This window comes from Egicoccus sp. AB-alg6-2 (assembly GCF_041821025.1).
Taxonomy (GTDB): domain Bacteria; phylum Actinomycetota; class Nitriliruptoria; order Nitriliruptorales; family Nitriliruptoraceae; genus Egicoccus.
Map to the genome: position 1 here is coordinate 171,386 of NZ_JBGUAY010000005.1, position 115,343 is coordinate 286,728.

General features: G+C 71.7%; 99 protein-coding genes and 2 pseudogenes (2 of these 101 running past the window's edge). 41 read left to right on the forward strand and 60 right to left on the reverse strand.

Features of this window, described 5'->3' with window-relative positions; all coding sequences use genetic code 11:
* The 5 genes from sucB to ppdK form a co-directional block, all read left to right on the forward strand.
* Positions 1 to 1,219 carry the 3' portion of a 2-oxoglutarate dehydrogenase, E2 component, dihydrolipoamide succinyltransferase gene (sucB, locus tag ACERMF_RS10300; RefSeq protein WP_373668993.1) on the forward strand. 209 nt of this gene lie to the left of the window's left edge, so the window shows 1,219 of its 1,428 coding nt (coding positions 210–1,428); its start codon lies beyond the left edge, outside the window; the stop codon is at positions 1,217 to 1,219.
* A gap of 8 nt (positions 1,220 to 1,227) precedes the next feature.
* Entirely contained in the window at positions 1,228 to 1,980 is a 753-nt protein-coding gene (lipB, locus tag ACERMF_RS10305; protein ID WP_373668994.1) for a lipoyl(octanoyl) transferase LipB, read from the forward strand.
* Positions 1,977 to 3,014, forward strand: a complete 1,038-nt coding sequence (locus ACERMF_RS10310; RefSeq protein ID WP_373668995.1) for a lipoyl synthase — start codon at positions 1,977 to 1,979, stop codon at positions 3,012 to 3,014. Before lipB ends, ACERMF_RS10310 begins: the two co-directional genes overlap by 4 nt.
* 166 nt (positions 3,015 to 3,180) lie before the next feature.
* The gene (locus tag ACERMF_RS10315) at positions 3,181 to 4,353 is read left to right on the forward strand and encodes an S-layer homology domain-containing protein (RefSeq protein WP_373668996.1); all 1,173 of its coding nucleotides are present in this window, start codon (positions 3,181 to 3,183) and stop codon (positions 4,351 to 4,353) included.
* A 189-nt stretch (positions 4,354 to 4,542) separates the two neighbouring features.
* Positions 4,543 to 7,230 carry a pyruvate, phosphate dikinase gene (ppdK, locus tag ACERMF_RS10320; RefSeq protein ID WP_373668997.1) on the forward strand — a complete coding sequence of 896 codons (2,688 nt, stop codon included), beginning with the start codon at positions 4,543 to 4,545 and terminating at the stop codon, positions 7,228 to 7,230.
* A gap of 61 nt (positions 7,231 to 7,291) precedes the next feature.
* Here ppdK and ACERMF_RS10325 read toward each other — a convergent pair whose 3' ends face one another.
* The gene (locus ACERMF_RS10325; RefSeq protein ID WP_373668999.1) at positions 7,292 to 8,521 is read right to left on the reverse strand and encodes a mechanosensitive ion channel family protein; all 1,230 of its coding nucleotides are present in this window, start codon (positions 8,519 to 8,521) and stop codon (positions 7,292 to 7,294) included.
* 235 nt (positions 8,522 to 8,756) lie between these two features.
* Here ACERMF_RS10325 and glnA point away from each other — a divergent pair, with 235 nt between their 5' ends.
* Complete coding sequence (gene glnA / locus ACERMF_RS10330; protein ID WP_373669000.1) at positions 8,757 to 10,190, forward strand: type I glutamate--ammonia ligase; 1,434 nt, start codon at positions 8,757 to 8,759, stop codon at positions 10,188 to 10,190.
* A 63-nt stretch (positions 10,191 to 10,253) separates the two neighbouring features.
* Here the strand turns inward: glnA and ACERMF_RS10335 are convergent, their stop codons facing one another.
* The 14 genes from ACERMF_RS10335 to ACERMF_RS10400 all read right to left on the reverse strand — a co-directional run bounded on the left by ACERMF_RS10335 (position 10,254) and on the right by ACERMF_RS10400 (position 21,712).
* Entirely contained in the window at positions 10,254 to 10,616 is a 363-nt protein-coding gene (locus ACERMF_RS10335; protein ID WP_373669001.1) for a DUF4377 domain-containing protein, read from the reverse strand.
* Between the two features lie 2 nt (positions 10,617 to 10,618).
* Positions 10,619 to 11,467, reverse strand: a complete 849-nt coding sequence (locus tag ACERMF_RS10340; protein WP_373669002.1) for a hypothetical protein — start codon at positions 11,465 to 11,467, stop codon at positions 10,619 to 10,621.
* 68 nt (positions 11,468 to 11,535) lie between these two features.
* Positions 11,536 to 12,057, reverse strand: a complete 522-nt coding sequence (locus ACERMF_RS10345) for a DoxX family protein (RefSeq protein WP_373669003.1) — start codon at positions 12,055 to 12,057, stop codon at positions 11,536 to 11,538.
* Entirely contained in the window at positions 12,054 to 12,200 is a 147-nt protein-coding gene (locus ACERMF_RS10350; RefSeq protein WP_373669004.1) for a hypothetical protein, read from the reverse strand. The genes ACERMF_RS10345 and ACERMF_RS10350 overlap by 4 nt, the downstream gene beginning before the upstream one ends.
* Positions 12,197 to 12,862, reverse strand: coding sequence for an HAD family hydrolase (locus ACERMF_RS10355; RefSeq protein ID WP_373669005.1), 666 nt, complete (start codon positions 12,860 to 12,862; stop codon positions 12,197 to 12,199). The genes ACERMF_RS10350 and ACERMF_RS10355 overlap by 4 nt, the downstream gene beginning before the upstream one ends.
* Positions 12,863 to 12,911: 49 nt before the next feature.
* Positions 12,912 to 14,366 (reverse strand): xylulokinase, encoded by a 1,455-nt coding sequence (gene xylB, locus ACERMF_RS10360; RefSeq protein WP_373669006.1) that lies wholly within the window; start codon positions 14,364 to 14,366, stop codon positions 12,912 to 12,914.
* A 26-nt stretch (positions 14,367 to 14,392) separates the two neighbouring features.
* Positions 14,393 to 15,580, reverse strand: a complete 1,188-nt coding sequence (gene xylA, locus ACERMF_RS10365) for a xylose isomerase (protein ID WP_373669007.1) — start codon at positions 15,578 to 15,580, stop codon at positions 14,393 to 14,395.
* A 104-nt stretch (positions 15,581 to 15,684) separates the two neighbouring features.
* Positions 15,685 to 15,843: a CsbD family protein gene (locus tag ACERMF_RS10370; protein ID WP_373669008.1), complete on the reverse strand. Its 159-nt coding sequence runs from the start codon at positions 15,841 to 15,843 to the stop codon at positions 15,685 to 15,687.
* A gap of 239 nt (positions 15,844 to 16,082) precedes the next feature.
* Positions 16,083 to 16,661, reverse strand: coding sequence for a DJ-1/PfpI family protein (locus ACERMF_RS10375; RefSeq protein ID WP_373669009.1), 579 nt, complete (start codon positions 16,659 to 16,661; stop codon positions 16,083 to 16,085).
* Complete coding sequence (locus ACERMF_RS10380; RefSeq protein WP_373669010.1) at positions 16,658 to 17,587, reverse strand: alpha/beta fold hydrolase; 930 nt, start codon at positions 17,585 to 17,587, stop codon at positions 16,658 to 16,660. Before ACERMF_RS10380 ends, ACERMF_RS10375 begins: the two co-directional genes overlap by 4 nt.
* A 26-nt stretch (positions 17,588 to 17,613) precedes the next feature.
* Complete coding sequence (locus ACERMF_RS10385) at positions 17,614 to 18,426, reverse strand: IclR family transcriptional regulator (RefSeq protein ID WP_373669254.1); 813 nt, start codon at positions 18,424 to 18,426, stop codon at positions 17,614 to 17,616.
* Between the two features lie 81 nt (positions 18,427 to 18,507).
* On the reverse strand, positions 18,508 to 20,016 hold the full coding sequence (locus ACERMF_RS10390; RefSeq protein ID WP_373669011.1) for a DUF4153 domain-containing protein: 1,509 nt from the start codon (positions 20,014 to 20,016) through the stop codon (positions 18,508 to 18,510).
* On the reverse strand, positions 20,013 to 21,026 hold the full coding sequence (locus ACERMF_RS10395; RefSeq protein WP_373669012.1) for an ATP-binding protein: 1,014 nt from the start codon (positions 21,024 to 21,026) through the stop codon (positions 20,013 to 20,015). The genes ACERMF_RS10390 and ACERMF_RS10395 overlap by 4 nt, the downstream gene beginning before the upstream one ends.
* On the reverse strand, positions 21,023 to 21,712 hold the full coding sequence (locus ACERMF_RS10400) for a response regulator transcription factor (RefSeq protein WP_373669013.1): 690 nt from the start codon (positions 21,710 to 21,712) through the stop codon (positions 21,023 to 21,025). Before ACERMF_RS10400 ends, ACERMF_RS10395 begins: the two co-directional genes overlap by 4 nt.
* A gap of 257 nt (positions 21,713 to 21,969) precedes the next feature.
* Between ACERMF_RS10400 and aspA the strand changes: the two genes are divergently transcribed.
* Both aspA and ACERMF_RS10410 read left to right on the forward strand, forming a co-directional pair.
* Positions 21,970 to 23,424, forward strand: coding sequence for an aspartate ammonia-lyase (gene aspA / locus ACERMF_RS10405; RefSeq protein WP_373669014.1), 1,455 nt, complete (start codon positions 21,970 to 21,972; stop codon positions 23,422 to 23,424).
* Positions 23,425 to 23,519: 95 nt separating this feature from the next.
* Positions 23,520 to 24,944: an anaerobic C4-dicarboxylate transporter gene (locus ACERMF_RS10410; protein ID WP_373669015.1), complete on the forward strand. Its 1,425-nt coding sequence runs from the start codon at positions 23,520 to 23,522 to the stop codon at positions 24,942 to 24,944.
* Positions 24,945 to 25,050: 106 nt separating this feature from the next.
* Here ACERMF_RS10410 and ACERMF_RS10415 read toward each other — a convergent pair whose 3' ends face one another.
* Complete coding sequence (locus tag ACERMF_RS10415; RefSeq protein WP_373669016.1) at positions 25,051 to 26,235, reverse strand: MFS transporter; 1,185 nt, start codon at positions 26,233 to 26,235, stop codon at positions 25,051 to 25,053.
* Between the two features lie 131 nt (positions 26,236 to 26,366).
* On the opposite strand from ACERMF_RS10415, the gene ACERMF_RS10420 reads away from it, so the two are divergent.
* From ACERMF_RS10420 to hutU, 4 genes are all read left to right on the forward strand, one after another.
* The gene (locus ACERMF_RS10420; RefSeq protein WP_373669017.1) at positions 26,367 to 27,887 is read left to right on the forward strand and encodes an HD domain-containing phosphohydrolase; all 1,521 of its coding nucleotides are present in this window, start codon (positions 26,367 to 26,369) and stop codon (positions 27,885 to 27,887) included.
* Positions 27,888 to 28,013: 126 nt separating this feature from the next.
* Entirely contained in the window at positions 28,014 to 28,622 is a 609-nt protein-coding gene (locus ACERMF_RS10425; RefSeq protein ID WP_373669018.1) for a GAF domain-containing protein, read from the forward strand.
* A 122-nt stretch (positions 28,623 to 28,744) separates the two neighbouring features.
* The gene (hutH, locus tag ACERMF_RS10430; protein ID WP_373669019.1) at positions 28,745 to 30,283 is read left to right on the forward strand and encodes a histidine ammonia-lyase; all 1,539 of its coding nucleotides are present in this window, start codon (positions 28,745 to 28,747) and stop codon (positions 30,281 to 30,283) included.
* A gap of 60 nt (positions 30,284 to 30,343) precedes the next feature.
* Positions 30,344 to 32,008, forward strand: coding sequence for a urocanate hydratase (gene hutU, locus ACERMF_RS10435; protein WP_373669020.1), 1,665 nt, complete (start codon positions 30,344 to 30,346; stop codon positions 32,006 to 32,008).
* On the opposite strand, the gene ACERMF_RS10440 is transcribed toward hutU, so the two are convergent.
* Together ACERMF_RS10440 and katG are read right to left on the reverse strand one after the other, a co-directional pair.
* The gene (locus ACERMF_RS10440; protein ID WP_373669021.1) at positions 32,009 to 32,953 is read right to left on the reverse strand and encodes a phosphotransferase family protein; all 945 of its coding nucleotides are present in this window, start codon (positions 32,951 to 32,953) and stop codon (positions 32,009 to 32,011) included.
* A gap of 139 nt (positions 32,954 to 33,092) precedes the next feature.
* Positions 33,093 to 35,294: a catalase/peroxidase HPI gene (katG, locus tag ACERMF_RS10445; RefSeq protein WP_373669022.1), complete on the reverse strand. Its 2,202-nt coding sequence runs from the start codon at positions 35,292 to 35,294 to the stop codon at positions 33,093 to 33,095.
* Between the two features lie 181 nt (positions 35,295 to 35,475).
* On the opposite strand from katG, the gene ACERMF_RS10450 reads away from it, so the two are divergent.
* The 6 genes from ACERMF_RS10450 (at position 35,476) to ACERMF_RS10475 (ending at position 41,790) form a co-directional block, all read left to right on the forward strand.
* Entirely contained in the window at positions 35,476 to 35,892 is a 417-nt protein-coding gene (locus ACERMF_RS10450; protein WP_373669023.1) for a Fur family transcriptional regulator, read from the forward strand.
* A 168-nt stretch (positions 35,893 to 36,060) separates the two neighbouring features.
* A complete protein-coding gene (locus tag ACERMF_RS10455; RefSeq protein ID WP_373669255.1) occupies positions 36,061 to 37,221 on the forward strand; it encodes an allantoate amidohydrolase in 1,161 nt (386 codons plus the stop codon).
* A gap of 30 nt (positions 37,222 to 37,251) precedes the next feature.
* Positions 37,252 to 38,376, forward strand: coding sequence for an alanine racemase (locus tag ACERMF_RS10460; RefSeq protein ID WP_373669024.1), 1,125 nt, complete (start codon positions 37,252 to 37,254; stop codon positions 38,374 to 38,376).
* A 109-nt stretch (positions 38,377 to 38,485) separates the two neighbouring features.
* Positions 38,486 to 39,862 (forward strand): formimidoylglutamate deiminase, encoded by a 1,377-nt coding sequence (locus ACERMF_RS10465; protein WP_373669025.1) that lies wholly within the window; start codon positions 38,486 to 38,488, stop codon positions 39,860 to 39,862.
* A gap of 1 nt (position 39,863) precedes the next feature.
* Positions 39,864 to 41,036 carry an imidazolonepropionase gene (gene hutI, locus ACERMF_RS10470; protein WP_373669026.1) on the forward strand — a complete coding sequence of 391 codons (1,173 nt, stop codon included), beginning with the start codon at positions 39,864 to 39,866 and terminating at the stop codon, positions 41,034 to 41,036.
* A gap of 19 nt (positions 41,037 to 41,055) precedes the next feature.
* Positions 41,056 to 41,790 (forward strand): flavodoxin family protein, encoded by a 735-nt coding sequence (locus ACERMF_RS10475; RefSeq protein WP_373669027.1) that lies wholly within the window; start codon positions 41,056 to 41,058, stop codon positions 41,788 to 41,790.
* 37 nt (positions 41,791 to 41,827) lie between these two features.
* Here the strand turns inward: ACERMF_RS10475 and ACERMF_RS10480 are convergent, their stop codons facing one another.
* Positions 41,828 to 42,514, reverse strand: coding sequence for an ArsR/SmtB family transcription factor (locus ACERMF_RS10480; RefSeq protein ID WP_373669028.1), 687 nt, complete (start codon positions 42,512 to 42,514; stop codon positions 41,828 to 41,830).
* A gap of 112 nt (positions 42,515 to 42,626) precedes the next feature.
* Between ACERMF_RS10480 and ACERMF_RS10485 the strand changes: the two genes are divergently transcribed.
* On the forward strand, positions 42,627 to 43,970 hold the full coding sequence (locus tag ACERMF_RS10485; RefSeq protein WP_373669029.1) for a rhodanese-like domain-containing protein: 1,344 nt from the start codon (positions 42,627 to 42,629) through the stop codon (positions 43,968 to 43,970).
* Positions 43,967 to 45,250: an MFS transporter gene (locus ACERMF_RS10490; protein WP_373669030.1), complete on the forward strand. Its 1,284-nt coding sequence runs from the start codon at positions 43,967 to 43,969 to the stop codon at positions 45,248 to 45,250. The genes ACERMF_RS10485 and ACERMF_RS10490 overlap by 4 nt, the downstream gene beginning before the upstream one ends.
* Here the strand turns inward: ACERMF_RS10490 and ACERMF_RS10495 are convergent.
* Both ACERMF_RS10495 and ACERMF_RS10500 read right to left on the reverse strand, forming a co-directional pair.
* Positions 45,235 to 47,622 (reverse strand): ATP-binding cassette domain-containing protein, encoded by a 2,388-nt coding sequence (locus ACERMF_RS10495; protein WP_373669031.1) that lies wholly within the window; start codon positions 47,620 to 47,622, stop codon positions 45,235 to 45,237. The genes ACERMF_RS10490 and ACERMF_RS10495 overlap by 16 nt on opposite strands.
* A 60-nt stretch (positions 47,623 to 47,682) precedes the next feature.
* On the reverse strand, positions 47,683 to 48,687 hold the full coding sequence (locus ACERMF_RS10500; protein ID WP_373669032.1) for a TIGR03619 family F420-dependent LLM class oxidoreductase: 1,005 nt from the start codon (positions 48,685 to 48,687) through the stop codon (positions 47,683 to 47,685).
* Positions 48,688 to 48,860: 173 nt separating this feature from the next.
* On the opposite strand from ACERMF_RS10500, the gene ACERMF_RS10505 reads away from it, so the two are divergent.
* Together ACERMF_RS10505 and ACERMF_RS10510 are read left to right on the forward strand one after the other, a co-directional pair.
* Positions 48,861 to 49,775: a crotonase/enoyl-CoA hydratase family protein gene (locus ACERMF_RS10505; protein ID WP_373669033.1), complete on the forward strand. Its 915-nt coding sequence runs from the start codon at positions 48,861 to 48,863 to the stop codon at positions 49,773 to 49,775.
* A 37-nt stretch (positions 49,776 to 49,812) separates the two neighbouring features.
* Positions 49,813 to 50,913 (forward strand): annotated as a pseudogene (locus tag ACERMF_RS10510) (DNA glycosylase AlkZ-like family protein).
* Position 50,914: 1 nt separating this feature from the next.
* Here the strand turns inward: ACERMF_RS10510 and ACERMF_RS10515 are convergent.
* From ACERMF_RS10515 to ACERMF_RS10545, 7 genes are all read right to left on the reverse strand, one after another.
* Positions 50,915 to 51,307 (reverse strand): DUF2237 family protein, encoded by a 393-nt coding sequence (locus ACERMF_RS10515; RefSeq protein WP_373669034.1) that lies wholly within the window; start codon positions 51,305 to 51,307, stop codon positions 50,915 to 50,917.
* Positions 51,308 to 51,352: 45 nt separating this feature from the next.
* Complete coding sequence (locus ACERMF_RS10520) at positions 51,353 to 52,048, reverse strand: PP2C family serine/threonine-protein phosphatase (RefSeq protein ID WP_373669035.1); 696 nt, start codon at positions 52,046 to 52,048, stop codon at positions 51,353 to 51,355.
* A 136-nt stretch (positions 52,049 to 52,184) separates the two neighbouring features.
* Positions 52,185 to 53,315, reverse strand: a complete 1,131-nt coding sequence (locus ACERMF_RS10525) for a winged helix DNA-binding domain-containing protein (protein ID WP_373669036.1) — start codon at positions 53,313 to 53,315, stop codon at positions 52,185 to 52,187.
* Between the two features lie 53 nt (positions 53,316 to 53,368).
* Complete coding sequence (locus ACERMF_RS10530; RefSeq protein WP_373669037.1) at positions 53,369 to 53,620, reverse strand: DUF4242 domain-containing protein; 252 nt, start codon at positions 53,618 to 53,620, stop codon at positions 53,369 to 53,371.
* Between the two features lie 72 nt (positions 53,621 to 53,692).
* Positions 53,693 to 56,305 (reverse strand): AAA family ATPase, encoded by a 2,613-nt coding sequence (locus ACERMF_RS10535; RefSeq protein WP_373669038.1) that lies wholly within the window; start codon positions 56,303 to 56,305, stop codon positions 53,693 to 53,695.
* Positions 56,306 to 56,382: 77 nt separating this feature from the next.
* The gene (locus tag ACERMF_RS10540) at positions 56,383 to 58,452 is read right to left on the reverse strand and encodes a glycogen debranching N-terminal domain-containing protein (protein WP_373669039.1); all 2,070 of its coding nucleotides are present in this window, start codon (positions 58,450 to 58,452) and stop codon (positions 56,383 to 56,385) included.
* Positions 58,449 to 59,468: a glycosyltransferase family 4 protein gene (locus ACERMF_RS10545; protein WP_373669040.1), complete on the reverse strand. Its 1,020-nt coding sequence runs from the start codon at positions 59,466 to 59,468 to the stop codon at positions 58,449 to 58,451. Before ACERMF_RS10545 ends, ACERMF_RS10540 begins: the two co-directional genes overlap by 4 nt.
* Before the next feature lie 131 nt (positions 59,469 to 59,599).
* Here ACERMF_RS10545 and ACERMF_RS10550 point away from each other — a divergent pair, with 131 nt between their 5' ends.
* On the forward strand, positions 59,600 to 60,184 hold the full coding sequence (locus ACERMF_RS10550; RefSeq protein WP_373669041.1) for a trans-aconitate 2-methyltransferase: 585 nt from the start codon (positions 59,600 to 59,602) through the stop codon (positions 60,182 to 60,184).
* Here the strand turns inward: ACERMF_RS10550 and ACERMF_RS10555 are convergent.
* Together ACERMF_RS10555 and ACERMF_RS10560 are read right to left on the reverse strand one after the other, a co-directional pair.
* A complete protein-coding gene (locus tag ACERMF_RS10555) occupies positions 60,151 to 60,528 on the reverse strand; it encodes a response regulator (protein ID WP_373669042.1) in 378 nt (125 codons plus the stop codon). The two genes, ACERMF_RS10550 and ACERMF_RS10555, sit on opposite strands and share 34 nt — an antisense overlap.
* Positions 60,525 to 61,523: a PAS domain-containing protein gene (locus ACERMF_RS10560; protein ID WP_373669043.1), complete on the reverse strand. Its 999-nt coding sequence runs from the start codon at positions 61,521 to 61,523 to the stop codon at positions 60,525 to 60,527. Before ACERMF_RS10560 ends, ACERMF_RS10555 begins: the two co-directional genes overlap by 4 nt.
* Positions 61,524 to 61,684: 161 nt before the next feature.
* Here ACERMF_RS10560 and ACERMF_RS10565 point away from each other — a divergent pair, with 161 nt between their 5' ends.
* On the forward strand, positions 61,685 to 61,906 hold the full coding sequence (locus ACERMF_RS10565; RefSeq protein WP_373669044.1) for a hypothetical protein: 222 nt from the start codon (positions 61,685 to 61,687) through the stop codon (positions 61,904 to 61,906).
* A 24-nt stretch (positions 61,907 to 61,930) separates the two neighbouring features.
* Here ACERMF_RS10565 and ACERMF_RS10570 read toward each other — a convergent pair whose 3' ends face one another.
* The 5 genes from ACERMF_RS10570 to gltB all read right to left on the reverse strand — a co-directional run bounded on the left by ACERMF_RS10570 (position 61,931) and on the right by gltB (position 70,964).
* The gene (locus ACERMF_RS10570) at positions 61,931 to 62,665 is read right to left on the reverse strand and encodes a hypothetical protein (protein ID WP_373669045.1); all 735 of its coding nucleotides are present in this window, start codon (positions 62,663 to 62,665) and stop codon (positions 61,931 to 61,933) included.
* A 193-nt stretch (positions 62,666 to 62,858) separates the two neighbouring features.
* Positions 62,859 to 63,425, reverse strand: a complete 567-nt coding sequence (locus ACERMF_RS10575; RefSeq protein ID WP_373669046.1) for a DUF4287 domain-containing protein — start codon at positions 63,423 to 63,425, stop codon at positions 62,859 to 62,861.
* A 10-nt stretch (positions 63,426 to 63,435) separates the two neighbouring features.
* A complete protein-coding gene (locus ACERMF_RS10580) occupies positions 63,436 to 64,725 on the reverse strand; it encodes a PAS domain S-box protein (RefSeq protein ID WP_373669047.1) in 1,290 nt (429 codons plus the stop codon).
* An 81-nt stretch (positions 64,726 to 64,806) separates the two neighbouring features.
* The gene (locus tag ACERMF_RS10585) at positions 64,807 to 66,264 is read right to left on the reverse strand and encodes a glutamate synthase subunit beta (RefSeq protein ID WP_373669049.1); all 1,458 of its coding nucleotides are present in this window, start codon (positions 66,262 to 66,264) and stop codon (positions 64,807 to 64,809) included.
* Positions 66,265 to 66,335: 71 nt separating this feature from the next.
* Positions 66,336 to 70,964, reverse strand: a complete 4,629-nt coding sequence (gene gltB / locus ACERMF_RS10590) for a glutamate synthase large subunit (protein ID WP_373669050.1) — start codon at positions 70,962 to 70,964, stop codon at positions 66,336 to 66,338.
* Between the two features lie 156 nt (positions 70,965 to 71,120).
* Between gltB and ACERMF_RS10595 the strand changes: the two genes are divergently transcribed.
* The 4 genes from ACERMF_RS10595 (at position 71,121) to ACERMF_RS10610 (ending at position 74,474) form a co-directional block, all read left to right on the forward strand.
* Positions 71,121 to 71,840, forward strand: coding sequence for a hypothetical protein (locus tag ACERMF_RS10595; protein WP_373669051.1), 720 nt, complete (start codon positions 71,121 to 71,123; stop codon positions 71,838 to 71,840).
* Between the two features lie 51 nt (positions 71,841 to 71,891).
* Entirely contained in the window at positions 71,892 to 72,818 is a 927-nt protein-coding gene (locus tag ACERMF_RS10600; protein WP_373669052.1) for a hypothetical protein, read from the forward strand.
* Positions 72,819 to 72,879: 61 nt separating this feature from the next.
* Positions 72,880 to 73,668, forward strand: coding sequence for a transglutaminase family protein (locus tag ACERMF_RS10605; RefSeq protein WP_373669053.1), 789 nt, complete (start codon positions 72,880 to 72,882; stop codon positions 73,666 to 73,668).
* A gap of 164 nt (positions 73,669 to 73,832) precedes the next feature.
* The gene (locus ACERMF_RS10610; RefSeq protein ID WP_373669256.1) at positions 73,833 to 74,474 is read left to right on the forward strand and encodes a hemolysin III family protein; all 642 of its coding nucleotides are present in this window, start codon (positions 73,833 to 73,835) and stop codon (positions 74,472 to 74,474) included.
* Positions 74,475 to 74,481: 7 nt separating this feature from the next.
* Here the strand turns inward: ACERMF_RS10610 and ACERMF_RS10615 are convergent, their stop codons facing one another.
* The 6 genes from ACERMF_RS10615 to ACERMF_RS10640 form a co-directional block, all read right to left on the reverse strand.
* Entirely contained in the window at positions 74,482 to 74,889 is a 408-nt protein-coding gene (locus ACERMF_RS10615) for a hypothetical protein (RefSeq protein ID WP_373669054.1), read from the reverse strand.
* A 99-nt stretch (positions 74,890 to 74,988) separates the two neighbouring features.
* Positions 74,989 to 76,188 carry an O-succinylhomoserine sulfhydrylase gene (locus ACERMF_RS10620; RefSeq protein ID WP_373669055.1) on the reverse strand — a complete coding sequence of 400 codons (1,200 nt, stop codon included), beginning with the start codon at positions 76,186 to 76,188 and terminating at the stop codon, positions 74,989 to 74,991.
* A gap of 74 nt (positions 76,189 to 76,262) precedes the next feature.
* Positions 76,263 to 76,502 carry a helix-turn-helix transcriptional regulator gene (locus ACERMF_RS10625; protein ID WP_373669056.1) on the reverse strand — a complete coding sequence of 80 codons (240 nt, stop codon included), beginning with the start codon at positions 76,500 to 76,502 and terminating at the stop codon, positions 76,263 to 76,265.
* Positions 76,499 to 77,353, reverse strand: a complete 855-nt coding sequence (locus ACERMF_RS10630) for an ABC transporter permease (protein ID WP_373669057.1) — start codon at positions 77,351 to 77,353, stop codon at positions 76,499 to 76,501. The genes ACERMF_RS10625 and ACERMF_RS10630 overlap by 4 nt, the downstream gene beginning before the upstream one ends.
* A complete protein-coding gene (locus tag ACERMF_RS10635) occupies positions 77,350 to 78,321 on the reverse strand; it encodes an ABC transporter ATP-binding protein (protein ID WP_373669058.1) in 972 nt (323 codons plus the stop codon). The genes ACERMF_RS10630 and ACERMF_RS10635 overlap by 4 nt, the downstream gene beginning before the upstream one ends.
* Positions 78,322 to 78,371: 50 nt before the next feature.
* Positions 78,372 to 79,613 (reverse strand): MFS transporter, encoded by a 1,242-nt coding sequence (locus ACERMF_RS10640; RefSeq protein ID WP_373669059.1) that lies wholly within the window; start codon positions 79,611 to 79,613, stop codon positions 78,372 to 78,374.
* Positions 79,614 to 79,700: 87 nt separating this feature from the next.
* Here ACERMF_RS10640 and ACERMF_RS10645 point away from each other — a divergent pair, with 87 nt between their 5' ends.
* The gene (locus ACERMF_RS10645) at positions 79,701 to 80,240 is read left to right on the forward strand and encodes a GNAT family N-acetyltransferase (protein WP_373669060.1); all 540 of its coding nucleotides are present in this window, start codon (positions 79,701 to 79,703) and stop codon (positions 80,238 to 80,240) included.
* Positions 80,241 to 80,311: 71 nt separating this feature from the next.
* Entirely contained in the window at positions 80,312 to 80,794 is a 483-nt protein-coding gene (locus tag ACERMF_RS10650) for a VOC family protein (RefSeq protein ID WP_373669061.1), read from the forward strand.
* A 39-nt stretch (positions 80,795 to 80,833) separates the two neighbouring features.
* Here the strand turns inward: ACERMF_RS10650 and ACERMF_RS10655 are convergent, their stop codons facing one another.
* The 6 genes from ACERMF_RS10655 to ACERMF_RS10680 all read right to left on the reverse strand — a co-directional run bounded on the left by ACERMF_RS10655 (position 80,834) and on the right by ACERMF_RS10680 (position 89,758).
* On the reverse strand, positions 80,834 to 83,863 hold the full coding sequence (locus tag ACERMF_RS10655) for a bifunctional [glutamine synthetase] adenylyltransferase/[glutamine synthetase]-adenylyl-L-tyrosine phosphorylase (RefSeq protein WP_373669062.1): 3,030 nt from the start codon (positions 83,861 to 83,863) through the stop codon (positions 80,834 to 80,836).
* The gene (locus ACERMF_RS10660; protein WP_373669063.1) at positions 83,863 to 85,209 is read right to left on the reverse strand and encodes a glutamine synthetase family protein; all 1,347 of its coding nucleotides are present in this window, start codon (positions 85,207 to 85,209) and stop codon (positions 83,863 to 83,865) included. The genes ACERMF_RS10655 and ACERMF_RS10660 overlap by 1 nt, the downstream gene beginning before the upstream one ends.
* 150 nt (positions 85,210 to 85,359) lie before the next feature.
* The gene (locus ACERMF_RS10665; RefSeq protein WP_373669064.1) at positions 85,360 to 86,817 is read right to left on the reverse strand and encodes a hypothetical protein; all 1,458 of its coding nucleotides are present in this window, start codon (positions 86,815 to 86,817) and stop codon (positions 85,360 to 85,362) included.
* Positions 86,814 to 87,671 carry an ABC transporter ATP-binding protein gene (locus ACERMF_RS10670; RefSeq protein ID WP_373669065.1) on the reverse strand — a complete coding sequence of 286 codons (858 nt, stop codon included), beginning with the start codon at positions 87,669 to 87,671 and terminating at the stop codon, positions 86,814 to 86,816. The genes ACERMF_RS10665 and ACERMF_RS10670 overlap by 4 nt, the downstream gene beginning before the upstream one ends.
* A complete protein-coding gene (locus tag ACERMF_RS10675) occupies positions 87,659 to 88,264 on the reverse strand; it encodes a TetR/AcrR family transcriptional regulator (protein ID WP_373669066.1) in 606 nt (201 codons plus the stop codon). Before ACERMF_RS10675 ends, ACERMF_RS10670 begins: the two co-directional genes overlap by 13 nt.
* 90 nt (positions 88,265 to 88,354) lie before the next feature.
* Entirely contained in the window at positions 88,355 to 89,758 is a 1,404-nt protein-coding gene (locus ACERMF_RS10680; protein WP_373669067.1) for an ammonium transporter, read from the reverse strand.
* Between the two features lie 237 nt (positions 89,759 to 89,995).
* On the opposite strand from ACERMF_RS10680, the gene ACERMF_RS10685 reads away from it, so the two are divergent.
* The gene (locus ACERMF_RS10685) at positions 89,996 to 91,774 is read left to right on the forward strand and encodes an NAD+ synthase (RefSeq protein ID WP_373669068.1); all 1,779 of its coding nucleotides are present in this window, start codon (positions 89,996 to 89,998) and stop codon (positions 91,772 to 91,774) included.
* Between the two features lie 30 nt (positions 91,775 to 91,804).
* On the opposite strand, the gene gdhA is transcribed toward ACERMF_RS10685, so the two are convergent.
* Both gdhA and ACERMF_RS10695 read right to left on the reverse strand, forming a co-directional pair.
* Positions 91,805 to 93,145 carry an NADP-specific glutamate dehydrogenase gene (gene gdhA / locus ACERMF_RS10690; RefSeq protein WP_373669257.1) on the reverse strand — a complete coding sequence of 447 codons (1,341 nt, stop codon included), beginning with the start codon at positions 93,143 to 93,145 and terminating at the stop codon, positions 91,805 to 91,807.
* Positions 93,146 to 93,291: 146 nt separating this feature from the next.
* Positions 93,292 to 93,849, reverse strand: coding sequence for a hypothetical protein (locus tag ACERMF_RS10695; protein ID WP_373669069.1), 558 nt, complete (start codon positions 93,847 to 93,849; stop codon positions 93,292 to 93,294).
* Between the two features lie 169 nt (positions 93,850 to 94,018).
* Here ACERMF_RS10695 and panB point away from each other — a divergent pair, with 169 nt between their 5' ends.
* The gene (gene panB, locus ACERMF_RS10700; RefSeq protein WP_373669070.1) at positions 94,019 to 94,876 is read left to right on the forward strand and encodes a 3-methyl-2-oxobutanoate hydroxymethyltransferase; all 858 of its coding nucleotides are present in this window, start codon (positions 94,019 to 94,021) and stop codon (positions 94,874 to 94,876) included.
* Positions 94,877 to 94,891: 15 nt separating this feature from the next.
* On the opposite strand, the gene ACERMF_RS10705 is transcribed toward panB, so the two are convergent.
* Both ACERMF_RS10705 and ACERMF_RS10710 read right to left on the reverse strand, forming a co-directional pair.
* Entirely contained in the window at positions 94,892 to 95,746 is an 855-nt protein-coding gene (locus tag ACERMF_RS10705; protein ID WP_373669071.1) for a helical backbone metal receptor, read from the reverse strand.
* Positions 95,743 to 96,288 carry a cob(I)yrinic acid a,c-diamide adenosyltransferase gene (locus tag ACERMF_RS10710; RefSeq protein WP_373669072.1) on the reverse strand — a complete coding sequence of 182 codons (546 nt, stop codon included), beginning with the start codon at positions 96,286 to 96,288 and terminating at the stop codon, positions 95,743 to 95,745. The genes ACERMF_RS10705 and ACERMF_RS10710 overlap by 4 nt, the downstream gene beginning before the upstream one ends.
* Before the next feature lie 150 nt (positions 96,289 to 96,438).
* Between ACERMF_RS10710 and ACERMF_RS10715 the strand changes: the two genes are divergently transcribed.
* From ACERMF_RS10715 to ACERMF_RS10730, 4 genes are all read left to right on the forward strand, one after another.
* Entirely contained in the window at positions 96,439 to 96,681 is a 243-nt protein-coding gene (locus ACERMF_RS10715; protein WP_373669073.1) for a hypothetical protein, read from the forward strand.
* Entirely contained in the window at positions 96,678 to 98,114 is a 1,437-nt protein-coding gene (locus ACERMF_RS10720; protein ID WP_373669074.1) for an anthranilate synthase component I family protein, read from the forward strand. Before ACERMF_RS10715 ends, ACERMF_RS10720 begins: the two co-directional genes overlap by 4 nt.
* Complete coding sequence (locus tag ACERMF_RS10725) at positions 98,111 to 98,989, forward strand: aminotransferase class IV (protein ID WP_373669075.1); 879 nt, start codon at positions 98,111 to 98,113, stop codon at positions 98,987 to 98,989. The genes ACERMF_RS10720 and ACERMF_RS10725 overlap by 4 nt, the downstream gene beginning before the upstream one ends.
* A 63-nt stretch (positions 98,990 to 99,052) precedes the next feature.
* Positions 99,053 to 100,597, forward strand: coding sequence for a hypothetical protein (locus ACERMF_RS10730; protein ID WP_373669076.1), 1,545 nt, complete (start codon positions 99,053 to 99,055; stop codon positions 100,595 to 100,597).
* Here the strand turns inward: ACERMF_RS10730 and npdG are convergent.
* Positions 100,584 to 101,243 carry an NADPH-dependent F420 reductase gene (gene npdG, locus ACERMF_RS10735; protein WP_373669077.1) on the reverse strand — a complete coding sequence of 220 codons (660 nt, stop codon included), beginning with the start codon at positions 101,241 to 101,243 and terminating at the stop codon, positions 100,584 to 100,586. The genes ACERMF_RS10730 and npdG overlap by 14 nt on opposite strands.
* A gap of 123 nt (positions 101,244 to 101,366) precedes the next feature.
* Between npdG and ACERMF_RS10740 the strand changes: the two genes are divergently transcribed.
* The 3 genes from ACERMF_RS10740 to ACERMF_RS10750 all read left to right on the forward strand — a co-directional run bounded on the left by ACERMF_RS10740 (position 101,367) and on the right by ACERMF_RS10750 (position 104,484).
* Positions 101,367 to 102,209, forward strand: a complete 843-nt coding sequence (locus ACERMF_RS10740) for an alpha/beta fold hydrolase (protein WP_373669078.1) — start codon at positions 101,367 to 101,369, stop codon at positions 102,207 to 102,209.
* Positions 102,206 to 103,819, forward strand: coding sequence for an L-aspartate oxidase (locus tag ACERMF_RS10745; RefSeq protein ID WP_373669079.1), 1,614 nt, complete (start codon positions 102,206 to 102,208; stop codon positions 103,817 to 103,819). The genes ACERMF_RS10740 and ACERMF_RS10745 overlap by 4 nt, the downstream gene beginning before the upstream one ends.
* A 212-nt stretch (positions 103,820 to 104,031) precedes the next feature.
* A complete protein-coding gene (locus tag ACERMF_RS10750; RefSeq protein WP_373669080.1) occupies positions 104,032 to 104,484 on the forward strand; it encodes a hypothetical protein in 453 nt (150 codons plus the stop codon).
* 34 nt (positions 104,485 to 104,518) lie between these two features.
* On the opposite strand, the gene ACERMF_RS10755 is transcribed toward ACERMF_RS10750, so the two are convergent.
* The 8 genes and pseudogenes from ACERMF_RS10755 to ACERMF_RS10790 all read right to left on the reverse strand — a co-directional run bounded on the left by ACERMF_RS10755 (position 104,519) and on the right by ACERMF_RS10790 (position 113,399).
* Complete coding sequence (locus ACERMF_RS10755; RefSeq protein WP_373669081.1) at positions 104,519 to 105,652, reverse strand: MalY/PatB family protein; 1,134 nt, start codon at positions 105,650 to 105,652, stop codon at positions 104,519 to 104,521.
* A gap of 11 nt (positions 105,653 to 105,663) precedes the next feature.
* A complete protein-coding gene (locus ACERMF_RS10760) occupies positions 105,664 to 106,344 on the reverse strand; it encodes a ferritin-like fold-containing protein (protein WP_373669082.1) in 681 nt (226 codons plus the stop codon).
* Positions 106,345 to 106,373: 29 nt separating this feature from the next.
* Positions 106,374 to 107,741, reverse strand: a complete 1,368-nt coding sequence (locus ACERMF_RS10765) for an EAL domain-containing protein (RefSeq protein ID WP_373669083.1) — start codon at positions 107,739 to 107,741, stop codon at positions 106,374 to 106,376.
* A 50-nt stretch (positions 107,742 to 107,791) separates the two neighbouring features.
* Positions 107,792 to 107,989 (reverse strand): annotated as a pseudogene (locus ACERMF_RS10770) (EAL domain-containing protein); the annotation flags it as partial.
* Positions 107,990 to 108,125: 136 nt separating this feature from the next.
* The gene (locus tag ACERMF_RS10775) at positions 108,126 to 110,549 is read right to left on the reverse strand and encodes a PAS domain-containing protein (protein ID WP_373669084.1); all 2,424 of its coding nucleotides are present in this window, start codon (positions 110,547 to 110,549) and stop codon (positions 108,126 to 108,128) included.
* The gene (locus tag ACERMF_RS10780; RefSeq protein ID WP_373669085.1) at positions 110,550 to 111,263 is read right to left on the reverse strand and encodes a response regulator transcription factor; all 714 of its coding nucleotides are present in this window, start codon (positions 111,261 to 111,263) and stop codon (positions 110,550 to 110,552) included.
* 94 nt (positions 111,264 to 111,357) lie between these two features.
* Complete coding sequence (locus tag ACERMF_RS10785; RefSeq protein WP_373669086.1) at positions 111,358 to 112,563, reverse strand: homogentisate 1,2-dioxygenase; 1,206 nt, start codon at positions 112,561 to 112,563, stop codon at positions 111,358 to 111,360.
* Between the two features lie 98 nt (positions 112,564 to 112,661).
* Positions 112,662 to 113,399, reverse strand: coding sequence for an IclR family transcriptional regulator (locus ACERMF_RS10790; protein WP_373669087.1), 738 nt, complete (start codon positions 113,397 to 113,399; stop codon positions 112,662 to 112,664).
* Positions 113,400 to 113,664: 265 nt separating this feature from the next.
* Between ACERMF_RS10790 and ACERMF_RS10795 the strand changes: the two genes are divergently transcribed.
* Both ACERMF_RS10795 and ACERMF_RS10800 read left to right on the forward strand, forming a co-directional pair.
* Positions 113,665 to 115,017, forward strand: coding sequence for a cytochrome P450 (locus ACERMF_RS10795; RefSeq protein ID WP_373669088.1), 1,353 nt, complete (start codon positions 113,665 to 113,667; stop codon positions 115,015 to 115,017).
* 144 nt (positions 115,018 to 115,161) lie between these two features.
* A protein-coding gene (locus tag ACERMF_RS10800; protein ID WP_373669089.1) for a ClpP family protease crosses the window boundary here: on the forward strand, positions 115,162 to 115,343 show its 5' end (the start). It continues 400 nt past the right edge of the window; only the first 182 of its 582 coding nucleotides appear in the window; it begins with the start codon at positions 115,162 to 115,164; its stop codon lies beyond the right edge, outside the window.

Sequence of the window (115,343 nt, forward strand, 5' to 3'; positions counted from 1 at the left end):
GGTCATCGCCGTCATCGGCGAAGGCGCCACCGGCGGCTCGGACGACGGCGGCGACGCCGGCGCCGACACCGACACGGACAGCGGCGACCAGGCCGCGGCGGACGACGAACCGACGGCCGACACCGAGCCGGAGGCAGACACCCAGCCGCCGGCGGAACCTGGACCGGCCAAGGCCGCGTCACCCAAGCCGGCACCCAGCGCCTCGACGGACGGTGGCGGCACCGCCGGTGAGAAGGCACTGACCTCGCCGTTGGTGCGGCGGCTGCTGCGCGAGGCCGGGTTGTCGACCTCGCAGGTCCAGGGCAGCGGACCCGGCGGGCGCATCACGCGTGAGGACGCCGAGCGCGCCGTGGCCAGTGGCGGCGAAGGGGCTCCGGCAGCTGCGGGCCAACCGGCGGCCGCGCCAGCCGCTGGCACGGTGGCACCGCCTCCGGCACCCGCCGCGCCCAGCGACCGCAAGCGGCCCGAGGCCTCCCCGTTGCAGATCGACTTCGGCGGTCAGCGCGAGGTCACCCAGGAGCTCTCGCGGGTCCGCAAGGCGACGGCCAAGGCCATGATGACCGCGATGCAGACCACGGCGCAGCTCACCGCTGCGGTCGAGGTCGACGTCACCTCGATCATGCACCTGCGCGCCGCCTACAAGGACGCGTTCAAGGCCAAGGAGGGGGTCAGCCTCTCGCCGCTGCCGATCATCTCCCGCGCCGTGTGCATGGTGCTGCCGCGCCACCCGGCGCTCAACAGCACCATCGACATGGACTCGGGAACGGCGACGTTCCACAACTTCATCAACCTCGGCATGGCGGTGGACACCGAGGCCGGGCTGCTGGTCCCCAACGTCAAGGACGCACAGGACCTGACCGTGCCCGGACTCGCGCGCCGCATCGGCGACATCGCCGGGCGGGCCCGGTCGAAGAAGCTGCAGCCCGACGACATCTCGGGCGCGACGTTCACCATCACCAACACCGGCTCGCGCGGCACCCTGTGGGACACCCCGATCTTCACGCCACCGCAGGTCGCCATCCTGGCCACCTGCGCCATCGAGAAGCGCGCGGTCGTGGTTTCCGACGCCTACGGCGACTCCATCGCGATCCGGTGGATGACCTACCTGTGCCTGAGCTACGACCACCGGATGGTCGACGGCGCCGACACCGCGCGGTTCCTGCAGGACCTCAAGTACACGCTCGAGACCCACGACTTCACGCCGGAGCTCGGGCTCTAGGAGTTCTCGTGGACGAGCTCGCCCCGTCTCGACGCCCCGCCGCCGACCCGCGTTCCCTGCGGGCCGCCGGCGGGGCGCCGTTGGCGGTCCTGCGGCCGGGCACGGTCCCTTACCCGCTGGCGTGGGACTGGCAGCGGCGGCTTGCGCAGGCACGCGCCGACGGGGCGCTCGAACGCGACGTCGTCGTGCTCCTCGAGCATCCTCCGGTGTACACGCTGGGCCGCCGGGCCGATCGCACCAACCTGCTGTTCGACGAGGCGACCCTGCGGCGGCGAGGCATCGAGGTGGTGCCCGTCGACCGCGGCGGGGACGTGACCTACCACGGCCCCGGGCAGCTGGTCGGCTATCCGATCCTGCAGCTGGTCGGCATGCGCGTCGTGGACTACGTCCGGGCGCTCGAGGAGATCCTGATCCGCGCCCTCGCCGAGGTCGGCGTCACCGGTGCACGTTCGCCGGGCTACACCGGGGTGTGGGTCGGCGACGAGAAGGTCGGCGCGATCGGTGTGCGGATGTCGGCCGGCCGGGTCACCACGCACGGGTTCGCGCTCAACGTGCGGCCCGACCTCGACGACTTCACCGGCATCGTGCCGTGCGGGATCGCCGATCGCGGCGTGTGCTCGCTGGCCAGCCTCGGTGTCGAGGTCACGGTCGACGACATGGCCGACCGGATCGAGGCGGCCATGACGCAGGTGCTCGGCGCTACCCTCGAACCGACCTCCCTGGACTCCCTTCTCCCCTCGATCTCGAAGGTCGCCTCGTGACCGATCGACCCGTCGTCCCGCCCGGTGCTCGCACGCTGAACGTGGTGGGCCGCGAGCAGATCCAGCGCGCCGGCGTGGTTCGCAAGGCCATCGACACCTCGCTCCCGCAGGGTCGCAAGCCCGACTGGCTGAAGGTCAAGGCCAGCTTCGGTGACAACTTCAAGGACGTCACCAAGCTGATGGAGGGCCTCGAGCTCAACACGGTCTGTGCGCAGGCGCGCTGCCCCAACATCTACGAATGCTGGGAGATGCGCGAGGCCACGTTCCTGATCGGCGGCGAGGACTGCACCCGTCGTTGCGGCTTCTGTCAGATCAAGACCGGCAAGCCCAAGGGCTACGACGTCGACGAGCCACGTCGCGTCGCCGAGGCGGTCGAGCACCTCGAACTGCGCTTCGCCGTGGTCACCATGGTGGCCCGCGACGACCTCGACGACTCGGGGGCCTGGTTGGTGGCCGAGACGATCCGCCAGATCCGTGCCCGCACCCCCGACGTCGGTGTGGAGGTGCTGCCCAGCGACTTCGGGTACGGGCACGACCCGATGAAGGGCGCAGCCGCCCTCGAACAGGTCGTGGCGGCCGAGCCCGACGTGTTCGCCTTCAACCTCGAGACCACACGGCGACTGTTCCCCGTGATTCGGCCGTCGTTCGACTACGACCGGGGCCTGGAGTTCCTGTCGCTGGCCCGCGAACGTTTCCCCGCGACCACCGCGGTGAAGTCGAACCTGATCGCGGGGATGGGCGAGACCGACGAGGAGATCCTCGCCTGCATGCGGGACCTGAAGGCGGCCGGCGTCAACACCCTCACCATCGGCCAGTACCTGCAGCCCTCGGCCAACCACCTCCACCTCGACCGCTACGTTCCGCCCGAGGCGTTCGCGCGCTTCCGGGCCTACGGCGAGGACGAGCTCGGGTTCGACCACGTCGAGTCCGGCCCGATGGTGCGCTCGAGCTACCACGCCGGGCAGCAGGCCATCGACGCGAAAGCGTGGGCGCCGTCCGCCGGTCAGCCCGGAGCTCCGCTGCCGATCGTGTGACGCCCGCGCGGCGCGCCCGTCCTCGACGATCGACCGGGTCGGGGGCATTGCGGCGTGCATGACGCCCCTCCACGCTGGGCGTGCCACGCCGTGAGGCGCCGCGACCAGCTCGTCGCTGGGCGGTGCCCTGCGGGCACGCCACGTCCGTGACGAGAGGGATCGCACCATGGGAACGTCCGATGCACCGCACACGCGAGGCCGGGGAGGCGTCGCCATCGGTGCGGCACTCGCCCTCGCCGCCGTTCCTGCGGCCGCGCAGGCCCAGTCCTCGCCCTACGACCGTGGCATCGACGCGGCCTGCCAAGCTCGCGCCCAGGCCGCCGACCAGTTCGCCGACGTCGCTTCGGGTGACGCGCATGCCGGTGCCATCGGTTGTCTGTGGGTCTATCGCGCCGTGCACGGCCGGTTCGTCGACGGCCAGCAAATCTACGATCCCGCCGGCGCCGTCACCCGCCAGCAGATGGCGTCGTTCGTCGCAAACGCGCTCGATCGTCTCCCGGACGCCGTCCACGCGCTGCCGCCCGCCAGCAACGGGCCGGACTTCGAGGACGCCGCCGCGATCAGCCAGGCGCACACGGACAACGTCGACCGGTTGCAGCAGGCCGGCATCATCGCCGGCCACCGCGACGGTTCGTTCCGTCCCGGGCTGACGATCGACCGGGCGCAGATGGCGGCCCTGCTCGCGCGCGCCATCGAAGACGTCATCGACGGCGAGCTTCCGCGGGCGGACGGGACGCCGTACGAGGACGTCGGCGGCGAGCATCGCGACAGCATCGAGAAGCTGACCGCGATCGGGGTGGTCCAGGGGCGCACCGCCGATCGCTACGAACCGGCTGCCACGACCACCCGGGCCCAGATGGCCACCATGCTCGCCCGCACACTCGACTACTTCGCCAGCGAGGGTCACCTCCACCCGGTCGCCTACGCCCCGGGCACGGCGGCAGCGAGCCTGGCGATCACCGACGTCGACACCGGGGCCCACACCGGCTTCGACCGCGTGACGTTCACGCTCGAGGGGTCCGACGACCTCGCCGGCTGGGACGTCCGCTACGTCGACGAGGCCGTCGCGCAGGGCAGCGGACAGCACGTCGACGTCGACGGTGACGCCATCATCGAGGTGAACCTGACCGGGATGGCACTGCCGGGCGACACCGACGAGGAACGGTGGGACGAGGGGCGGATCCGCGTCGATGGTGCTGGCATCGTCGAAATCGTCGACCTGAGCGTCTACGAGGGCCACCAACAGATCTTCATCGGCACGACCGGACACGTGCCCTTCACCGTCGACCGCCTGGCCGACCCCCAGCGGGTCTACCTCGACGTCACGCACGGTTCCTGACCGGCAGCGTTCGCACACGGGAGCCCGGGGCCGTCGCCCCGGGCTCCGACGCGTGGGACCGGTAGCGGCCCGCGACAGGCCTTCGGACCCTGGGCCACCCGACCTGCACGGAGGAGACTCGGTCAAGCGCCGGACACGCCCCGGCACCGCAGGACGGCGTCGGGGTCACACCTCGTAGGAGGTCTCGACATGAGTGCGATCGCCACGCCGCGTTCCCCGGAATCGGCCGACCCCCCCGTTCCATCGCCGTTGCGATGGGTCCGTCGCTTCCGCGACGGCACCGCGGACCAGCGGTTCCTGCTCGGCGGGAAGGGAGCGAACCTGGCCGAGATGACCCGCATGGGTCTGCCCGTCCCCACCGGGTTCACCATCACCACCGACGCGTGTCGCGCCTACCTCGCGTCCGGCGGCCTCCCCGAAGGATTGATCGACGAGCTCCGGGTCGTGGTCGCCGAGATGGAGCAGACGACCGGTCTGCGCTTCGGCGATCCGGACATCCCGCTGCTGGTCTCGGTGCGCTCCGGTGCCGCCTTCTCCATGCCCGGCATGATGGACACGGTGCTCAACCTCGGCCTCACGAACACGTCGCGGATCGGCCTCGCCGCCCGCACGGGCGATCCCTGGTTCGCCGCGGATGCCTACCGACGCCTGCTGGAGCTGTACGCGAGCGTCGTGCTCGAGGTCGACGCCCAGACTCTTCACCGGGCAACGGGTCGGGTCCTGACCATGCACGGGGTCAAGGACGCCAGCGGACTCGACCTGATCGGCCTCGAGGACCTCATCGGGGTGCTCGAGGTGACGATCGCCGATCAGTGCGACCGCCCCTTCCCCGACGATCCGTGGCAGCAGCTCGAGGAGGCCGTGGCGGCGGTCTTCCGGTCCTGGAACGGTCGCCGCGCCCGGGACTACCGCCGGGTCGAGGGCATCGCCGACGACCTCGGCACGGCCGTCAACGTCCAGCTGATGGTCTTCGGCAATGCCGGGACCGACTCGGGGACCGGCGTGGCCTTCACCCGCGACCCTGCCACGGGCCGACGGCGGCCTGTGGGTGACTTCCTGCTCAACGCACAGGGTGAGGACGTCGTGGCGGGGGTGCGCAACATCCTGCCGTTGGACCAACTCGCCGTGCACTTCCCCGACTGCGCCGTCGAGCTCGACCGCGTCATGCACGCGCTCGAGGTGCGCTACCGGGACATGTGCGACGTCGAGTTCACCGTCGAACACGGCGTGCTGTACATGCTGCAGACGCGGGTCGGGAAGCGCACCGCCATGGCTTCGCTGCGCATGGCGGTCGAGATGGCCGAGGAGGGCCTGATCACCCGCGAGGAAGCGATGCGGCGGTTCCGTACCGACGAACTCGAACGTCTGCTGCACCCCCGATTCGATCGGCAGGCGTCGTACGAGGTGCTGACTCGAGGTCTGGCCGCATCGCCGGGTGCCGCATGTGGTCGGGCGGTGTTCGACGCCGACGAGGCGCAGGCCCTTGCCGAGTCGGGCGAGCAGGTCCTGCTCGTGCGCACGAACACCTCGCCGGCCGACTTCCACGGCATGGTCGCGGCCCAGGGCGTCCTCACCAGCCGGGGTGGGCTCGTCAGCCACGCCGCCGTGGTCGCACGAGGTCTGGGGAAGCCGGCGGTGTGTGGCGCGGAGGAACTGGTCGTCGACCGCAGCGGTACGTTCGCCTCCGTCGGGAGTGTCCGGATCCGGGCGGGTGACCTGCTCTCGATCGACGGCACCACCGGCGACGTCGTGCTGGGCGAGGTACCGGTGCTGCCGCCGGACATGCCGCCCGAGCTCGAGCGCCTGTTGGCCTGGGCGGACGCGACCCGGCGCCTGGCCGTCATCGCCAACGCCGACACCGCGACGGATGCGGTGACGGCCCGCGACGCGGGGGCGACGGGGATCGGGCTGTGTCGAACCGAGCACCAGTTCCTCGGCGACCGGCTGCCCCTGGTCCAGGCAGTGATCCTGGCGGAGACGGACCAGGAGCGCCTGGCTGCGCTCGGCGCGCTCGAGCAGGTCCAGCAGGCCGATTTCGAGGCGCTGTTGAGGGTGATGGACGGGCTTGCCGTGACCGTGCGTCTGCTCGATCCTCCGCTGCACGAGTTCCTGCCCGAGCTCGACGGGCTGTTGGTCGCCGACGCGCGCGGGGAGCTGTCCCCGAAGGACGCCAAGCTGCTGGAGGCCGCGTTCGCCTGGCGGGAGGTCGACCCGATGCTGGGCATCCGCGGTGTGCGGCTCGGACTCCTGCTGCCAGGGGTGTACGAGGCCCAGGTCCGCGCCCTGCTCCGTGCCGCGGCGGCGCGGCAGCGGGCGGGCGGAGACCCGCGCGTCCGCATCATGATCCCTCTGGTGATCGACGCGAACGAGCTGTCGGCCGCCCTGGCCCTGGTGCGCCGTGCCGCAGGCGACGTGGAAGCGGAACTCGGCGAGGTGGTGCCGTTCCAGGTCGGCGCCATGGTCGAGACGCCCCGCGCCGCGTTCCTGGCCGGCCAGCTGGCACCGCTGGTCGACTTCCTCTCGTTCGGGACCAACGACCTGACCCAGATGACGTTCGGGTTCTCGCGCGACGACGTCGAGGCCCGCCTCATGCCCCACTACCTCGAACACGGTCTCCTGCCGGCCGATCCGTTCGCCACCCTCGACGAGGCCGGGGTCGGCGAGCTCGTCCGCCTCGCCACCGCGGCGGCCAAGGAGGCACGGCCCGTGATCGAGGTCAGCGTCTGCGGCGAGCACGGTGGTGACCCCGCCTCGATCCAGCTGTTCGAGCGGTACGGCCTCGACGACGTGTCCTGCTCGCCGTCGCGCGTCCTGGTGGCCAGACTCGCGGCCGCCCAGGCCGCGCTCGGCGAACGCGACACGGACCGGGACCGCTGAGCAGCAGCAGACCGCCCCGGGGCGGCCGGCGCCGTGCGCCCGGCCGCCCCGCGGCCCGTGTTCAACGTTGGTCGAGCGCCTCGGCGCCATCCGCGGCTTCGTTGACCTGCGGGCGGTCGTCGGCGTCGGTCGGGAGCAGTTCGGCGAGCTCGTTGGGTGCTCCCGTGTCCCCCTGTTTCGAGGCGCGGACCGCACGCTCGAGGGTCGACTCCGACGGCAGCGGCATGCGGTAGGGGGCCGCGTCCACGCCCCCGACCGCCGCGGGCTGCTCGGTACGCAGCCACACCGTCCGCTGCGAGAAGGGGATCTCGATCCCGGCCGCGTCGAAGGCGTTCTTGATCCGCCGCCGCAGTTCACGGGTGATGGCCCACTGCTCCCCCGGCTTGGTCTTGATGACCAGCCGCACGTCGACGCTGTCGGCACCCAGGGCCTGGACGCCCCAGATCTCGGGTTCGTCGAGGAACAACGGCGCGTAGTCGGGTTCGTGCGCCATCTCGCTCGCCACGCGCCGGATCAGTTCGGACGCGACGTCGACGTCCATCCCGTACGCGACGCCGACGTCCAACAGCGCCCGCGCCCACTCCTGGCTCATGTTGCCGACCCGGCGGATCTCGCCGTTGGGAACGTGCCAGAGGGTGCCCTCGACGTCACGGATGCGGGTGGTGCGCAGCGTGACCCCTTCGACCACGCCGGTGGCCTCGCCGACGTTGACGACGTCGCCGACGCCGTACTGGTCCTCGAGCAGCATGAACACGCCGGACAGGAAGTCCGAGACCAGGTTCTGCGCCCCGAAGCCGACGGCGATGCCGATGATGCCGGCACCGGCGACCAGCGGACCGAGGTTGAACCCGAAGGTGCCGAGCACCATGGCCACCGCGATGACCCAGACCACCACGGTGAGCACGCTGTTGGCCAGGGCACCGAGCGCGTCGGCGCGCTGCGCGCGGCGCTCGGAGACCCGTGCCCGGCCCTCGGCGGTGCGGGCGTGACGGCGACGACGGAACCGTTCGCCGTCCGGCTCCTTCACCTCGGCGATGGCGCGGCGCAGCACCCGCCGGATGAACCACAGCACGGCCCATGCGACCACGACGATGACCGCGATCTGGAGCGCGGGCTCCACCGCGTTCTCGATCAGCCCGATGACCCAGTCCGACAGCTCGGTGTGTTCCTCGAGGTATTCCGTGATCGGCCGTGACGTCTCGCCACCCGTGGCGTCGCCGAGATCGACCCCACCGCCGTCGGTGGCGCCGGTGACCGCATCGGCCGCGAGCTCGAAGGTGTCGGTGTCCATGGGCGAAGGCACTCCTCGTGACTCCGCCGGAGGCTACTCGCGTGCGGCCGCAGGGCCTCGGGCTGACCTTGCGACGGGGCGACCACGCGGGGCGTCGAGGCACAGCGCAACTAGGGTGGGCGGCAGTTAACCGGTGCGTAACGTCGGCGACACGGTGGTGACGCAGCAGCTCCGTAGCGTTCGTCGCGGCAGGTCGCATCCCGCACACCGAACCGAACACGCAAGGAGCAAGAAGTTGGCCAGCTCACCGCAGTCAGCAGAGGACGTCCTCGGCCTGATCGAGAGCGGGGGGTTCGAGTTCGTCGACCTGCGCTTCATCGACCTGCCGGGCGTCACGCAGCACACGACCTTTCCCGTCACCAACATCGATGCCAGCACCTTCGAGGACGGCATCTACTTCGACGGGTCGTCGGTCCGCGGCTTCCAGGGCATCCAGGAGTCGGACATGCTCCTGGTCCCCGACCCCACGACCGCGTTCGAGGACACCTTCCGCGCGCGCAAGACGCTGGTGATGTACTGCCACATCCACGATCCGATCACGGGCGAGGCCTACTCGCGCGACCCCCGCAACATCGCGCGCAAGGCCGAGGCCTACCTGGCGTCCACCGGAATCGCCGACACCGCCTTCATGGGCCCCGAGGCGGAGTTCTTCATCTTCGACTCGGTCCGTTTCGACTCCCAGGGCAACGGTTCGTTCTACGAGGTCGACTCCATCGAGGGCGCCTGGAACACCGGCCGTGACGAGGAGGGCGGCAACAAGGGCTACAAGCCCCGTACCAAGGGCGGCTACTTCCCCGTGCCGCCGATGGACCACTTCACCGACCTGCGGTCGGAGATGGTGCACAACCTCGAGAAGTTCGGGATCCAGACCCAACTGCACCACCACGAGGTCGGCTCGGGCGGCCAGGGCGAGATCGGCATCGAGTTCGACACGCTCGCGAAGATCGCCGACAAGCTGATGACGTTCAAGTACGTGGTGAAGAACACCGCGCACGCGGCCGGTCACTCGGTCACGTTCATGCCCAAGCCGATCTTCGGCGACAACGGCTCCGGCATGCACACCCACCAGTCGTTGTGGAAGGACGGCGAGCCGCTGTTCTTCGACGAGTCCGGCTACGGCCAGCTCTCCGACGTCGCGCGCTGGTACATCGGTGGCCTGCTCGAGCACGCACACGCCGTGCTCGCCTTCACCAACCCGACGACGAACTCCTTCCGGCGCCTGGTGCCCGGCTACGAGGCACCGGTCAACCTGGTCTATTCGGCCCGCAACCGTTCCGCGGCCGTGCGGATCCCGGTCTCGGGTGAGAGCCCCAAGGCCAAGCGCATCGAGTTCCGCGTGCCCGACCCCTCGTGCAACCCCTACCTGGCGTTCGCGGCGCAGCTGATGGCCGGCCTCGACGGCATCCGCAACAAGATCGAGCCGCCGGACCCGGTCGACAAGGACATCTACGACCTGCCGCCCGAGGAGCTCCGCAACCTGCCGTCAGTGCCACGTTCGCTCGAAGAGGCACTGGCCGGCCTCGAGAGCGACCACGAGTTCCTGCTCGAGGGCGGGGTGTTCACCGAGGACCTGATCGACACCTGGATCGAGTACAAGATGGACGCCGAGGTCGCGGCGATCGCGCTTCGCCCCCACCCCCACGAGTTCGAGCTGTACTACGACATCTGATCGCACCTGCGTCCGTTCGAGGGTCCCTCGCCGGCTCCCATCGCGGCCGGCCCTCGTCCGCGCTCAGTCGGCGGGTTCGCGACGCACCACCTCGACGAGTTCGTAGGCGAGTGAGGAACCGTCCGCCGGTGGGTCGTCGTCGGTGACCCGGACCCGCAACTCGTAGGCGTACCCCGGCTCGTGGGTGAACCCCTCGATCTGGTCGTAGAACCGTTCCCACTCTGCGTCCGGGGCGCGCCGGACCTGCAGGCACTCCATCACGCCCTCGCCCTCGCAGGTGACCCGGTCGCCGGCCACCTCGAGCGTCACCGTGTCGGGATCGCCGGCAGACTCGCTGGCCCCGCCGCTGTCTGCTCCACCACCGCAGCCCGTCAGCGCGAGCACGCTCGCGACGACGATCGAGCGTCCCGAGCCACACTCGCGCATGGTCACCGGCGCAGGGCGGGTGCAGCAGCGAACGCGATCGGGTCGGCGCCGACGGCGACGGCGTCCGCCATCCGCTGCAGGGCATCGACGGCGACGTGGCGGACGTGGGGGGCGGCGGCCTCCCGACGTCGCACCACGCGTGGGTCGACGTGCCCGAGGCGCAGAACGATGCCGCGCGGCGCGCCGGTCTCGCGGATCGCCAGGAAGCCGTGGGTGAGGGCGCGTTCGGGATCGAAGCGCGGGTCCACGACCGCGATCGCGACGTCGCCGCTGACGATCACGTCGCCACGCACCTCCGTTGGCCGGCCTGCCGCTTCGAGGATGGCACGGACCACCTCCAGCGGACGATCCGGCCGGCGGACCCGGTGCCGCACGTCGGGAGGCAGGTCGAAGCGGTCGGCGAACGGACGCGCCGCGACGACGACGTCCTCCGGCGCCGAATCCGCGCGGACCGAACCGTGCAGTTGGGGCCGGGGCACCACCGAGGGGGCGCGACTCCGACGTGCCTGGGGCTCGTGGAGCTGATCGGGAAGTGCCACCTCCGGCAGAGGGGTCGGGCGGAGCTCCGTGCCCAGCACACGACCATGTGCGTCGAGCACCTCGACGCGGTCGATGGTGGCGTCGGACTGCAGGGCCCGCAACGCCGTCTCGCGGACCAGGCGCTGGAGCGCGGGGTCCCTGGGATCGTCGGCGACCAGGTCGAGGACGACGCGGGCGCCCGCCATCGACGCGTCCTCGTCCCAGGGTTCGGTGGCGGCGCGCGGCGTCATCGGCCGCCGCCACGCCCACACGGCCAGGACGACCACGACTGCCACCAGCAGCCCGGCGGTCAAGACGCTCAGCGTGGTCATGCCTCGATCATCCGCCGACGCGCTTCGCCTGTCCAGCCGCTGCGTGTTCGGCCCGGGAGGCGCTGCGTTCACGCAGCCGTGGATCGGTCGCGTGTCACCCAGCGCAGGGTGCCGAGTCCCGCGCCGAGGCCGAGGGCGGCCAGGCCGGGGCCGACGCCGGCGACCACCCAGCCGAACGCGGCGTCCAGCGACCATCCGCCGGGTCCGGACACCGCCAGGCCGAAGGCGACGGCGATGAGGTAGTAGTTCAGTTCCCAGCCGTTGCCCGCCGACCAGAAGCCCTTGCTCGTGGCATTCTGGTAGGCGGCGACCGTCATGACCCCGATGACCCCGGCCGCGGCCAACGGCGTGAACAGCCCGACCGCGAGCCCCAGTCCACCGGCGATCTCCGTCGCGCCGGCCATGGCGGCGGCCGCGCGCCCGTTCCCGAAACCCAGGCTCGCGAACCAGCCGGCCGTGGCACCGAAACCACCACCGCCGAACCAGCCGAAGAGCTTCTGGAACCCGTGGGCAGCGAACACCGTGCCGACGAGCACCCGGATGAGCAGCAGACCGGCGTCCACCGAAGCCGGGAGATCGGCCTCGCTCATCGCAGCACGCCGACGAGCCAACCGGCGATCAGCAGCGCCACCAGGACGATGGCGATGGTGGCGACCGGACCGCCCTTCGCGATGCGGTTCAGAAACCCGTCGGCGCGATCGACGTCGCGTTCCTCGGCGTTGGGGTCGGTCACGACGCCACCTCCTCGCGGGTGGGTACGAGCGCGGCGACGGTGACCTCGTCGACGACGCGGTCGGCCTGCTCGAGCGTCTGCGGGTCGATCCCGGCCCGGACGACGGCAACGGTGAACATGCCGGCGGCCCGGCCGGCGGCCACCCCGACGCCGGTGTCCTCGACGGCGGTGCAGACACCGGCGGGCAGCCCCAGTCCCCGGGCCGCCGCCACGTACGGGGTCGGATCGGGCTTGTGCAGGGGCACGTCGTCCGCGCCGACCACCACGTCGACCAGTTCGGTCAGCGCGCCGCGGTCGAGCACCTGCACGACGTGGGCGTGGCTCGAGGAGGACGCCATCGCCAGCGGGACGCCGGCCGCCGCCAGGGCACGCATCGTGGCGACCGTGTCCGGATGCAGCTGCAGGTCCTCGTCGAACAGGCGCTGGAAGCGGTCACGCAGGCGGGCCAGGAACGCGTCCCGCTCGCCGAGATCGGCACGCGCGGCGAAGTAGTCCCAGCACCACGGGAAGGGTCGTCCGATGACGTTGGCGAAGTCGGCGCGCGAGGGTTCGTAGCCGTGCTCGCGAAGCGTGCGTTGCCACGCCATGTCGGACAGGCGCTCGGTGTCGGCGAGGGTTCCGTCGCAGTCGAAGACGACGGCCGTTGGCAGGTCAGGAGTCATCGTCGGCAGTCTAGGAGCGTCCCGGCCCGCCACGGACACGAGGCCCCGGTCACCGGTCCCAGCGACGGGCGGTGAGCTCGCGCACCTCGGCGTACCGCTCGCGGACGAAACCGCTGCCGTGCGAGGCCACGCGATGCACGGCCGGCTCCGTGGCCGCCTCCCAGACCGGTGGGCGCTCACCCCCGGCGAGCACCCAGGCGGCCTGGCGCGCCGCCCCGTCCGCGACGTACTCGCCGGCCGGCGGCACCTCGACGTCGACACCGAGCAGGCCCGGGGCGATGTGCTGGACCGCCTCGGAGCGGGCGCCTCCTCCGATGAGCTGCAGCCGGCGCACCTCGACGCCCTGGCCGCGGATCTCGTCCAACCCGTCGGCGAGCCCGCAGAGCAGCCCCTCGACCGCGGCCCTGGCAAGGTTGGCTGGTGTGAGGTTGTCCGGACGCAGGCCGTGCAGGGCGCCCATGTCGTCCGGGCGGTTGGGCGTCCGCTCGCCCTCGAGATAGGGCACGAGCACGAGACCGTCGGCGCCGGAGGGTGCCGACAACGCCAGGCGTGCGAGTTCGGCGTGGTCGACGGCCAGCAGGCGGCAGGCGGCATCGAGCACGCGCGAGGCATTGAGCGTGCACACCAGCGGCAGGAAGTGGCCCGTGGCGTCGGCGAACCCGGCGACCAGCCCGGCCGGGTCGGCCGTGGGGCGCTCCGAGACGGCCGACACCACGCCCGAGGTACCGATGGAGACGGCGACCTCGCCGGGGGCCAGACCCAGTGCCAGGGCCGCTGCGGCATTGTCCCCGGCGCCCGGTCCGAGGACGACGTCGCCACGCAGGCCGGCGAGCAGGCCGGCCCTGGCGGTGCCGGCCGGTTCCGCGGGGTCGACCACGAGCGGCGTCACGGCGGCATGGCCCAGCCCGAGCTCGAGCAGGTCCGGGCGGTAGGCCTCGGTGTGGGGCGACCAGTACCCCGTCCCGGAGGCATCGGAACGATCCGTCGTCAGCTGCGCGTGGCCAGCGCCGCCCGCGAGCCGCCACGTGAGCCAGTCGTGCGGGAGCGCCACGGCGGCGACCCGTTCGGCGTGCTCGGGCTCGTGCTCGGCCAGCCAGCGCAGCTTGGTGACCGTGAACGAGGCCACCGGCACGACCCCGACGGCCTCGACCCATGCCGTGGCACCGGCGGCCGCGTCTCCGTCACCCAAGTCCCGGATCAGGTCCAGGGCGGCGCCGGCGGACCGGGTGTCGTTCCACAACAGCGCGTCGCGCACCACCTCGCCCTCGCCGTCCAGCGCGACCATCCCGTGTTGTTGGCCGCCGACGGAGATCGCCGCGACGTCGTCCAGACCGCCAGCCTCGTCGACGGCCGCCTGCAACGCCCGCCACCAGTGCTCGGGCGCGACCTCGGTCCCCTCGGGATGGGGCGCCCGACCGCTTCGCACCAGGGCTCCGGTGTCGGCGTCCCTGATCACCACCTTGCACGACTGGGTCGAGCTGTCAATGCCTGCCACGCGTGCCATCGTGGACCCTTCCTGCCGGTCCGTTATCAGCGCGCGCCCAGCAGGTGGCGCATGGCCAGCTGGTTGAGGTGGACGAATGCCGACGAGCGGCCCGCGGCAGCCTCGACGTCGAAGTCCTCGAACGTGCCACGGTCGGCGCGCAGGTCGGCGAGCGACTCGCCCTCACCGAGGGTCGGCTCCGCGAGTTGCGGTACGCGCGAGGCTTGCAGCGCCTCGGCCACCTCCGTGTCGGCCCGGAACGCGGCGGCCCGCTCCTTGAGCAACAGGTACATCTCCATGTTCGCCGCGGCCGAGGCCCAGACGCCGTCGTAGCCCTCGGTACGCGACGGCTTGTAGTCGAAGTGACGCGGACCGTCGTAGCGCGGCCCTCCGCCGGGGAACCCGTTCTCGAGCAGGTCGACCGTGAAGAAGGCCGAGATCAGGTCGCCGTGACCGAAGACGAGGTCCTGGTCGAACTTGATGCTGCGCTGGCCGTTGAGATCGATGTGGAACAGCTTGCCCGCCCACAGTGCCTGCGCGATCCCGTGCGTGAAGTTCAGGCCCGCCATCTGCTCGTGCCCGGTCTCGGGATTGAGACCGACGATGTCACCATGCTCGAGTTCGGCGATGAAGGCCAGGGCGTGTCCGACGGTCGGGAGGAGGATGTCGCCGCGGGGCTCATTGGGCTTCGGCTCCAGCGCGATGCGAAGCTCGTAGCCCTGCTCCTTGATGTAGCCGGCGACCGTGTCGATCCCCTCGCGGTAGCGGTCGAAGGCGGCGTTGAGGTCCTTCGACGCGTCGTACTCGCTGCCTTCGCGGCCGCCCCACATGACGAAGGTCCGGGCTCCGAGTTCGGCCGCCAGGTCGACGTTGCGAAGCACCTTCCGCAGCCCGTAGCGCCGCACCTCACGGTCGTTGGCGGTGAACGCACCGTCCTTGAAGACCGGGTGGGAGAAGGTGTTGGTGGTGATCATGGGCACGACCAGACCGGTCGCGTCGAGCGCGGCACGGAAGCGCTTCAGGATCGCGTCGCGCGTGGCGTCGTCAGAGCCGAACGGAACCAGGTCGTCGTCGTGGAGCGTGATGCCCCAGGCGCCGAGTTCGGCGAGCTTCTCCACCGCGTCGACCGGATCGAGCGGTCCGCGACTCGCGGACCCGAACTGGTCCTGTGCCTGCCACCCGACGGTCCACAGACCGAACGAGAAGCGGTCGTCGCTGGTGGGTGTCGGTGCCATCGAAGCTGCCTCCCGACCCGTGGCGGGTCGCTCGCGGATCACGTCGTCCGCGAACCTACCGCCGCCAAGGGCCGGGAGGCCGGCCGGCCGTCGCCGCCGGGTGGCTACTCCTCGGGGTCGGGGTCGAGCGCACCCGCGACCGCGTCCTTCGCATCGCCCTTGGTCTGCTGACCCTTGCCCTTGACCTCCTGGGTCTTGTCCCCGGTGGCCTTGCCCGCGAGTTCGTTCGCCTTGCCCTTGACCTTGTCGCCCGTGCTGCCCATGTCGTCTCCGTGTTCGGGGTCGTGCGGCGTGCCGCCGCGCCGGACAGTGTCGGCCGGTCGGGCGCCGCTCACACCCGTCCCACGGACCGCGTACGGCCCCGGCCGAACAGCCCTCCCGCTGCGGACGTGGCCGTGGCATGCTCTCGCCCGGCCGGATCGTGTGTTCGCCCGCGACGGCTGCGGACTGATCTTCCGACGCCCCCGACCACGACGGTCGGGGGCGTCGTCCTATTTCGGACTCAGACGGGCGGTTCGGGGTCGTACTGCATGTTGCGGCGCACCTCGCGGGCACGCTCGACACCGGCGAAGCGGGCGACGAGGTGCAACGCGACGTCGATCCCCGCCGAGATCCCTGACGCCGTCACGACGTCGCCATCGTCGACGAACCGGTCGTCGGGCCGCACCTCGATGTCGCGGCCGAGTTCGGCCAGCAGATCGAGCGATCGCCAGTGGGTCGTGGCCGGCCGTCCGTCGAGCAGGCCGGCATCGGCGTACACCAACGCGCCGGTGCAGACGCTGGCCATGGTCGTCCCCGCCGCGTGCCGGTCGCGGACCCACGCCCGCACCGCCTCGTCGCCGAGATGGCCGCGCGTGCCCATGCCACCCGGATAGACGAGCAGGTCGACCGGACCGAGCTCGGCCCAGCTGGTGGTCGGTACGACCTCGACGCCCTTCGCGCAACGTACGACCCCGGCCTCGCGAGCCACCGTGACCTGTTCGACCGTCTCGTCGAGCTGGCGCCAGACGCCGAACACCTCCCACGGTCCGACCCAGTCGAGCTCCTCGACCCCGTCGAACACGTGGATGGCGATCCTCATCGCGACACGCCGCCTTCCTGGGCGTACGCGCCGGGCCCGACCAGCTCGAGGATCGCCTGCGCGACGGCGAGCGGATCCTCCTCGTGGATGAAGTGGCCCGTGCCCGGGATCGGCACGACCGGCGCGTCGAGGTCGCGCCCGACGCCGGCCGCCAGGGAGAACGGGGTCACGGGGTCCTGCTCGCCCCACAGCACCGTGGCGGGGACCCGCAGCCGGTGCGGCGTCTGCGGATCGGGCAACCAGCCGCTGCGTCGACGGACCCGGCGCACGGTCGCGTCGAGGACGGCACGGCGCGACAGCTCCCGGTAGTAGGGCAGCCATCCACGTGGCCGCGCCGACACCGCGCGGGCGTACTCGTCGATGGCGTGCTGGCTGATCGCCTCCGGACGCGCCGCCGCATGCCGGATGCCGGCCCCGACCAACGACCTCGGCGCCGCCTTGAAGGCCAGTTCCGGCAGGATCGGCAGGTTGAGCAGCGGGATGTGCCACGCGCGCCGCAGGTCGATCTTCCGCAGCGGGGCGGACGCCACCACCAGCGCCCGGACCATGCCGGGGTGCCGGAAGGCCGTTGCGAGCGCGACCGGACCACCCCAGTCGTGGCCGACGAGGACCGCCTTCCTGGCATGCAGGTTACGGATCAGGCGGCTGATCTCGTCGGCGAGCGACTCCGGGTCGTACCGGGTACCGCGGGGCGCGGTGGTGCGCCCGAACCCCTTGAGGTCGGGGCAGGCGACGCGGTAGCCCGCGTCGGCGAGCACGGGTGCGACGTGCCGCCAGGACGAGCCGTCCTGCGGCCAACCGTGCAACAGCACGATCAGCTCGTCGTCGCGGTCGGCGGTCTGCTCGCCGGGCGACCAGCCGGCGGAACCGAGCACGCGGACGAAGAAGCGCGTCTCGCCCCCGAGGACATACCCCTCACGCCACATCGTCGCTCCTCCACGTGGAGCAGAGGTTACGAGGTCGCCCCGTCCGCACGGGCACGCCGACGAGCGTCGACGGACCACCGGCCACCCAGCCTGGCGGTGAGCGCCTGTGCACGGCCGACGACGAGATCGGCCAGCACGACGCGATCCTCGTCGTCGTGCCGGCGGTCGCGGAAGGTGATGGCGAAGGCGGCGACGGGCCGGCCAGCATGGTCGAACGCCGCGGCCGCGACCGATGCGAAACCGGCGGTCACCTCCCCGTCCTCGACCGCCCAGCCGCGCTGCCGGTCGGCGGCCAGGATGCGCCGCAGGGCGGCCACGCTCGTCGGCCCCCGTTCGGTACGTCGGGACAACGACGCCGAGGTGGGGAACAGGGCGGTGACCTGTGCGCGCGGCAACCACGACAGCAACGCCCGCCCCGAGGCGGTGAGGTGTGCCGGCAGCCGCACGCCGACGTCGGAGACGAGCACGTCACCGACCGGCGAGCGCTGCTCGAGCAGATACAGCGTCTCGCGCCCGTCCAGGACGCCGAGGTGCCCCGTCTCGCCGGTCTCGTCGACCAACGACGCCAGCAGCGGCCGGGCGAGACGCTCCAGCCCGGCGTGCCGCAGGTAGGCCGAACCGATCTCGAACGCCGCCACCCCGAGCGCGTACCGGCGCTCTTCGGGAAGGTGGGTCACGAATCGCTCACGCTCCAGGGCGGCCAGCAGGTGGTAGGTCGTGGAGCGGGGCAGGCCCAGCGCTCGGGTGATCGCCGCCGCGTTGACCGGTCGCGGTTGGCTGGCCAGGTAGCGGAGCACGGCCAACGCACGCGTCGCTCCCGGGACCTGTTCGCCCACCATCACGTGCCCGCCGCTGATCGGAGAGGCAGACCGTAGCGAGCGACACCCCGCGCTCATCGCGACGACCGCTCGCGGACGCGGTCAGCCGCCGCGAGCGGCCTCGCCACAGGCAGGGAGCGGCCCGTGCGCCTCGAGGAGCCGCTCGGCCCGCGCACGGGTCATGCTCCAGGCCGGCCACCGTCCGTCCGCGCCCTGCACGAGGTCGACGACATGCGGACCGAGGACGCAGCCGCGAACCTCGTCCGGTAGCTCCAGCAGCGCTGGAACGGCGTCCGCGCTGAGGTCGGCGAGGTAGTCCACGTCGATGCGTCCCTCGGCGAGGTAGCGCTCGACATTCCATTCGGCGATGCGCGCGTCCGGCTGCAGGTAGCCGATACCCGAGACGGCCAGGGCCGTGACCAGCGCGAGCGCACGGGGCAGGAGCCCGACCTTCCTGGTGGCGCCGGCCGCGAGGACCAGGAAGAACACGACGGCGAGCCACACGATGACGGCCGTGGCGGCGAAGCGCAGCCGCGTGAAGCCGAACGCGTCCTCGTAGAGGGACAGACGGTGGTGGGCCGAGAGGAGGACCACCAGGGTCAGCAGGCACAGGCCGGCGAGCAGGCCACGCCGGACACGGACCTCGCGCAGCGTCCCGGCCGCCGCGTAACGGCCCGTCGCGGCGATCACGACCAGCGTCAGCACCGCGACGGCGACGAGCTGGGCGAACCCGCCCCGGGCGTACTCGGCATAGGTCAGCCCGGCGGTCGCCAACACGCGTTCGTGCCCGCCGAACAGCACCCCGAACTGGAGCGCGACGAAGCCGGCGAACAGCAGGACCAGCGCGCCGAGCGGCACCTGCCACTCGATGCCGCGCAGGTGACGCGAGGGTGCCGGTACCGGCCGGTCGTCGCGGGCGCGGGCGCGCAGCCGGACCAGTGTCGCCGCACCGACCGTCACCAACACGGCGACGAAGGCGCGTACGGGGAACAGACCGAGGTCGAGATCGGGCACCAGGAAGCGTTCCACGAGTCGGCCGAACAACCGGTCGGCCGACGCGAAGAGCGCACCGAACACGCCGAGCAGGACGATGGTCAGCAGGGTGGCGCGGACCCCGGGATGGCGTCGGACGTCGGTGGGCAGCGCGTCACGGAGCCCGGCGGCCACCGCCCCGAACGAACCGAACCCGACGGGGACGCACCGCAGCGCCGGCCGCACCATCCCCAGCCAGGTGGCACCACCGGCGAACCCCAGCACGGCGACACCGACCGCGACGAGCAGGGCCGGCGCCACGACCCAGCCCGCGTCCGACCATGCGGGGAGCCCGGCGGCCAGCGCCGCCACGGCGATCATCGATCGCCGCCAGGCGCCGGCCCAGGTACCGGAAGGGCGCGTCAGCAGCACGGCGGCGACGATGGCCACCCACGTCACGGCGAGGCCGAGGCCCGGTTCGTGGTCCGGGAGCGCGATCGCCGCGACGACTCCGGCGCCGATGACGGCAGCCCGTTGCGCCTGGGTCAGCGGCGGCGGAGGGCTGATCCCGGCGGGGTCCAGCTCGGGGGCGTCCGATGTCGGGGCGTGGCTCATGGCGGTGGTCCGGTCCTCGTTCATGCGGTTCCCGATGTCCTCGGCAGCGTCACGACCATGCGGCAGCCCGGTCGGTGGCGGTCGTCGACGTGGATGCGACCGCCGTGCAGGTCGACGATCCAACGGGTGATCGCCAGGCCGAGGCCGGTGCCGCCGTCGTGCACCCCCGGACCGTCGCCGGCGACATCACCGCGGTGAAAACGTTCGAAGATGCGCTCGACGTCGTGGGCGGCGACACCCGGACCGCGGTCGGTCACCGACAGCTCGACGTCACCGCCGCGTTGCACCGCGGCCACCTCGACATCGCTGTCCTCGGGGGCATGGGCCCGGGCGTTGTCGATCAGGTTCACCAGCACCTGCACCAGGCGACGGTCGTCGCCGGGAAACTGCAGGTCCGCGGGTTCCACCGACGTCCGTACCGGTGCGCCCGGGGCGGCCGCGACCAGGTCGACGGCCTCGGCCAGCAGTTCGCTGGCCGTCACCGTGGTGACCTCGAGGTCCACGACACCGGCCTCGAGCCGGGACAGGTCGAGCAGGTCCTCGACCAGCGACTGGAGCCGCTCGGTCTGGCGGACGAGACGTTCGAGGGTGGCGGGATCGGGCTCCTCGACACCGTCGGCGAGGTTCTCGAGGACGGCGCGCATCGCGGCGATCGGGGTCCGGAGTTCGTGCGAGACGTTGGCCACCAGGTCGCGACGCAGACGATCGGTCTCCGCCACCTCGTCGGCCATGCGGTTGAAGGCACGCGCGAGGGCGCCGACCTCGTCCCGAGCGCTCGCCGTGACCGGTTCGTGCCGCTGCCCGGCCGCCAGTTGCGACGCCGCGTGCGCCATCTGCCGCAACGGAAACGTCATACCGTGCGCCAGGAGTTGCACCATGGCCAGCGCGATCACCAGGGCGCCGAAGGCGACGGGCACCGTCGGCCAGCCGGCCCATCGCCCCAGCTCGAGCACGCCGATGGTCACCAGGACCGCTGCCACGATGACCAGCCCCAGTTTGAGCTTGAGGGACCCGACCCGGTCGAGCGGCCTCATCGTGGCTCCAGAAACGCGTAGCCCACCCCGTGGACGGTACGGATGCGGTCGCGGCCGAGCTTGCGGCGCAAGGCGGCGACATGGGAGTCGACGGTGCGGGTCGCCGCCGCGTCGTGGTGTCCCCACACCTGGCGGAGCAGTTGCCCACGGGTGAGCACCCGGCCCGGGCGCTCGACCAGCTGCAGCAGCAGGTCGAACTCGGTGACGGTCAGCTCCACCTCCTCGCCCGCGACCGACACGAGCCGGCGTCCGCGGTCGACCAGGACGTCGCCGACCGCGATCGGTGCCGGGTCGGCGTCGGCTGCGGCCGCTGCCCGCTCGACGCGACGCAGCAGGGCGGCGACCCGCGCGACCAGCTCGCGCATGCTGAACGGCTTCGTGAGGTAGTCGTCCGCCCCCACACCGAGCCCGACCAGCAGGTCGGTCTCGTCGTCGCGGGCGGTCAGCATCAGCACGGGAACCGGACGCTCCCGCTGGATGCGCCGACACACCTCGTACCCGTCGATCCCCGGGAGCATCACGTCCAGGACGACCACGTCGGGGCGGATGCGCTCGCACAGGGCCACGCCGGCCAGCCCGTCGTGGGCGATCTCCACGCGGTGACCCTCGGCCTGCAGTCGCTTCGCCACCGAGGTGGCGATGGTGACCTCGTCCTCGATCACGGCGATCGTCGTCGTCTCGTCCATGCCCGGGACTGTACGGAGCGGATGTCGGTCGACCGTGGCGGAGTTGTGCGGATTTCGTGCAGACGCCGGCAGAGGACCCGCCATGCACAGGACCAATGGTCCGGAAACAGGTGACCTTGCGCGTGCGACGGGCACGCCGGCGTCGTCGATGCTGTGGCGGTCCGGTCGATCTCCCGCACGACCCGCGGCCGGACCCGCCGGTGTACGAGGCGATCCCTCGGCATCGACGCCCTCCTCCCGTCCGGAAAACCACGCCCATGTCGACGCGCACCGAAGAGGACCTGCTCGGTCCCCGCGAGGTCCCCGCAGACGCCTACTACGGCGTCCACACCCTTCGCGCCATCGAGAACTTCACGATCAGCACGATGACGATCAACGACCTGCCCCAGTTCATCCGGGCCATGGTCGAGGTCAAGAAGGCGTCCGCACTCGCCAACCGCGACCTGCACGTGCTGCCCCACGACATCGCCAACGCCATCATCGCCGCCTGTAACGTGATCCTCGACGAGGGTCGCTGCATGGACCAGTTCCCGGTGGACGTCTTCCAGGGCGGCGCCGGGACGTCGGTCAACATGAACACCAACGAGGTCGTGGCCAACCTCGCGCTCGAACTGCTCGGGTACGAGAAGGGCCGCTACGACGTCATCAACCCCAACGACCACGTCAACAAGTCGCAGTCGACCAACGACGCCTATCCCACGGGGTTCCGGCTCGCCGTCCACCGTCGCGCCCAGATCCTGGTCAGCGCGATCAGTGCACTCGCCGACGCGTTCGACGCGAAGGGGCAGGAGTTCGCGGGCGTGCTCAAGATGGGCCGCACGCAGCTGCAGGACGCCGTGCCGATGACCCTCGGCCAGGAGTTCCACGGCTTCGCGACCACGTTGCGCGAGGAGATCCGCACGCTCCGTCGGGTCTCGCTGCTGTTGCTCGAGGTCAACCTCGGCGCGACGGCCATCGGCACCGGGCTCAACACGCCCGAGGGCTACGCACGGGTGGCGGCCAACCGGCTCGCCGAGGTGACTGGCCTGCCGATCGTGTCCTCGGCCGACCTCGTCGAGGCGACCTCCGACAACGGCGCGTACGTGGCGATGCACGCCGCCGCCAAGCGGGCCGCCGTCAAGCTCTCCAAGATCTGCAACGACCTGCGGCTGCTGTCGTCGGGTCCGCGCGCCGGGCTCAACGAGATCAACCTGCCCGAACTGCAGGCCGGTTCGTCGATCATGCCGGCGAAGGTCAATCCGGTCATCCCCGAGGTCGTCAACCAGGTCTGCTTCAAGGTGGTCGGCAACGACGTGACCATCACGATGGCGGCCGAGGCCGGACAACTGCAGCTCAACGTCATGGAGCCGGGTCTCGCGCAGTCGATGTTCGAGTCCTTCCGCCTCCTCACCAACGCCTGCGACAACCTCCGCGAGCGGTGCGTGGTCGGCATCACGGCCAATCCCGAGGTCTGCGAGGCGCAGGTCCTCAACTCGATCGGGATCGTGACCTACCTCAACGAGGTGATCGGCCACCACAACGGCGACCGCGTCGGCGCCACCTGCGCGCGCACGGGAAAGAGCGTGCGCGAGGTGGTGCTCGAGATGGGACTGCTCGACGAGGCCCACCTCGACCAGCTGCTCTCGCCCGAGAACCTGCTCCGTCCGCGCTACCCGGGGCGCGTCTACGCCGAGGGAGAGCGGGGCCTGCCCGTCATGCCCGCACTCGCCTGACCCCGGTCGTCCTTCCAGCTACCAGCGTCTTCCCGCGTCATCCCCGCAACTCCCTACTGCCGCGTGGCGCGCTGCCACGCAGGACATGAACGATCATGCTCGCACTCGAACTCCTCATCGTGATGGGTGCCATCTTCATCGGTGCCCGACTCGGATCCATCGGCATCGGCCTCGCCGGCGGTATCGGCGTGCTGCTGCTCGGTCTGATCGGCGTCCCCGTCGATCAGGCCGCCATCCCCTTCGACGTCATCGCCATCATCATGGCCGTGATCGCCGCGATCGCGGCGATGCAGGTCGCCGGCGGCATGGACTACCTCGTCGGCGTCGCCGACCGGTTCCTTCGTCGACACCCCCGGCAGATCACGCTGTGGGCCCCCATCGTCACCTACTTCATGACCTTGTTCGCCGGGACCGGCCACACCGCCTTCTCGACGCTTCCGGTCATCGTCGAGGTCTCCAAGGAGAACGACATCCGGCCGTCCAAGCCGCTCTCGATCGCCGTCGTGGCGTCGCAGATGGCGATCACCGCCTCCCCGATCTCGGCGGCCGTGGTGTTCTTCGCGAGCGTGCTCGAGCCCCAGGGCGTCGACTACGTGCAGTTGCTCGCGATCGCGATCCCGTCGACCCTCCTGGCCGTCATCGTGACCTCGTTCGTCGCCAACATGCTGGGCAAGCCGCTGGCGAAGGATCCCGTCTACCAGGAGCGCGTCGCCAAGGGCCTGGTCAAGGTCACCGCCTCGCAGCAGGCGGCCGCCGAGTCCCGTGCCCTGGTCGGTGCTGGCGTGGGCGGGGGCTCGTCTCTCGGCGGTCTCGCCGACGGCCCGGCCGACGGTGGCCAGCCCGTCGCGCCGCTCTCCCCCGGGGCACGTCCGGTCGACAGGATGGGACGTCGCTCGGTGCTGTTCTTCCTCGCCGGCATCCTCGCCGTCGTCGCCTACGCCACGTCGATCAGCGACACGGTCGGCCTCATCACCGAGCCGACGCTGCCGCGCAACGAGGCCATCATCACGATCATGCTGACCGTGGGGGCCCTCATCGCGTTCGTCGCCAGGTTCGACCCCGCGAAGATCCTCAAGTCGCAGGTGTTCCAGTCCGGCATGAGCGCCACCGTCTGCATCCTCGGTGTGGCATGGCTCGGTACAACGTTCGTCAACGCCCGCATGGAGCAGATCCAGGCCCTCGCCGGTGACGTGCTCTCGACGCGTCCCTGGACGCTGGCGATCGTGCTCGTCTTCGCGTCCGCGCTGCTGTACTCGCAGGCGGCGACCACCAAGGCACTGATGCCGGCTGCCCTCGCCCTCGGCGTCGGTCCGCTGGGCGCCATCGCCGCGTTCCCCGCCGTGTCGGCGCTGTTCATCCTGCCGACCTACCCGACCCTGCTCGCCGCGGTCGAGATGGACGACACGGGATCCACCCGCATCGGCAAGTTCGTCTTCAACCACCCGTTCATCATCCCGGGGCTGATCAACATCGCGTTGGCGGTCGTCTTCGGGTTCGTGATCGGTTCCATCGTCCTCTGACCACCCCGCTCGCAGGCGCCCCCGGCTCTCGACCGGGGGCGCTGTCCTGTCTGCCTCGGGTGCGCCTGACCGTCCCGGTCGAGGCGGCTCCCCGGACGACGCGACATCATCGTCGTGGCGCCGTCGCCCCGAGTCGGGTGACCGTGACCACCGCGAGACCGGCCGCCGCCGCCACGGCGCCGGCGAGGAAGACCGCGGGCCGCCCGGCGACGGCCGCGACGATCCCCATTCCGAGCGGCCCCGCGCCGAACGCGATGTCGATGAACGCCGAGGTCGTCGCCATGACCTGGCTGCGTTCGTCCGCAGGGGCGACGGCGACGGCCAGTGCGAACACCGATGGCGTGAGCAGCGCGATCCCGACCGCCAGGATCACGGCACCGGACACCAGGCCCAACGGGGTGTGCCAGACGCCGACGATGGTGAGCCCCGCGACCGACAGCACCAGCGCCGTCCGGATGGCGCGGCCGGGGCCGAGCGCGTCGGGAAGGCGCGCGCCGGCGCTCCGCACGAGCACGACCACGCCGGCGAACACCAGCAGCACGGTGGCCGCCCCGCTCATGCCGAGGTCGAGGACGTGCAACGGGACGAAGGCGAGGAAGCCGGCCATGCCGATGATGCTGGCCATCAGCACCACCCCCGGCAGTAGTCCGGCCGGGTGCACGAGGCGCGGACGCGCGGCCGATGACGCACACCTCGCGGGGCGGGTCTCGGGAACACGCGCCACCAGGCTCGCCGCGAGCACCGCGGCGGCGGCCGTCGCCATCCACACGCCCGTGAATCCGAAGCGGCCGACGATCGCCTCGGCGGCGACGGGCCCGATGCCGATGCCGAGGTAGAGCGACAGCGACGCGAGGCTCATGGCCTCGCCTCGGCGCTGTGGAGGTGCGAGGTCGGTGAACGTGGTCAGCATGCCGACGAAGAACAGCGCCTCGCCGGCGCCGCTCACCAGGCGGATGCCGGCCAGGATCGTCGGCGTGGTCGCGAGCCCGTACGCAAGCACCGAGACCGCGAACACGAACGCGCCGACGAGCATCAGCGGTCGGCGGCCACGCCGGTCGCCGTACACCCCGGCGGCGGGACGCAAGAGGACGGCGGACACGCTGAAGGTCCCGAACACCAGCCCGACGGCGATGTCGCCTCCCCCGAGGATGCTCGTGACGTATCTCGGCAGCGCGGGCAGGAGCATTCCGGCTGCGGTGAAGTAGGCCAACGAGGCCGCCGCAAGCGCCGCGAAGGCCGGAGTGAACAAGCGCGGCCGCGTGGGCGCGGTCGCCGATGCGTGGGTGAGCATGGTCGGTTCCTCGGTGTCGATGGTCCCACCCTGGCCCTCGCACCGGACGATCACATCGGTAGACCTACCCATCTGTGGCGTGACATCGTGGGAGCAGCCGAACCGGCAGAGCCGTGGACGACGAACTGAGGTTGGCCGAGCTCTTGGCCGCGCTGTCCGTGACGACGGATCTCGGGATGGGCCACCCGCCGGAGAAGGCGATTCGCTCGTGCCTGCTCGCCACCGAGCTGGCCCGAGCTTCCGGCCTTCCCGAGCCGATCGTCCACGACGTCTACTACACCGCGCTGTTGCAGCACCTCGGCTGTACGGCACCGATGCACGAACTGACGCACCTGTTCGGTGACGACCGGGAGGTGCTCGCCCAGCTCGAGAGCACCGACGAGACGACGGTGCGCGGGACGCTCGAGACCCTCGCACTCGTGGGGCGCGGGCAGGGTGTGCGCCGCGCCCGGCACCTGAAACGCACGTTGGCGTCCGGAAAGGAGAGCAATGCGGCCATCCTGCGCTCCGTGTGTGAGGTCGGTACGCGGATGGCCGAGCGGCTTCGCCTCGGCGCCGGCGTCCAGGCCGGTCTGCTCGACAGCACCGAGACCTGGGACGGCCGAACCGGCGCCTACCGGCGGAACGGCGACGGCATCGCGCTCGCGGCCCGGTTCGCCCTGGTCGCCGCCCAGGCCGTGATCTTCGACCGGATCGGCGGTCCTCAGGTCGCGCTCGCGATGGTGCGCGAGCGGAGCGGCCGGTGGTTCGACCCGGCCGTGGCGGATGCATTCGCCCGGGTCGGCCCGAGGTTGCTCGAACGCATGTCCGCGATCGACGTCTGGGGCGAGGTCGTGGCGGTCGAGCCACGCCCGCTCCGGTGCGTGCCGCCCTCCAGGCTGGACGAGATCGCGGCCGTGTTCGCCGACCTGACCGACCTGAAGTCGCCCACGACGCTGGGCCACTCCACCGAGGTCGCCGAACTCGCGGGCGCTGCCGCCGCCGGGCTCGGCCTGGCGCCGGAGCGGATCGCTCTCGTCCGGCGCGCGGGGCTGCTGCACGACCTCGGCCGCGTGGCCGTCTCGGGGGCGGTCTGGGCCAGTCCCCGGAGGTTGACCGCCGGACAGTGGGAACAGGTCCGCCTGCACCCGTACTACACCGAGCGCATCCTCGAGCGTTCCCCGACGCTGGCCGGCCTCGCGCGTATCGCGGGGCTGCATCACGAGCGCCTCGACGGATCGGGCTACCACCGGGGACTCGATCGCCAGGCGATCGACATCGAGGCGCGGGCGCTGGCGGCCGCGGACACGTTCCAGGCCATGACCCAGGACCGACCACACCGGCCAGGGGTCACTGCGCCGCAGGCCGCCGAGCAACTGGCAGCGGAGGCCGCTGCCGGCACGATCGACGGCGACTGCGCGCGAGCCGTCATCGAGGCGGCGGGCCAGTCGGTTCCACCGGGACGAGGTGCCCGGCCGGCCGGGCTCACCGACCGCGAGGTCGAGGTCCTGCGGCTCCTCGCGCGAGGCGCCACCAACCGTGAGGTCGCCGCCGCACTGGTCATCTCCTCCCGCACCGCGGAACACCACGTCCAGCACATCTACGGCAAGCTCGGCACCTCCACCCGGGCCGCCGCCGCCCTGTTCGCGGTGGAACACGGCCTGTTGCGGTGACCAGGTGAGGGGTGCCGGAGCAGCGCGCGGCGAGGTCGTCGAGGCCGTCCGGCGAGGGCCGCCGGCCACGCGTAGGCTCTTCGACGCCGGCGCCCGACCCCGGGCGTCCGAACACGGAGCAGGTCCATGCCCGACGGCGAACGCAGCGAAGCCGACGCCCAGCGGGGCGCCGAACTCCAACGCGCGTACGGCGAGGCCCTGGCGCTGCTCGGCGAGTTGGTCGCGGGGCCGCCGCCGGTCGAGGAGATCCTCGACGAACTGCTCGCGGTCGCGCTCACCGCCGCGCCTGGCCTCGCGGCCGCCTCGGTGACCGCCCTGTCGGTCGACGGCGAGCTGGTGACGGCCGCCACCACCGATGCGGCTGCGCAGACGGTCGACGAACTCGAGTACCGACTGCACGAGGGGCCGTGCGTCGTCGCGCTCGACACCGGCGTCGAGCAACTGGTCAGCGACGTGCGCACCGACGACCGCTGGCCGAACTTCAGCCAGCGCGCCCTCGAACTCGGCTTCAGTTCGGTTGCCGGCCTCCCCCTGGTGAACGCCGGTGAGACGATCGGCGCGCTCAACGTCTTCGGCGCCGCACCCGGTGACCTCGACGAGCAGACGCTGGCCCCGCTCCGGCGCCTGATGGGACCGCTCGCGGCCGCGCTCGCCCGAGGTCGTGCCCACCGCCGCTACCAGCGGCTGCTCGACCAGCGGTCGGCACGCGAGGACCGTTCGACCGCCGACCGCTGACCGCCCGGCACGACCGCGGGTCCGGCGAACCGACCCCGGTCATGCGCGGATGTCTCGGATTCCAGACCGAAGGGACTGTCCGCGCTCCTGCGACCCCGGTGGCGACCTGCTCACATAGCTGCATGGACACCCTCGAACTCGGCGCCCGCCCCCTGCACCTCGACGACGTCGTGGCCGTGGCCAACGCGGCCACCCCCGTCGCCCTGCACGACGACGCCCTCGAGCGTCTCACCGAGGCGCGGTCCCTCGTCGACCGTCTCGCCGGCCAGGACGAGCCGGTGTACGGGGTCTCGACCGGTTTCGGCGCCCTCGCCACGCGCCACATCCCCGCCGACCGGCGCGCTCAGCTGCAGCGTTCCCTGGTGCGCTCCCATGCGGCCGGCAGCGGCCCAGAGGTCGAGCGCGAGGTCGTGCGCGCCATGATGCTGCTGCGACTGAAGACGCTCGCCTCGGGTCACACGGGCGTGCGTCCCGTCGTGGCGCAGACGTTGGCCGGGTTGCTGTCGGCCGGCATCACGCCGGTCGTGCCCGAATACGGCTCGCTCGGCTGCTCGGGCGATCTCGCCCCCCTCGCGGCCGTCGCACTCGCGCTGATGGGCGAAGGTGAGGTCCGTGACGCCGACGGTGACCTCGTTCCCGCCGCCGAGGCGCTGGCCGCGGCCGGACTCGCACCGGTCGCGTTGGTCGAGAAGGAAGGTCTCGCACTCATCAACGGCACCGACGGCATGCTGGGCATGCTGGCCCTGGCGATCGCCGACCTGACGCTGCTGCTGAAGGTCGCCGACGTCGCGGCGGCGATGAGCGTCGAGGCACTGCTCGGCACCGACCGGGTCTTCGCCGGCGACCTGCAGGAGCTGCGGCCCCATCCGGGACAGGCGGCAAGTGCGTCGAACCTGCGCCGCCTGGTGGCCGACTCAGCGATCATGGCCAGTCACCGCACACCCGACTGCAACCGCGTCCAGGACGCGTACTCGTTGCGCTGTGCCCCGCAGGTCGCCGGCGCCGCCCGGGACACCCTCGACCACGCCCGTCTCGTCGCCGAGCGGGAACTGGCCGCCGCCATCGACAACCCGGTGCTCACCGCCGACGGTCGCGTCGAGTCGAACGGCAACTTCCACGGGGCACCGGTCGCCTACGTCCTGGACTTCCTCGCCATCCCGGTCGCCGACGTCGCCTCGATGTCCGAGCGCCGCACCGACCGCTTCCTCGACGTCCACCGCAACGGTGGACTGCCTCCGTTCCTCGCCGAGGACCCGGGCGTCGACTCCGGACACATGATCGCCCAGTACACCCAGGCGGGCATCGTCTCGGAACTGAAGCGCCTGGCCGCGCCGGCGTCGGTCGACTCGATCCCGTCGTCGGCGATGCAGGAGGACCACGTGTCCATGGGCTGGGCGGCCGGCCGCAAGCTGCTCCGTGCCGTCGACGGTCTGGCGCGCGTGCTCGCCGTCGAGGTGGTGACGGCAGCCCGGGCCATCGACCTGCGCGCGCCGCTGGCCCCCTCCCCCGCCACCGGCGCCGTCCGCGACCTGCTCCGTGAGGAGGTTCCCGGCCCCGGCCCCGACCGCCACCTCGCGCCCGAGATCGAGGCGACGTACCGCCTCGTCCGCTCGGGTGCCGTGGTCGCTGCCGCCGAGACGGTCACCGGCCCCCTCGACTGACCGCGCCGTCCCCCCGAGCTCGACCGCCACGCCCCGTCCGAACCCGAAGCGAGGCACGCCATGGCCACCACGTCCGGACCCCGCCCCGTCCGCGCCGCCCACGGCTCGCACCTGTCGGCCCGGTCGTGGCCGCAGGAAGCGGCGCTGCGGATGCTGCACAACAACCTCGACCCCGACGTCGCCGAGCATCCCGACGAACTGGTCGTCTACGGCGGAACCGGCAAGGCCGCCCGCGACTGGAACAGCTTCGACGCGCTGGTCCGCACCCTGACCACCCTGCGCGACGACGAGACGATGCTGGTGCAGTCCGGCCGGCCGGTCGGCGTGATGCGGACCCACGAATGGGCACCTCGGGTCCTGATCGCCAACTCCAACCTCGTACCCGACTGGGCCACCTGGGACGAGTTCCGGCGACTGGACGCCCTCGGGCTGACCATGTACGGCCAGATGACGGCCGGTTCGTGGATCTACATCGGTACGCAGGGGATCCTGCAGGGCACGTTCGAGACCTTCGCCGCGGTTGCCGACAAGCGCTTCGGCGGGACCCTGGCCGGCACCCTGACGGTGACTGCCGGTCTCGGTGGCATGGGAGGTGCGCAACCGCTCGCGGTCACCATGAACGGCGGCGTCGCCCTGGTCGTGGAGTGCGACGCGTCCCGGATCCAGCGGCGACTCGAGACGCGCTACCTCGACGTGCAGGCCGACGACCTCGACGACGCCCTCCGCCGTGCCGAGCAGGCGGTCGCCGATCGCGCCCCCCTCTCGATCGGCCTGCTGGGCAACGCGGCCGAGGTGGTGCCCGAGCTCCTGCGCCGCGGCGCGCACGTCGACATCGTCACGGACCAGACCTCGGCCCACGACCCCCTGGCCTACCTGCCGGCCGACGTCGCGTTCGAGGACTGGCACCGCGAACGTGCGGCCGACCCGATCGCGTTCACCAAGCGGGCGCAGGCGTCCATGGCGACCCACGTCGAGGCGATGGTCGGGTTCCAGGACGCCGGCGCCGAGGTGTTCGACTACGGCAACGCCCTGCGCGGAGAGGCCCAGGCCGGCGGGTACGCCCACGCCTTCGCCTACCCGGGCTTCGTGCCGGCCTACATCCGACCGCTGTTCTGCGAAGGCAAGGGCCCGTTCCGCTGGGCGGCGCTGTCCGGTGATCCCGAGGACATCCACGCCACCGACGAGGCGATCCTGGAGCTGTTCCCCGAGGACGAGAAGTTGCAGCGGTGGATTCGCGAGGCCCAGGACAAGGTCGCGTTCCAGGGGCTCCCGGCGCGCATCTGCTGGCTGGGATACGGCGAGCGGCAGCTGGCCGGCGAGCGATTCAACGAGATGGTGTCGGCCGGTGACGTCGAGGCACCCATCGTCATCGGACGCGACCACCTCGACTGCGGGTCGGTCGCCTCGCCGCAGCGCGAGACCGAGGGCATGTTGGACGGATCCGACGCGATCGCGGACTGGCCGTTGCTCAACGCGATGGTCAACGTCGCCTCGGGCGCCGCGTGGGTGTCGATCCATCACGGCGGCGGTGTCGGGATGGGCCGCTCGATCCACGCCGGGCAGGTCACGGTCGCCGACGGGACCGAGCTGGCGGCGCAGAAACTCGAGCGCGTGCTGACCAACGACCCGGCCATGGGGGTCATCCGCCACGTCGACGCCGGCTACGACCGCGCCATCGAGGTGGCGGAGGAACGCGACGTGCGCGTCCCCATGCGCGAAGGTTGATCAGAGGAAGCAGGTCCGACGGGCCAGGAACGCATCGAGGGTGGCCACGGCGTCGGTCCAGCCCGCTGGCCGGTCGACGCTCATCCACGATCGCTCCTCGACCGCGTGCAGCACCTCGTGGACGCGGAGCCTCGCCCGCTCGTCGTCGTTGACGCCGTAGGCGGTGGCGAGCTGGGCGACACCCTCCTCGTCGTGGCCCCGTACGTGCGATCGCGTCCTGGCCAGGTCAGCCATCCGGTCGTCCCAGCTGGCCCGTTCGAGATCGACGACCCCCACGACCGTCGGTTCGCCACGGGCGGCGACCAGCACGTTGGCGTCGACGAGGTCGTTGTGGCACAGCGCCGATGCGCTGACGTCACGAAAGGCGTCGCGGTGACCATCCACCAGGGTCCGGGTGCGGCGCGCCATGGCCCAGGACCCACCGATGCGCAGATGATCGTGCAGCAGTTGGTCGCACCGGGCGTCGAGGCGCTCCCAAGCGTCCGCCCACGCCCTGCCCGTCGGCGACAGCGAGCCGAACCGCACGCCTCGGACGACGTGCAGCCGGCGCAACACGCGACCGACCTCCTCGGTGACGGCGCGGGTCTGGGACGGCGTCAGCTCGCCGCGCCGGTCGGCCCAGCGGACGCCGGGAAGACGGGAGAGCACCACGTAGGGAACGCCATGACGCTGTCCGAGCACGTCGGACGCGATGACCACAGGCGTCGCGACGTCCGCGACCGCCGCGAACCGGCCCAGGGCGTCGACCTCGGTGGCGGCAGCCCGTGCGGCGTCGGGTGCGTAGATCTTGAGCACCTGGCGTGCGCCGTCGCCGCCACGCAGGCCCAGGACGTGGCCGACGGCCCCCTGCACGCTCGGCGTCCAGCCGTCGGGTTCGGCGGCCAGGTCGGCACCGACCGCGTCGAGCACGCGTGCGGCCGCGTCGGCGATGCCTGACCGGTCCACAGCGCTCCGTCCCGTGCCTACTCGTCGCTGCCGACCGTAGCTCCCGCTCCGGCTCGCCGATCCCGCGCGTCCTCAGGCGGCACACACGCAGGCGGCCGCCCCGAAAGGGACGGTCGCCCGTGCGGGGGTGCGGGTCCGGCTAGCGGTGCAGGTCGAACCGGTCGGCCTGCATGACCTTCACCCAGCCCTGGATGAACTTGTCCAGCATGAGTTGCTCGCCGCCGTTGGCGCCGAACTCCTCGGCGATGGCCCGCAGCTGCGAGTTGGAGCCGTACACCAGGTCGACGCGGGTCGCCGTCCACCTGGTCTCGCCGGTCGCGCGGTCCTTGCCCTCGAAGCGCTCCTCGCCCTCGCCGATCGGTTCCCAGACGGTGCCCATGTCGATGAGGTTGACGAAGAAGTCGTTCGTGAGCTGGCCTGGACGGTCCGTGAGGATCCCGTCGGTGTTGTCGTCACCGGCGTTCGCCCCGATGGCGCGCATGCCACCCACCAGCGCCGCCATCTCCGGCGCGGTGAGGTTGAGCATGAAGGCCCGGTCGACCATCAGGTGCTCGGTCGGGATGCCGACGTCCTTCTGCAGGTAGTTGCGGAAGGCGTCGTGCCGCGGCTCGAGCCAGGCGAACGTGTCGACCTCGGTCATCTCCTGGGTCGCGTCGGTGCGCCCCGGCGTGAACGGGACGGTCACGTCGTGCCCGGCCGCCGAGGCCGCCATCTCGATGCCGACGCTGCCGCCGAGGACGATCATGTCGGCCAGCGAGACGTTGAAGCCGGACGCGTCCTTGATCTGCTCGAGCTGATCGATGACGGCCGACACGCCGGAACGGAGGTTGACGTCCCAGCTCGCCTGCGGCTCGAGGCGGATGCGCGCGCCGTTGGCACCACCACGGTGGTCGGTCTGCCGGTAGGTGCAGGCGGAGGCCCATGCGGTGCCCACCAGTTGCTTCGCGGTGAGGCCCGACTCGGCGATCTGCCGCTTGAGCGTCGCGACCTGGTCCTCGTCGACCAGCGGGCCCTCGTGCGCCGGGACCGGGTCCTGCCAGATCATTTCCTCGCTCGGCACCTGCGGGCCGAGGTAACGCGAGCTCGGGCCCATGTCACGGTGCAGCAGCTTGTACCAGGCACGCGCGAACTCGTCGGCCAGCACGTCCGGGTTGTCGAAGTACTCCTTGGCGATCTCGAGATAGTCGGGGTCGGCCAACATCGCCATGTCGGCCGTCGACATCACCGGCTTGTTCATGCGGCCCTCGACGTGGGCGTCGGGGACCATGAACCGCTCGTCGGGGTCGACCGGCTCCCACTGCTTCGCGCCGGCGGGCGACTCGGTGAGCTCCCACTTGTTGTTGAACAACGTGTCGAGGTAGGAGTTGTCCCACGTCGTCGGGGTCGGAGTCCAGGCACCTTCGAGGCCCGAGGTGATGGTGTACTCGCCGAGGCCGGTCTCGTGCGTGTTGGCCCAGCCGATGCCCATCTCGTGGATCTTGGCTTCCTCGGGGGCGCCGCTGACGGCCTCCTTCGGGCCGTTGCCGTGCATCTTGCCGAAGGTGTGACCACCCACCGTCAGTGCGACGGTCTCGCGGTCGTTCATCCCCATGCGGCCGAAGGTCTCGCGGATGTCCTGCGCCGACTTGAGCGCGTCCGGCACGCCGTTCGGCCCCTCCGGGTTGACGTAGATCAGGCCCATCTGAACCGCGGCGAGCGGGTTGTCGAGGACGCGGCTGCCGTCTTCCCACGTGCCGGTGTAGCGGTCGTCGTTGGTCGAGAGCCACTCGTTCTCGGGGCCCCAGTAGATGTCGTCCTCGGGTGCCCAGATGTCGGAGCGACCGAACCCGAACCCGAAGGTCTTGAAGCCCATCGTCTCGAGTGCGCGGTTGCCGGCGAAGACGAGCAGGTCGGCCCACGAGATCTTCTCGCCGTACTTCTGCTTGATCGGCCACAGCAGCCGGCGGGCCTTGTCGAGGTTGCCGTTGTCCGGCCAGCTGTTGAGCGGCGCGAACCGCTGCGCCCCGGTGCCGCCACCGCCGCGACCGTCCACGGCACGGTACGTGCCGGCCGCGTGCCACGACATGCGGATGAAGAACGGCCCGTAGTGGCCCCAGTCGGCGGGCCACCATTCCTTCGAGTCGGTCATCAGCGCGTCGACGTCGGCGCTCAGTTCGTCGACGTCGATCTGCGCGAAGGCCTGGGCGTAGCGGAAGTCCTCACCGAAGGGGCTCGAACCGGGGTGCTTCTGGTGCAAGACGTTGAGCGAGAGCTGGTCTGGCCACCAGTGCTCGTTGCCCTGCAGACTGGGCGTGGTGCGGGCGGCCCACTCCGGGCGGCGGGCGGGCTGTTGGTCGGACACGTTGTCCTCCTCGGAAGGCCTGGGTGCGCCTGCCTCCGAAAAGCGAGGCCGGCCGCGTCGGTCGGTACGAGGCCCCAACCTAGAACAGTTCCAAGCGTGGAGGCAACCTGCACTTCGAACCTCCAGGTATCTGGTAGCGTTCCACCGCGCTTCCCCCTTGAACCAGCGCAAGGAACCATTCGTGCAGCCGCTGCTGACCCGCCTCCGCAACCGCCAGTGGCGCCTGACGGCGCAGCGACGCGTCATCGCCGAGGTGCTCGCCGGCGAGCACGTCCACCTGACCGCGGACGAGGTCTTCGAGCGCTCCCGCGCGATCCTGCCCGAGGTCAGCCGCGCCACCGTCTACAACACCCTCAACGAGCTGGTTGGCATGGGCGAGCTGTTCGAGGTGACGCACGTCGACGGACGCAAGCGGTACGACCCCAACGTCGAGGAACGCCACCACCACCTGGTGTGCGTCGACTGCGGCCGGATGCTCGACGTCCTGGCCGACGACCCGCGCCTGCCCGAGGGCCAGCAGCACGGCTTCGAGGTGCTCCGCGTCGAGGTCACCTTCCGGGCGCGCTGCCCCGACTGCGTCCCGGTCGCGACGGTCTGACGCTCCCGCCACCCGGTGACGAACCCGCTCGCCCGGTGCGCGGGCCGTGGCGACGTCGGCGGCGCCTTCAGCGGACCGGTCACCGTTACGCTCCTGCGGCCGTTCGCTGGGTGGATCGACGCAGACCGGGAGCAACACGTGGCGCGGAACACGCAGACGTTCGAGGGCATGTGGTCCGACCTGGCCGACGTCGGCCGGGCACCTGCCGGTGGATATCGCCGGTTCGTGTGGTCCGACGCGGACCTGACGCTGCGGAACTGGTTCGTCCAACAGGCCAACGACCGTGGCCTGGGCGTTCGCGAGGACCGGGCCGGCAACCTGTGGGCGTGGTGGGGCGATCCGACGGCCGGCGACGCCGTCGTGACCGGGAGCCACCTCGACTCGGTCCCCTCCGGCGGGGCGTTCGACGGACCGCTCGGTGTCGTGTCCGGCTTCCTCGCCGTCGACCGGTTGCTCGAGGCCGGCACGATGCCGGACCGCCCGATCGCGGTGGTCGCCTTCTCCGACGAGGAGGGCGGCCGCTACGGCATCGCCTGCGGGGGCTCACGACTGCTGACCGGCGCGCTCGCCCCCGACCGGGCGCTCGCGCTTCGCGACGACGACGGCCTCACCCAGGCCGAGGCGCTGCGGGCAGCCGGCCGCGACCTCGCCTCGTTCGGCGCCGACCCGGAGGCCCTCGGCGCCATCGGCACCTTCGTCGAGCTCCACGTCGAACAGGGCCGTGGGTTGGTCGACCTCGACGCGCCGGTCGGCGTGGCGTCGGCGATCCGCGGACACGGACGATGGCGCTTCGACCTGCTCGGTCGACCCGACCACGCGGGGACGACCCGGCTCGAGGACCGTGACGACCCGATGCTCACCCAGGCCCGGCTCGTGCTGGCCGCCCGGGAGGCCGCCCAGCGTCATGGTGCGGTCGCCACGGTCGGCCGGGTGCGCGTCGAACCGAACGCCGTGAACGCCATCCCGTCACGCGTGCAGGCATGGGTGGACGCCCGCGCCGACGACGACGCGACCGTACGTGCGGTCATCGCCGACATCGCCAACGCCGTCGGGGTGGGTGCCGACGAGGAGTCCTGGACCGCCCGGGTCGACTTCGAGCCGGTGCTGCGCGATCGTCTCGTGACCACCCTGGACGGCGTTCCGGTGCTGCCGACCGGCGCCGGTCACGATGCGGGCATCCTCGCCTCGGTCGGGATTCCGGCGGCGATGCTGTTCGTCCGCAATCCGACCGGCGTCTCCCACGCGCCGGACGAGTTCGCCGAGGCCGCCGACTGTCTCGCCGGTGTCGACGCGCTCACCACCGTGCTGCGCGACCTCGCCTGGGTCTGACCGCCGCTGGCCGACGCCCCTGGAGGACGCGTGGAACCGCTCACCCACATCGACCGAACGCTGTCAGCACCTGCGTTGCCCGGGGGGCTGGACACGCCGGCGGTCGTGGTCGACCTCGACCGCGTGGACGCCAACGTCGCCCGGATGCAGGCTCGCCTCGACGAGCGTGGCGTCTCGCTGCGTCCCCATGCGAAGACCCACAAGAGCCCGTTCTTCGCCGCCCGGCAGCTGGACGCCGGCGCGGTCGGCATCACGGTCGCCGTTCTCGGCGAGGCGCAGGTCATGGCCGACGCCGGTATCCAGGACGTCTTCGTCGCCTACCCGGTGTGGGCCGTCGGAGCGAAGGCGGATCGCCTGCGCGAGCTGGCCGGTCGCGTCCGCCTCGCCGTCGGTGTGGACTCGGTCGAGGGCGCGCGACAACTCGGACGCGCCCTCGCCGGCGCGGCCGCAGGACCCGAGGTGCTCATCGAGCTCGATTCCGGCGAAGGGCGAACCGGCACGGACGCGACGAGGGTGGTCGCCGTCGCGCGGGCGGTGGCCGACGCCGGGCTGACGCTGCGCGGGGTGTTCACGCACGGTGGACACGCCTACCAGGGTCCCGACCGGGTCGCCGGGGCTGCCGAGGACGAGGGCTCGACGCTCGGCGCCGCCCTCCACGACCTTCGCGACGCGGGCTTCGAGGTGCGGGTCGTCAGCGCCGGTTCGACCCCCACGGCCGTCGCGTCCGCCGCCGGACCCGTCACCGAGGAGCGGCCCGGCACGTACGTGTTCGGCGACCGCCAGCAGGCCAACCTCGGCGGCTCGGACCCGACGACGCTCGCCCTGACCGTCGCGGCCACCGTGGTGAGCACCGCCGTTCCCGGCCGCTGCGTCCTCGACGCGGGCGCGAAGGCGTTGGCCAAGGACAAGCCGGACTGGCTCGCGGGTCACGGCGTCGTACCCATGTTGCCCGGTGCCGTCATCCGCGCCGTCTACGACCACCACGCCGTGGTCGAACTCGCCGAGGACACACCCGCTCCGCGCGTCGGCGACGTCGTCGGAGTCGTGCCCAACCACGCCTGCCCGGTCGTCAACCTCACCGACGAACTGCTGCTGACGCGCGACGGCGAACTGGTGGAGCGCCTACCGGTGCTCGCGCGGGGCCGTAACCGCTGACGAGGGCGTCGATGCCGAGTCCCGGGCCGGCCTGCCCGAACCGGGTCGATCCGTCGTAGGGTTCGGTCCTTCCCGATACCTCCCGACCACCGATCACCGAGGCAGCCCCGTGTCGTCTTCCGTCTGGCGGTGCGACCTCGCGCTGCTGCCGTCCGGCGAGGTCGCCCGTGACGTCGTGGTCGAGGCGGAGGACGGCCGGTTCGCCCGCGTCGAGGTGGGCGCGGAGGCCCCGGCGGAAGCGGTCCACCTGCGCGGACTGGTGCTGCCCGGTATGGCGGACGCGCACAGCCATGCGTTCCACCGCGCCTTGCGAGGGCGGACCCACACCGGCCGCGGTTCGTTCTGGAGCTGGCGTGAGCAGATGTACGCCCTCGCCGGCCGGCTGACGCCGGACACCTACCTGCCGCTCGCGCGGGCCGCCTTCGCCGAGGGCGTGTCGGCGGGCTACACCACCGTGGGCGAGTTCCACTACCTCCACCACGGACCCGACGGCCGCCGCTACGCGGATCCGAACGAGATGGGCCACGTGCTCGTGCGGGCGGCACGCGAGGCCGGCGTCCGGCTGAGCCTGCTCGACACCTGCTACCTGACCGGCGGCGTGGAACCGGGCGGTCACGGCGGCGACCACGTGCCGTTGACGGGCGCGCAGCTCCGCTTCGGCGACGGCACCGCCGATGCCTGGGCCGCCCGCGTCGACGACCTCGCGTCGGCCCATGCCGGCGAGGACGGGATCCTGGTCGGTGCGGCGATCCATTCCGTGCGGGCCGTCCCCGCCGACGCACTCTCCGTCGTCGCCGAGTGGGCCGACGGCGCCGGTGCCCCGCTGCATGCCCACGTCTCCGAGCAGCCGGCCGAGAACGAGGCCTGCCACGCCATCCACGGCACGACCCCGACGCAACTGCTGTTCGACCACGGCGTGCTGTCCGACCGGTTCACCGCCGTCCACGCCACCCACCTCACGCCGGAGGACCGCACCGTGCTCGGGACCTCCCGCGCCCACGCCTGCTTCTGCCCGACGACCGAACGCGACCTCGCCGACGGGATCGGCCCGGTCCGCGAACTGCTCGATGCCGGTGCCCGGCTGACGTTCGGCTCCGACAGCCGCGCCGTGGTCGACGCCTTCGAGGAGGCCCGGGCGACCGAGCTGCACGCCCGCCTGGCCACCCTGCAGCGTGGCGTGCTGCGCAGCGAGGAGCTGCTCGCCGGCCTTGGCATCGACGGCCACGCCTCGCTCGGTTTCGCCGACGCCGGCCGCATCGAGGTGGGCGCCCGGGCCGACCTCGTCGCCGTGGCGCTCGACTCGGTCCGGACCGCGGGGGCGTCCCCGGGGACGGCGCTCGACACCGTGCTGTTCGCGGGCAGCGCGGCGGACGTGACCGACGTGGTCGTCGACGGCCGTGCGGTGGTCCGTGGCGGGCAGCACGTGCTCGGCGACATCGCTCAGCTGCTGTCCGAGGCGATCACGAACGCCCTCGAGGAGTCCTGACGTGGCAAGCGTTCTCTACGACAACATCGGCGAACTCGTCACCAACGACCCGACACAGGGCGACGGGTCGTTCCTCGGACTGCTGCGTGGGGCGGCCGTCGTGGTCGACGACGGGGTGATCGCCTGGATCGGCGAGGCGGGGACCGCGTCACCGACCGACGAGCGACGCGACCTCGCGGGTCGCTGCGTGCTGCCGGGATTCGTCGACGGTCACACGCACCTGGTCTTCGCGGGCGACCGGGCACAGGAGTTCGCCGCCCGGATGGCCGGCGAGCCCTACGCGGCCGGAGGCATCCGAACCACGGTCCGTGCCACCCGCACCGCGTCCGCGGAAGCCTTGCTTGCGTCGGCCACGAAACGCCTCGACGAGGCCCGCGACCAGGGCACCGCGCTGGTCGAGATCAAGTCCGGCTACGGCCTCGACGTCGAGACCGAGGTCAAGATGCTGCAGGTCGCCCGGCTGCTGACCGACGAGACCACCTTCCTGGGCGCCCACGTCGTACCCGAGGAGTTCGCGCACGACCACCGGGGGTACGTCGACCTGGTCAAGGGCGCGATGCTCGACGCCTGCGCCCCATACGCGAAGTGGATCGACGTCTTCGTCGAGGACGGCGCGTTCGACGCCGAGGCCGCCCGCGAGATCCTGCTCGCCGGCGCGGCAAGGGGTCTGGGGCTACGCGTGCACGCCAACCAGCTCCGCCCCGGACCCGGCGTACGGCTGGCCTGCGAACTCGGCGCGGCGAGCGCCGACCACTGCACCCACCTCACCGATGTCGACGTGGGCGCCCTGGCCGACAGCGGCACCGTCGCCACCCTCGTCCCCGGAGCGGACTTCTCCACGCGCTCGCCCGTCTACCCCGACGGCCGCGCGCTCTGGGACGCCGGCGTCACGGTCGCCCTCGCGACCGACTGCAACCCGGGGACGAGCTACACGACCTCGATGCCGTTCGTCATCGCGCTCGCCGTGCGCGAGTGCCACCTGACTCCCGGCGAAGCCGTCTGGGCCGCCACGGCGGGCGCAGCGCGCTCACTGCGACGCGAGCAGAGCGGCCGCCTCGAACCGGGACATCCGGCCGCGCTGGCCATGCTCGACGCGCCGTCCCACACCCACCTCGCCTACCGCCCGGGAACACCCCTGGCGACACGTCTGCCCTCGCCACGCCTGCCGGGGTGACCCACATACAGGAGCTGCGATGTCCGCCGACCGTCCCCCGGCCGCCTACGACGACCTCGCAGCGGTCTACATCAACTGCACGCTCAAGCCCGGCCCCGAGCGATCACACACCGAGCTGCTCGGCGAGGCGTCGATGCAGATTCTGCGCGAACAGGGCGTGCGGGTGACCTCCATCCGGGCCGTCGACCACGACATCGCCCCCGGCGTGCAACCCGACATGACCGAGCACGGGTTCGTGCGTGACGACTGGCCGGCCATCCAGCGCCAGGTCCTCGACGCCGACATCCTGGTGCTGATGACGCCGATCTGGCTCGGCGAGAAGTCCTCGGTCGCCACCCGGGTCGTCGAGCGGCTCTACGGCTGGTCGGGCGAGCTCAACGACGGCGGGCAGTACGACTACTACGGCCGGGTCGGTGGCTGCCTGGTGACGGGCAACGAGGACGGCATCAAGCACGTCGCCATGAACCTGCTGTACTCGCTGCAGCACCTCGGCTTCACCATCCCGCCGCAGGCCGACGCGGGCTGGATCGGCGAAGCCGGACCGGGACCGTCGTACGGCGACGAACTCGACGACGGCAGCCGTGCCGGCCTCGACAACCAGTTCACACAGAAGAACACCACGTTCATGACCTGGAACCTGCTCCACCTGGCGCGCATGCTCAAGGACGCCGGCGGCATTCCCGCCCATGGCAACCAACCCGGCGCCTGGGAGTCCGGAGCCCGCTTCGGGTACCACAACCCCGAGTACCGCTGACCGTCGGCCACCACGGCCGGCAACGCCCACGTCCCCGTCACGGGCGAGTCGCCTCCACCTCCACGGGGCCGCCGGCGTGTCGCCATTCGGGCACGCCGTCCTCGAGCCGGACGGCCCGCCGGCCGGCCCGGCCGAGACGGCGGACCGCGTCGTCGGCATAGACGCAGTACGGACCTCGGCAATAGGCGACGACGTCACGGTCCGGGGGCAGGTCGTCGAGCAGCTCGAGCTGGTCCGGCGGAACGTGCACGGCACCGGGGAGGTGGCCCGCGTCGTATTCGGCGCGTGGACGGACGTCGACGACGACCAGGTCTGCGGTCTCGAGGCGTGCGAGCAGCTCGTCCCGACCGATGGTCTCGATGTCCCTGCGGTCGCCGAGGTACCCGGCCGCGAGCTCGTCCAGACCCTCGACACGGGCGGCGGCGACCGTGCGCATGGCCCACCACAGTTCGAGCACCTCGTCGGACGCCAGCCGATAGTGCACCTGGGTACCGGACCGCCGACCGATCACCAGCCCGGCGCGAGCCAGGGTGCGCAGATGGTGTGACGTGTTGGCCAACGACTGGCCGAGCTGCCGCGACAGCTCGTCGACGTTGCGCTCGCCCTGCGCCAGCAGTTCGACGATCTCGGCCCGGCGGCCCGAGGCGAGCGCCTTCGCGATCGAGGCGAACCCGTCGAACAGCGCGTCCTTCGCCTGCCGAGGACGCCCACCACGGTCGACCACCGTCCCGCCTCCAACCCGCCCACAGGCACGATACCGCTTCCTCAAAGAATCCCTTGACGAGGATCGCTCCGGCCTGCATGCTCAAGCGATCCTTTGAGTACGGAGTATCGACATGCACATCGAGGCACTGGTCGACGAGGGGCTGGGCAACAGCGCGTACGTGGTCGACCTCGGCGACGGCGGGGCCCTGGTCATCGATCCCCGACGGGATCCGCGGCCCGTCCTGGAGGCCGTACACCGGATGGGCCGCACGGCCCGGTTCGTGGCCGAGACCCACCTGCACGCCGACTTCGTCTCCGGGGGCCGGGAACTGGCCGAGCAGGGCGCACGGCTGCTGGCGCCGGCCGGCAGCGAGTTGGCCCACCCGCACCTGGCCCTCCAGGACGGCGAGGAAGTCGACCTGGGTGGGCTGACGATGGAGGTCATCGCGACGCCCGGGCACACGCCCGAGCACCTCGCCTATCTGCTCCGCGACGGGGCGCGACCCGTCGCGTTGTTCTCCGGCGGAACGCTCATGGCGGGCGGGGTCGCGCGTACCGATCTGCTGACACCGGAACAGACCGAACCCCTCGCGCGGGCCGCCTACCGCTCGATCACCCGACGGCTGCTGACGCTGCCCGACGACCTGCCCGTCCATCCGACCCACGGGGTCGGCTCCTTCTGCGCGTCGACGCCCGGCGGGACACGCACCACCACGATCGGGCGCGAGCGCGCCACCAACCCGCTTCTTGCCGGCGCGGTCGACGAGGACCTGTTCGTGGCGCGGCTGCTTGGCGGACTCGGCTCCTATCCCCCGTACTTCCTCGAGTTGCGCGACGTCAACCGCGACGGCCCGCTCGTGCACGGCCCGACGCCGCCCGCGTTGGCGCAACTGTCGGCCGACGAGGTCGCGGCTGCGGTCGACGATGGTGCCGAGGTGGTCGACGTCCGCCCCATGGCTGCGTTCGCATCGGGCCACGTCCCGGGCTCGCTGTCGAATCCGTGGCGGGCGCAGTTCGCGACGTGGCTCGGCTGGCTGGTGCCCCGCGGGCGGCCGATCGTCTTCGTCGCCGACGTCCTGCCCGACCGCCGCGACCTGGTGTGGGCGGCCCTCACGGTCGCCCATGAGCACATCGCCGGTGAGCTGGCCGGGGGCATCGCCGCCTGGCAGTCGACGGGCCGTCCGTTGGCCACCACGCGCCTGGTCGACGCGGGCCCGGCGGACGGTCGGCAGGTGGTCGACGTCCGCCAACACGCCGAGTACGCCGACGGCCACGTGCCCGGCGCGGTCAACGTCGAGCTCGGTTCCCTGACGGCCACGACGGAACCGGTCCCGACGGCGCCGGTGCTCGTGCACTGCGGGCATGGCGAGCGCGCGATGTCCGCGGCCAGCCTGCTCGAGCGCGCCGGACACCGCGACGTCGCGGTCCTGGCCGGCAGCCCGACCCAGCTCGGCGAACTCGTGGCCGACGGGTGAGCGACACGGACGCGCCGACGTCGGTCCGCCTGGGCTTGCGGGGAAACCTGCCGCAGTTCATCCTGCTGGTCGCGGTCAACGCCCTGGTCGGCGGGATGGTCGGCCAGGAACGCACCGTGGTGCCGTTGCTCGCCGAGCAGGAGTTCGGCCTCACGGCGTACACGGGGATGCTGACGTTCATCGCGGTGTTCGGGCTCACCAAGGCGGGGGTCAACTACTTCGCGGGCATGCTGGCCGACCGGTTCGGCCGCAAGCCGGTGCTGCTGGCGGGCTGGCTGTTCGCCGCTCCCGTACCGCTGCTGCTGATGTGGGCGCCGTCGTGGGGATGGGTCGTGTTCGCCAACGTCCTGCTGGGCGTCAACCAGGGGCTGGCCTGGTCGGTGACCGTGATCATGAAGATCGACCTCGTCGGACCGCGCCGGCGGGGCACCGCCATGGGCTTCAACGAGGCCGCCGGTTACGGGGCCGTGGCCGCGGCCGCCTGGGCGACCGGGGCGATCGCCGAGACCGCAGGACTGCGCCCGGCGCCCTTCCTGCTCGGTCTGGCGCTCGCTGCGCTGGGCATGGGCCTGTCCACGGTCTTCGTGCGTGAGACCGCCGCTCATGTCGCGCACGAGGTGACGGCCCACGTCGCACCACTCGACGGACACGCCGGGGACCTCACCAGCCGGCAGGTGTTCGCGCTCGGCACGTGGCGTGACCCGTCGCTGTCCGCCGCGTCCCGGGCCGGGCTGGTGAACAATCTCAACGAGGGCATGGCCTGGGGCCTGTTCCCCCTGTTCTTCGCCGCTGGCGGACTGGAGCTGGCCACCGTCGGCGTGCTGGTGGCGGTCGCGCCAGCGGTCTGGGGCGTCGGCCAACTCGGCACGGGCGCGCTTTCCGACCGGATCGGGCGCAAGTGGCTCATCGTCGGGGGGCAGCTGGTCGAGGCCGTCGGCCTGGTCGTGATCGCCACCGGGGAGACCGTCGCCGTGTGGGCCGCCGGCAGTGCCCTGTTCGGTGCGGGGACGGCGATGGCCTACCCGACCCTGATCGCCGCCGTCGGCGACGTGGCCCACCCCTCGTGGCGTGGCGCGGCGATCGGGGTGTACCGGCTGTGGCGCGACGTCGGCTTCGCCGTGGGGGCCGTGCTGGCCGGCGCACTCGCCGACGCCTACGCGGTGACCACCGCCATCGTCGTGGTCGCGCTGATCACGGCCGGCAGCGGCGTCGACGTCGCCGTGCGGATGCGGGAGACCCACCAGCCGGCGAGCGCGCGTGGTGGTCAGGCACCGACGTAAACCGCGAGGTGTTCGCCGGTGAGCGTCAAGCGGGCGCCGACGAGGTCGGCCGGGGTGCCCTCGAAGACGATCCTGCCGCCGTCGTTGCCGGCGCCGGGCCCGAGGTCGATGATCCAGTCGGCGTGCGCCATGACCGCCTGGTGGTGCTCGATCACGATGACCGACTTGCCACCGTCGACGAGCCGGTCGAGCAGCCCGAGCAGCTGCTCGACGTCGGCGAGGTGCAGGCCCGTCGTCGGTTCGTCCAGCACGTAGACCCCACCCTTCTCCCCCAGGTGGGTGGCCAGCTTGAGTCGTTGCCGCTCGCCGCCGGACAGCGTGGTGAGCGGTTGGCCGAGGGCGAGGTAGCCGAGCCCGACGTCCGCGAGACGGTCCAGGATCTTGTGCGCGGCCGGTGTGCGCGCGTCACCGTCGGCGAAGAAGGCCTCGGCGTCGGTCACCGACATGGCGAGCACCTCGGCGATGTTGCGACCGCCGAGGGTGTAGTCGAGGACGGCGGCCTGGAACCGCTTTCCTTCGCACTCCTCGCAGGTGGACTCGACGGTCGCCATGACCGCGAGGTCGGTGTAGATCACCCCGGCCCCGTTGCACGCCGGGCAGGCACCCTCGGAGTTCGAGCTGAACAGCGCCGGCTTCACCCCGTTCGCCTTCGCGAACGCCTTGCGGATCGGGTCGAGCAGACCGGTGTAGGTCGCGGGGTTGCTCCGTCGCGAACCGCGGATGGCGCCCTGGTCGATCACCACGACGCCGTTCCGGCCGGCGACCGAGCCGTCGATCAGCGAGCTCTTGCCGGAACCGGCCACGCCGGTGACGACACAGAGCACGCCGAGCGGGACGTCGACGTCGACGTCCTGCAGGTTGTTGGTGCCGGCGTCCCGCACTTCCAGCGCCCCCGACGGCGTCCGCACCGAGGGCTTGAGGGACGCGCGGTCGTCGAGGTGCCGCCCGGTCAGCGTGGCGCTCGCCCGGAGTTGCTCGACGGTGCCCTCGAACACGACCTCACCGCCGGCCGTCCCGGCGCCCGGGCCGAGGTCGACGACATGGTCGGCGATCGCGATCGTCTCGGGCTTGTGCTCGACCACGAGCACGGTGTTGCCCTTGTCCCGCAACCGCAGCAGCAGGCCGTTCATCCGTTGGATGTCGTGGGGGTGCAGGCCGATCGTGGGTTCGTCGAAGACGTAGGTGACGTCGGTGAGTGCCGAGCCGAGGTGGCGGATCATCTTCGTACGTTGCGCCTCACCGCCCGACAGCGTGCCCGAGGGCCGGTCGAGCGAGAGGTAGCCGAGCCCGATCTCCGTGAACGAGTCGAGGAGGCGTTGCAGGCCCGCCAGCAGGGGCGCGACGGACGGTTCGTCGAGGTCGCGGACCCAGTCACGGAGGTCGCTGATCTGCATCGCGCACACGTCGGCGATGTTCTTGCCGGCGATCTTCGACGAGCGCGCCTCGCTGCTCAGGCGTGTGCCGTCGCACGCAGGGCAGGTCGTGAAGGTGACGGCCCGCTCGACGAAACGCCGGATGTGTGGCTGCAGCGCGTCGACGTCCTTGGACAGAAATGACTTCTGGATCTGGGGGATCAGGCCGAGGTAGGTCAGGTTGATGCCGTCGACCTTGATCTTGGTCGCCTCCTTGTGCAGCAGGTCGCCCAGTTCCTTCGTGGTGTAGGACTTGATGGGCTTGTCGGGGTCGAACCAGCCGCAGCCGCGGTAGATCCGGCCATACCAGCCGTCCATGCTGTAGCCCGGGATGGTGATGGCGCCTTCGTTGAGCGACTTCTCCTCGTCGTAGAGCGCCGTGAGGTCGATGTCGCTGACGTTGCCCATGCCCTCGCACCGCGGGCACATGCCGCCGAGCCGGGTGAACGTCGCCTTCTCCGTCTTGGTCTTGCCGGCGCCGCGCTCGACGGTGATCGCACCGCTGGCCTTCACGGAGGGGACGTTGAACGAGTAGGCGTTCGGCGAGCCGATGTGCGGTCGTCCGCGTCGGCTGAACAGGATGCGAAGCATCGCGTTGGCGTCGGTGGCGGTGCCGACGGTGGAACGTGGATTGGCTCCCATCCGCTCCTGGTCGACGATGATCGCGGTCGTCAGGCCATCGAGGAGATCGACCTCGGGACGGGCCAGCGTCGGCATGAAGCCCTGCACGAAGGCGCTGTAGGTCTCGTTGATCATCCGCTGCGACTCGGCCGCGATCGTGCCGAACACCAGCGAACTCTTGCCCGATCCGGACACGCCGGTGAACGCGGTCAGGCGTCGTTTCGGGATCTCGACGCTGACGTCCTTGAGGTTGTTCACGCGAGCGCCCTGCACGCGGATCAGGTCGTGGGTGTCGGCGACATGCACCGCGTGTGTCGCCACGTCCGTCCTCGCGGCCATGTCCGTCTCCTTCGTCTGCTGCTCGCCGGAACGTAGGGCGTGGCCCGTCCGCGTGTGCTCCTACGACGCTTCGAACTCCCGGCTGCTGTTCGAGGTCGGGCCCGCGCGCTCGACGTGCTCGACCACGCGGCGGCAGAAGGCCGGCAGCGTGGCGAGGTCGTCGATGAACTGCGACGGCTTGACGCAGATGGTCCCGAATCCCCGTGCGAGCTGGGCGGGGACCTGCTCGAGCGCTTCGGCGAGGTCGGCCGGCGAGCGCTCGTCGGGGAACCGCCCGCGGATGCCGCCGATCCACTCGAGCGAGGCGGGGTCACGCCCGGCGTCGCGCAGGGCCGCATGAAGCTGCGTCAGCTCCTGGTCACTCGGTTGCCCCAGCGGATGGAACGCGTCGCCGTACTCGACCAGGCGCCGCCTGACCGCCGGGTGGACCGAGCTCCCACCGATCCAGAGCCGCGGCCCCGTCGGGCGGGTGGGCTTCGGCTCGAGGTAGACGTCCTCGAAGGCATAGTGCGTCCCCGCGAAGGTCGCGGGCGAGTCGCGCCACAACTCGCGCCAGGCGGCGAGGTGTTCGTCGAGACGCGCACCGCGTTCCCGGAAGGGGACGTCGAGTGCCTCGTACTCCTCCGCGTGCCAGCTGACGGTCGGCTGCACCGCCAAACGTCCTCCGGTGAGCAGGTCGAGGGTGGCCAGCGACTTGGCCAACGTCAGCGGATGGCGCAGTGGCGCGATGATCGCGGCCAAGGCGATCCGCAGGCTCGAGGTGGCGGCGGCGATGGCGCTGGCGAGCACGATCGAATCGGGCCAGGGCATGGCGGGATCCTGGTTCCCGGGCATGGCGTAGTCGCGCGGGTTGCCCATGATCCCGTCCGCGCCTGCAGACGGGCCGAGCACCACGTGCTCGGACAGCATGACCGTGTCGATGCCCGTGTCCTCGGCGATCCGCGCCATCTCCACCACGTCGTGTGGCCGCCGTGCGTCGACGAGCGTCCAGTTCTCGGACAGGACGAGGACGATGCGTGCACGGGCGCCTCGAGCAGCGCCCAGCGCCAGGCGATTGGGCTCCATGACGTCTGTCCTCCGGTCCGGGGGATCGTGGCCATCGGGCGTCCCAACGATCGTCGACAGGGCAGCCAAGCACGAGATCGCGGACCGTTTGCGTCCTCGCTCGGGAAGCTGCCGTGGTGCTCGTCGGACGGCCCGCGCTGTGCGAGCATCGCCGGCATCCGCGAGGAGACGTCATGGAAGCACGGCAGACCATCCGCTACGAACGTGACGGCCACGTCGCCAGGATCACCCTCGACCGGCCCGAGCGCGGTAACGGCCTCACCCGCCAGCTGATCGAGGAGCTGGCGGCCGCGGTCGAGCACGCCGACCTGGATCCGCAGGTGCGCGTGATCCTGCTCGCAGGAAACGGCACCGGCTTCTGTGGCGGCTACGACCTCGTCGACTCGGCCGAGACGCTCGGTCGTGGACCCACCGCCGAAGACGCACCAGCGGGTGCGCCCACCGACGCGGCGGTCATGGCCGCGAACCACGACCCCGAAGCGATCTGGGACCCGATGGTCGACCACGGGATGATGCGACGCAACGTGCGAGCCTTCATGACCCTGTTCCATGCCGCCACGCCGGTGGTCTGCAAGGTCCACGGCTTCTGCGTCGGCGGTGGGACCGATCTCGCGCTGTGCTCCGACCTGCTGCTGATCGCCGACGACGCCAAGATCGGCTATCCGCCTGCCCGTGTCTGGGGGGCACCGACCACGGCGATGTGGACCACACGGCTGGGCCCGCAGCGTGCGAAGCGGTTGCTGTTCACGGGCGACTGCCTGTCGGGCGCCGAAGCACTGACGTGGGGGCTCGCCATCGAAGCCCCACCGGCCGACCGCCTCGACGAGAGAACCGAGGCGCTCGTCCAGCGCATCGCGAGGTTGCCGCTCAATCAACTGCAGATGATGAAATTGCTGGTCAACCAGCAGGTCCACGACCAGGGCACGTATGCGACCCAACTGCTCGGCACCGTGTTCGACGGCGTCGCCCGACACACGGCCGAGGGCTATGCCTTCCAGGCACGGGCCGCCGAGGCGGGCTTCCGACGGGCGGTGCGGGAACGCGACGAACCCTTCGGCGATGCGGGACGCTCGACGTTCAAGGGCTGAACGACACGACGCCGACGGGACGACTTCAGGCGGACCGATGACGAGCATCATCAGGATCACGCGTGCGCAGGCCCTGCGCTTCCGGTGGTGTCGACAGGAACTCGTCGCAGACACGCGTGGCGCCGGCCGCGTGCTGGACCTCGGCGTGCAGGACACCGGTGGTCCGCTGGCGGCTCGGTGGGCGTTGTCCCTGCGCGGTGTCGAGGTGGACGACGCCGACCTGGTCCACGCCTGGACGCTGCGCGGCGCACCGCACGTGTATCGCCGCCGTGAGATCGCCGAGGTGGCAGCGGCCACCGCACCGTACGACGAGGCCGACGCGGCCAAACGCGTCTTCGACGCGGCCAAGCCGCTGCGGGCGGCGGGAATCGAGATCCTCGAGGCGCTGGCGACCGTGGCCGGACACCTGCGCGAGATCGTGCGCGAACCGACGGTCAAGGGCGAGGTCTCGTCAGCGCTCTCGGCCCGCTTGCCCGCGCCCTACCTCCTCGTGTGCCGTTCGTGTCAGGCGACCCACGTCCACGAACAACCGTTCCGCCTCGCGGCGCTGCAGGCGGGGCTGGAGCTGGTGCCGGAGACCTCGCCGCCCGTCATCCGGCGCATCACCGGATGGCGGGGTCGCTCGGCCACCGTTCCGACCCACCTCGACGTCGTACGTGGCGCGTTGCGGCGGTATGGACCGACCACTCCGCAGCTGGTGGCCGCCTAGTTCGACGCACCGGTCCGCACGGTCCGCCGCCAGTGGCCCGAGGACACACTCGACGTGGCGGTCGATGGCGAATTGCGACAGATCCTGGCCGCGGATGCCGACGGGCTGCAGGCGCCAGCGGAGGTCGGCGGTGTTCGCCTGCTGGGTGCCTTCGACCCGTGGCTGCAGGCGCGTGACCGGGAGCTGCTGGTGCCCGATGCGGCACGACGTCGCCAGCTGTGGCCCGTGCTCGGACGTCCCGGCGCAATCCTCGTCGGCGCCGAGGTGACCGGTGCCTGGCGCCCACGGTCGAGCGGGAAGCGACTCCGCCTCCAGATCGAGACCTGGACCGGCGACGACCTGCCGTCCGAGCTGGGCGACCAGGCCGAGCAGCTGGCCGAGCACCGGGGGCAGCGATTCGACGGGTTCACGGAAGCTGCCGGTCCGTGAGTCAGGCCTGGCCGAGCGCGCCCGGGTCGTCGGGGACGTCGACGGCGTGACCGCGCAGAATCGCCAGGGGAACGATGTCGAGCACGCGCTCGTTGGTGGCCGCGAGCACCACCGGCGCGGCGGCCCCGTCGCGATGCGCCCGCAGCCAGTTCGGGGCGGTGACACACCACCGCTCCCCCGGCGACAGGCCCGGGAAGTGGAACTCGGGGCGCGCCGTGGACAGGTCGTTCCCGATCGCCCGCTGGTGGGCCAGGAACTCGGCCGTCATCACGGCGCAGATGGTGTGACTGCCGAGGTCGTCCGGACCCGTGCGGCACGACCCGTCCCGGAACCAACCGGTCACCGGATCCAGGCTGCAGCCTTCGAGCTGACCGCCGAGCACGTTGCGTTCCATGCGACCCGAGGATAGTGGCGTGGACGACGAGACGGGCCGAACCGGTCAGGCGGTCGGCTGGACCTCGGCGACGACGATGGTGACGTCGTCGGGAAAGCGCGCCTGCTCCACCCGGTCGAGCAGGTCGATGACGGCGTGGTCGATCGGGCCACCCAGCACCTGCTCGAGCGTCTCGAGGCCGACGACGTCGGTGAGCCCGTCACTGGCCAGCAGCAGCCGTTCACCGGGATGCAGCTCGGCCGTCTGCACATGTGGCACCAGCTCGTGCGTGGCGCCCAGGCACTGGCCGATCTGGGATCCGGCGATGCGATCGCTGACGGTCAACGGTTCGAGGTGGCCGTCGGTGTAGCGCCAGGCCGAGGTGTCCCCTGCGTTCGCCGTGATGAGCGTGCCGTCGAGGACGCTCGTCAACGCCACCGTGGCACCCATGCCCTGCAGTTCGGGGTCGGTCTGCATGGCGTCGTGCAGTGTCCGGTCGGCGAGCTCCAGGAGCTGCGCGGCACCGGCCTCGTCGGTAGGCACGTCGGCCGCCGCGAACAGCTTGGCGGCGACGTGGCTCGCGACGTGACCGCTGGCGTGGCCTCCGAGACCGTCGACCGCGACGAGCAGGCCGGGGACCGGGAGGTGACGGTGCTCGACCCCCGCCACGTCCGCGAACACCTCGTCACCCACGACGGCACGGTCCTCGTTCTCCGTGTGGGTGAGCGACGGCTTCGTTGCGATCCAGACCTCGAGCTGCACGGCGACCTCCTGCCGCCACGACCGGCGGGTGCACAGCTTCGCGGGCGCCCTCGCCTCCCGGGCAACCGCCTTCCCGCTGGACGGTGGTGGCACTCCGGGCCGTGGCCGGCCGTCGCACATCCGGGCAGGAACCCGGTCAGGCACCCAGGACGCGGACCTCGGCGGCCGGCAGGTCCGTCCACCAGCGCCGGTACCGCCCGTACACGTCGGCGTCGCGCTGAGCGAGCAGTTCTGACAACGGTTGCGCCTCGGCGGCCAGGCCCAGCCAGTCCTGGTTTCGCAGGGGATGGAACGCCCGCGCCTCGATGCCCCCCTCGACCGGGCGCCACACCCCACACACCTCACCGTCGACGAGCAGCGTCGGAAGCACGTCGCCGTTGCGGCGCGTGACCAGTTTCCGGTAGGCCGGAGGGACGAGGCGGCTGCGGTCGAGGTAGGCCAGCAGGACGCTGTCCCACATCGGTAGGAACCGGGGCGGGGCGGGGACGTCGGCATCCGGAACGACGCCCTCGGGGACGTCGAACAGCACGCGTCCGTCGGGGCCTTCCAGCCTGACGAGCCGATGCCGCAGGGACTCGATCGCGGCGCGTACGACCTTGCGCTGCTGGAGCGCGAACTGGGCCACGTCCTCGGCCGTGGCGGGCCCGAAGCCCTCGAGGTAGCGCCAGACCAGGTGTTGCAGCGCGGCCTCGGCATCCTCCGCGGGCACGGTCGGCGCGGCACGAAATGCCGGCCGAGTGCCGAAGGTCCACGGGGCGTCCGTCGGTGCGTGCACCACCGGCGCGAACGTGCGCATCGCCCACCACAGGCCCGGACCGTGCGAGGCGCCGAGGCGGTCCGCGAGCATCGCCTCGATCTCGGCCTTGGTCCGCGGTGTGCGGACGAAGGCGAGCAGTTCGGGCAGCAGGTCGTCGACCTGTTCGATCGTCAGCCCCGTCGCGTTGAACCGGCGGTCGTTGAGCCGGGATGCACGCAGGTTGCGCACCATCGCGGCATGGAACCTCGGATGGTCCTCGGCGGTCACGGCATGCAGGGTGATCCGCATGAGCGTCGCCTTGACCACGCGGTGCGCGGCGAAGGCGGCGTCCAGTTCGGCCGGTTCGAAGCCGTCGAGCCGGTTCCACAGCGCGAGATAGGGCGACGCCGGTTCCTGGGCCTGCAGCGCGACCACACGGTGCACTCCCGCGACGACGCCGATCCGCTCGCGCTGCAGGAGCAGCTGGCGCGCCAGCGTGGCCCGGTTCAGTTGGCGTGCGGTGACGTCCATGCCCGCAATCTAGGTCGCGATCGCGGACATCCATGGACGCCACCTGGCACGCGTCAGGAGTACTCGCCGACCTGGAAGATCTCGTCGGCCACCAGTCCGTGGGCCTCGCGATGGACGGTGTTCGCCGTCTCGGCATCGGGCGCCTCGACGAGGCAGAAGATCCTGCCGGCCTTCTCGTCGACCCAGTACCGCTTGTAGTCGACGCCGTAACGTTGCTGCGTCTCGAGGTCCTTGGCGTGGGCGTCGGCGACGTCGGTTGCCGACACGCCGCCTTCCATGTGGTGTACGTCCATGAACAGTGGCATCGGTCGCTCCTCGTCCGTCCGATGTCACCGACGCTACGGGGCGGTCACACGGGCGCGCATCGGGAGCCTTCCCTAGGTTGCGTCGCGGCCGGCGGGGGCCGTGATGTCGAGACGGGTAGCGGCGACGGCGAGCTCGAGCCTGCTGCGTGCCTGCAGCTTGCGCAGGATCGCCGAGACGTGATGACCGGCGGTCTTCGGCGAGATGAACAGCCGCTCGGCGATCTCCGCGTCGGACAGCCCTGCCGTCACGAGCGCGAGGACGTCCGCCTGGCGCGGAGTGAGCCCGGCGGGGTGGGCGACGGTCGCCGGTCGCGGTCCGCGCGGGACCGGGGCCCCGCGGTCACGCAGCCGTGCGCCGATCCGGGCGACGAGGGGGCCTGCCGACAGCTCGGCCGCGAGGTCGAACGCCCGTCTGAGCCGGGTGACGTCGCGGTCGCGGCTCAGGGCGGTGGCCTCCTCGTAGCTTCCGCCGAGCCGCCGCCACGCCTCGGCAGCGGGCGCCGCGTCCCCCGAGGCGAGGAGACGGAAGGGCTCGGCGGCCTCCGGTGGAAGGTCAGCGAGCAGACCCGCCTGGTGGCGCCAGTACCCGAGCTCGCCGATGGCCCAGGCGTGCCCGATCCGCAGCGCCTGGTCGTACACCTGGGCCGTGAGGCCGTCGGGGACCGGATGCGCGCTCGACCAGTGGGCGCGTTCGGCGAGTCCCGCGGCCGCCGGCCACGTGCGCTGCAGGTCGCCGGTCGTCCGGGCGAGCTCCCAGGCGTCGTCCAGCGGCGCGGATGCGTCGTAGTGGCCGCGGCGAACCGCGACGCGCCCGAGCACCGTCAGGGCGACGATCGTGGTCACGGTCGCGACATGGGGCAGGGCGAGGAGTTCCCGCGCCTCCTCCTCGGCGTCGATCCACTTCCCGAGCTCGAAGTGGACGCGGGCGCGCCAGGCACGCAGATAGTGCCCGAAGTAGTCGAGCCGGCGGTCGGCGCAGAAGGCGATGCCGGCCTCGAGGTGCGGGATGGCGAGGTCGTAGGCCCTGACCTCCGCCATACCGGACCCGAGGTTGCCGTAGGCGCGCGCCGCATCGTCGTGATAGCCGAAGCGTCGTGCGAGCTCGAGGCTGCGCTCGAGCTTCTCGCGTCCTTGCTCGGGCAACCCGCCGAGGTACTCCGCCGCCCCCACGTTGTTGAGCGCGTGCACGAGCGTCCGCGTGTCGCCGTGCTCGGTGGCCAGCGCGATGGCGGCATTGCCGTGCCGGCGCGCCCGTTCGAGGTCACGTCCGAGCATCGCGAGTTGGGCCAGGTTGCTGTGCGCCATCGCCAGCGGCGCCCCGCCCGGGACATCGGCGAGCAGCTCGAGCGCCTCGCGACCGGCCCGCTCCGCCTCCTGGTTCTGCCCCGCCACCCAGGACATGCGCGACAGCCAGCGGAGGCTGTCGCCAAGTTGCTGGTGATCGCCGAGCGTGCGTCGGATGGCGACGGCACGGGCCCGGCTGGCAACGGCGCCGACGGCGTCGTCCGCGAAGTAGCTGGCGAGCGAGTGCCGCTCGAGCAGGTCCACGCGCTCCTCGGGCGGAAGTCGTGCGGACCAGCGCAGGGCGCGGGCGTACTGGGCGGCCGACTCCTGGTGCGCGCCGAGATCGGCGGCCTGCTCGGCCGCTTCGCGCGCGTGTCGCAGGATGGCCTCCGCGTCGCCGGCAGCTTCGGCGTGGTGCGCCAGGTCGGCGACGTCGGCGGCCGGATGATGCTCGAGCCAGGCGAGCAGGCGCCCGTGGAGCTGCGCGCGCCGCCCCGGCGGGATGGCGTCGGCGACGACCCGACGCGCCAGGTCGTGGCGGAAGCGCAGGCCCGCCGGGCCGTCCACGAGCACACCGCGTTCGACCCCGGCGTCGAGCGCTGGTGGCGCCGCGTTCCCGACCTCCAGCGCCAGCCCGGTGGGGATAGGCGGGCGGGCCAGCGCCAGGACGTCCAGCAGCGCCCTCGCGTCGGGAGGCAGACCGGTCAGCCGCGCGAGCACGGCGTCCCGGACGGTCGACGGCAGGACGGCTGGGTCCCCGGCCGCAAGGATCTCGGTCACGAAGAACGCGTTGCCACCCGTCACGCGGTGCAGCGACTCGACATCGGGGTGGGCGCCGGCAAGCGCGCGGATCCCCTCGAGCGTCAGCGGAAGGAGGGGCACACGAACGACGTCCGGCGAGGTGGCGAGATCGCCAAGCAGTGCCCGCAACGGGTGGGCGGCGTGCAGCTCGTCGTCGCGGTAGGTCAGCAGCAGCAGCGCCCGGCAGGAGCCGATCCGCCGTGTCACGAAACGCAACAGGTCGAGCGTCGCGTCGTCGGCCCAGTGCAGGTCCTCGATCACGATGACGGTGCCGACAGGCCGCTGACGCAGCAGGTCGAGGAACGCGCCGTGGCGTTCGTCCGCCGAGCTGTCGGCCTCGAGCACCGCCGCGAGCTGCCCGCCGGCACTCCCGGCGATGTCACGGAGGGGTCCGTGCGCTCGCGGGGTCGTCAACGGGTCGCAGCAGCCCCATCGCACCCGCGAGCGGGTGGCCGCATCAGCGACGAAGGCCCGCGCCAGCGACGACTTGCCGACCCCGGCCTCACCCGAGACCAGGACGACGCGTCCCGCACCCCGCTGGCTGCAGCGGAACGCCTCCCAGAGCACGGCGAGCTGGTCGTCGCGTTCGAGGAGATCCATCCCTCACCACCCCCGGCCGACCGACCGAGGCTACTCCTGTCCCGCGTGGAGCGCCGTGGTTTGGCGGGAAACGTCGATCAGTGCTTCTCGATCAGGACGTCGATGTCGATGTCGTGCACGCGGACGGCGACGTCCCCGTCGCGGATGCTCAGGTCGAGGGTTCCGCCGGCGAGCGGGATACCGGTGAGCTCCAGACGCTCGAAGGGCGCCGGGATCATCGGACGCACCGTCAGCCGGGACTGCGGCACATGCGCTTCGATGCCGAACAGCGCACGGACGAGCAACAGCACACCGCCCGCCGCCCATGCCTGCGGTCGGCACGAGGTGGGATAGGGAACGGGGAGTGCCGCGAATTCCGAGGAGAAGCCCGAGAAGAGCTCGGGCAGCCGGTAGTTGAAGGTCGGCGCGGCGCGGACCAGTCCCCGCAACAGGCGGGTGGCCTCCTCGGCGTGCCCGCCACGTGCAAGGCCCCAGACCGCGATCGAGGTGTCGTGGGGCCACACGGCACCGCAGTGGTAGGACAGCGGGTTGTACCCGCCGCCGTCGGCCGAGAGGGTGCGCAGCCCCCAACCCGAGGCGAGATCGGGACGTCCGAGACGCTCTGCGACGAGCGCGCGCTCGGCCGCGTCGAGCAATCCGGTCGCGAGCAGGTGTCCCATGTTGGACGCGACGCCGTCCACCGGCGTCTTGTCGCCGTCGAGCGCGACCGCGGGATACCGCCCGTGGGCGTCCTGCACCCAGAAGGCGGTGCGGAACCGGTCGGCGAGGTCAGCCGCCCACGCACGCCAGGCGTCGCCACCCGGTCGGCCGAAGTGGTCGAGCAGGTCCGCCCCACGGACCGCAGCCTCGTAGGCATAGCCCTGGACCTCGCACAGGGCCAGCGGCGCCAGCGCGATGCGGCCGTCCGCGAACCGGATGCCGTCGCTGGAGTCCTTCCACCCCTGGTTGGCCAGCCCACGTTCGCCGTGACGCAGGTACTCGATGAAGCCGTCGCCGTCGGGATCGCCGTGCGTGCGCATCCAGGTGAGCGCGGCTTCCACGTGCGGGAGCAACGGCAGCAGGTCTTCGTCGGGAAGCCCCCAACGCCAGGCCTCGTTGGCGAGCACGACGAACAGCGGTGTCGCGTCGACCGATCCGTAGTAGAACGGGGGCAGATCCCCGCGCTCGGCCAAGGCGCCGCGGCGGACCTCGTGCAGGATCTTGCCCGGCTCCTCCTCGGTCCCCGGGTTCGACCGGCGCCCCTGTCGGCGCGCGAGGACACGCAACGTGCCGCGGGCGAGGCCGAGGTCGTAGGGCAGCGCCATGAAGGCGGCCCAGATCGAGTCGCGCCCGAACAGCGTCAGGAACCAGGGGCTCCCGGCGGCCGCGAACCGGTCGCCCGGGGCTTCGGGATCCTGCAGTTCCAACGACCGCAGATCGCCGACCGAACGCCGCACCAGCCGACTGAAGCGGGTCTCCGAACACCGGATCGACGGCGCCGAGGTCACGGTCCCGGCCACGCCCCGCATGGGGGCGGTCAGCTCCTGCCGGGCCCGCGGATGCGGGGCGACCTCGCCATACGCGTCCGACGCCGTTGCCTCGACGACCAGCGTCTGCGTCGTGCCCGGGTCGATCCGCACCTCCGCGGTCAGGATGCCGTCCGTCGCGGCTCCCCCGGGCATACGAACCTGGGTGGTCTCGACGCCCTCGGCGCGCCGGAGCCAGACGCGGTCGCCGTCACCGCTCGGCTCCACCTCGTCGAGCGTGCGGCCGTGCTTGACGTCGAAGACGTAGGCGAAGTCGGTACCCACGCGAAGCGCGACCGTCAGGACCTGCGGGTACGCGCCATGGTTGGCGAGATCGATCTGCTCGCAGAGTCCGCCGTCGACGACCCGACGCCGGGTGATCGTCACGGTCGCGTCGATCTCGGTGTCACGCGACGGTGGGAGGTAGGCATGGAACACCGCACGGTTGCCGCCGACCGAGGCGCCGGCGAGGTGAACCGGGGTGAGGCCGTCGACCAGGAGCTCCAGCCGGTGCAGGAACCGGGTGTCACGGACGTACAGGCCGTGGTCGCCGCCCGGCTCGATGTCGCCGTTGGGACCGGAGATGGCGAACGAATCGGCTCGCACGCAGACGATCTCACTGAGGGGCCCGAGGTCGGTCACGTCGTTTCCACTCCGGTCGGTCGCGCGACGAGGCGCTCGTACAGGGCCACGTACTGCTCCACCATGCGTGACGCCGAGAAGCGTTGTTCCACCCAGGCGCGGCACGCGTGGGCATCGATGTCGCCGACCCGGGTGGCCGCCTCGGCGAACCCGACGAGGTCACCCGGCTCGACCAGGTAGCCGGTCTGTTCGTGGCGTACGAGCTCCGGTGCCGCGCCACGCCGGTAGGCCACGACCGGCGTGCCGCAGGCCATCGCCTCGGCCATCACGAGCCCGAAGGGTTCGTCCCACCGGATCGGGACCAGCACGGCCCGTGCGCGGGACATCAGGTCGGTCTTCTCCTCGTGTCCGACCCCGGTTCGCACCTCGACGTCGACCTGGTGCATCGCGGGGGCGATCATCGACGCGAAGTAGTCGATCTCCAGCGGCTCGCTGACCTTGATCGCCATGACGAGCGGCAGTCCGACCCGGTCGGCCACCTCGATCGCCACCTCCGGCCCTTTGTCCGCCGACGCACGGCCGACGAACAACAGGAAGTCCTCCTTGTCCGCGCGGAACGGATATCGCTCGAGCGCGACACCGTTGTGCACGACCCCGGCGAGTTGCACGTCCGCGGGGGTACGGCTGGCCTGGTCGTGGCTGATCGCCACCAGCGCGACCCGGTCACAGATCGCCCGGTACAGCGGCGCGTTCGCGTCGGTCCAGCAGCCGTGCAGCGTGTTGAGCACCGGTGGCCGGTCGACGATGCCGGCGGCGATGGCCGGTCCGATCGCGCCCGTGTGGTCGTGGATGACGTCGAAGCGTCGCGGGCGCGCATAGGCGGCCAGCACGTGCGTCGCCTCGTACCAGGGACTGCCGATGTGCAGCGACGGTGCATCGTCGAAGACCGTCTCGAGCGTGGCCCTGGTCACGCTTCCCCCGGACGCGGCCAGCGTGACCTCGTGGCCGGCGTCGACCAGGCCGTCCGCCAAGGAGGCGACGATCCACTCGATGCCCCCGTAGCCGGTGGGTGGCACCGGGAACCACGGTGGGGCGACCTGCAGGATGCGCGTTCCCGGTCCTCCGTGGTGGTCGCCGATCCGCGTGCGACACGCCGTCTACGGTATCCCTGGCCCGACCTCGGGAGCACCGACGAAGGAAGGCCCGCATGACCGACTGGGACGGCGCCGACTACCAGCGTCGGATCGAGAAAACCCTCGCCGACCGGGATCCGCACGGCGAGGTGGTCTTCGTCCAGCGCTACGGGCCGCGAACGGTCCTCGACGCGGGCTGCGGCACCGGACGCGTCGCGATCGAGCTGGCCGACCGGGGGGTCGACGTGGTCGGCGTCGACGTGAACGCCTCGATGCTCGAGGTCGCGAAGCAGCGAGCCCCTGACCTGCCGTGGGTGCTCGCCGATCTTGCTGCGCTCGACCTGGGGCGCGCCTTCGACGTCGTCGTGCTGGCTGGCAACGTGCCGCTGTTCACCCCTCCCGGCACGACCGCCGCGCTGATCGCCGGGTGTGCCCGCCACCTCGCGCCGGATGCCGTCCTGGTCGCCGGCTTCGCGCTCGACGGGCGGTACACGATCGGGCAGTACGACGCGGAGTGCGAGGCCGTCGGCCTGATCCTGCACGAGCGCTATGCGACGTGGGACCGCGAGCCGTTCGCGAGCGGCGACTACGCGGTGTCCGTCCACCGCCCACGCGGACGCACCGGTCAGGTGCCGTCGGCCGCGACGCCGGTCGCGTAGAGGACCTCGATGACGCGGGCGAAGTCCTCGCCCTTGACGAGGCAGTCGGCGGCCCCGAGCGACCTGGCCCGCTCCAGGGTCGCCGGATCGGCGAAGCCGGTGAGCACCACGGCGGCGGGGCGGACCCGGCCTTGCAACTGCTCGAGCACCTCGAGCCCGTCGAGGTGCGGCAGTCCGAGGTCGAGCAGCAGCAGGTCCGGATCGTGCTCGCGGACGGCCGCGAGCGCTTCGATGCCGTCCTCGGCCTGCGCCACCACGCGGAACCGCCCGTCCCGCTCGATCAGGAGGACCAGCAGGCGGCGGAGGCCCGGCTCGTCGTCGACGACGACCACCGTCAGGGTCATGCCCCGCCCCCGTCATCCACCACGGCGCGCAGCGCGCCGGGATCGATGGCGCCCTGGACGGCCGCGACCTCGCCCAGCAGTTCGGTGACGACGGTCTGGGCCGCGGTCACGGCTGCCATCGCCTCCGCTCGGGCCGTCTCGAGCTCGTCCAGATCGAGGGCGAGCACCACCGTGGCCAGGGCCTGCACCACCCGGTCGTGCACCGTCAGGGCGGTGCGCTGCTGGTCGGCTGCGCGATGCGCCAGCTCCTCGTGCCGCTGGAGCTCGACCTCGTCGGTGACGTCCCGCACCACCCCGAGCTCGTAGAGCAGGCCGCCGGCCTCACCGACCACCGGCTGAACCCTCACCTCGACGGTCCTGACGTCCCCGTCCGCGCGGACCACGCGATGTCGGTGCAGTGGACGGGACGGGCCTCCCCCTTCGGCGGCGCCGCCCATGGCTTCGACCGCGCCCCGGTCATCGGGATGGACGTGTTCGAGATAGAGGGCGCGGCTGGGCTCGACCTCGCCGGGTTCGTAGCCGAACAGCCGGAACATCTCGTCGGTCCAGGCCAACGAGTCCTCGGCGAGGTTCCAGTGGTACAGGCCGGTCCCCGTGAGCCGGCTGACCTCGTCGAGGCGACGTTGCGCCTCGCGCTCGGCGGTGACGTCCTGTGCGGCGCTGACGAACAGGTCGCCCCCGATGGCGACGGTGACGGCGTCGAGCGTCCGTCGACCCGCCGGCAGCTCCCGCACGACCTCGTAGCGGAAGGCGCCCGCGGCACGCGCCTGTCGGAACTGTTCCACGATCTCGGCGACGTAGCGGGCCGGGTACACCTCGCTCAGCCGCCGCCCGGCGACGTCAGCGGCGGGCAGACCGACCAACGCGGCGGACGATGGATTGGTCCACTCGACGACGGCGTCGTCGCCCCCGTCCCACCGCACGACCGCCAAGCGCGTCGTGGTGACGGCCGCGAGCCGTTCGAAGGCCGCGCCCCACCAGAAAGGATGCCCCATCACACCTCGGTCGACGACTCGTCGTCCGGAGACAGACTAGGGGCCGCCCCCGCCACGCGGGCCGGGTTGGGGCGAACCCGGCCGCTCCGGGCCGCGGTCGCGGGTCGGCGTGTCCTCGAGCGGGGCGTGTGCGAAACTCGCCGCAGCGACGGGAGCGCCGCATGACGAGCCACCACGAGGAGTTCGCCGACCCGGTCGTGATCCCGGGGCCGAACCTCCGCAGCCTGTTCACCGACACCGAGGACGCGATCGGCGACGCCGTCGTCATGGTCGAGTCCGACGACGCGCGGTCGTGTCCCGTCTGCCATCGGGCGTACGGCAGCACCACGCTCGTGTGCCACGACGACGGCGCCGCACTGATCGAGCAGCCGCCCCGGCCCTAGCGGCGCTGCGCCGCGCATTCGGCGTCAGTCCGCCGAGTCCGAGGGCGGCAGCGGCGTGTCGGCCACGAGTTGGTCGACGAACAGCGTCACGAGTCCGAGATCGGCCGGCGAGAACTCGCCCATCGGCTCGATGCAGCCGCGGTCGGCGTAGGCGGGGGCGGTGACCGTGACGTGCTCCCCGTCGTGCACGGTCCAGTACACGACGTGCCGTTCCACCTCGGTCCCGTCGGCGTCGACGAGCCGGAACCCGGCACGGACCCCCGGTTGGCCCCCGACGATGACGTCGATGGGTGGGGTCGGGTCGAACGTCAGGTTCGGACAGCCGGCGGCACGGTCCTCGCGCATGGACACCAGGAAGTCGTCGGCTTGGTGCGCCAGGTAACCGGCGGCGTCCCCGTCGTAGTGCTCCGGCAGCGGGTAGCGACCGAGCTCGAGGAAGCCCACCTGGCGCGTGCCGTCGAAGAAGCACAACAGTGGCGCGTCGCCCGTGCAGCCGCCGACCATCCAGCCGTTGGGCAGACCGAGGTCGAACGGCTGCTCCCAGTCGGCGACCAGCCGAGGAAGCGGTTCCATCGGCGCGTCACCCGACGGCGCGTCGACTCCGGGCTCGTCCTCCGGCGGGACCGGCTCCTCCGCAGGCGACCCGGGCGCATCCGGGGCGGCGACGCCGTCGGTGGGCGGCACGTCGTCGACGGCGGCGCCGCTGCAGCCGTACACCAGCAGGACGAGGAGCAGGGGAAGGAAACGGCGGCGGGACATCTCGAAGACCTCGGCTCGGCGCGCTCGGCGAGCGCTTCCGAACAGCCAGACGCCGGACGACCCCCGCGGGTTGCCGTGCACCCCCGCTTTCGTGCCGGGACACGAACATTGGGGGCGAGGGGGCGCTCGCGACGGCGGCCTCGCCACCGGTTTCGTGCCGGGGCACGAATGTGGGGCGACGGGTGGTCGGCGATCAGCGCTCGTCGAGGGCCTGCAACCAGTCGGCCCAGTAGGCCTGCCAGTACGCGACGTCGTCCGGGGTGGACAGCTTGGCGTGACTGACCGTCACGGTGACCCGCCCCTCGCCCCTGGGTGCGACCGCCAGCTCCGCCACACCCCCGCCCAGGGCGATCCGGACGTGCTTGGACGTCGGTCTCGAGCGGAGCGTGGTGGCTTCCCCGGGGAACAGCCTCGCGCGCCCGCTTGCGTCGAGCAGCTTCGCGCGCAAGGCGTCCGCGTCAGCCGCGATCGTCGCGGATCGGGTCGCGGTGAAGGTGCCGTCGGCCATCTGGTGCCGGAGGCGACGGCCGGTCAGGCGCTCCCACCCGACCGTCACCGCCTGCGCCCACCAGCCGTCGAGGCCGTGTTCCGACTGCAGCCACGACGCCACCGCGGTGTGGCCGTCGACAGCGTCGGGCCTGGCCTCGATCAGCTCGCACCAGTCGTCCCAGTTCCGACCGGTGTTGTCGCGCACCACGGCGTCCGGGTGTCCAGGGTCGGCCGTGCGGGTACGCGGGGGCACGGGTTGGTCTTCGGTCATCTCGTCGCTCTCATCCCCCGGAGGCGCGGCGGACCGTCTCGAGGCCGGCCGTTCCCGACCGGCGGCGTTTCGCCTCGTACATGGCCGCGTCCGCCCGCGACACCAGGTCGTCGGCGGTGGTCTCGTCGTCGCTGGGGGCGAACGCGACACCGACGCTGGCGGCGAGCTCGACCCTACCGGCGTCGATGCGTGCCTCGCCCGCGATCGCGTCGGCGAGCCGCTGGCCGAGCTGCAGCGCCATGGCGCGGTCGCTCGCCTCGCCGACGACCACGAACTCGTCGCCGCCGATGCGCGCCGCCACGTCCCCCTGGCGGATCGTCGCCCGAAGCCGTTCCGCGACCTCCACCAGGACCTGGTCGCCGGCACGATGGCCGAGGCGGTCGTTGATGGGCTTGAAGTCGTCGAGGTCGATGAACGCCACGGCGATGCCGGTCCGCTGCCGCTGTCCCAGCAGCAGCTCCAGTTGCGTGAACAGCACGCTGCGGTTGGGCAGACCGGTGAGCCCGTCCTGGGTCGCGCGGGCCTCCAACGACGCGAGGTACTGGTCCTCGATCGCTCGCCGCTCGGTGACATCGGTGTTGACCGACAGGGCCGCACGGGGGCTGCCGTCGGGGTGCCGCAACAGGCTCCAACGCCCCTCGACGAACACCTCGCTGCCCGATCGGTGCAGGTAGCGCAGTTCGCCGCTCCACTCGCCGTCGCGCAGCAGGTGTTCCAGCGCGTCGTCGACCTGCCGCGAATCCGGGCACACCAGCTCGCACAGATGCCGACCGACCGCCTCCTCCGAGGTCCAGCCGTGGATCCGTTCCGCGCCCCGGTTCCAGTACAGGACGCGGTGGCCGAGGTCGTGCGCGATGATCGCGTCGCTGACCTGGTCGAGCAGTCGCGCCTGGGCGTCGTTGCGTTCCTGGGCCTGCTTGAGCTCCTCGATGTCGGTGCAGGTGCCGAACCAGGTCACGATCGTGCCGTCGGCGTCCCGCAGCGGCTCGGCCCGTCCGAGCATCCAGTGGTAGGCGCCGTCGTGCCGGCGGAGGCGGTATTCGATCTCGTAGGGCTCGCCGGAGCCGGTCGCCTCGGCCCACCGGGCCGCTGCGCGCGCCCGGTCGTCAGGGTGGAAGGCATGGTTCCACCCGTCGCCGATGCTGTCCTCCAGCGTGAGGCCCGTGAAGTCGAACCACTGCCGGTTGAAATGCACGTGCCAGCCGTCGGGGCGGGTGACCCAGACGATCTGCGGCAGCGTCTCGAAGAGCTGCCGCAGCTGTGTCCCGCTGGCCCGCAGCCACTCGTCGCCCGGATCCATCGCACCTCCCTCGTCCGCAACGCTACCGGGGAGGTTCGGAGGGGCAGGATGCTGTTCGGACAGGTCTTCGCCGGCAGGCGTTCAGCGCAGCGGCGTGGCCGATGCCGGCAGCGGTGCGTGCAGCGCCGAGGTGCCCATCAGCTGCTCGTCCACCGACCGGGCGCACGCGCGTCCCTCCGCGATCGCCCACACGATCAGGCTCTGGCCACGACCCATGTCGCCACAGACGTACACGCCGTCGACGTCGGTGGCGTAACCATCGTCGCGCGCCACGTTGCCGCGGTCGGTGAGACCGACGCCGAGCTGGTCGAGCAGCCCGTCCTGCTGCGGGCCGACGAACCCCATCGCGAGCAGGACCAGGTCCGCCTCGAGCTCGAACTCGCTGCCCTCGACCTTCTGGAACCGGCCCTCGACGAACGCGACCTCGTGTGCTTCGAGCGCACGGACGCGACCGTGGTCGTCGCCGAGAAACGCCTGGGTGTTGACGCTGAAGACCCGCTCCCCGCCCTCCTCGTGCGCCGAGGAGGTGCGGAACCGCATCGGCCAGGTCGGCCACGGGTTCGCCGCCGGCCGCTCGTCGGGAGGACGGGGCATGATCTCGAACTGGTGCACGGACACCGCGCCCTGGCGATGTGAGGTCCCCAGGCAGTCCGCGCCCGTGTCACCGCCACCGATGATCACGACGCGGCGACCGTCGGCGGAGATCGGCAGGTCCTCGGGCGCCAGGTCGCCTTCCTGGAGCCGGTTGGCCAGCGGCAGGAACTCCATGGCCTGGTGGATGCCGTCGAGTTCGCGGCCGGGGATCGGCAGGTCACGCGCGACCGTCGCGCCGCCGGCGAGGACCACCGCGTCGAACGCCGCCCGCAGCTCGTCCGCGGTGACGTCGGTGCCCACGTCCACGCCGGTCCGGAACTCGGTGCCCTCCGCCCGCATCTGCTCGATGCGACGGTCCACGTGGCGCTTCTCCATCTTGAACTCGGGGATGCCGTAGCGCAGCAGTCCGCCGATGCGGTCCGCGCGTTCGAAGACGACGACGTCGTGGCCTGCGCGGGTCAACTGCTGGGCGGCCGCCAGTCCTGCGGGACCGGAGCCCACCACCGCGACCCGCCGACCGGTCTTGACGGACGCCGGGCGCGGCACCACCCAGCCCTCGTCCCAGGCGCGGTCGATGATCGAGACCTCGACCTGCTTGATCGTGACCGGGTCCTCGTTGATGCCCAGCACGCAGGCTGCTTCACACGGCGCGGGGCACAACCGCCCCGTGAACTCGGGGAAGTTGTTGGTGGCATGCAGGCGCTCGATCGCCTGCTTCCAGTGGTCGCGGTAGACCAGGTCGTTCCAGTCCGGGATGAGGTTGCCCAGCGGACAGCCGTCGTTGCAGAACGGGATCCCGCAGTCCATGCAGCGGCTGGCCTGGGTCTGCAGCTTCTCCTGCGCGAAGGGCAGATAGACCTCGCGCCAGTCCCCGACGCGCTGCTCGATCGGCCGGCTGGCCGGCAGCTCGCGTTCGTGCTTCAGGAAACCCCGAACGTCACCCATAGGTCTCTTTCACCTCGTCGTGTGCCCCGCCTGGGGCCGGTCCTCAGCGCTGGCCGTGGCCGCCGTCGTGGTCAGCCGCGCGCGGATGCCATGACGGCTTCGTCGACGTCCTGGCCCTGTTCCTCGGCCAGCCGGCTCGCTTCGAGCACGCGCTTGTAGTCGCGCGGCATGACCTTCTTGAAGCGTCGTGCCTGCGGATGCCACCGCTCGAGCAGACGAGCGGCCACCGAGGAACCGGTCAGCTCCAGGTGGGTGCGGATCTGCTCCCGCAACCAGGTCTTGTCCGCCTCGTCGAGGGAGTCGAGGTCGACCATCTCGGGATTGACGAGCCCGCGGAAACGGTCGTCGGGGTCGTAGACGTAGGCGATGCCCCCGGACATGCCCGCGCCGAAGTTGCGCCCCGTCTCGCCCAGCACGACGGCGCGCCCGCCGGTCATGTACTCGCAGCCGTGGTCGCCGACGCCCTCGACGACCGCGGTCGCCCCGGAATTGCGCACGCAGAAGCGTTCACCGACGACGCCTCGGACGTAGGCATGACCGCCGGTCGCGCCGTAGAGCATGACGTTTCCGGCCACGATCGATGCCTCCGCCACGAAGTCGGGGTGTACGTGTTCGGGTGGACGGATCACCAGCTTTCCGCCGGAGAGACCCTTGCCGACGAAGTCGTTGGCGTCGCCGAACAGGCGCAGGGTGATTCCCCGGGGGACGAACGCGCCGAAGCTCTGGCCCGCGGAGCCGCGGAAGGTGACGTCGATGGTGTCGTCGGGCAGCCCCAGCCCACCGTGGCGCTTGGTCAGCTCGTGGCCGAGCAGCGTGCCGACGGTGCGGTTGAGGTTGGCGATCGGCAGCTCGACCTCGACCGGTTCGCCACGCTCGAGCGCCGGCCGGGCCAGTTCGACGAGCCGGTTGTCGAGCGCCTTCTCCAGGGCGTGGTCCTGCGACTTGGTCGCGTGCCGGTCCTGCTGCCACGGCGAGGTGGGCACGTGCAGGATCGGTCGCAGGTCGAGCCCCCTGGCCTTCCAGTGCGCGACGGCGTCGGCGACCTCGAGGGTGTCGACCGCACCGATCGCCTCGTCGAGGGTCCGGAAGCCGAGCTCCGCGAGCAGCTCGCGCACCTCCTCGGCGATGTACTCGAAGAAGGTGACGACGAACTCGGGCTTGCCGTTGAACTTCGCCCGCAACTCGGGATTCTGCGTCGCGACCCCGACAGGACACGTGTCGAGGTGGCAGACACGCATCATGATGCAGCCCGACACCACCAGCGGCGCGGTCGCGAATCCGAACTCTTCGGCGCCGAGCAGTGCCGCGATCACGACGTCGCGGCCGGTCTTGAGTTGGCCGTCGACCTGGACCACGATGCGGTCACGCAGCCCGTTGACGAGCAGGGTCTGCTGGGTCTCGGCCAACCCGAGCTCCCACGGGCCACCGGCGTGCTTGAGGGAATTGAGCGGCGACGCGCCCGTCCCGCCGTCGTGACCCGAGATCAGCACCACGTCGGCCTTGGCCTTGGAGACGCCGGCCGCGACCGTCCCCACGCCGACCTCGGCCACGAGCTTGACGTGCACGCGCGCCGACGGGTTGGCGTTCTTGAGGTCGTGGATCAGCTGCTTGAGGTCCTCGATCGAGTAGATGTCGTGGTGGGGCGGCGGGCTGATCAGCCCCACGCCCGGCGTCGAGTAGCGGGTCTTGGCGATCCACGGCCAGACCTTCTGACCGGGGAGCTGACCGCCCTCCCCCGGCTTGGCGCCCTGGGCCATCTTGATCTGGATGTCGTCGGCATTGGTCAGGTATTCCGACGTCACGCCGAACCGGCCCGAGGCGACCTGCTTGATCGCCGAACGGCGCAGGTCGCCGTCGGCGTCCGCGGTGAACCGTTCCGGGTCCTCGCCGCCCTCCCCCGTGTTGGACTTGCCACCGAGCCGGTTCATCGCCACCGCCAGCGTCTCGTGCGCCTCGGCGGAGATCGAGCCGTAGCTCATCGCCCCGGTGGAGAAGCGCTCGACGATCGCGGAGACCGGCTCGACCTCGTCGATCGGTACCGGCGGCCGCTCCCCCGTCCTGAACCGAAACAGCCCGCGCAACGTCATCAGGCGCTGCGACTGCTCGTCGACGAGCCGCGTGTACTCCTTGAAGACCTCGTAGCGCCGCTGCCGGGTGGCGTGTTGGAGCTTGAACACCGTCGTCGGGTTGAACAGGTGCAGCTCGCCCTCGCGGCGCCATTGGTACTCGCCGCCGACCCACAGGTTGCGGTGCGCGGCCTCCTCGGGGCGATCGAGGTGGGCGAAACGGTGGCGCTGCGCCACCTCCTCGGCGATCTCGTCGAGCCCGATACCGCCGAGCCGGGTGGAGGTGCCGGCGAAGTAGCGGTCGACGAGGTCCTGTGACAGCCCGATCGCCTCGAACACCTGCGCTCCGGTGTACGAAGCGACGGTCGAGATCCCCATCTTCGACATGATCTTGAGCACGCCCTTGGTGCAGGCGTCGATGTAGTTGCGGACCGCCTCGTCGTGCTCCAACTCGCCGAGGAAGCCGTCCCGGATCAGGTCGTCGATGGTCTCGAAGGCGAGGTAGGGGTTGATGGCTGCGGCGCCGTAGCCGATCAACAGCGCCATGTGGTGCACCTCGCGGGCGTCGCCGGCCTCGACGACCAGTCCGACCTTGGTGCGCGTCTTCTCGCGGATGAGGTGGTGGTGGACCGCGGCCGTGAGCAGCAGCGACGGGATCGGTGCCAGCTCCGCGTTGGAGTAGCGGTCGGAGAGCACGATGATGCGGGCGCCGTCGGCGATGGCGTCGCTGACCTGCCGGCACACCTCGTCGAGGGCACGCCGCATGCCGTCACCGCCGTCGGCGACCGGGTACAGCCCGTCGATGGCGAACGGGTGGAAGCCGGGGTTCTCGCCGTCCTCGTCGAGGTAGAGCACCTTGGCGAGGTCCTCGTTGGACAGGATCGGCTTGGGCAGCACGATCTGTCGGCACGATTCCGGACCCGGCTCGAGCAGATTGGCCTCTGGACCGATCGTGCCGGACATCGAGGTCACCAGCTCCTCGCGGATGGCGTCCAGCGGCGGATTGGTCACCTGCGCGAACAGCTGGCTGAAGTAGTCGAAGAGCAGGCGAGACCGTTCGGAGAGCACGGCGATCGGCGTGTCCGTGCCCATCGAGCCGATCGGCTCGTACCCGATGCGCGCCATGGGCGCGAGGATGATCTTGAGCTCCTCGGTCGTGTAGCCGAAGGTCCGCTGGCGCTTGACGATCGAGGCGTGCTGCGGGGTGAGCAAGGTCCGCTCGGGCAGATCCTCGAGCCGCAGGAGTCCGTCGGCGAGCCAGTCGCCGTAGGGCTGCGCGTTCGCCAGCTCGGTCTTCAGTTCCTCGTCGTCGACGATGCGCCCCTGCGCCGTGTCGACGAGGAACATCCGGCCCGGGCGCAGCCGACCCTTGGTGACGATGGTGGCCGGGTCGAGGTCGAGCACGCCGACCTCGGAGGCCATGACGACCAGGCCGTCCTCGGTGACCCAGTACCGCGAGGGCCGCAGCCCGTTGCGGTCCAGCACGGCACCGATGACCGTGCCGTCGGTGAAGGCGATCGAGGCCGGACCGTCCCACGGCTCCATCACCGCGGAGTGGAAGCCGTAGAAGTCCCGGCGCAGGTCCGACATCGAGGCATGGTTCTCCCAGGCCTCGGGAATCATCATCAACACCGCGTGCGGCAGGCTGCGCCCGCCGAGATGGAGCAGTTCCAGGCACTCGTCGAAGCTGGCGGTGTCCGACGCCCCGGGCGTCATGATCGGCAGTGCCCGCGCGAGCGCGTCGCCGAACAGCGGGGAGGCCAGCGATCCCTCACGCGCCCGCATCCAGTTGCGGTTTCCCATGACCGTGTTGATCTCGCCGTTGTGTGCGACCACCCGGTACGGGTGGGCCAGCGGCCACGAGGGGAACGTGTTGGTCGAGAATCGCGAGTGGACCAGGGCAAGGGCGCTGTCGAGCCGCTGGTCGCCGAGGTCGAGGAAGAAGTCACCGAGCTGGGTGCTCGTCAACATCCCTTTGTAGACCAGGGTGCGACCCGACAGCGAGGGGAAGTACACCGTGCTCGGCGCCGACTCCGCACGGGCGTTCTGCGGGGCCGCGCCGATGCCGACCTCGTGCTCGATGCGCTTCCTGACCACGAACGCCCGGCGCTCGAGATCCATCCCCGACAGCGGCACGTCGCGCTCGGCGGCGGCGATGACGAGGTGACGGAAGGTCGGTTGGACGTCTCGTGCCATCGAGCCGATGGCGCCGTCGTCGATCGGCACGTCGCGCCAGCCCACCACGCGAAGGCCCTCGTCCTCGACGACCGCCTCCACGGCTTTCGCCGCGAGGTCGGCCTCGGCGGGGTCCTGTGGCAGGAACGCCATGCCGACCGCGTACGTGCCGGCTTCCGGGAGCGGGAAGTCGCAGACCTGGCGCAGGAATGCGTCGGGGACCTGCACGAGGATGCCGGCACCGTCCCCGACGTTGTCCTCGGCACCGGTGGCGCCACGGTGGTCGAGATTGCGCAGCGCGGTGAGGCCGCGCGCCACCATCTCATGGCTTCGACGCCCGTGGACGTCGACGACGAAGGCGACGCCACAGGCGTCGTGCTCGAACGCCGGGTCGTAGAGACCCTGTGCGGTCGGCGCCGCCCGGTGGGCGGCAACGGACGAGGACGGTGTCGGACGCACGGCACCCCTAGCAGTCGAGGAGAAGGACTCGACCAGGGGCGCCGTTGCCACCAGTCGGCCGGGATCCTAGCGCCCCATCGAGGCGGGCCGTTCGACTCTGCTCGACGGGCGGCGCGCCGCCGATGCTGGCCAGGCGTCGACGGCAGAAGGGCAACGATGCGTACGAAGCTGATGATCGCGGTGGTCGTCCTGGCGGTCGTGGCGGCCGCACTTGGCGTCACGACGCTGCTGGTGTTCTGGCTCGGCCCCCTGATCGGCCTGTCGATCAGTGTCGTCGGAGCCGTGCTGGTGTGCCTCGGCTACCACCTCGTCGTCCGGCCCTGGCAACGTCACTGGGGCGCGACCGACGACGAGGTCGCACGGACGATGCCCGGGGACGACGTCGTTGCCCGCGCTGCGGCGACCACGCGCGCGGTCACCATCGAGGCGGCGCCCGAACAGATCTGGCCGTGGCTCGTGCAGGTCGGGTACGGCCGCGCCGGTTGGTACAGCTACGACTGGATCGACAACGACGGACGACCCAGTGCCGACCAGATCTACCGGGAACTGCAGGACCTGCAGGTCGGCGATCGTCTGGAGCTGGTGCCGGGCATGGGTCCGCAGGTGCGCGACCTGCAACCGAACCAATGGCTCCTCTGTGGCGATGCGGCCCGAGGCACCTGGTGTCTCGCGCTGTACCCCCTGGCGCCGCACCGCACGCGACTGGTCAGCCGTTGGCGCATGGATTGGCAACTGACGCCCGCGAACGTGCCCTGGATCCTGGTCTCCGATCCGGGGACGTTCATCATGGAGCGCCGGATGCTGCACGGCATCCGCGACCGTGCCGAGCGCATGGCCGCCAACGAACGCTTCCTGAAGGGCGCCGTCACAACCTGACCGGCCGCAACTGCTTGGATGTCCCCGCGTGCGTTCGGCGAGGAGTCCGGTGTGACCGTCGAGGTGTCCGGCGAGACGCGGCTGTGGTTCGGCCCGCACGACCCGGTACGCGCCGCGTCGGGGGTGGCCGCGTTCGGCGACGGGTGGCTGGTGGCGCAGGACGACGCCAACCACGCGGCCTGGTGGCGTCCGACACGGGGCACGATCGAGCGCATCCGGCTGTTCCCCTCGCGGGACGGACGTGACCTCTTCGACGAGGAATCGGGCACGAAGCGTTGGAAGCCGGACCTCGAAACGGCCTGTGACGTCGCGACCGACGCCGGTCGGGCCGTCCTGCTCCTCGGGTCCGGCTCGCTGGCGCCGAGGATGCGTGCCGCCCTCGTCCGCCCGATCGACGTGGGCGTCGACGTGCAGACCGCCGACCTGACGCCCCTCTACGCCCGGGTTCGCGACGTCCTGGAACTGCGCGAAGCGGATCTGAACCTCGAGGGGGCGTGCGTGGTGGGTGACCGGTTGCGGTGGTTCCAGCGCGGCCATGGCCGCACCGGGGTCGACTCCGCCAGCGTCGACGTGTCCCTGCCCGCCCTGTTGGCCGCAGTCGAGGGCCGCCTCGACCCTGGGCAGGTCGAGGTCGGTGCCCGCCGCCGCTACACCCTCGGCACGATGGCCGGCATCACGCTCGCCATCACCGACGCCGTGGCGCTCCACGACGGCCGGATCTGCGTATCGGTCACCGCCGAGGACACGGTGGACGCCGTCGCCGACGGCCCCGTCACGGGCTCCGCCCTGGCCCTCGTCGGCGACGAGGACGAGCCACCGGTCGTGCTGCGGCTGCCGCCGGCAGCGGCCCGTGCGAAGGTCGAGGGCATCACGGTGGTCGGGGCCGGACCCGGCGGCGTGCGCCTGCTGGCGGTGGTCGACGACGACGATCCGGCAAGCGCCTCCCGGGCCTTCCAGCTGAAGGTGCCCGTGACGTGAGTCGGAACGGTCCGCGCCTGTGCTCAGATCGGCCCCTCCGAACGCGACGCCGAGGACGACCATGACGAGGTTGCACGTCAGCGCACAGATCGGCTGGACCGCCGAAGGCCCGGCCACGGCGGTCCTGCAGGTACGGGCCGCGGAGGCCGCCGGGCAGACCGTCCTCGACGAACGTCTCGAGGTGGACGGTGCCGACGTGGAGGACCCGGGCGCGCTTCCGAACGGCAGTCGACCCGTTCGACTCCGCGCTGCCGGAGGACCGGTCCGCCTCCACTACACGGCGACCGTCGACCTCGCGGAGGCGCACGCGGACGGCACGGACCAGCTCCCGTCGTTCGGCGACCTCGACTTCGACCTGCTGCCGTGGACGCTGCCGAGCCGCTACTGCCCTGCCGACGTGCTCGGCCCCACGGCCGAGGTCCTGTTCGGCGACGCCCCCCGCACGGCGGCACTGCTGGAGCAGGTTCGCGCATGGGTCCACGACCATGTCGCCTACGTGAGCGGCAGCAGCGACGTCCACACCGCGGCCGACGAGACGCTGCTGCGCCGAACCGGGGTGTGCCGCGACCTCGCCCACCTCACCGCCACGCTGCTGCGCAGTCTCGACGTTCCCGCCCGCCTGGTCGGCGCCTACGCCCTCGACCTCGAGCCACCGGACTTCCATGCCGTCGTCGAAGCACACGACGGCACGGGGTGGCGGCTGCTGGACGCGACCGAACTCGCCCCCGTGGACACCCTCGTCCGGATCGCCACCGGTCGCGACGCCGCCGACATCGCGTGGGGCACCACGGAGGGACCACTCCAGCTGGACCACCTCGAGGTCGCCGTGACCGCTGCCGACGAGGGCTGAGCGCCACGGCACCGTCCTCGGGCGCGCCGCGGGCGCCCGTTCGGTGGGGGGCCGACCTCTCGGAGCGTCGGCCTGCGCCGCTACCGTGACCTGGCGTCGCGGTCGCCCGACGCGAACCGCACGAAAGCGTCCGAGTGTCTGCCACCAGCGATCGCGTGACCCGGGTGCTTGGTCCACGCCCCCGCCTGCGTGGCTGGATCCACGGTGCGGCGGCGCCCGCGGCGGTCGTCACGGCCGCGATGCTCTGGCAGGCGGCGTCCCCAGGGCTGCCGCGCGTGAGCATCGCCGTCTTCGGGGTGTTCCTGGTCGGGCTGTACCTCGTCTCCAGCGTCTACCACGTCCCGCCGTGGCCCGAGAAGGTCCGCACGTGGCTCGCGCGCGTCGACGTTGCGATGATCCAGTTGTTCATCGCGGCCTCGTTCACGCCCTTCGCCGTGCATGCGCTCGGTGGTGCCTGGCGCACCTGGAGCCTGGTGGTCGCCTGGTCCATCGCCATCGTCGGTGCAGGCGTCGCGATCTCCCCCGCGAAGGGGCCCCGATGGCTCACCGTGGCCGCCTACGCCTCCTTCGGGTCGTTGGCGGCCATCCCGCTGCTGCGGGTCGCGGGCGTGCTGTCCCCCGCCGGACTGGCGTTGGTCGTGGCGGGCGGGCTGATCTATGTCGGCGGTGGCGTGATCTACGCCCGGCAGGGCCCCAACCCGTGGCCGGCATGGTTCGGCTTCCACGAGGTCTTCCACGTCATGGTGGTGGTCGCCAGTGGACTGCACGTCGTGGCGATCTGGCGGTACGCGATCCCGCTCGCCTGAAGCACGATCAGCTGCGCAGGAGGCCGACGCCGAGGGCGACGAGGCCGGCGGCGAGCGCAACCGCTCCGAGGGAGACCAGGACGATGAGGCGGTTGGGCTGCGTCCGCCCCGCCCCCATGCTCGCGAAGAAGAAGCCGCCGGACATCAGCAGCGCTGCTGCGGGCACGCCTGAGCGGGCCACGACACCGACGCCCCCATCGAGGCCGGCCGCGTCGGCGTACAGCAACCCGACCAGCGACAGGACCAGCAGCACGCCGGCATGGGCGTGCCCGGCGCGGGCGAAGGCGAGCTGGAACGGCGTGGCCGGCGCGGCCCCACGCACGACCCGGACCAGGTACATGCCGCCGGTTTCGACCGTCACGAGCGCGAAGAGCAGGATCGCCGCGGTCACACGCGTGGCTTCAGTGAGTTCCATGTGCCCCGCTCCGGTGCGCACCGGCGTGATGCCGATGGTGCCGGTGGATGGTGCGCCGGACGCCAGGCGGCGTCAACGACCGGGGGCGGCCGCGACCTGTCAACGGGCGAGGGCCTGCTCGAGGTCGGCCTGCAGGTCGGCGGGGTCCTCGAGCCCGACCGAGATCCTGATCACGCCGTCGGTGACCCCCATCGCGGCGCGCACCTCCGGGCCGATCCTGTGATGGGTCGTCGAGGCGGGATGGGTCACCAGCGACTTCGCGTCCCCGAGGTTGTTGGAGATGTCGAGGAGGTTGAGGGCATCGATGACGGCGAAGGCGCGTTCGGTGCCACCCGGCACCCAGAACGTCACGATCGACCCGCCGCCGGACATCTGCGTTCGAGCGAGTTGGTGTTGGGGGTGGGACGCCAGCATCGGGTAGCGGACCGTGTCGACGGCGGGATGGTCCTGCAGCCACGCGGCCAGGTGCTGGGCGGTCGCCGTCTGCCGTTCGACGCGAAGCCGCAGGGTCTCGAGGCTCTTGAGCACCACCCAGGCGTTGAAGGGGCTCATGGTGGGGCCGGTGTGCCGCATCAGCGGCTTGAGCTGTTCCTGGACGAACTCGCTCGACCCGAGGATGGCACCGCCGAGCGTGCGGCCATGGCCGTCGAGATGCTTGGTGGTCGAGTACACGACCACGTCGGCGCCCTGTTCCAGCGGCCGCTGCAGGATCGGCGTCGCGAACACGTTGTCGACGATGACCCGCGCCCCTGCCGCATGGGCCAGTTCGCTCACCCGCGCGATGTCCACCAGTTCCTGCGTCGGGTTGGACGGCGTCTCGAAGAACACCGCCTGGGCCGGCGTGGACAGGGCCTGCTCCCACTGCGCGAGGTCGGCGCCGTCGACGAAGTCGGTCTGGATGCCCCATCGCGGGAGGATGGCGTCCAGGACCTGGAAGCACGACCCGAACAGGGCGCGTGAGGCCACGACGCGATCCCCGGCCCGCAGACTCGCCGCGAGCGCGTTGAAGACGGCCGACATGCCGCTGGCCGTGGCCCAGGCGTCCTCGGCGCCTTCGAGCAGACGCAGCCGCTCCTCGAACATCGCGACGGTCGGGTTGCCGAGGCGGCTGTAGATGTAGCGGTCCACGTCACCGGCGAAGGCGGCGGCCGCCTCGGCGGCCGAGCCGTACACGTAGCCGGAGGTGAGGAACATCGCCTCCGACGTTTCGCCGAACGCGCTGCGCTGCGTGCCGCCGCGGACGGCGACGGTGTCAGGCCGCCACCCGTCGGGCGGGGGCGCTCCCTGCTCGTCGGACATCCTGGCTCCTCACGACGGTCCCGTGCACCGCAGCCTACGAGCCGCGACCGAGCGGTGATCCGCGAGCCGGGTAATCAGGCCGGACGGGCCTGGTCGGTGACCCGCGGGAACGGTTGCGTCGAGAACACCGCCTCGACCGGGACACCGAAGAATTCGGCGATCCGCAGGGCGAGGTGCAGGCTCGGGTTGTACTCGCCGCGTTCGAGGTAGCCGACCGTCTGGTAGTGGACACCGAGTGCGTCCGCCAGTTCACGCCGGCTGACGCCCTGCTCGGCCCGGAGCAGGGCGATGCGGTTGTGGACGCCGTCGCTCACCGAACCCACTGACCCGCCTGCTCACGCGCGGCCGCGACCGCCGAGCCGGACTGCCGCTGCGCCATGCGGCGCAACACCTTGGGTGCCACGACACTGCCGGCGACCGCCCAGGCGCTCAGCACGGCGACCGTCTGCCAGCTCCTCCAGGACGCGCCGGCCTCCATGACCAGCGCACCGTCTGGCAGGAACGCCGATCGCATCCCCAGTCCGAGCCAGTAGATGGGAAACACGTGCGCGATCGTGCGGACCCAGCCCCACAGTGCCTGGACCGGGAAGAAGATCCCCGAGATCGCCACCAGGACCAGGACCGGCAGGATCCCCCAGGTGCCGACCTTCTGCACGCCGGGGACGAGCGAACCGATGATGACGCCCAGCGGCAACGTCGCGAGCAGACCCAGCACGATGACCCACGTGACGGTGAACCACCCCGCGGCGCCGCGGTGCATCAGGTCGTCGAACAGCAGGAATCCCGGCACCAGGATCGCGAGGAACGTCGGGACGAGGCTCGCGCTGTGCAGCACGATCTGACCCGTGACGTAGCCGACCAGCCCACGCGGGACCGCCGTCGCCCGCAACAACGTGCCGTCCTCGCGCTCCATCGCCAGCGCATAGGCCGGCCCGATCACCATGCTGAAGGCGATCAGGCCGCCGAGGATGCTGGGCATGGCGTAGGTGGGCAGGAACAGTCCGGTGCCCTCGAGCTCGTTGTCCCGGTTGAACCACAGAAACGTCAGGATCCCGAGCGCCATCACGAGGTAGAACCCCTGGTCCTGGGGGCTCTTGAGACTCAGCAGGAACTCGTGCCAGCCGCGCCTGGCCCCGACCCGCACGGCGTGCACGTTGCGGTTCACCTGGCCACCTCCGGGCCGGCGGCAGCCGCCGGCGTCGCCGCGAACCCGCCGACGCCGGGCATGGTGCGGCCGGTCTCGTGTTGCTGCACCAACGTGATGTAGGTGTCCTCGAGGCTCGCGCGTCGAACCTCGAGATCGACGACGTCGTCGTGGTCGCGCAGCAGCGCACGGACGAAGGCGGTGGCGTCGGACGTGGCGTGGACGAAGTGGTCCCCGTCCCGGCTCCAGCGCACCTGCGCCTCGCCGGCGACCTGCCGGGCGAGCTCGTCGGCGCTGCCGTCGGCGACGATGCGCCCCGCTGCGAGAACCAGGATCCGGTCGGCCAACTTCTCGGCCTCGTCGAGGTCGTGCGTGGTGAGCAGCACCGTCGTGTCCTCGAAGTCGGTCAGTCGGTGCACCAGGTCGTGGAACTCGCGTCGGGCGTGCGGGTCGAACCCGGCGGTCGGCTCGTCGAGGAACAGCAGCTCCGGTCGACCGATGATGCCGATCGCCACGTCGAGGCGTCGGCGCTGACCACCGGACAGCGTCAGGATCTTCTGGTCGGCATGCCCGACGAGCCCCACCAGACCGATCAGCTCGTCGACGTCGCGTGGGCGCGGCCGTTCGGCGGTCGCATAGGGCGTGTAGTAGTTCCCCAGGTGCCGGAGCAGGTCGCGAGGCGTCCACCGCGCGTGGTCGCGCCACGACTGCAGGACGACCCCGGTGCGTGCCCGCCAGTCCTCGTCGCCGTCGGCGGGATCCGAGCCGAGGACCTCGACGTCACCCGCCGACCGCTGCCGGAACCCCTCGAGGATCTCGATCGTCGTGGTCTTTCCGGCGCCATTGGGCCCGAGCAGGGTCACCACCTCCCCGCGGTGCACCTCGAACGTGACGCCATCGAGAACATCGGTGTCGCCGTACCGCATCCGCAGATCGCGTACCCGCACGACCACGTTTCCAGCCGACGTCTGCTGCCCGGTGTCCACCATGCCCTCCGCAGGCCGCAGATAGTAGACCTACTGCCAACATAGCAGTCCTGCTACATCATGGGAGGGATCCTGGACGCGCGGGAAGCGGACATGGCCGCCGGAAGCCGCCGTCGGGCAACGCCGCTCGCCGCCGCTGCGGCGAGAAACGCGATCGCAACGGCGGTCCACGCCGTGGCGTATCCCACGCGTCCGGCGAGCGCGCCGAAGACCAGTGGGCCCAGGGCTCCTCCGCCGCCCAGCCCGCTGAGCACGATTCCGGCGGCCGCAGCCGGCGCCGCCGGGTGGGCCCGCACCGCCGCCAGGAAGGCCAGCCCGGTCCAGCCCCAGCCGGCCCCGAGCAGCACGACCGCCGCCACGCCGCCGACGATCGCAGGTGAAGGGAGCGCGAGCGCAACCGCCGCTCCGCCGCCGAGCAGGCACAGCAACGAGACCGCCAGCGTCGGCGATGCGCTCGGCCGGTCGGCCCAGCGGCCCAGCGTGAGCCGCGCGGCGATGCTGGCGACGCTGGCGACGGACAGCGTGAGCCCGGCGGCGGCCACGCCGAAGCCGCGATCGGCCAGCGCCGGCACGAGGAAGGTCGCAGCGGCGGTGGCGGCGCCGGCCCCGAGACCCGCCGCCACGGCGAACAGCAGCATCGCCGCCGGTACGACCCCGCCGGAGGGGTCCCCGACCGGCGTCGGCGCGTCAGCGAGCCCGGCGGATCTCGCCGAGAGGGACCGATCGCGCGGCAGACAGACGGCGACCACCACGGCGACCCCGAGCGTTGCGACGAACGCCGCCCGCCAGCCGACGAAGGCGGCCACGGTCGGGACCGAAAGGCCCGCCAGCAGCGATGCCGCCGGGACGCTCGCCTCCTTGATCCCGAACGCGCTGCCGTGCCGCTCCGCAACGATGCGGTCCACGAACGCGCGTGCCGCGCCGGTGTCCACCAACCCGACGGCGACGCCGACGAAGGCGAGCGGCAGCGCGAGCTGCCACCACCGCTGCGCGAGCGTGCCGGTCACGGCCGCGAGCACACCGGCCAGCAGCACCCCCGAACGCAGGGCGACGGCCGCCCCGAACCGTTCCGCGAACCGACCGGCGAGCGGCGCGGTGACGGCTGCCGTGAGGAACAGCAATGTCACGGCCGCACCGACGCCGGTCTCGTCGATGCCGAGGTCGCGGCGCAGGTGGTCGCTGAGCGCCCCGAGCAGGAAGACGGGCAGGACCGCGGCGGTCAGCGCTGCCGAGGCGGTGGCCGTGGTCCGCAGCAGCGGCACCGCCGGCGCTCGGGACGGGGCGGGGGCGCTCATACGGTTCTGGTCGCTCGGATCTCGGGTCCTCTCGGGTCGGTGCCAACGTACGCTCACGGCGTGGACGTGCGATCCAGGACTTCGTGCATGACGGCGTTCCGGCCCCTGGCGGACGAGGATCTTCCGCTGCTGCACCGGTGGCTGAACGAGCCGGGTGTCGTGCGCTGGTGGGAGAACGACGACGTGTCGTGGGACGCCGTGGTGCGGGACTACGGCTCTGCGGCGACCGACCCCGTCGAGCACTGGTTGGCCCTCGAGGACGGCGAACCGGTCGCATGGATCCAGTGCTATGCCGCGGCCGACTTCGCCGACGAGGAGGAGACCAGGCAATGGTTCGCGCTGGGCGTCGAGCGAACGGCGGCCGGCATCGATTACCTCGTCGGCGACCCGGCCCGTCGCGGCCGCGGCCTCGGCTCGACGGTGATCCGCGCGTTCGTCGACGACGTCGTCTTCGGACGCCACCCGCACTGGACGCACGTGTGCGCCTCGCCGCTGGCCGCCAATGTGGCGTCCTGGCGGGCGCTGGAGAAGGCCGGCTTCGCGTTCGTCGGCACCTTCGGAAGCGCCTTCGGCCCGTGCCGGCTGCTGGTGTCGGAGCGACCCACGGCGGACCTGCACGACCGATGAGTTCCGCCGCCGGCCGTCGTCCACCTCGACACCTACGCGGAAACACGATCCGCCCGACGAAGGAGCGCCCCATGCGACCCCAGATCGTGCCCAACCTGTGGTTCGACACCGAGGCCGAGGAAGCCGCGAACTTCTACGTCTCGTTGTTCCCCGACTCCCGTGTCGCCAAGGTGATGCGCTACACCGAGGCCGGCCCCGGTGAGCCGGGGACCGTGGTCACGGTCGAGTTCGAACTCGCCGGCCAGCCGTTCGTCGCCATCAACGGCGGCCCGCAGTTCCCGTTCACCGAGGCCGTGTCGTTTCTGATCCCGTGCCAGGACCAGGCCGAGGTCGACCACTACTGGGACGCACTGATCGAGGGCGGCGAATCCTTGCAGTGCGGTTGGCTCAAGGACCGCTACGGCCTGTCCTGGCAGGTGGTGCCCACCGTGCTGGACCGGCTGCTCGACGACCCCGACCCCGAGCGCGCCCGGCGCGCCACCGAGGCCATGCTCGGCATGGTCAAGCTCGACGTCGAGGCGCTGCAGGCGGCCGCCGACGGCGTCCCGGCCTGATCGACCCGGACACGGTCGACGACCCGAGGTTGCCACCCGTCACCAGTCGTTGGTGTGCTGACCGGGGTCGAGGCCGTAGAAGAGGTGGTCGAACACCTGTCGGACGTGGCGCTGGTGTCGTCGCCGGTCCTCCTCGAGCTCCTGCCAGGCGCCGCGGGGGTAGCCCATCGAGCGGGCGAGCAGCTCCAGCAGCTGCGGGTTGACGGGCACGACGTCCACGTCACGCTGCCGGAGCAGATACAGCCGGTTGCGCATCTGGGCCAGGAACCGGTAGCCCTCGCGCAGCCGGTTGGCGTCGGCGTGGTCGATCAGGCTCGCGTCCTGCGCGCCGTCGAGCGCCACCATCGTCGACGGGGTGCGCACCGCGGTCTCGCGGACGCCGTGCTGCAGCTGCAGCAGCTGCACCACCCATTCGACGTCGGACAGACCACCGGGACCGAGCTTGAGGTGGCGCTCCGGCTCGACCCGTCGAGGCACGCGTTCCTTCTCGATCCGGGCCTTCATGCGTCGGATGCGCTGCGCGTCCCGCTCACCGAAGTGTTCCGGGTAGGCCAGTTCGCGGGCGGCATCCACGAGGCGCTTTCCGAGGTCCCGGTCGCCGGCCACGATCCGGGCCTTGAGCAGCGCCTGCGACTCCCAGGGCTCGGACCAACGGCCCCAATACTTGAGGTAGGAGGCGTAGGAGCGCGACAGCGGGCCGCTGCGTCCCTCCGGACGCAGGTCGGCGTCGACCTCGAACGCGGTCCCCTCCGCCGTGATGTCGGAGAGCGATCGCATCACGTTGCCCGCGATGGCCAGTGCGAGCTTGTTGGCGTCCTGTTCGTCGGCGCCATCGGCAGCCTCGTGGACGAACAGCACGTCGAGGTCGGAGACGTAGTTGAGCTCGCGGCCGCCGAGCTTGCCCATGCCGATGATCGCCAACGACACCGGCAGGTCGTCCGGCGAGTCCAGTCCGCGCTCACGGGCCTGTCGTCGCAGCTCTGCCCGCAGCGCACCGGTCAGACACGCCTCGCCGAGCGCCGTCAGTTCGTCGCCCACGCCCGACACGGTGGTCGCCTCGGCGAGGTCGCGGAGCACGATCCGCAGCAGTTCGAGCCGCTTGAAGCGGCGCAGCGCCGCCGTGGTGTCCTGCCAGTGCAACCGACCCATCGCCATCCGCACGAGGTCGTCGCGGGTGCGGGGTCGGTCGCGCAGGTGGTCGTCGCGCAACCAGTCGATGCCCTGCGGTTGGCTGACCAGCAGCTCGCCGGCGACCCGGCTGGTCCCGAGGACCCGCGCCAGCAGCTCGGAGGCGGGGGGATGGTCGCGGAGGTGGTCGAGCAGCTTGCCGGTGTCGCCCTGCACGTCGACGAGTTCGCGGAAGCTCTTCAGGCCGGTGTCGGGATCGGGCGTGTCCTGGAGCAGGCTCAGGATCGCCGGCAGCACGGCCCGCATGGTGCGCGCCCGGCGGGTGACGCCGAGGGTCATGGCCCGGACGTGACGCAGCGCCGCCTTGCCGTCGCGGAAGCCCAGCGCCTCCAGCCGTTCACGGGCGGCCTCGTCACCCATCCGCCGCGCCTCGACCGGCACCGACAGCCCGGCCGCGTCTGCCGGCAGCGTGGCGTAGGTCTCCAGCAGCGGCCGGTAGAACAGCTTGGCGTGCAGCTCACGGACGCGGGTCTGCACCCCGTTGAGATCGCGCAGGAACGCCGTACGCGCCGGCTCGTCCCCGTCCGAGCGATAACCCATCGCCCGTGCCAGCCACTCCTGGCGTTCGGCGTCGTCGGGAATGGTGTGGGTGCGCCGCTCGTGCGCCAACTGCAACCGGTGCTCCACCGTCCGCAGCATCCGGTAGGCGTCCGCGAACGCCTCGGCGTCCTCCTCGGCGACGTAGCCGTTGCGGTGCAGCGCCCGCAGGGTCGGCAACGTGCCGGGGTCGCGCAGGGACCGGTCGCCACGTCCGTGCACGAGTTGGAGCAGTTGGACGGCGAACTCGATGTCACGCAGCCCGCCCGGGCCGAGCTTCAGCTGGCGTTCGCCGTGGCGAACCACCTCGGGCTTCGCCTCGATGCGCGACTTCATCTGCCGGATCTCGGCCACGACGTCGGCGTCCAGGCGATCCGGCCACACGAACGGCTCGGCGCGGGCGAGCAGCTCGTCACCGAGCGCCTTGTCACCGGCGACCGGCCTGGCCTTGAGCAGCGCCTGGAACTCCCATGTCTTGGCCCACCGTTCCCAGTAGGCGACGAACGACTCGACGGGACGTGACAGCGGCCCCGAGCGGCCTTCCGGACGCAACGTCGGGTCGACCTCGTACGCCCGGCCCATCGTGGTCGAGGCGTTGAGCAGCTCGAGACACCGGGTGAAGACCTGCTTCGCCTCGCGGGCGGCCCGTTCGGCCGCATCCGGCGCGTCCGGGTCGACCGGGGCGTGCACGAACACGACGTCCACGTCGGAGACGTAGTTCAGCTCCCGGCCGCCGAGCTTGCCCATGCCGATGACGGCGAGCCGCGCACACGGCTGGTCCCCACCGATCTCCTGCTGGACCGCGCGGACGGTGCCGTCCAGGACCGCTTCCGCCAGTCGGGCCAGCTCGGCTGCGACCTCCTCGACGTTGGCGATGCCGGTGAGGTCACGCGCGGCGATGTCCGCCGTCGCACCGCGGCGGATACTGGCGACGGCGGCGGCCTGCCGGACCTGGTCGTCGTCGGCGAGGATCGCTTCGGCGACGCGGCCGGAGACGGTCTCCACCTCGATCGTCTCGAGGGTGCGCAGCGCGTGGACGGCATCGGGGTGCTGGCCGAGCAGGTTGCCCAGCGGGCGGGACACGCCGGCGACCGCGACCAGCCGCGCCAGCCAGTCACCGTCCGCACAGACCTCTTGCCACACCTCGGGGTGCTCGGCGGCGAGATCGGTCAGGCAGGTCAGGGCGGCCGAGGGATCGGCGGCGCGCGAGAGCACGGCCAGCAGGTCCTGGTCGACCTGGTCGGCGTCGAGGAGCCCGGCTTCGTGCAGCCGCGCCTGGGCCCGGTCGGGATCCAGCCCGGCTGCGGCGAGCCGGGCCCGGACAGAGCGGCGTGGGCTGGCCACTACAGCAGCGGCAGGTAGCGCTCGAGCTCGAACGTGGTCACGTGGGCCTGGTACTCGTCCCACTCCCGGCGCTTGTTGTTGAGGAAGAACGCGAACAGGTGCTCGCCGAGCGTGTTGGCGACCAGCTCCGAGTTCTCCATGATCGACAGCGCCTCGCCCAGGCTGGCCGGGAGCCGTTCGATGCCCGACGCCGCGCGTTCGGCGGCCGTCAGCTCGAAGGCGTTGTCCTCGGACTCCTCGGGCAGTTCGTAGCCCTCCTCGATGCCCTTCAGGCCCGCCGAGAGGATCAGCGCGAACGCGAGGTAGGGGTTGGTGGCCGGATCGGGGGCGCGGTACTCGATGCGCGTCGAGGCGCCCTTGCGCGGCTTGTACATCGGGATGCGGATCAGCGAACTGCGGTTGGAATGGCCCCAGGTGACGAAGATCGGGGCCTCACCCGACGGCTGGGGCCCGTGCAGGCGTGCGGTCAGACGCTTGTAGGAGTTGACCCACTGGTTGGTGACCGCCGTGATCTCGCGGGCGTGGCGCAGCAGCCCGGCCGTGAACGCCCGGGCGGTCGGCGAGAGGTGGTAGGGATCGCCCGCCGAGTGGAAGGCGTTGTTGTCGCCCTCGAACAGTGACAGGTGCAGGTGCATGGCGTTGCCCCACTCACCCTCGATGGGCTTGGGCATGAAGGTGGCGTAGATCCCCCGCTGCAGTGCCGTCTCCTTGACGACGAGACGGAACGTCATGACGTTGTCGGCCATCGTGAGCGCGTCGGCGTAGCGCAGGTCGATCTCGTGTTGGGACGGCGCCACCTCGTGGTGGGAGAACTCGACCGAGATCCCCATCTTCTCCAGCGTGTTGATCGTCTGGCGCCGGAAGTCCTGCTGCACGTCCAGCGGCGTCATGTCGAAGTAGCCGCCGTTGTCCAGCGGGGTGGGGTCGTCTGCGCCCTCGAAGAGGAAGAACTCCATCTCGGGGTGGACGTAGAACGTGAAGCCCATCTCGGCCGCACGTTCCAGGGTGCGCTTGAGCACGTAGCGCGGGTCGGCGGCGAAGGGCTGGCCGTCGGGGGTGAGGATGTCGCAGAACATCCGGGCGACGCCCTGGGACTCGGGCCGCCACGGCAGGATCTGGAACGTCGACGCGTCCGGGACGACCAGCATGTCGGCCTCCTGGACGCGCGTGAACCCCTCGATCGACGACCCGTCGAAGCCGATGCCCTCGGTGAAGGCGTTCTCGAGTTCTGCGGCCGTGATGGCGACCGACTTCAAGAATCCCTGGACGTCGGTGAACCACAACCGGATGAAGCGGACGTCGCGCTCCTCGACCGTGCGGAGGACGTACTCCTGCTGCTTGTCCATGGCGCTGGTCCTCCCGAAAGTCGCGCGCGGACGAGCCTGCCGCGGGCGTCGCCGCAGCGTAGTGACTTCCCTGTTGCGCCCGTGTTTCGTCCTCGGGGCCGTCGGCCATGGGCAGCCGTGCCGGCCGTGACGTCGAGGGCGCCCGCGGCATCAGTCGGACAGGCGACGACGCAGCCGGGGCAGGACGACCGCCCCCCAGGCCGCGCTGCACCCGATCGCGCCCAGCGCGAACCCCGCTGCCTCGCCGGGCCTGGACGCCCACCACGCCCGGGCCGCCCACCCGGTCGGGACGAGGGCGAACGCCCACGCCGAGGGGTGATCGACGAACCACCACGCCAAGGGCAGGTAGAGCGGCAGCGCGACCACCTTCATCAGCGCCATCCCCGCGACCCGGTCCCGGACGAGGGCAGCGAGCAGGAGCGCGGGAACGAGCGAGGCAGCGGCACTCGCGACGGCCGTCGCCACGACCCCGGGAGTGCCCGCACTGTGCCGTGCGCCCGCGAGCGGCAGGGCGACCATCAGGGCAGCGGCGGTCAGCACGGCGGCGGCGGTCAACCGATAGGCGACCAGCGTCGACAGTCCGGCCCGGGTCACCGCGACCGCGGGCAGGACGCCGGCATCGCGGTCCTCGAGGAATAGCATGCCGGTGATCGCGCCGGCCATGACCGGGGTGTGGAAGACGAGGACCAGTGCCCACAGCACCGGCAGGTGGGCAACGAGGTCCACGCCGAGCCGGGACTCGAGCCAACCGTTCCCCGGCCCGGCCGCCAGCCGGAGGAGCACGGCCAGCAGGGGGATCCCCAGCGCCAGGGTCACCAGCATGCCGTCGCCGAGCAGGCTGCGTCGATCGGTACGCGCGAACGAGCGCACCGCTCCTTCGGGGCCGACGTCCGTTCGGCGAGCACGCTCACGGCGTCGGGGCCGCTGCGGCGCACGGGCGCGAACGTCCAGCAGGACGCGTTCGGCGGGCACCCACAACGCGGCGCACACCAGGACGACGAAGAGCAGGCCGGCCGGGGACCAGCGACCCAGCAGCAGCTCGAGCGCGGCGGTCGCCGGCGAGAGCCGTGTCGCCGGGTGCGTGACCAGGCCGGTCCCGTGTGCGAGTGCGGGCGCGAGCAGCGGCACGCCCACCACCGGGATCCGCGGCAGGTAGTCGGTGAGCGTGTCGCCGCGCCCGACCATCACCACCGCGGTCAGGGACAGCAGGACCGCCGTGACCGTGGCACCGACGAGGACCGTCGGCGCCCATCCGACACCACCACCGAGTGTGACGGCCAGCGCCGCGAACAGCGCCCACGTCCCGAGGAGGCCGATGCGTACCGCCAAGGCGTGCCGCGGCGACATCGTGGTCAGTCGCAGCGCGGCGGTGATCCCGTTGGCACGCTCCACGACGAGCAGCGCCGGAGCGAAGTAGAACCCGACCGTCGCCACGTCGAGGAACAGCACCCAGGCGACCGCCGTCGGTCGCGCGGCCGGTGGCAGCAGCCACAGCAACGCGATCCAGATGCCGGTGATGACCGCGATGCCCGCGACGATCCCGTGCCGGGTGTGCAGCCGCAACTCGTGCCGCAGCAGTCGGGGCGCGAGCGCGACGGCCAGGTTCACAGCGTCGCGCCGGTCACCCGGGTGAAGACCTCGTCGAGGCTGGCCTCGGCGGTGTGCATGGTCTCCACCCGCCCCGACGCCAACAACTCGTGCAATTCGGCGGCGGCCGGCTCCAGGGGGAACGTACGCCGGTGCAAGCCCGTGTCCGTGCGGTACTCGACCTGCACCTCGCGGCGGCCGTAGGCCAACTGCAGGGCACGCGGTGCCGCGCAGAGCGCGATGCGACCCCCGATCACGAAGGCCACCCGGTCGCAGACGGCCGCCGCCGTGGCCATGTCGTGGGTGCTGAGGAAGACGCTGCGTCCGCGGGCCTGCTCGGCACGCACGAGCAGGCGCACCTGTTCGGCGTTGACGGGGTCGAGACCCGACGTCGGCTCGTCGAGGAAGATCATCGCCGGATCGTGCAGGAGGGCACGGGCGAGGTTGAGCCGGATGCGCATGCCCTTGGAGTAGCTCGCCACGGGTTCGTCCGCAGCGTCGGCGAGGCCGACCCGTGCGAGCAGCTCCGCCGGGTCGCCGGCGCGTCGCCGGTGGAGATTGCGAAAGTGCGCCAGGTCCTCGCGCCCTGTCAGCCGCGGGTAGCCGACCGGCAGTTCGAAGGCCACCCCGACGTGGTCGTACAGCTCCCGTCCCCACGCCCGGAGGTCGCGACCGAGGACCTCGACGTGGCCGGTCCAGCCCACCAGGAGTCCGAGCACGGCACGCTGGGTGGTGGTCTTCCCCGCACCGCTGGGTCCGAGGAAACCGAAGACCTCCCCGGCACCGACCTCGAACGACATCCCGTCGACGGCGCGCCGTGACCGTCCAGGGTAGGTGTAGGACAGGTCCTCGACCGCGAGCCTCACGCCGTCCACGACAGCCTCCGCAGCACCTCGAATCCGGCGACGACGTGATCGGCGAGTGGCCGGCGCCCGTCCTCCTCCTGCCAGCGCGAGATCGCCGTGGTGAGCACGCCGACGCACGTGGCTGCGAGGACCTCGTGCTCGAGGGGATCACGTCCCGGTCCGGCGCGACCGAACAACTGCGTGAGCGCCGTGTGCAACGCGCGAAGGTCGTGGCTTCCCGCAGCCACCAGCGCCGGCTCGCGGTGCGCCAGCCTGGTCCGCGCCAGGACCAGCTCGCGATCGGCGTCGTAGATGCGACCGAGCTCGTCGACGAGCGCGTCCCGGACCGCCTCGAGGGGCGGCTGCGCCGACAAGCGGGCCGCGACCGCGGCGAACAGGTCGGGGTCGTAGTCGTCCCACAGGACGAGGCGTTCCTTGGTCCCGAACCAGCGGTACAGCGAGACCGGCGAGACCTCGGCGGCTGCGGCGACCTGCTCGACCGTGACCGCGTCGAAGCCGTGCGCCGTGAACAGCGCGACCGCATGCTGCTGGACGCGGCGCATCGCCGCGAGCCGCTTGCGCTGGCGGAGGTCCGATGTCGGCGTCTCGTCGAAGATAGTCACTATCACAAGATAGTAACTATCTCTACGCCGCAGGTCCAGAACCGCGGGCGGCCGGCCCGCGACCGCGGGCCGGTCCCTCGTCGACCGCCCCTAATCCTCGACCGGATCCGGCGCCGGGGCGGATGCGGGGCGCGGCGCGAAGCCGTACTCGCCGCCCGTCCGGCTGACACCGCTGGCATGGACGAGTTCGGGATAGCCGGGAATCCCGTGCTCGTGGACGTCGAGTCCCTCGATCTCCTCGTGCGCGGGGACCCGGAGGAAACCGACCGACCGCAGGAGGAGGAACAACCCGCCGACGGTCGCCCCGACCCAGGTGACCACCGCGACGACCCCGATCGCCTGTGCGGCCAACAGGCCGGCACCGCCGCCGTAGAGCAGCCCGTCCTCGACGTGCGCGAAGCCGACCCACAGCGTGCCGAGCACGCCGCACGCCCCGTGCACCGAGCTCGCGCCGACCGGGTCGTCGATCCCGCGGCCGTCGACGAAGGCCACGGCCACCGCGACGAGCACACCGGCGATCAGGCCGACCACGACCGCCATGAGGTGCGAGACGACGTCCGCGCCGGCGGTGATGCCGACGAGACCGGCGAGGATGCCGTTCGCGGTCATGGCGACGTCGAACTTGCCGCTGCGGGCGCGGGTGAACAGGGCAGCGGCGAGACCGCCTGCACAGCCCGCCATCGCGGTGGTGACGATCACGTGGCCGAGTGCGGGACCGTCCAACGCCAGCACCGAGCCGCCGTTGAAGCCGAACCAGCCGAAGAACAGCAGGAGCGTGCCCAGTGCGGCCAGCGGCATGGAGTGGCCGGGGATCGCCCGAGCCCGGCCCGTCCTCGGAGCGAACTTGCCGATCCGCGGCCCGATGACGGCCGCGGCGACCAGCGCGGCGGCTCCGCCGGTGAGGTGCACGATCGTGGAGCCCGCGAAGTCGGTGAACCCGAGCCCGGCGAGCCAGCCGCCGCCCCACGTCCAGGCACCGACCACCGGATAGATCAAACCCGTCAGAACCATGACGACCACGAGGTAGGCCCCGAACTTGATGCGCTCCGCGACGGCTCCCGAGACGATCGTGGCCGCCGTGGCCGCGAACATCGCCTGGAACGCGAAGTCGATCTCGGTGGTGATCAGTTCGCCCGCCCCGCCCGACGCGTTGGAGAGCAGGAAGCCGCTCCCGCCGATGAGCCCTCCGATGCTGTCGCCGTACATGAACGCCCAGCCGACGACGTAGTAGGTCAGGGTCCCCAGGGTGATCGTCAGCAGGTTCTTGCCGATGATGTTGGCGGCGTTCTTCTGACGCGTCATGCCGGCCTCGAGCATCGAGAAGCCGGCGTGCATCAGGAAGACCAGGCCCGTGGCGAACGTCAGGTACAGGGTCATGGCGAAGACGTTGAGCGCTTCGAGGTCGACCGCGCCCTCGATCTGCGCGAACGCCGGCATCGCCGACGTCAGCAGCAGCGTGGCCGTGACCACGCCCAACTTCAGCAGTCGTCTCACGGAATCTCTCCAGGTGGTGGTCGTCGAGCGCCCGGTGCTGGGCGGACGCCACTCTCCTCACCTGCTGTTGCCCAGGGTTGTGGGTCCTGTTTCGGGCACGTGTCGAACCGGCCCGCGGATGTGAAGAGTGGGTTTCGGGGCTCGGGAGCGACCACATTCGCTCGCCCGTGGGACCTGACCGGGACCGCGCCCGGCCCGGACTAGCGTCGCCCGGGTCCTCGCACCGACGGAGCCGTCATGACCCTGCGCATCGCCCTCGCCCAGATCCGCTCGCAGGTCGGCGACATCGACGGCAACGTCGAGCGCGTTCTCGAGGCGTGGAGCCGCGCTGCCGAAGCCGGCGCGGACCTGGTGGTCTTCACCGAGCTGACCACCACCGGCTATCCCCCCGAGGACCTGCTGCTCAAGCCCGAGTTCGTCCGCGCCAACCTCGACGCGGTCACGCACCTGGCCGAGAAGGGACCCGCGGGCACGGTGGCGGTGATCGGCTACGTCGGGACCGAGGAAGGCGACCTCGTACGCGACGACCCGGCGCAACCGCAGGGCTGGGAGGTCGCCTCGGCCGCCGGGGTAGCCCTGACCAACTCCGCCGCGGTGCTGGCCGATGGTCGCGTCGTCGCCACCTACGACAAGTTCCGTCTCCCCAACTACGGGGTGTTCGACGAGGCCCGCTACTTCACGCCGCGCGACGAACCCCTGGTGGTGCACGTCGCGGGGGTGCCGGTCGGCATCACGGTCTGCGAGGACCTGTGGGTCGAACCCGGTCCGGTCGGCCACGCCGCCGATCATGGCGCGAAGCTCGTCGTGAATCTCAACGCGTCCCCGTACCACCGGGGCAAGCGTGCCGAACGCGAGGACTGGGCCGCCCGCCACGTCGGACGTGACGGCGTGTGGCTCGCCTACGTCAACGTCGTCGGCGGCCAGGACGACGTCGTGTTCGACGGCGACTCCTTCCTGATGTCCCCGGACGGTGAGGTCGTGGCCCGCGGCGCCCAGTTCAGCCCCGACCTGGTCGTCGTCGACCTCCCCATGCAGGCCGACGCCGACGCCGCGGAACCAGACGGTGCGCTGCGGCTCGCCGGTCACGCCGCGGACCGTCCGACCCTGCCACCGCCGGCCACGCTCGAGCGGCTGGACCCGGTCGGCGAGGTGTGGCACGCCCTGGTCACCGCCACCCGCGACTACTGCCAGCGCAACGGGTTCACCGAGGCGGTGATCGGACTCTCCGGCGGGATCGACTCCGCCGTCACGGCGGCAGTGGCCGCCGACGCACTCGGCGGCGAGCACGTGCTGGGGGTCGCGATGCCCTCGCCCTACTCCAGCGAGCACTCGCTCGAGGACGCACGGGCGCTGGCGGCCAACCTCGGCAGCATCTACCACGAGCTGCCGATCGAGGCCCCGATGCGGGCGGTCGGCGAGGCTCTCGGCGATCTCGTCGTCACCGGGTTCGGCGAACAACAAGGCGACGGCCGACAGGCCGGCGTCGCCTACGAGAACATCCAGGCCCGACTGCGGGGCCTGCTGGTGATGGCGTTGTCGAACGAGCGCGGCTCGATCGTGCTCACGACCGGCAACAAGTCCGAGTACGCCGTGGGCTACGCCACGCTGTACGGCGACATGGCCGGCGGGTTCGCGCCGCTCAAGGACGTCCCGAAACTGCTCGTGTACGAGCTGGCGCGCTGGCGCAACGCCATGGGTGCCGTGATCCCCCCGTCCACGATCGACAAGCCGCCGTCGGCGGAACTGCGCCCCGACCAGCGCGACGACGACAGCCTGCCGCCGTACGAAATCCTCGACGACATCATCGAGGGGTACGTCGAACAGGACCTCGGGGTCGCCGGCCTGGTGGCGCGGGGCCATGACGAAGCCACCGTCCGCCAGGTGCTGCACCTGGTCGACCGGGCCGAGTTCAAGCGCCGTCAGTCGGCGCCGGGACCGAAGGTGACCTGCCGCGCGTTCGGCCGGGAACGGCGGGTGCCCATGACCAACGGCTGGCGCAACACCACCGGCGACTGAGATCCCGGCGTCTCGCAGCGAGCGTCGCGCTCACACGAGGCCGAGCGCCACCATGGCCCGGGCGACCCGGATGAAGCCCGCGATGTTGGCGCCGACGACGTAGTTGCCAGGCGTGCCGAACTCCTCGGCGGTGTCGTGGCAGGTCTGGTGGATGTCCACCATGATCTCCTCGAGCCGCCCCTCGGTGTGCGCGAAGCTCCACCGGTCACGACTCGCGTTCTGCTGCATCTCGAGCGCCGAGGTCGCCACCCCGCCGGCATTCGCGGCCTTGCCGGGGCCGTAGGCGATCCCGGCCTCGTGGAAGGCGCGGACGCCCTCGGGCGTGGTCGGCATGTTGGCGCCCTCGGCAACGGCGACGCACCCGTTGCGGATGAGCGTCGCCGCGTCCTTGCCGGTCAGCTCGTTCTGGGTCGCGCACGGGAGCGCGACGTCGCACGGCAGGTCCCAGATGTTGCCGCGGGGGATGAAGGTGGCGGAGCCCCGACGCTCGGCGTAGTCGGCGACGCGTCCCCGCTCGATCTCCTTGACCTGCTTGAGCAGCTCGAGGTCGATGCCCTCGGGGTCGTGGACGACCCCATCGGAGTCCGAGCACGCCACCACGCGTCCGCCGAGCTGGTGGACCTTCTCGGCCGCGTAGATGGCCACGTTGCCCGAGCCGGACACCAGGCACGTCCGCCCCTCGAGCGAGGAGCCCCGGGCCTTCAACATCTCGTTGACGAAGAAGACGGTGCCGTACCCGGTGGCCTCGGTGCGCACGAGTGCGCCACCCCAGCCGGTCCCCTTGCCGGTCAACACGCCGGACTCGTAGCGGTTGGTGATGCGCTTGTACTGCCCGAACAGGTAGCCGATCTCGCGTGTGCCGACCCCGACGTCACCCGCGGGCACGTCGGTGTACTCGCCGATGTGACGGAAGAGCTCGGTCATCAGGCTCTGGCAGAACCGCATGATCTCGTCGTCGGAGCGGCCCTTCGGATCGAAGTCGGACCCGCCCTTGCCACCGCCGATGGGCATCCCGGTGAGCGAGTTCTTGAAGACCTGCTCGAAGCCGAGGAACTTGACGATGCCGAGATACACCGACGGGTGGAAGCGCATGCCTCCCTTGTAGGGCCCGAGCGCGCTGTTGAACTCGACACGGAACCCACGGTTGATCTGGACCTCGCCGGCGTCGTCCTGCCACGCCACGCGGAAGATGATCTGGCGCTCGGGTTCGCAGATGCGCTCGAGGATGCGGTGCTCGGTGAACTCCGGATACTTGGCCAAGACCGGCCCGAGCGACTCGAGGACCTCGCGGACGGCCTGGTGGAACTCGACCTCGCCGGGGTTGCGACGCACGACGACGTCGAAGAACGGCTCGATCTTCTCGTCCAGCATGTGCACGGTCAGCCCTGTTCATCACGGGGGCGATGCGGCCCCTCGCGGCGTTCGACCGCCGCGAAACTCCTCCCACGCTACCTCGGGCACCATCCGACCCGCGGAGAGGCGCCTGGTCCAGCACGGCGGCGCAGACCCCCATCGCATCAGTCGTCGAAGGCGAAGTGCCCGTCGCCCGCGAGGTCGAGGTCGTCCACCTCGTGGACGCGCAGAACGCTGGCATGGGCGAGCACGCGGGCGACCCGCTCACGTTGGCGCAGCGAGGCGATCCGTACGCCGATGCCGACCCCGCCCGGAGCCAGGGGCGAGAAGGTGCGCTCCCACGAGGTCGCCATCGTGGGGGTCGCCAGCAACCCGGTGAGCACGCCGATGCTGGCGCCGAAACCCGCGCCTCCGGCGGCCCCGGCCGAGACGGCGAACAACGTCGGCTCGGTCGTCAGCGCGAGCAGGACGGCACCGAAGAGCGCACCCGGCGCGGCGCCGTACAGCAAGCCGCGTGCCGCGCGGCCGCCGAGCGCGAGCGAGCTCCCACGGTCGGTCTGGCGGTCGCCATAGCGCCCGGATGTGGCCACCTCGACGTGTCCCAGCAGCACGATCGCGCCGCCGTCGACGCCCGCTCGTGAGAGCCGCTCGATCGTGCGCCTGGCATCCGCACCGTTGCGGTGCACGGCCACCATGTCGGGGATGCCCGCCGCCCGTCCCACGTGCCTGCCTTCCGAGGTCGCCGCAGCCAGCCTACGACGGCCGCTGACCGCCGAGGCCGGACGACCGATCGCCGATGGTGGCGTCCCCGCGAGAACAGGGCACACTGTGGCGTCCACCGAAATGACGACCGCTGGACCCGCGTCGCGGGCCGGCAGGATGGAGTCCCCGGTGTCCGTTCACGTGTCCCCAGGTGCCGCGGCATCGCCGCCACCCACCCCCGTCCCACCACGACGGCCGGTCAACATCCACGACCTGCGCGCCGCGAAGGAGCGGGGCGAGAAGTTCACGATGGTGACCGCGTACGACTACAGCTCGGCGGCGCTGCTCGACGAACTCGGGGTGCCGGTGCTGCTGGTCGGCGACAGCCTGGGCATGGTGGTGCTCGGCTACGACTCGACCGTGCCCGTCACCCTCGACGAGATGCTGCACCACACACGCGCGGTCGCGCGTGGGGCACCGAACGCGATCGTGGTCGGTGATCTGCCGTTCGGTACCTACCAGGACGGCCCGTCGCAGGCCCTGGCGTCCGCGACGAGGATGCTCAAGGAGGCCGGCGCCAACGCGGTCAAGCTCGAGGGCGGGGGCCCCATGGTCGAGGTGACGGCCCACCTCGTCCGCACCGGGATCCCCGTGATGGGACACCTCGGGCTCACCCCACAGTCGGTGAACCAGTTCGGTGGCTTCAAGGTCCAGGGACGCGACGACGCCGCCGCTCAACGGCTGCTCGACGACGCGGTCGACCTCGCGGAGGCGGGCGCGTTCGCCATCGTGCTCGAGTGCGTGCCGAGCGAGGTCGGCGAACGCATCACGGCGGCGATCGACATCCCCACCATCGGCATCGGCGCCGGACCGGACACCGACGCACAGGTGCTCGTCTGGCACGACCTGCTCGGGCTGACGAGCGGCCGCCTGCCGCGATTCGTGAAGCCGTACGCCGACCTGCGGGCCGAGATCGGGGCGGCAATCAAGGCCTTCGCGTCAGAGGTCGCCGACGGGGAGTATCCGGGACCCGAACACACCTACTAGGCCGGAGCGCCCCGGTCATCCCGCAGCCCGCCGGCGCGACGTGAGCTGGCGGGCCAGCCGGGACAGGTCGCCCAGCGCGTGCGGCGTGCGCGGCCCCCACCACGACAACGCTGTGCCGTCCAGCAGGCGTGTGCGGGCCCGCCAACCCGTGAACACCCGGCGGTCCCCCGGGCCGAACGCGTACGGCTCGTCGGGCAGGAGCACGACGTCGGGGTCCCAGGCCGCGACGTCGCCGAGCCGGTGGCGCGGATAGCGGCCCGTCGGATCGTCCGGCACGACGTCGAAGCCGCAGCGGGCGAGCAGGTCGGCGCCGAAGGTGTCCCGGCCCAGCACCCACCACGTCTCGTCGCCCGCGTCGCCGTCGTCGGGAACGCCGTCCCGCCACACCGGGCAGAACGCCCGCAGCCGACGCGGTGGCGCCCGCAACTGGTCGAGCGCGCGACGGATCGTCTGCGCGGTCCCCTCCCCCGCCCGGGGCGCGCCGACCGCGCCACCCAGCCGGCCCAGGGAGCCGATCACGTCGTCGAGGGTGCGTACCCGGGTGACGTACACCGCCACGCCCGCGGCGCGTAGACGTTGCACGTCGAGTTCGCGGTTCTCCTCCTCGTTGGCGACCACCAGGTCGGGCGCGAGGTCGACGATGGCCGCCACGTCCGGGTTCTTCGTACCGCGGACGCGCCGCGCCCCCGCGTACGCCGACGGCGGCGCGACACACCAGTCGGTCACCCCGACGAGCCGGTCGGCGAGCTGCCACCACCACAACAGCTCGGACACACTCGGGACGAGGCTGACCAGGCGCCGCGGCGACTCCGGCACGACGACACTGACGCCGAGGTCGTCGACGACCGTGCGCGAAGCGGTCGCGGTCATCCCCTGGCACGCGAGGGGACGTGGTTCCCCTCGGCTTCGCGCGCCAGCACGTAGAGGTAGTCCGAGCACCGGTTGAGGTAGCGCAACGGAGCCTGGTCCGGCAGCTGGCCGGCACGCACCATCGCGACCACGTGGCGTTCGGCGCGGCGGCAGATCGAGCGGGCCAGGTCGAGTGCCGCCGCCGCCCGCGTGCCACCCGGGACGACGAACTCCTGTGGCAGGGGATGACGTGCGACGCTGGCGTCGATCCGTTGGTCGAGTGCGTCCACCATCGCGTCGTCGACACGACTGACCCCGACGGTCAGCCGCTCCCAGTGCTCCTCGGCCGTCGCCAGCTGGGCGCCCACGACGAACAGCTCACGCTGCACCTCGAGGACGAGGTCATGGAGATCCCCCTCGAGGTCGGCGCGAGCGAGGCCGAGGGCGCTGCAGGTCTCGTCGACGGTGCCGTACGCGGACGTACGCAGGTCGTCCTTGTCGACCCGGCCGCCGTACAGCAGGCCGGTGGTCCCGTCGTCGCCGCGCTTCGTGTAGACCTTCACGTCCGTCGCGTCCGCTCACTCGATGGCGTACCCGTCCCGAGCGTAGTGGTCGGCGGACACGGCCCAGGCCGCCGACGGGACCGTGGGAGGCGTTGTCCCGTGTCCCGGCCTGCGGGTACGTTCCGCTCCCCCAGCCTGCCGGAGCCAGACGTGACCGCCCCCCGTTCACCCCGCCGGGACTTCCGTGTCCTGACCCGGCGCCGCGGCGGCTACGACGGTGCCGAGATGTACGACGTGCAGTTGCAGGTGGCGGAGTCGGGCGCGCTCGTGTGGGCCCAGACCTTCTCCGATGCACACCAGGCCGATGCGTTCCAGGCCCAGCTCGAGGAGGACATCGACACACTCGACGATGCGTCCTTCCGGCGCAAGTACGGCGTCCCCTCCAACACGTGAACACGGCCGGTACGGGCTGGCGGGGCGACCTGCTGCTCCTCGACGTCCCACGTCCACCGCGTACGCGCAACGGTGCGGTCGACCTCGATGCCCTCCTGCGTGCCTGCGGACCGGCCGACCTGTTCGAGTCGGCGGGAGACGGCGGGTGGTCGTACGTGGTGCCGCACGGCGAGCACCGTCTCGAGGACGACGGCGCGCGCACCCGGTGGGTCGGCCCGGACGGCGCCACCGACGAGGGGTCGGATCCGTTCGCGGCGCTCGAGCGCTGGTGCGCGCGGCTCGGCATCGTGCCGGAGGCCCCGGTGCCGGGGGGTTCCGACCTGCCGGCTTTCACCGGCGGGTTCGCCGGCGCGCTGGCCTACGACCTCGGGCACCGCGTCGAGCACCTGCCGCGGCGGCTGCCCGACGACCGTGGGACCGCACACCTGTGGCTGACGCTGGCCGAGACCGTGGTCGCCGTTCCACCCGACCGGTCCCGGGCGGTCGTGCTGGCCCGGGACCTCCTGAGCGGACGCGCCCACCTCGAAGCGCGCGTCCGGACGCACCTGGCAGCAATCGACGGCTCCCGACCCGCGGCGCACGTGCCGCGGCCACGCACGCCGCCACCGGTGACCAGCAGCCTCGGGCACGAGGCCCATCTCGCCGCCATCCGGGCGGTGCTCGAGCACATCGCCGCCGGCGAGGTGTTCCAGGTCAACCTGACTCAGCGGCTGACGACGCGATGGGACGATGACCTGCCCGGGCTCTACCAGGCGCTGCGCCGCGAGTCGCCGGCCCTCTTCGGTGCCGCGCTGCCGGCCATCGGCGTGGCCTCGATCTCGCCCGAGACCTTCCTCGCCGTCGACGGGACGCGGGTGACGACCCGACCGATCAAGGGCACCCGGCCGCGCCACCCCGATCCGACGCTGGACGCCGCACTCGCCGACGACCTCGCCACGTCCGTCAAGGACCGGGCGGAGAACGTCATGGTGGTGGACATGGAGCGCAACGACCTCGGCCGCGTCTGCCGGCCCGGCACCGTGCAGGTGCCCGAGTTGACCGTCGTGGAGGCCCACCCGACCGTGTGGCACCTGGTGTCCACCGTCACCGGCGAACTGCGCCCACAGGTCGGGTACGGCGAGCTGTTGCGCGCGACCTTTCCCTGCGGCTCCATCACCGGCGCCCCCAAGATCGCGGCCATGGGCCTCATCGAACGTCTCGAGACCGTCCGTCGTGGTTGGTACTGCGGCGCCGTCGGGTTCCTCTCGCCCGGCGCCGCACGCTTGTCGGTCGCCATCCGGACCGCGACCCTGCACGACGACGGACGCGTCGACTACGGCGCCGGCGGCGGCATCGTGGCCGACTCCGATCCCGTCGACGAGCGCCGTGAGAGCTTCGACAAGGCGGCCGCCTTCCTGCGCGCCGTCGGCGCCGACCAGGAGATTCGGACATGAAGGCACCGCTGCGGGTGTGGATCGACGGCACGCTCGTCGCCGCCGACCGGGCCGTGGTGTCGGTCTTCGACCGCGGCTTCCGCAACGGTGAGGGGGTCTTCGAGACGTTCCGTGCCTACGGTGCCCACGTCTTCCGGCTCGACCAGCACCTCGAACGCGCCCTGGCCGGGGCTCGAGAGCTCGGGTTCGACGCGGGGCCCCGCGAGCGCCTGCACGAGGCGGTCGCGTCGACGGCCAGGGCGAACCTCGACGCGTTGGACGGCCAGGACTCTGCACTGCGCCTGACGATCTCGGCGGGAGCGATCGACCCGGACGCCCCGTTCCCGGGCCGGGCCACCGGCGAGCCGACCGTCGTGGTCACCTCCCATCGCCTCGCGCTCGATCCGCGGCGGACCGAAGTCGGCGTCACCGCGGTCACGGTGCCGCTGGCGCGGGAGTTGCCCCACGTGAAGGCGGTGTCCTACCTCGTCGCCGTGACCGCCCGCCGCCGGGCCCGCGAGGAGGGCGCCGACGAGGCGTTGTTGACGACCCCGAGCGGCGACGTCCTCGAGGGTGCCGGTTCCAACCTGTTCGCCGTCGTGGACGGGACCCTGGTCACGCCACCGACGGACGCCGGGCTGCTCGCCGGGGTCACGCGCGCCGTCGTCCTCGAGGCTGCCGGCCGCCTCGGCATCGCCGCCGACACGCGGCCGCTGCGTGTGGACGAGCTGGTCCGGGCCGACGAGGCGTTCCTGACCGCGACCACCCGCGAGGTCGTGCCCCTCGTCGGGCTGGACGGCCGTGCGCTCGGCGACGGACGACCCGGACCGGTCACCGCACGCCTCATCGCCGGCTACCGCGACATCGTCGAGGAGGAGCGTCGTACGGCACGGTGAGGGCCCCCTCGCAACCGGCGTGCTTCGGCCGACGTCACACCTGCGACGCGAGATGGGGTGCACATGTCCACGACCAGCCATTGCCTCGTCCTCGCGGTGCTCGCCGTGGTGCTCGCCACCCTGGTGCCCGTCGGACCGGCGCGGGCCTGCAGCTGCGCCGAGATGACGCTGCAAGACGTGGCCCAGCGGGATCCAGGGGCGGCCGTGGCGCGGATCCGTCGCATCGACGACGGCGGCAGCACCGGCGTCGGGCGCGTGCTGGAGGTGCTGCGCGGGCCGGAACTCCCCGACGAGGTGCCCCTCGCGCTCGACAGCGGGGCATCGTGCCTGCCATGGGTCTCCGTCGGCGGGGTCGCCGTCCTGGCGCTCACCCCCGAACGGGGCGGTTGGCGGACGATGGAGTGCGGCCTGCTCGATCCGACGACCGGACTCGAGCCCGTCTCGATCGACCCCGAGGCCGAGGGGCCGGTGGCGATGGTCGCGTACGGATCGCTGCCGGGGGCCGGGCTGGTCGCACTCGACGACCGACTGCGGGTGCTCGGCGTCGGCCCGGACCAACCGTCCCTGGCCCGGGCGGAGGCGTGCGGCGAACTGCTGCTCGCGATCGGCCACGACGACACCGGACGCACCGTGGTCACGCGCCACGATCTGCCCTCGTTCGCGCAGACGGCCCAGTACCTCCCGTCCGCAGACGTCGAGGCGAGCATCGAGTTCCAGGACGACGCCTGCCGTGCTGACGGTCGGGTGGACCTGCTGTTGCGCGTCTGGGACGACCAGATGGCGGTGCAGTTGCACGAGGACGTCTTCGGCGACCCGGCGGTCCTGGCCCTGCCCAACAGCGGGGCGGCCGCCTTCGCCGGTGACGAGGTCGCCTTCCTCCAGCCGGGCGGGTGGAGCGACGGTCCCTTCAGCCTGCACACCCTCGATCCCGCGACGGGGCAGCGGCGGCGCGTGATCGAACATCCCAGCGGTGGCCACGAGATCCTGGTCTCGCCCGACGGTGGCCACGCGCTCGTGCGGGGTTTCGACGACCAACCGCTGGTCCTCGCCGTCGAACTTGCGACCGGCGCGGTCGTCGGCGAGTCGCGGGGCTGGTGGCAGCCGGTCAGCCAACCGTGGGTCGGCTCGGACCGGATCCTGCTGCAGGACGAGGACCGTGGCGGCATGTCGGGCAGCGGCATCCCGTCCTTCCGGCTCGTGGACCTCTCGCTCACGGAGGTGGCGCCACTTCCCGACCTCGGCGTTCGCACGATCCGCGCCGGCGACGGCACGGTCGTCGCCGTCACCTCCGATGCCCTGGTGGTGCTCGACGAGGATGCCGCGCCGCTTCGCACGACCGAGCAGCCATGGCTGATCGGCGTCTGGGGCACCGCGTCGCTGGGGCAGGTCCACCACGACCACGATGCGAAACTGCCGCCGGTGCTCGCGCCGGCCGGTGGCGCGTTGGGCGATGGCGCGACCGCCGGTGCTTCCGACGAGGTCGGGGGCGGCGCCTCGTCCGTGCCCGTGGTGCTCGCCGCCGTGACCGCGGTGCTGGTGACCGTGGCCACGTTCGGCGCGTACCGCCGCCGGGAGCGGGTCCGGCGTGGACGCGTTAGCGAGGGGTGAGGCGGGACAACCGCAGGCCGACGTGGGCCTTGTGGCGCTTGTTGACCGAGATGATCAACGCCGTGAGGGTCTCGAGCGGTCCGGACATGCGCAGCGGGCCCGCGCTGTAGGCGCGGACGCCCTCGATGCGGTTGGCCAGGTCGACCACGGTGGCCACCGCCTCCTCGTCGTCGCCGACCACCGGCACGTCGTCGTCCATCGGCTGTTCGAGGCGGGCGAGTTCGCGGCTCGAGACGCTGTGGAACGCCGCGACGAGCTTCGCTCGTGACAGGCTGGCCGCCAGGGCCTGGGCGACGCTGCCCGCTGCCACGGGCTCGTTGTAGGGACCCTCGGCGTCGAACGCGAGCGGGTTGACCGCGCTCACCACGATGCGCCCGGACACCGCAGACGTCAGCGGTCCGAGGACCTCGTCGAGGCCCTCGTAGGGAACCGCGAGCACGACGACGTCCGCTTCGGCGGCGCCGAGGTTGTCGACACCGACCACGGCGCCAGCGGCGTCCGGCAACTCGGTCCGCAACTCCTCGGCCGCGGCCGCCCCCTTCGCGGCGTCGCGCGAGCCGAGCCGGACGTCCACGCCGGCCACGAGCCAGCGGCGGGCCAGTCCGCGCCCGAGGGCCCCGGTGCCCCCGACGATCCCGATCTCCACATCCGTCTCCTGGTCGATCGCGCCAGGAGCCTGCCACACACGGATCCGAGGCACCGCATCGCTAGACTGCCGGGTCGGCCGCCACGGGTGGCCACCCCGATCTCCCCGCCGACCGGAGGGCCTGTGGCGCGCGAGCCCGACGCGGAACTGCGGTGGCACCGCACGACGCTCGAGGGTCGCGTCGCCGTCTACGGCGAGGCCGGCGACGGCCCACCGTTGGTCTTCCTGCACGGCTGGGGGTTGTCGGCACGGTCCTACGCGCGGGCGCTGCCCGGCATCGCCGCCAGTGGCTGGCGTGTCCTCGCGCCCGCCCTCCCCGGATTCGGACGCAGCGAGGCGCTCGCCGGCGCGTACACGTTCGAGAAGTTGGCGAACTGGGTCGACGAGTTGCTCGACCACGCGGGCGTCGAGGAACCGGCCGCGTTCGTCGGGCACTCCTTCGGCGGAGGTGTCGCGGTCGCGACCGCCTGGTACCACCCCGAGCGCGCCCGGTCGATCACCCTGGTGAACTCGATCGGGGGGTCGGTCTGGAAGGCAGGTGAGCGCAACGATCGGCTCCTGGCCGACCGTCCGCTGTGGGACTGGGGCCTGCGCCTCCCGCGCGAATTCGGGCGCCGCGACTACCGCCGCGTGTTACCCGTCGTCCTGCGCGACCTCGTCGGCAACGCCGTCACCAACCCCAGCGCCGTCTGGCGTGCCGGCGAACTGGCGCGCAACGCCGATCTGCGCGAGGAACTGGCCACGCTCGCCGCCCGCGGCCTGCCGGTCACGATCCTGTGGGGTTCGGCGGACAAGGTGGTTCCCGAAGCGACCTTCCTCGCGATGTGCGAGGCCGCCGGCGCCCCCGGCGACATCGTCACCGATGCCGGCCACTCGTGGCTGCTCGCCGACCCGGACGGCTTCGGCGAACTGCTCACGAACTCGTTGACGGTGCGCCGCACCCTCTCGGAGCGCACGCGACCATGACGACCCCACCGCCTCCGCCCGCGCCGACCCCACGGCCCGGGCCGCCCGGCCCGCCCGACATCGTCGACGACCGGGTCCGCACCGATGTGGTCGTCGTCGGCGCCGGCGTCGCCGGGCTGTATGCGGCCGCCCGCCTCCCCGACCACCTCGACGTCGTGGTGGTCGACAAGGGCGTACCCGGGGGCGACTCGGGTTCCTCGCCGTGGGCGCAGGGCGGTCTCGCGGTCGCGATCGGCGCCGACGACAGCCCGCAACTGCACGCGCAGGACACACGGTTGGCCGGTGACGGCCTCTGCGATCCGGTCGCCGTCGACCTGCTCACCCGCGAGGCGCCCGGTCACGTCCGTGAACTGCTGCGGATGGGTGCCGAGTTCGACCGCGTGGCCGGCGAACTCGGCAGTCACGATCCCCGCCATCTCGATCTGGCCCGCGAGGGCGGGCAGCGGGTCCCCCGTTCCGTACACCGCGCCGATGCGACCGGCGCGGAACTGGTACGCGTGCTGCGGGCCGCGGCGGCGACGAAGGTGTCGCGGCTGCCCGGCATCGTGCTGAGCCTGGCACGCGACGGCGCCCACCGGGTCACCGGCCTGTGGGTGCTCGTCGAGGGACGGATCGTCGCGGTCGAGGCACGCGCGGTCCTGCTGGCCACCGGCGGTTGCGGCGGCCTGTTCGCCGCGACGACCAACCCGGCGCACGCCACCGGCGACGGGGTATCGCTCGCGCTGGGGGTGGGCGCCGCGGTTCGCGACCTCGAATTCGTCCAGTTCCACCCCACCGGCCTCGCCGTCGCCGGCACGTGGCGATTCCTGCTGACCGAGGCGCTGCGGGGCGCGGGCGCCACCCTGCACGACGCCGACGGCAAGCGCTTCCTCCTCGATCGCCATCCCGATGCGGAACTGGCGCCCCGCCACGTGGTCGCGAAGGCGATCCTGGACCAGGACGGCGGCACCGCCTGGCTCGACGCCACCCACCTCTCGGAACAGCAGTTCGCCCACGAGTTCCCCACCGTGCTCGGCGGGGCACGCCGCTACGGCTTCGACCTCGCCACCGAACGGGTACCGGTGACGCCGGCGGCGCATTACCAGGTCGGCGGGGTCCGCACCGACCTCGACGGACGCACATCGGTGCACGGGCTCTATGCCGCCGGCGAGGTCGCCTCGACCGGCATCCACGGCGCCAACCGCATGGCCGGGAACTCCCTCACCGAGGCGCTCGTGTTCGGGGCTCGGACGGCCCAGGCGATCACGGCCGACCTTCCCAGGCGTCAGGGCGACCTCGGTGCGCCGCCGACTGCCGGAGCGGGCAACACCAGCGCGACCGAGTCGCTGCGCACCCGCCTGCGCGAGGCGATGCTGACGGGCGCGGGTCCCGTACGGACCGAGGCCGGGCTCGCGGCCGTCGCGTCGGAACTCGAAGAGTTGTCGGCGGAACTGGGTGCGCCCGGCGAGCACCACGACGGCGTCGAGTTGTGGCACGCGTTGCGGGTGTCGCGTCTGCTGGTGCGGGCCGCGCGTCTGCGGACCGAGTCTCGGGGAGGTCATTGGCGCGCGGACCACCCGGCCAGCGATCCGGCCTGGCACCAGGTCCACCTCGAGCATGTGACCGGCTGAACGCTCCGGAGTGGACGAGTCCGCTCGCGTCGACCACGAAAGGAGGGCAACCGTGGGAGACTCCGCCTGCTGGCTCGACCGGGTCTGCACCGACTGTGGCGCGTACGCCGAGGATCTCGACGACGGGCAACGGTGCGGCGAATGCGCCGCCTCCGGTCCCGAAACGTCGAACGAAGGCGAGCCGCCGACGTAACGGCGAGAGGCGTCGTCCAGTGGGGGTCGACACGTCGCCGCCCTCCCCCATCGCGTGGGGGCCGTGGATCTTGTGGTGGTTCACCGTGATGCTCGCCGTGATCTACCTCACGCTCGGCGTCCACCTGGCGATCGATTCGGGCCAGCCCGTCACGGTCCTGCTCCTGGCCGTCTGGCTGCCTGCGCTGGCCCTCTTCGCCGGCGGCATGACGATCGTCGCCGCCGCTGCACGCTGGGTCCTCGACCGGTTCGCCCCTCCGTTGGTTCGGCACAGCAGGGTGGCGGCGATCGTGCTCGGCGGCCTCGCTGGCCCGCTCGCCCTGCTGTCGTTCTTCGCCACCGGCGACCCGTCGGTGGTGCTCGAGCCCCGGACCGCACTCGAGGGCGTGGTCGCGCCGCTGACGCTGGGGGGCGGTCTTGCCGCGCACCTCGCCGAGCGCCGGGCCTCGTCGACCCCACCGGAGGCGAGGTGAGACCCGGGTCAGCCGAACGGTCGTCGGACTGCCGTCACGGCAGCGACGCGGCCATGCGCTCGACGGCGTCGGTGAGGATCGCGGTCGACGTCGCGAAGTTGAGCCGGACGTGGCCGGCGCCGCCGGTCCCGAACTCCTCGCCCGGGAGCAGGGCGACCCGCGCCTTCGTGAGGAAGTGGTCCGCCGGGCGGACGTCGAGCCCGAGGGGGCGACCGTCGAGCCAGGCGAGGTAGGTCGCCTCGCCGGGGGTCCAGTCGATCCCCGGCAGCTGGTCCGAGAGCAGGTCGGCGAGCAGCGTCCGCCGTGCGAGGATGGCGGCCAGAAGCGCGTCGAGCCAGTCGCCACCGTCCCGAAGCGCCGCGGTGTGGGCGAGGACGCCCAGGTGGCTCACGCCGTGCGAGACGACCTCGGGGATCGTCGCGAGGTTCTCGACGGCATCCGCACCGGCGACGGCGACCGCCGCCTTGGCCCCCGGAAGGTTCCATCCCTTCGACGCCGACAGCAGCGCGATCGCGTCCTCACCGCCCGGAACGGTGAGGTAGGGCACGAACGGCGTACCCGGCAGCACGAGCGGGGCGTGGATCTCGTCGCTGACGACCCGTATCCCGTGCCGGCGCGCGAGGGCGGCGACACGGACGAGTTCGTCGTGGCCGTGCACGGTGCCGTGCGGGTTGTGTGGGCTGCACAGCAGGTAAGCGGCTCGGCCCGCGCCGGCCGCCATGGCGGCGTCGAGCGCGTCGAGGTCCAGGCGCCCCGATCCCGTCAGCGGTACCTCGACCACCGTCCGGCCGGCGTGCCGCACGACGTCGTAGAACGGCGGGTACACGGGCGGGTTGACCAGGACGGGTGCTCCCGGTTCGGTGACCACCCGCAGCACCTCGTGGACGCCACGCATCACGTCCGGCACCAGCCGGGCGCGGCCGACCGGCAGCTCCCAGCCCCAGCGCCGACCCGCGAAGGCGGCCACCGCCTCGAGGTAGCCCTCCCCCGCCGCGTAGCCGACGTCGCCGGCATCGATGGCGGCGCGCAACGCCCTGGTGACGGCGGGTGCGAGTGTCGCGTCCATCTCGGCGACCCACAACGGCAGGACGTCGTCGGGGAACCGGCGCCACTTCACGCTGGTACGTCGCCGCAGGCGTTCCAGCGGGAGCGACTCGAGCGGGTCCATCGGCACGCCGCTCAGATGATCTCCTCGAGATCCTCGAGGCCGAGGTCGATCATGCGCCGATGGTGGCCCTGCATGACGCCGATCGCCAGACGTTTCACACGGGTCTCGCCCGACTCGCCGTCGGCCGCGCCACCGCTGGCGAGGACGACCTTGAGCGCGTCGGTGTCGGAAACCACGCCCTGGAAGCCCTGCAGCGCCCAACCGAGCAGGTGCGCCACCAGTTGGCGGGCCCGATCGCAGGAGGTCTCGTCGCCCAACTGCCGTCGCAGATGGGCGGTGGCGAAGCGCTCGAACGGACCTCGGTCGGCGAGCGACGCGACCACCACCAGGGCGGTCTCGGGATCCAGCGAGGCGGCCAGTTCCCGCCCGAAATCCGCCGCGATCGGCAGTCCCAACGCGAAGAAGGCGCACGCGGCGAACCAGTCGTCCATCTGGACGCGATCGAAGTAGTCGTCGAAGTAGGGCTTCTGGCGGTCCATGACGGCCGCCGGCAGATCCGTGTGCCTGGCCAGTGTGTCGCGCAGCAGTGCGTAGCCGGCGTGCTCACGCACGGCCAGCTCTGCGAGTTCGTCGGCGGTGCGGGCGTCGGGAGCCAGCGCGACGGCACGTGCCGTCACCTGGAACGAGCGCAACTGGCCGTAGGCGAGGGCACCGAGCACTTCAGCGGTCGCCAGCTCGAGTTGCTCCGGCACGCGCGGTCTCCTTCGACGGGGCCTTCCCCTCAGGGTAGACAGCACGTCCCGCCGCGCGGTCCATGCGGCCGCCGGCCGCCCTCCACCGCCTGGAGGTCGCTGCGTGCCGCGACGACTCCCGTCTCGGCACCTGCCAAAGCGGCGCGCAGTTCGTCGCACTCGCGCTGCAGGTCCCGCCCTCGCCGCTCCGAGAGCGCGAGGGCGGACAGGGCGGCACGCAGTCGCTGGAGCTCGGTCGGTCCGGTGCCGCCGGGTTGGCGGCCGCCCCCGTCCTCGTCGGCGGTGACCGACCACGTGCGCCGGGCGACGGTGACGTGGGTGTGTCGCTGCGCCGCCTGCTCGAGCACCTCCGCCCCCCGATCCCGTCCGTCGTGACCGGCATCGGGCGGCTGGCTCGGGTAGCCGCAGTGCAGCGTGAGGTCCCGGCGTGTGAGCACCTCGTTCCAGGTCTCCTCCAGCGCCATCGCCGTTGCCGCCTCCCCGCGGGCGGTGAGCAGCGCCACCATCTCACCGTAGGCGACCAGGGGACGCGCGAGATCTGGGAGCAGATCGGCGATGACGCGCTCGAGGTGGTCGGCGGCCGGGAGCCCGTCGGTCAGCAACTCGGCCAGGGTCGTGTCGGCGTCCAGCTCCACCAGGCATCCGGCGAGACGTGCGGAGGCCGTGTCGATGCCACGCTCCCGCAGGCCATGGTCGAACGCCTCCCGATGCTCGGGGGTCGCGACGATCAATGCGCTGGCGCCGGTGGCGATGGCATCGGCCAGCGCGTCGGCCACGCAGGCGACCAGTTCGTCGCGGTGTGCGTAGTAGACCGCATGGTGGTCACCGGAAGCGGCCCGGCGATGCCCCCTCGGTACGGCGGCCGACGGGTGGGTTCGCTTCGGTGCCTGGTCGGTGAGCAGTTGCCGCAATCGCATCGCGGGCATCGGCCGGTGCAGGTGGAATCCCTGCATCAGGTCGATGCCGAGGCGGTCCAGACGGCGCAGCTGCTCGTCGCTCTCCACGCCCTCGGCGACGAGTTGCAGGCCGCAGGCACGTGTCATCGTGTTGACGGCACGGACAACCGCATCGCCACCGACGCCCGCCAGCGCCTGGGTGAAGGACCGGTCGAGCTTGCAGACGTCGAAGGGCAGATCGCGCAGCCGCGCGAGCGAGGCGTAGCCGATGCCGAAGTCGTCCAGGGCGGTGCGCACCCCGATCGAGCGCAGCTCCTGCAGCACGTCGAGGCTCGCGCCACCGTCAAGGATGGCCTGCTCGGTGACCTCGAGCCAGACATCGGCGGGGTCGACACTTGCCTCGGCACAGCACGCCCGAACCTGTTCGGGCAGTGCGCCAGCCCCTGACGGCCACAGCTGGGCCGGCGCGAGGTTGACGCTGACGTAGTGCCGTCCGGCCAACGGGCCCGCTCCGCGAGCGCGATCGACAACACCCTGCGTCCGAGTTCGTCGAGGGCGCGGGCTGCGGCGAAGGCGGGGAGAAACGCGCCCGGACCGAGCAGGCCGCGGTCGGGGTGCTGCCACCGCACGAGCGCCTCGGCGCCCGCGACGCTGCCCGTCGACGTGCGCACCATCGGTTGGTAGTGCACCACCAGCTCGTCGCGCTCGAGCGCGGCGATCACCGACCGCCGCAGCTCCTCATCCGACATCGCCCATCCTCGTCCCCCACGACCCTGCGGCAGCCACCGTCAGGTGTGCGCCGACCTGGCACCTGGTGATCATCGGCCGGGACGCGTGAGGACGGTGTGAGGTTTTCGCGGACCATCGGATGGCAACCGTGAGCTCTCACGGCAACGCGTCGTCCACCGCCTGCAGAAGCCGCGCGGGCGTGAACGGCTTCTCGACCACCGTGATCGACCCGGCGGGGAGGTCGCTCCGCTCGTCGAGATCGCGACGGAAACCCGACATGAACACCACCGGCAGGTCGGGTCGGACCGCACGCAGACGGTGCACGAGACCGACGCCGTCGAGCCCGGGCATCGCGACGTCGGCCAGTACCAGGTCCACCTCGTCGTCACCGAGCCGGTCCCACGCCTGCAGGGCGGCATTGCCGTCGGCGGCGCCGTGGACGACGTGGCCGTGGTCTCCCAGGATGCGCAGGGCAGCGCTGCGGACCCCGTCGTCGTCCTCGACCACCAGCACCGTCGCACGTCGTGGCGACGGTCCTTCGTCCGCATCGAGGCCGGCGTCTTCGACCAGAGGGACCCGGCTCGCCGGCAGCACCAGGCGGACCGTGGTGCCCTCACCTGGCGCGCTCTGCAGCTCGATGGTGCCGCCCAGACGGGTGATCACGCCATGCGCGGTCGCCAGGCCGAGGCCGGTGCCCTCGCCGCGCGGCTTGGTCGTGAAGAATGGCTGGAAGGCCCGGGACTGGACCTCCTCCGACATGCCGATCCCGTCGTCGGTCACCGTCAGCACCACGTTCGTCGACGCACCGGGGGCGTCGGCCGCCTCCCCATCGTGCGAGCGGACGGGTTCTTCGAACACGGCGACCCGGACGGTGCCCCGCGAACCGGTGGCGTCGCGGGCGTTGACGACGAGGTTGAGCACGACCTGTTCGAGCTGCCACACCTCGACCGCCGCGACCACCGGCTCGGATGCCACCTCGGTCCGCAGGTCGACCCGATCGCCGACCGCCTGCCGCAGCAACGGCTCGAGGTGCCACACGACCTCGCGCAGGTCCGCCGCTTCCGGACGGACGGCATCGCGCCGGGAGAACAGCAACAGTTGCCGCGTGACCGAGGCGGCCCGTGCACCCGTGTACTCGACCTGACGCAGGTCTTCGGCCACCGCGTCGAGCCCGGCGTCGTCCGGACAGGCGCGTCGGTGGCCGTCGAGACCGGCCTGCGCGAAGGCGACGAAGTTGAGGACGCCCGTCATGAGGTTGTTGAAGTCGTGGGCCACGCCGCCGGCCAATTGCCCCAGACTCTCCAGACGTTGGACCTCGGCGAGACGCTCGAGCATCTCCTCGCGCTCCCGGGCGGCCCGCATCTCGGCGGTGACGTCGACACCGACGCAGCCGATGCCCTGCACCACGCCGTCGGCGTCCTCGATCGGGAACTTGGACAGCCGGACGTCGCGCGTCACCGGCCCCGTCTCGAGCCGGAGCTGTCGGTGCACGGCGACGCGGCCGGCGATCGCGGCCCGATCCATCGCACGCAGCTGTTCGCCGACGTCGGGCCCGAAGCGGTCGGTGATGTCGGTGCCGACGAGGTCCGCCTCGCCCACGCCGACCCAGTCCGCCAGACGCTGGTTGCCGAGCACGAGGGGACCATCCAGGCCCTTGATGTAGATCGCTGCGGGGGCGTTTCCGACCACGGCACTCAGTCGCGCGTGCGCTGCTCGAAGGGCCGCTTCGGCGCGACGTCGGATCGTGATGTCTCGGACGAGCCACTTCGCGGCCGTCCCGCCCCCGGTCGCGAAGCCGGAGACGGCGATCTCGACGGGTCGCGGCTCGTTCGTGGTGCCACCATCGAGCTCGGTCTCGACGAACGCGGTCCCCGCCCCGTGCTTCCCGAGCGCGAGCAGATCCGCGGCGGGGTCGCCGGGCGCGGTCGGGAACCATCGGCTCACGTGGGAGCCGATGAGTTCCTGGGGGGGCCGGCCGACGAACCGTCCGAACATCGGATTGGCGAGCTGCACGACGCCCTGCCCGTCGAGCACCAGGACGCCGTCGGGGGCGAGTTCGATCAACCGCTCGTAGCGGCGCGCCGCATACCGGGTGCCGATCAGCTCCCCCGCATGATCCGCCAGGATGCGCAGCGCCTGCAGCTGATCGTCGCGCAGTCCGGTCTCTCGAGGTTCGCCGTCGATGACGCACAGGCTGCCGAACCGATGCCCGTCGCCGATGCTGATCGGCATCCCCGCGTAGAAGCGGATGAAGGGATCACCGGTGACCAGTGGGTTGTCGGTGAAGCGCTCGTCGGCGTGGGCGTCGGGGACGACCATCGGCGCATCCGACAGGATCGTGTAGCTGCAGAAGGCCGACTCGCGCGGCGTCTCGGTCATCTCCAGCCCGTACCGGGACTTGAACCACTGACGCTGCTCGTCCAGGACGGTGAGCAGCGACGTGCGCGTCCCGCAGATCTGGGCGGCCAGCCGCGTGAGGTCGTCGAACGCCTTCTCCGCGGGCGAGTCGAGCAGGTCGAACTCGCGCAGGGCCGCAAGGCGTTCGGCCTCGTCGGCAGGTCGGGGCGGCACGCGGCGCATCTACGCCTCCGGCCCGTCGTCCTCTGGTGTCGGGTCCGGCTCGCGCAGCCATCGGTACCCGACCCCCACCTCAGTCGCGATGAACGTCGGGGCCGCGACGTCGTCGCCGAGCTTGTCGCGCAACTGACGCACGTACACCCGTAACTGCTGACGTGCCCGACCGCCCGCCGAGCGTCCCCACAGCCGCGTGGTCAACCAGTGGTGGGTCAGCAGCTTTCCGGGCTGCTCGACGAAGGCGAGCAGAAGATCGAACTCCGTCGGCGTCAGAGGCAGCCGTTCGTCGTCCCACCAGACGGCCCGCTTTCCGAGGTCGACGCGCAGTCGACCGAACGCCAGCGCCTCGTCCGCCAACGCCGGCCGTGTGCGCCGCATGACCGCGCGGAGCCGGGCCATCACCTCGCCCATCCCGAACGGCTTGGTGATGAAGTCGTCGGCACCCTCGTCGAGGGCTTCGATCTTGCGCGCCTCGGCGCCGTGCATCGACAGGATGATGATCGGCGTGTCGTCACGGCCGCGGAGGCGGCGGATCACCTCGACGCCGTCCATGTCCGGCAGGCCGAGGTCGAGCAGCACCAGGTCGGGTCGCCGCGTGGACGCCAGCGTCAGGCCCTCCGCACCGGTCGCTGCCAGCACCGGCTCGTGGCCCTCGAGCTCGAGACCGCGACGCAGCGCCAGCCGCACCTGCGGCTCGTCGTCGATGACCAGCGTCCGCACGCCCCCGCCTCCGTGCTCACCCGCTCCAGTCTGACACACCCCTGGCGCGGTGGGGGGCGCAACACAAACGATCTTCCGCATGCAGTGTCGTGTGTCAGCGGCTGATCTCCTCGGTGGGCGCGGCGACCCCGGGCGCCGGATCGGCGGACGCCGTCCAGGACCAGGCGTACTCCTCGCGGTCGAGTTCGCGCGCCAGTGCGGTCAGCCGAAGCGGGCGGAACGCGTCGATCATGACCGCGACCTCGTCGGTCGACGTTGCCCCGAGACTGCCCTCGGCCAGGCCTGGTTGGGGACCGTGGGTCAGGCCGGACGGGTGCAAGGTCAGCGAGGCGACGTCGATCCCACGACGGGAGCCGAACGAACCATCGACGTAGTAGATGAGCTCCTCGGAGTTCAGGTTGGCGTGGCTGTAGGGGATCGGAACCGCCTCGGGGTGCCAGTCGACGGGTCGTGGCACGAACGAGCACACCATGAACCCGTCACCCTCGAAGGTCTGGTGCACCGGCGGAGGCGGATGGATCTGCTTCGTGAGCGGCTCCAGGTCGGCGAGATTGAGCGTCCAGGGGTAGAGGTAGCCGTCCCAGCCGACGACGTCGCAGGGGTGGTGGGGCAGGACGTAGTCCTGCAGCCCGCCGCGGATCCGCAACGTCACCGGGAAGTCGCCCCGCTCGTCGCGGGTGCGCAGTTCGGCGGGACCGTGCAGGTCCCGCTGGGCGAACGGGGCGTGCTCGAGCAGCTGCCCGTATCGGTTGCGGTAGCGGGCCGGCACCTCGACCATCCCCGTCGACACCAGCACCAGGTGACGCTCGGGGGCCGGGCCCGCCGGGACGAAGCGGTGGGTGATGCCGCGCGGGAGCAGGACGTAGTCGCCCTCGCGGTAGGGCAGGTCACCGAGCAGCGTCTCGACGGTTCCGCTGCCCTCGTGGACGAAGACGATCTCGTCCGCCTCGCCGTTGCGGTACCAGCCGCTCATGCCACGGTCGGGACGCGAGAGCCAGACCTCGAGGTCGTCGTTGAACGCGAGCAGGCGGCGCGCCGTCAGCGCGTCGCCGCCCGGTGGCAGCGCACGCGCGTCGAAGCAGTGGTGGACGTGGGCGTCCGGGACCCACTCCTCGCGCTCGAGCGGGCGGAAGTGCCCCACCTGGCGCAGCTGCATCGGCTGATGGAGGTGGTAGAGCGTCGACGCGGGGCCGTCGAAGCCGTCGAGACCGATCACCTCCTCGGTCAGTAACCGGCCGTCGTGCCACAGCTGGGTGTGCCGCTTGGCTGGCACCTTCCCGAACCGCTGGTAACTCGTCATCGCTGGCCCCTGCCGGACGAAGCATGCGTCACGCATGCTGGTCCGGCGGCGACGTCACGACACGGCGCGTGCGCGCAGCGACCGGCAGCCCGGCGACGTCAGGTCGCCCGGCGAGGTCGCCAGCCGAGCCGTTCGGAGATCTCACGGGCACTGCGCAGGACGCGAAGCGCGATCGACTCGGGCTCGGGCAGGCGTGAGGTGGGCGCGACGATCCCGACGGCGGCGACGGCGCGACCCGTGTGGTCGAACACCGGGGCCGCGACACCCGAGGCCCCCGGCTCGAGTTCGTCGCGGGTGTAGGCGACCCCGCGCTGCCGGACCGACTGCAACTCGGGATTGCGCGCGCCCTCGGGCAGGAAGGCGAGCAGCGCCTTGCCATGCGCGGCGATCCCCAGCGGATGCCGGAAGCCGATGCGGTAGTTCACCTGCACGAACCGGTCACCAGGCTCGATCACCTCGACCACGACGAGGTCGTCGCGGTCACGAACGGCGAGGCAGGCGGTCTCGTTGGTGTCGTCCGACAACGCGCGCAGCGGCGGGCCGGCGAGACGCCGGACCTCGAGACCCTGGGCGGCCCGCACGCCGAGCTCGAGCATCGACAAGCCGAGGCGGTACTTGCGGGTCTCGGGGTCACGGGTGACGAAGCCCTCGCCGGTCAGCGTGTCCAGCAGCCGGTACAGCACCGCGCGGTCGAGTCCGGTCGACTCCGCCAGGCCGGAGACCGTCGCGCCGTCGCCGTGTTCACCCAGCGCGTTGAGCAGTGCGAGTCCACGCGCCAGGGTGCGGGAACCGCTGGAGCGTCGGCCGCGCTTGTCGTCGTCGTCGTCCGGTGCCACGTGTCGGATCCTTGTTCGTCGGCGGAGGTGCCCGCCCCAGCAACCTGGAGGGACGCCGCCCGCACACCCGAGTGCGCTCTCGCGACTTGCGAGTGTGCTGCGCGACCCGCGCACGGTCAAGCGGAGCAGCGCCCGAACGGTCGGGCCCCCTCGGTGCGGCCCTGGCTCGTGGCGCGTTGCCGTGGCCACAGGTCGGCGACCGACGGACGCGACCGCGGGCCGCGCCGGCCATGCTGGGTGTCCGCCGCAGGCACAGGAGCCGCTCATGACCGCCGCCCCGGACACCGACACCCGGCCCGCCGAGGTCCCCACGGCCTCGGGCGCCGACACGACCCGCGCGGTGAGCCGGGTGCTGTTGCCGCTGATGTCGCGCGGTCTGCTGCTCCGACGCCCGCCGATGGTCGCCGGCGCCGAGAAACTCGACCTCGACCGGCGTGCTGTCCGCGAGTTGCAGCGGCTGCGGCGGGTGTACGGCCCGGGTCCGGTCCAGTTGGCGCTGCCCCGCAAGATCGCACTCGTCCTCGACCCCGAGCACGTCAAGCGCGTGCTGGCCGAGTCACCGGAACCGTTTCGGGCCGCCAACCTCGAGAAGCGCCATGCGCTGGGCCACTTCCAGCCCTACGGGGTCCTGGCAAGCCACGGTCCCCAACGCGACGATCGCCGCGCCTACAACGAGGCGGTCTTGGACACGCCCGCACCAGTGCACTGCATGGCCGAGTCCTTCCTGGTCAAGGTCCGCGAGGAGGCCGACTCCCTCCTCGCGCTCGGCGAGACGACCGGCCGCATCAGCTGGGACGACTTCATCCAGCGGTGGTACCGGATGGTGCGACGGGTGGTCTTCGGCGATCACGCCGCCGACGACGAGGAGACCACCGAACTGCTCGGCTCACTTCGTGCCGATGCCAACTGGTCCTATCTCAAGCCGAAGTCGCGCCGGAAGTTCGAGCGCTTCGAGGCCCGTCTGCTGCACCACCTCGTGGAAGCGGAACCGGGAAGCCTCGCCCACCTGATGGCGCGGACGCCGGCCTCGGCGGTCACCGTTCCCCACATGCAGATCCCGCAGTGGCTGTTCGCCTTCGACCCCGCGGGCATCGCCACCTGGCGTGCGCTGGTGTTGCTCGAGGGCCACCCCGAGATGATGCGGCGTACGACGGACGAGGTCGCCGACGTCGACCTCGGCTCGCCCCACGAACTGCCGTTCGCGCGGGCGTGCGTCCTCGAATCGCTGCGGCTGTGGCCGACCACACCGGGGATCCTGCGCGACACGACCGAGGAGACCACCTGGGAGACCGGCACGCTCCCCGCGGGCACGGGCATGATCATCTTCGCGCCCTTCTTCCACCGCGACGACGAGCGGCTCGAGTTCGCCGACCGCTTCGAGCCGTCGCTGTGGATGGGCGCTCACGACCCGGATGCCTGGCCGCTGGTGCCGTTCAGTGCCGGTCCGGTCGTGTGCCCCGGCCGAAACCTGGTCCTGCTGTTGACCAGCGCCATGCTCGGGGCGCTCGTCAAAGACCACGAGTACCGCCTGCCCGCGCGTCGCCACCTCGACGCCTCGGAGGCGTTGCCGTCGGTCTACGACCCGTTCCGGGTCGCCTTCGCGATGCGGCGACGCTGATCGGTCACCGACGGCCGCAGCCCGCGAATCGACGTGCCCGTCGCCTTTGCGGGTGGCCGGCTCAACCTCCGGGAGCCGACGCCCCCCGTCGCTACCATCGCCCGCCCGCCGTCGCCGGCACCGTCCCCGATCTGGAGACCCTCCGTGGCCGAAGAAGAGACAACCGAGCTCGAGCAGCTGATCGGCGCGCCACGACGCGTCTACGACAAGCTCTTCGAGCAGCGCAAGCTCTTCCTCAAGGGCCCGCTCGAGGACAAGAACGGCGACCAGCTGATCGCTCAGCTGTTGGCGCTCGACGCCGACAGCAACGAGGACATCACGCTCTA

What these genes read in the sequence shown, in the direction of transcription:
- ACERMF_RS10390 (WP_373669011.1), bottom strand. Translation starts at nt 20,016, where the DNA reads ATGAACGAGGACCGGACCACCGCCATGAGCCACGCCCCGACATCGGAC.
- ACERMF_RS10425 (WP_373669018.1), top strand. Translation starts at nt 28,014, where the DNA reads ATGCCCGACGGCGAACGCAGCGAAGCCGACGCCCAGCGGGGCGCCGAA.
- ACERMF_RS10395 (WP_373669012.1), bottom strand. Translation starts at nt 21,026, where the DNA reads ATGAGGCCGCTCGACCGGGTCGGGTCCCTCAAGCTCAAACTGGGGCTG.
- aspA (WP_373669014.1), top strand. Translation starts at nt 21,970, where the DNA reads ATGTCGACGCGCACCGAAGAGGACCTGCTCGGTCCCCGCGAGGTCCCC.
- ACERMF_RS10375 (WP_373669009.1), bottom strand. Translation starts at nt 16,661, where the DNA reads ATGAGGATCGCCATCCACGTGTTCGACGGGGTCGAGGAGCTCGACTGG.
- ACERMF_RS10315 (WP_373668996.1), top strand. Translation starts at nt 3,181, where the DNA reads ATGGGAACGTCCGATGCACCGCACACGCGAGGCCGGGGAGGCGTCGCC.
- ACERMF_RS10745 (WP_373669079.1), top strand. Translation starts at nt 102,206, where the DNA reads ATGACGACCCCACCGCCTCCGCCCGCGCCGACCCCACGGCCCGGGCCG.
- ACERMF_RS10495 (WP_373669031.1), bottom strand. Translation starts at nt 47,622, where the DNA reads ATGGCCGCGAGGACGGACGTGGCGACACACGCGGTGCATGTCGCCGAC.
- ACERMF_RS10795 (WP_373669088.1), top strand. Translation starts at nt 113,665, where the DNA reads ATGACCGCCGCCCCGGACACCGACACCCGGCCCGCCGAGGTCCCCACG.
- ACERMF_RS10325 (WP_373668999.1), bottom strand. Translation starts at nt 8,521, where the DNA reads ATGGACACCGACACCTTCGAGCTCGCGGCCGATGCGGTCACCGGCGCC.
- ACERMF_RS10340 (WP_373669002.1), bottom strand. Translation starts at nt 11,467, where the DNA reads ATGACCACGCTGAGCGTCTTGACCGCCGGGCTGCTGGTGGCAGTCGTG.
- ACERMF_RS10565 (WP_373669044.1), top strand. Translation starts at nt 61,685, where the DNA reads ATGACGAGCCACCACGAGGAGTTCGCCGACCCGGTCGTGATCCCGGGG.
- ACERMF_RS10785 (WP_373669086.1), bottom strand. Translation starts at nt 112,563, where the DNA reads ATGACGAGTTACCAGCGGTTCGGGAAGGTGCCAGCCAAGCGGCACACC.
- ppdK (WP_373668997.1), top strand. Translation starts at nt 4,543, where the DNA reads ATGAGTGCGATCGCCACGCCGCGTTCCCCGGAATCGGCCGACCCCCCC.
- ACERMF_RS10620 (WP_373669055.1), bottom strand. Translation starts at nt 76,188, where the DNA reads ATGTCCGACGAGCAGGGAGCGCCCCCGCCCGACGGGTGGCGGCCTGAC.
- ACERMF_RS10725 (WP_373669075.1), top strand. Translation starts at nt 98,111, where the DNA reads ATGAAGGCACCGCTGCGGGTGTGGATCGACGGCACGCTCGTCGCCGCC.
- ACERMF_RS10775 (WP_373669084.1), bottom strand. Translation starts at nt 110,549, where the DNA reads ATGCGCCGCGTGCCGCCCCGACCTGCCGACGAGGCCGAACGCCTTGCG.
- xylB (WP_373669006.1), bottom strand. Translation starts at nt 14,366, where the DNA reads ATGGCACGCGTGGCAGGCATTGACAGCTCGACCCAGTCGTGCAAGGTG.
- ACERMF_RS10475 (WP_373669027.1), top strand. Translation starts at nt 41,056, where the DNA reads ATGTCCGCCGACCGTCCCCCGGCCGCCTACGACGACCTCGCAGCGGTC.
- ACERMF_RS10705 (WP_373669071.1), bottom strand. Translation starts at nt 95,746, where the DNA reads ATGACCGCGACCGCTTCGCGCACGGTCGTCGACGACCTCGGCGTCAGT.
- ACERMF_RS10370 (WP_373669008.1), bottom strand. Translation starts at nt 15,843, where the DNA reads ATGGGCAGCACGGGCGACAAGGTCAAGGGCAAGGCGAACGAACTCGCG.
- ACERMF_RS10570 (WP_373669045.1), bottom strand. Translation starts at nt 62,665, where the DNA reads ATGTCCCGCCGCCGTTTCCTTCCCCTGCTCCTCGTCCTGCTGGTGTAC.
- ACERMF_RS10635 (WP_373669058.1), bottom strand. Translation starts at nt 78,321, where the DNA reads ATGGTGGACACCGGGCAGCAGACGTCGGCTGGAAACGTGGTCGTGCGG.
- ACERMF_RS10335 (WP_373669001.1), bottom strand. Translation starts at nt 10,616, where the DNA reads ATGCGCGAGTGTGGCTCGGGACGCTCGATCGTCGTCGCGAGCGTGCTC.
- ACERMF_RS10560 (WP_373669043.1), bottom strand. Translation starts at nt 61,523, where the DNA reads ATGGGGCATCCTTTCTGGTGGGGCGCGGCCTTCGAACGGCTCGCGGCC.
- ACERMF_RS10580 (WP_373669047.1), bottom strand. Translation starts at nt 64,725, where the DNA reads ATGGATCCGGGCGACGAGTGGCTGCGGGCCAGCGGGACACAGCTGCGG.
- ACERMF_RS10355 (WP_373669005.1), bottom strand. Translation starts at nt 12,862, where the DNA reads ATGACTCCTGACCTGCCAACGGCCGTCGTCTTCGACTGCGACGGAACC.
- ACERMF_RS10595 (WP_373669051.1), top strand. Translation starts at nt 71,121, where the DNA reads ATGCGTACGAAGCTGATGATCGCGGTGGTCGTCCTGGCGGTCGTGGCG.
- ACERMF_RS10455 (WP_373669255.1), top strand. Translation starts at nt 36,061, where the DNA reads ATGTGGTCCGACCTGGCCGACGTCGGCCGGGCACCTGCCGGTGGATAT.
- ACERMF_RS10525 (WP_373669036.1), bottom strand. Translation starts at nt 53,315, where the DNA reads ATGGACGTCACCGCACGCCAACTGAACCGGGCCACGCTGGCGCGCCAG.
- ACERMF_RS10500 (WP_373669032.1), bottom strand. Translation starts at nt 48,687, where the DNA reads ATGGAGCCCAATCGCCTGGCGCTGGGCGCTGCTCGAGGCGCCCGTGCA.
- ACERMF_RS10605 (WP_373669053.1), top strand. Translation starts at nt 72,880, where the DNA reads ATGACGAGGTTGCACGTCAGCGCACAGATCGGCTGGACCGCCGAAGGC.
- ACERMF_RS10550 (WP_373669041.1), top strand. Translation starts at nt 59,600, where the DNA reads ATGACCGACTGGGACGGCGCCGACTACCAGCGTCGGATCGAGAAAACC.
- hutU (WP_373669020.1), top strand. Translation starts at nt 30,344, where the DNA reads ATGGCCACCACGTCCGGACCCCGCCCCGTCCGCGCCGCCCACGGCTCG.
- ACERMF_RS10530 (WP_373669037.1), bottom strand. Translation starts at nt 53,620, where the DNA reads ATGCCACTGTTCATGGACGTACACCACATGGAAGGCGGCGTGTCGGCA.
- ACERMF_RS10685 (WP_373669068.1), top strand. Translation starts at nt 89,996, where the DNA reads ATGACCCTGCGCATCGCCCTCGCCCAGATCCGCTCGCAGGTCGGCGAC.
- ACERMF_RS10345 (WP_373669003.1), bottom strand. Translation starts at nt 12,057, where the DNA reads ATGAGCGAGGCCGATCTCCCGGCTTCGGTGGACGCCGGTCTGCTGCTC.
- ACERMF_RS10385 (WP_373669254.1), bottom strand. Translation starts at nt 18,426, where the DNA reads ATGGTGGGCGAACAGGTCCCGGGAGCGACGCGTGCGTTGGCCGTGCTC.
- ACERMF_RS10415 (WP_373669016.1), bottom strand. Translation starts at nt 26,235, where the DNA reads ATGCTCACCCACGCATCGGCGACCGCGCCCACGCGGCCGCGCTTGTTC.
- hutH (WP_373669019.1), top strand. Translation starts at nt 28,745, where the DNA reads ATGGACACCCTCGAACTCGGCGCCCGCCCCCTGCACCTCGACGACGTC.
- ACERMF_RS10575 (WP_373669046.1), bottom strand. Translation starts at nt 63,425, where the DNA reads ATGACCGAAGACCAACCCGTGCCCCCGCGTACCCGCACGGCCGACCCT.
- ACERMF_RS10650 (WP_373669061.1), top strand. Translation starts at nt 80,312, where the DNA reads ATGCGACCCCAGATCGTGCCCAACCTGTGGTTCGACACCGAGGCCGAG.
- xylA (WP_373669007.1), bottom strand. Translation starts at nt 15,580, where the DNA reads ATGGCACCGACACCCACCAGCGACGACCGCTTCTCGTTCGGTCTGTGG.
- ACERMF_RS10485 (WP_373669029.1), top strand. Translation starts at nt 42,627, where the DNA reads ATGCACATCGAGGCACTGGTCGACGAGGGGCTGGGCAACAGCGCGTAC.
- ACERMF_RS10400 (WP_373669013.1), bottom strand. Translation starts at nt 21,712, where the DNA reads ATGGACGAGACGACGACGATCGCCGTGATCGAGGACGAGGTCACCATC.
- ACERMF_RS10615 (WP_373669054.1), bottom strand. Translation starts at nt 74,889, where the DNA reads ATGGAACTCACTGAAGCCACGCGTGTGACCGCGGCGATCCTGCTCTTC.
- ACERMF_RS10515 (WP_373669034.1), bottom strand. Translation starts at nt 51,307, where the DNA reads ATGGAACGCAACGTGCTCGGCGGTCAGCTCGAAGGCTGCAGCCTGGAT.
- ACERMF_RS10755 (WP_373669081.1), bottom strand. Translation starts at nt 105,652, where the DNA reads ATGGACCCGCTCGAGTCGCTCCCGCTGGAACGCCTGCGGCGACGTACC.
- ACERMF_RS10505 (WP_373669033.1), top strand. Translation starts at nt 48,861, where the DNA reads ATGGAAGCACGGCAGACCATCCGCTACGAACGTGACGGCCACGTCGCC.
- ACERMF_RS10410 (WP_373669015.1), top strand. Translation starts at nt 23,520, where the DNA reads ATGCTCGCACTCGAACTCCTCATCGTGATGGGTGCCATCTTCATCGGT.
- ACERMF_RS10585 (WP_373669049.1), bottom strand. Translation starts at nt 66,264, where the DNA reads ATGGGTGACGTTCGGGGTTTCCTGAAGCACGAACGCGAGCTGCCGGCC.
- ACERMF_RS10660 (WP_373669063.1), bottom strand. Translation starts at nt 85,209, where the DNA reads ATGGACAAGCAGCAGGAGTACGTCCTCCGCACGGTCGAGGAGCGCGAC.
- gdhA (WP_373669257.1), bottom strand. Translation starts at nt 93,145, where the DNA reads ATGCTGGACGAGAAGATCGAGCCGTTCTTCGACGTCGTCGTGCGTCGC.
- ACERMF_RS10535 (WP_373669038.1), bottom strand. Translation starts at nt 56,305, where the DNA reads ATGGATCTCCTCGAACGCGACGACCAGCTCGCCGTGCTCTGGGAGGCG.
- ACERMF_RS10380 (WP_373669010.1), bottom strand. Translation starts at nt 17,587, where the DNA reads ATGTGGCGTGAGGGGTATGTCCTCGGGGGCGAGACGCGCTTCTTCGTC.
- ACERMF_RS10645 (WP_373669060.1), top strand. Translation starts at nt 79,701, where the DNA reads ATGACGGCGTTCCGGCCCCTGGCGGACGAGGATCTTCCGCTGCTGCAC.
- ACERMF_RS10555 (WP_373669042.1), bottom strand. Translation starts at nt 60,528, where the DNA reads ATGACCCTGACGGTGGTCGTCGTCGACGACGAGCCGGGCCTCCGCCGC.
- ACERMF_RS10730 (WP_373669076.1), top strand. Translation starts at nt 99,053, where the DNA reads ATGTCCACGACCAGCCATTGCCTCGTCCTCGCGGTGCTCGCCGTGGTG.
- ACERMF_RS10640 (WP_373669059.1), bottom strand. Translation starts at nt 79,613, where the DNA reads ATGAGCGCCCCCGCCCCGTCCCGAGCGCCGGCGGTGCCGCTGCTGCGG.